Annotated in this window: 100 protein-coding genes and 1 tRNA gene (1 of these 101 cut by a window edge); 54 read left to right on the top strand and 47 right to left on the bottom strand. The window is 60.0% G+C overall.

Annotated features, from left to right (window positions below; translation table 11 throughout):
- Positions 1–43 carry the 3' end of a GNAT family N-acetyltransferase gene (locus AC1Q6Y_RS21835; RefSeq protein WP_057712538.1) on the top strand. It extends 455 nt beyond the left edge of the window, so 43 of the gene's 498 nt are visible here — the last part of the coding sequence; its start codon lies off the left edge, out of view; the stop codon is at positions 41–43.
- Positions 44–66: 23 nt separating this feature from the next.
- Here AC1Q6Y_RS21835 and AC1Q6Y_RS21830 read toward each other — a convergent pair whose 3' ends face one another.
- Together AC1Q6Y_RS21830 and AC1Q6Y_RS21825 are read right to left on the bottom strand one after the other, a co-directional pair.
- Positions 67–378 carry a DUF6916 family protein gene (locus AC1Q6Y_RS21830; protein WP_492625144.1) on the bottom strand — a complete coding sequence of 104 codons (312 nt, stop codon included), beginning with the start codon at positions 376–378 and terminating at the stop codon, positions 67–69.
- Positions 379–432: 54 nt separating this feature from the next.
- A complete protein-coding gene (locus AC1Q6Y_RS21825; RefSeq protein WP_218495486.1) occupies positions 433–1,020 on the bottom strand; it encodes a phage tail protein in 588 nt (195 codons plus the stop codon).
- A gap of 316 nt (positions 1,021–1,336) precedes the next feature.
- On the opposite strand from AC1Q6Y_RS21825, the gene AC1Q6Y_RS21820 reads away from it, so the two are divergent.
- From AC1Q6Y_RS21820 to cysC, 4 genes are all read left to right on the top strand, one after another.
- A complete protein-coding gene (locus AC1Q6Y_RS21820; protein WP_371318458.1) occupies positions 1,337–2,173 on the top strand; it encodes a sulfotransferase family protein in 837 nt (278 codons plus the stop codon).
- Positions 2,174–2,304: 131 nt separating this feature from the next.
- Complete coding sequence (locus AC1Q6Y_RS21815; RefSeq protein WP_492625154.1) at positions 2,305–10,443, top strand: Ig-like domain-containing protein; 8,139 nt, start codon at positions 2,305–2,307, stop codon at positions 10,441–10,443.
- Between the two features lie 44 nt (positions 10,444–10,487).
- A complete protein-coding gene (locus AC1Q6Y_RS21810) occupies positions 10,488–12,002 on the top strand; it encodes a TolC family protein (protein ID WP_057712533.1) in 1,515 nt (504 codons plus the stop codon).
- Positions 11,986–12,591 carry an adenylyl-sulfate kinase gene (gene cysC / locus AC1Q6Y_RS21805; protein WP_057712532.1) on the top strand — a complete coding sequence of 202 codons (606 nt, stop codon included), beginning with the start codon at positions 11,986–11,988 and terminating at the stop codon, positions 12,589–12,591. The genes AC1Q6Y_RS21810 and cysC overlap by 17 nt, the downstream gene beginning before the upstream one ends.
- Before the next feature lie 12 nt (positions 12,592–12,603).
- Here the strand turns inward: cysC and AC1Q6Y_RS21800 are convergent, their stop codons facing one another.
- On the bottom strand, positions 12,604–13,362 hold the full coding sequence (locus tag AC1Q6Y_RS21800) for a slipin family protein (RefSeq protein WP_057399130.1): 759 nt from the start codon (positions 13,360–13,362) through the stop codon (positions 12,604–12,606).
- A 2-nt stretch (positions 13,363–13,364) separates the two neighbouring features.
- On the bottom strand, positions 13,365–13,898 hold the full coding sequence (locus tag AC1Q6Y_RS21795; protein WP_154910771.1) for an NfeD family protein: 534 nt from the start codon (positions 13,896–13,898) through the stop codon (positions 13,365–13,367).
- A 199-nt stretch (positions 13,899–14,097) separates the two neighbouring features.
- On the opposite strand from AC1Q6Y_RS21795, the gene AC1Q6Y_RS21790 reads away from it, so the two are divergent.
- Both AC1Q6Y_RS21790 and AC1Q6Y_RS21785 read left to right on the top strand, forming a co-directional pair.
- On the top strand, positions 14,098–14,559 hold the full coding sequence (locus tag AC1Q6Y_RS21790; RefSeq protein ID WP_007975646.1) for an aminoacyl-tRNA deacylase: 462 nt from the start codon (positions 14,098–14,100) through the stop codon (positions 14,557–14,559).
- Positions 14,560–14,689: 130 nt separating this feature from the next.
- Entirely contained in the window at positions 14,690–14,935 is a 246-nt protein-coding gene (locus tag AC1Q6Y_RS21785; protein WP_015092958.1) for a DUF2789 domain-containing protein, read from the top strand.
- Between the two features lie 4 nt (positions 14,936–14,939).
- On the opposite strand, the gene AC1Q6Y_RS21780 is transcribed toward AC1Q6Y_RS21785, so the two are convergent.
- Positions 14,940–15,221: a type II toxin-antitoxin system RelE/ParE family toxin gene (locus tag AC1Q6Y_RS21780; protein ID WP_102672451.1), complete on the bottom strand. Its 282-nt coding sequence runs from the start codon at positions 15,219–15,221 to the stop codon at positions 14,940–14,942.
- Positions 15,218–15,496: an antitoxin of toxin-antitoxin stability system gene (locus AC1Q6Y_RS21775; RefSeq protein WP_150812085.1), complete on the bottom strand. Its 279-nt coding sequence runs from the start codon at positions 15,494–15,496 to the stop codon at positions 15,218–15,220. The genes AC1Q6Y_RS21780 and AC1Q6Y_RS21775 overlap by 4 nt, the downstream gene beginning before the upstream one ends.
- A 199-nt stretch (positions 15,497–15,695) precedes the next feature.
- On the opposite strand from AC1Q6Y_RS21775, the gene AC1Q6Y_RS21770 reads away from it, so the two are divergent.
- The 7 genes from AC1Q6Y_RS21770 (at position 15,696) to AC1Q6Y_RS21740 (ending at position 23,248) form a co-directional block, all read left to right on the top strand.
- Positions 15,696–16,124 (top strand): MarR family winged helix-turn-helix transcriptional regulator, encoded by a 429-nt coding sequence (locus AC1Q6Y_RS21770; RefSeq protein WP_046040691.1) that lies wholly within the window; start codon positions 15,696–15,698, stop codon positions 16,122–16,124.
- Complete coding sequence (locus tag AC1Q6Y_RS21765; RefSeq protein WP_492625143.1) at positions 16,121–18,193, top strand: FUSC family protein; 2,073 nt, start codon at positions 16,121–16,123, stop codon at positions 18,191–18,193. The genes AC1Q6Y_RS21770 and AC1Q6Y_RS21765 overlap by 4 nt, the downstream gene beginning before the upstream one ends.
- Positions 18,190–18,399, top strand: coding sequence for a DUF1656 domain-containing protein (locus tag AC1Q6Y_RS21760; protein WP_007987399.1), 210 nt, complete (start codon positions 18,190–18,192; stop codon positions 18,397–18,399). The genes AC1Q6Y_RS21765 and AC1Q6Y_RS21760 overlap by 4 nt, the downstream gene beginning before the upstream one ends.
- Positions 18,396–19,283, top strand: coding sequence for an efflux RND transporter periplasmic adaptor subunit (locus tag AC1Q6Y_RS21755; protein WP_492625142.1), 888 nt, complete (start codon positions 18,396–18,398; stop codon positions 19,281–19,283). The genes AC1Q6Y_RS21760 and AC1Q6Y_RS21755 overlap by 4 nt, the downstream gene beginning before the upstream one ends.
- Positions 19,280–20,728 (top strand): efflux transporter outer membrane subunit, encoded by a 1,449-nt coding sequence (locus tag AC1Q6Y_RS21750; protein ID WP_492625141.1) that lies wholly within the window; start codon positions 19,280–19,282, stop codon positions 20,726–20,728. Before AC1Q6Y_RS21755 ends, AC1Q6Y_RS21750 begins: the two co-directional genes overlap by 4 nt.
- Before the next feature lie 94 nt (positions 20,729–20,822).
- Complete coding sequence (locus AC1Q6Y_RS21745) at positions 20,823–21,458, top strand: hypothetical protein (RefSeq protein WP_057712526.1); 636 nt, start codon at positions 20,823–20,825, stop codon at positions 21,456–21,458.
- 284 nt (positions 21,459–21,742) lie between these two features.
- Positions 21,743–23,248: a YdgA family protein gene (locus AC1Q6Y_RS21740; RefSeq protein ID WP_492625140.1), complete on the top strand. Its 1,506-nt coding sequence runs from the start codon at positions 21,743–21,745 to the stop codon at positions 23,246–23,248.
- 72 nt (positions 23,249–23,320) lie between these two features.
- Here the strand turns inward: AC1Q6Y_RS21740 and AC1Q6Y_RS21735 are convergent, their stop codons facing one another.
- On the bottom strand, positions 23,321–24,850 hold the full coding sequence (locus AC1Q6Y_RS21735) for an FAD-dependent oxidoreductase (RefSeq protein WP_492625139.1): 1,530 nt from the start codon (positions 24,848–24,850) through the stop codon (positions 23,321–23,323).
- A gap of 139 nt (positions 24,851–24,989) precedes the next feature.
- Here AC1Q6Y_RS21735 and AC1Q6Y_RS21730 point away from each other — a divergent pair, with 139 nt between their 5' ends.
- The 4 genes from AC1Q6Y_RS21730 to AC1Q6Y_RS21715 are packed head-to-tail and all read left to right on the top strand — an operon-like array spanning position 24,990 to position 26,600.
- Positions 24,990–25,550: a YbhB/YbcL family Raf kinase inhibitor-like protein gene (locus AC1Q6Y_RS21730; RefSeq protein ID WP_492625138.1), complete on the top strand. Its 561-nt coding sequence runs from the start codon at positions 24,990–24,992 to the stop codon at positions 25,548–25,550.
- Positions 25,551–25,586: 36 nt separating this feature from the next.
- Positions 25,587–25,877 (top strand): hypothetical protein, encoded by a 291-nt coding sequence (locus AC1Q6Y_RS21725; RefSeq protein WP_429522235.1) that lies wholly within the window; start codon positions 25,587–25,589, stop codon positions 25,875–25,877.
- On the top strand, positions 25,843–26,295 hold the full coding sequence (locus tag AC1Q6Y_RS21720; RefSeq protein WP_256353276.1) for a type II toxin-antitoxin system Phd/YefM family antitoxin: 453 nt from the start codon (positions 25,843–25,845) through the stop codon (positions 26,293–26,295). Before AC1Q6Y_RS21725 ends, AC1Q6Y_RS21720 begins: the two co-directional genes overlap by 35 nt.
- Positions 26,292–26,600 (top strand): type II toxin-antitoxin system RelE/ParE family toxin, encoded by a 309-nt coding sequence (locus tag AC1Q6Y_RS21715; RefSeq protein WP_090452424.1) that lies wholly within the window; start codon positions 26,292–26,294, stop codon positions 26,598–26,600. Before AC1Q6Y_RS21720 ends, AC1Q6Y_RS21715 begins: the two co-directional genes overlap by 4 nt.
- A gap of 72 nt (positions 26,601–26,672) precedes the next feature.
- Here the strand turns inward: AC1Q6Y_RS21715 and AC1Q6Y_RS21710 are convergent.
- A tRNA-Arg gene (locus AC1Q6Y_RS21710) sits at positions 26,673–26,749 on the bottom strand.
- A gap of 349 nt (positions 26,750–27,098) precedes the next feature.
- Between AC1Q6Y_RS21710 and gabD the strand changes: the two genes are divergently transcribed.
- The 3 genes from gabD to AC1Q6Y_RS21695 all read left to right on the top strand — a co-directional run bounded on the left by gabD (position 27,099) and on the right by AC1Q6Y_RS21695 (position 31,353).
- A complete protein-coding gene (gene gabD / locus AC1Q6Y_RS21705) occupies positions 27,099–28,541 on the top strand; it encodes an NADP-dependent succinate-semialdehyde dehydrogenase (protein ID WP_090452425.1) in 1,443 nt (480 codons plus the stop codon).
- A 184-nt stretch (positions 28,542–28,725) separates the two neighbouring features.
- Positions 28,726–30,003, top strand: coding sequence for a 4-aminobutyrate--2-oxoglutarate transaminase (gene gabT / locus AC1Q6Y_RS21700; RefSeq protein WP_057712519.1), 1,278 nt, complete (start codon positions 28,726–28,728; stop codon positions 30,001–30,003).
- Positions 30,004–30,138: 135 nt separating this feature from the next.
- Positions 30,139–31,353 carry an HDOD domain-containing protein gene (locus tag AC1Q6Y_RS21695; RefSeq protein ID WP_492625137.1) on the top strand — a complete coding sequence of 405 codons (1,215 nt, stop codon included), beginning with the start codon at positions 30,139–30,141 and terminating at the stop codon, positions 31,351–31,353.
- 125 nt (positions 31,354–31,478) lie between these two features.
- On the opposite strand, the gene AC1Q6Y_RS21690 is transcribed toward AC1Q6Y_RS21695, so the two are convergent.
- On the bottom strand, positions 31,479–32,468 hold the full coding sequence (locus AC1Q6Y_RS21690; RefSeq protein ID WP_492625136.1) for a GGDEF domain-containing protein: 990 nt from the start codon (positions 32,466–32,468) through the stop codon (positions 31,479–31,481).
- Between the two features lie 202 nt (positions 32,469–32,670).
- Positions 32,671–33,855 (bottom strand): delta-9 fatty acid desaturase DesA, encoded by a 1,185-nt coding sequence (desA, locus tag AC1Q6Y_RS21685; RefSeq protein WP_057712516.1) that lies wholly within the window; start codon positions 33,853–33,855, stop codon positions 32,671–32,673.
- A gap of 146 nt (positions 33,856–34,001) precedes the next feature.
- Here desA and dibA point away from each other — a divergent pair, with 146 nt between their 5' ends.
- The 6 genes from dibA (at position 34,002) to AC1Q6Y_RS21655 (ending at position 40,237) form a co-directional block, all read left to right on the top strand.
- The gene (dibA, locus tag AC1Q6Y_RS21680; RefSeq protein WP_492625135.1) at positions 34,002–35,921 is read left to right on the top strand and encodes a phosphodiesterase DibA; all 1,920 of its coding nucleotides are present in this window, start codon (positions 34,002–34,004) and stop codon (positions 35,919–35,921) included.
- A 288-nt stretch (positions 35,922–36,209) separates the two neighbouring features.
- Entirely contained in the window at positions 36,210–36,392 is a 183-nt protein-coding gene (gene oscA / locus AC1Q6Y_RS21675) for a sulfur starvation response protein OscA (protein WP_056726967.1), read from the top strand.
- Positions 36,393–36,460: 68 nt separating this feature from the next.
- Positions 36,461–37,474, top strand: a complete 1,014-nt coding sequence (locus AC1Q6Y_RS21670) for a sulfate ABC transporter substrate-binding protein (RefSeq protein WP_102672718.1) — start codon at positions 36,461–36,463, stop codon at positions 37,472–37,474.
- A 69-nt stretch (positions 37,475–37,543) separates the two neighbouring features.
- The gene (gene cysT / locus AC1Q6Y_RS21665; protein ID WP_007972956.1) at positions 37,544–38,362 is read left to right on the top strand and encodes a sulfate ABC transporter permease subunit CysT; all 819 of its coding nucleotides are present in this window, start codon (positions 37,544–37,546) and stop codon (positions 38,360–38,362) included.
- Between the two features lie 12 nt (positions 38,363–38,374).
- Positions 38,375–39,244, top strand: coding sequence for a sulfate ABC transporter permease subunit CysW (gene cysW, locus AC1Q6Y_RS21660; protein WP_007972954.1), 870 nt, complete (start codon positions 38,375–38,377; stop codon positions 39,242–39,244).
- A gap of 3 nt (positions 39,245–39,247) precedes the next feature.
- Positions 39,248–40,237, top strand: coding sequence for a sulfate/molybdate ABC transporter ATP-binding protein (locus AC1Q6Y_RS21655; protein ID WP_090452434.1), 990 nt, complete (start codon positions 39,248–39,250; stop codon positions 40,235–40,237).
- Positions 40,238–40,327: 90 nt separating this feature from the next.
- On the opposite strand, the gene AC1Q6Y_RS21650 is transcribed toward AC1Q6Y_RS21655, so the two are convergent.
- Positions 40,328–40,852 (bottom strand): Mpo1 family 2-hydroxy fatty acid dioxygenase, encoded by a 525-nt coding sequence (locus AC1Q6Y_RS21650; RefSeq protein ID WP_090452436.1) that lies wholly within the window; start codon positions 40,850–40,852, stop codon positions 40,328–40,330.
- Between the two features lie 83 nt (positions 40,853–40,935).
- Here AC1Q6Y_RS21650 and AC1Q6Y_RS21645 point away from each other — a divergent pair, with 83 nt between their 5' ends.
- Positions 40,936–41,622 carry a Crp/Fnr family transcriptional regulator gene (locus AC1Q6Y_RS21645; protein WP_492625134.1) on the top strand — a complete coding sequence of 229 codons (687 nt, stop codon included), beginning with the start codon at positions 40,936–40,938 and terminating at the stop codon, positions 41,620–41,622.
- Positions 41,623–41,745: 123 nt separating this feature from the next.
- On the opposite strand, the gene AC1Q6Y_RS21640 is transcribed toward AC1Q6Y_RS21645, so the two are convergent.
- The gene (locus AC1Q6Y_RS21640) at positions 41,746–42,750 is read right to left on the bottom strand and encodes an AraC family transcriptional regulator (RefSeq protein WP_090452440.1); all 1,005 of its coding nucleotides are present in this window, start codon (positions 42,748–42,750) and stop codon (positions 41,746–41,748) included.
- A gap of 100 nt (positions 42,751–42,850) precedes the next feature.
- Between AC1Q6Y_RS21640 and AC1Q6Y_RS21635 the strand changes: the two genes are divergently transcribed.
- Positions 42,851–43,924, top strand: coding sequence for a fatty acid desaturase (locus AC1Q6Y_RS21635; protein WP_057712508.1), 1,074 nt, complete (start codon positions 42,851–42,853; stop codon positions 43,922–43,924).
- Between the two features lie 130 nt (positions 43,925–44,054).
- On the opposite strand, the gene AC1Q6Y_RS21630 is transcribed toward AC1Q6Y_RS21635, so the two are convergent.
- From AC1Q6Y_RS21630 to AC1Q6Y_RS21620, 3 genes are read right to left on the bottom strand one after another with little or no spacing between them, the layout of a single operon-like run.
- Entirely contained in the window at positions 44,055–45,665 is a 1,611-nt protein-coding gene (locus AC1Q6Y_RS21630) for an arylsulfatase (protein ID WP_340312585.1), read from the bottom strand.
- Between the two features lie 15 nt (positions 45,666–45,680).
- A complete protein-coding gene (locus AC1Q6Y_RS21625) occupies positions 45,681–46,496 on the bottom strand; it encodes an ABC transporter ATP-binding protein (RefSeq protein ID WP_057712506.1) in 816 nt (271 codons plus the stop codon).
- A complete protein-coding gene (locus AC1Q6Y_RS21620) occupies positions 46,493–48,091 on the bottom strand; it encodes an ABC transporter permease (protein ID WP_492625133.1) in 1,599 nt (532 codons plus the stop codon). The genes AC1Q6Y_RS21625 and AC1Q6Y_RS21620 overlap by 4 nt, the downstream gene beginning before the upstream one ends.
- A 401-nt stretch (positions 48,092–48,492) precedes the next feature.
- Between AC1Q6Y_RS21620 and AC1Q6Y_RS21615 the strand changes: the two genes are divergently transcribed.
- Positions 48,493–49,506 carry an ABC transporter substrate-binding protein gene (locus AC1Q6Y_RS21615; RefSeq protein ID WP_154861275.1) on the top strand — a complete coding sequence of 338 codons (1,014 nt, stop codon included), beginning with the start codon at positions 48,493–48,495 and terminating at the stop codon, positions 49,504–49,506.
- Positions 49,507–49,612: 106 nt separating this feature from the next.
- On the opposite strand, the gene AC1Q6Y_RS21610 is transcribed toward AC1Q6Y_RS21615, so the two are convergent.
- Complete coding sequence (locus AC1Q6Y_RS21610; protein ID WP_090452450.1) at positions 49,613–50,533, bottom strand: LysR family transcriptional regulator; 921 nt, start codon at positions 50,531–50,533, stop codon at positions 49,613–49,615.
- 183 nt (positions 50,534–50,716) lie between these two features.
- Here AC1Q6Y_RS21610 and AC1Q6Y_RS21605 point away from each other — a divergent pair, with 183 nt between their 5' ends.
- From AC1Q6Y_RS21605 to AC1Q6Y_RS21550, 12 genes are all read left to right on the top strand, one after another.
- Positions 50,717–51,637, top strand: a complete 921-nt coding sequence (locus AC1Q6Y_RS21605) for a TauD/TfdA dioxygenase family protein (RefSeq protein ID WP_057712502.1) — start codon at positions 50,717–50,719, stop codon at positions 51,635–51,637.
- Positions 51,638–51,771: 134 nt separating this feature from the next.
- Entirely contained in the window at positions 51,772–54,132 is a 2,361-nt protein-coding gene (locus tag AC1Q6Y_RS21600; protein ID WP_492625132.1) for a TonB-dependent receptor, read from the top strand.
- Between the two features lie 259 nt (positions 54,133–54,391).
- Positions 54,392–55,201, top strand: a complete 810-nt coding sequence (locus AC1Q6Y_RS21595; RefSeq protein ID WP_492625131.1) for an energy transducer TonB — start codon at positions 54,392–54,394, stop codon at positions 55,199–55,201.
- A 44-nt stretch (positions 55,202–55,245) separates the two neighbouring features.
- On the top strand, positions 55,246–55,971 hold the full coding sequence (locus AC1Q6Y_RS21590) for a MotA/TolQ/ExbB proton channel family protein (protein WP_057712499.1): 726 nt from the start codon (positions 55,246–55,248) through the stop codon (positions 55,969–55,971).
- A gap of 1 nt (position 55,972) precedes the next feature.
- The gene (locus AC1Q6Y_RS21585) at positions 55,973–56,374 is read left to right on the top strand and encodes an ExbD/TolR family protein (RefSeq protein ID WP_008045412.1); all 402 of its coding nucleotides are present in this window, start codon (positions 55,973–55,975) and stop codon (positions 56,372–56,374) included.
- A 290-nt stretch (positions 56,375–56,664) separates the two neighbouring features.
- Positions 56,665–57,246 carry an alpha/beta hydrolase gene (locus tag AC1Q6Y_RS21580; RefSeq protein ID WP_090452457.1) on the top strand — a complete coding sequence of 194 codons (582 nt, stop codon included), beginning with the start codon at positions 56,665–56,667 and terminating at the stop codon, positions 57,244–57,246.
- 55 nt (positions 57,247–57,301) lie between these two features.
- Positions 57,302–58,228: a sigma 54-interacting transcriptional regulator gene (locus AC1Q6Y_RS21575; protein WP_492625130.1), complete on the top strand. Its 927-nt coding sequence runs from the start codon at positions 57,302–57,304 to the stop codon at positions 58,226–58,228.
- A 215-nt stretch (positions 58,229–58,443) separates the two neighbouring features.
- Positions 58,444–59,490, top strand: coding sequence for a hypothetical protein (locus AC1Q6Y_RS21570; protein WP_218495391.1), 1,047 nt, complete (start codon positions 58,444–58,446; stop codon positions 59,488–59,490).
- A gap of 44 nt (positions 59,491–59,534) precedes the next feature.
- Positions 59,535–61,970, top strand: a complete 2,436-nt coding sequence (locus tag AC1Q6Y_RS21565) for an RHS repeat domain-containing protein (protein WP_492625129.1) — start codon at positions 59,535–59,537, stop codon at positions 61,968–61,970.
- A 44-nt stretch (positions 61,971–62,014) separates the two neighbouring features.
- A complete protein-coding gene (locus AC1Q6Y_RS21560) occupies positions 62,015–64,228 on the top strand; it encodes an RHS repeat-associated core domain-containing protein (RefSeq protein WP_492625128.1) in 2,214 nt (737 codons plus the stop codon).
- A gap of 178 nt (positions 64,229–64,406) precedes the next feature.
- Positions 64,407–65,189: a MetQ/NlpA family ABC transporter substrate-binding protein gene (locus AC1Q6Y_RS21555; protein ID WP_492625127.1), complete on the top strand. Its 783-nt coding sequence runs from the start codon at positions 64,407–64,409 to the stop codon at positions 65,187–65,189.
- Between the two features lie 546 nt (positions 65,190–65,735).
- Positions 65,736–66,878, top strand: a complete 1,143-nt coding sequence (locus AC1Q6Y_RS21550) for an RHS repeat-associated core domain-containing protein (RefSeq protein WP_492625126.1) — start codon at positions 65,736–65,738, stop codon at positions 66,876–66,878.
- An 18-nt stretch (positions 66,879–66,896) separates the two neighbouring features.
- Here the strand turns inward: AC1Q6Y_RS21550 and AC1Q6Y_RS21545 are convergent, their stop codons facing one another.
- Positions 66,897–68,093, bottom strand: a complete 1,197-nt coding sequence (locus tag AC1Q6Y_RS21545) for an AAA family ATPase (RefSeq protein WP_492625125.1) — start codon at positions 68,091–68,093, stop codon at positions 66,897–66,899.
- A gap of 177 nt (positions 68,094–68,270) precedes the next feature.
- Between AC1Q6Y_RS21545 and AC1Q6Y_RS21540 the strand changes: the two genes are divergently transcribed.
- The 3 genes from AC1Q6Y_RS21540 to AC1Q6Y_RS21530 are packed head-to-tail and all read left to right on the top strand — an operon-like array spanning position 68,271 to position 73,482.
- On the top strand, positions 68,271–69,374 hold the full coding sequence (locus AC1Q6Y_RS21540) for an efflux RND transporter periplasmic adaptor subunit (RefSeq protein WP_057712492.1): 1,104 nt from the start codon (positions 68,271–68,273) through the stop codon (positions 69,372–69,374).
- Positions 69,371–70,435 carry an efflux RND transporter periplasmic adaptor subunit gene (locus AC1Q6Y_RS21535; RefSeq protein WP_057712491.1) on the top strand — a complete coding sequence of 355 codons (1,065 nt, stop codon included), beginning with the start codon at positions 69,371–69,373 and terminating at the stop codon, positions 70,433–70,435. The genes AC1Q6Y_RS21540 and AC1Q6Y_RS21535 overlap by 4 nt, the downstream gene beginning before the upstream one ends.
- Positions 70,432–73,482 (top strand): efflux RND transporter permease subunit, encoded by a 3,051-nt coding sequence (locus AC1Q6Y_RS21530; RefSeq protein WP_057712490.1) that lies wholly within the window; start codon positions 70,432–70,434, stop codon positions 73,480–73,482. Before AC1Q6Y_RS21535 ends, AC1Q6Y_RS21530 begins: the two co-directional genes overlap by 4 nt.
- Before the next feature lie 99 nt (positions 73,483–73,581).
- Here the strand turns inward: AC1Q6Y_RS21530 and AC1Q6Y_RS21525 are convergent, their stop codons facing one another.
- The 13 genes from AC1Q6Y_RS21525 to AC1Q6Y_RS21465 all read right to left on the bottom strand — a co-directional run bounded on the left by AC1Q6Y_RS21525 (position 73,582) and on the right by AC1Q6Y_RS21465 (position 86,914).
- Positions 73,582–74,211, bottom strand: a complete 630-nt coding sequence (locus AC1Q6Y_RS21525) for a class I SAM-dependent methyltransferase (RefSeq protein ID WP_492625124.1) — start codon at positions 74,209–74,211, stop codon at positions 73,582–73,584.
- Between the two features lie 185 nt (positions 74,212–74,396).
- Positions 74,397–74,753, bottom strand: a complete 357-nt coding sequence (locus tag AC1Q6Y_RS21520) for a DUF6124 family protein (protein ID WP_407515130.1) — start codon at positions 74,751–74,753, stop codon at positions 74,397–74,399.
- Positions 74,754–75,273: 520 nt separating this feature from the next.
- Positions 75,274–75,918, bottom strand: coding sequence for a methionine ABC transporter permease (locus AC1Q6Y_RS21515; protein WP_057712488.1), 645 nt, complete (start codon positions 75,916–75,918; stop codon positions 75,274–75,276).
- On the bottom strand, positions 75,908–77,029 hold the full coding sequence (locus AC1Q6Y_RS21510; RefSeq protein WP_492625123.1) for a methionine ABC transporter ATP-binding protein: 1,122 nt from the start codon (positions 77,027–77,029) through the stop codon (positions 75,908–75,910). The genes AC1Q6Y_RS21515 and AC1Q6Y_RS21510 overlap by 11 nt, the downstream gene beginning before the upstream one ends.
- A gap of 2 nt (positions 77,030–77,031) precedes the next feature.
- Positions 77,032–77,841, bottom strand: coding sequence for a MetQ/NlpA family ABC transporter substrate-binding protein (locus tag AC1Q6Y_RS21505; RefSeq protein ID WP_057712486.1), 810 nt, complete (start codon positions 77,839–77,841; stop codon positions 77,032–77,034).
- A gap of 129 nt (positions 77,842–77,970) precedes the next feature.
- Positions 77,971–79,329: an LLM class flavin-dependent oxidoreductase gene (locus tag AC1Q6Y_RS21500; protein ID WP_492625122.1), complete on the bottom strand. Its 1,359-nt coding sequence runs from the start codon at positions 79,327–79,329 to the stop codon at positions 77,971–77,973.
- Entirely contained in the window at positions 79,329–80,522 is a 1,194-nt protein-coding gene (locus tag AC1Q6Y_RS21495) for an SfnB family sulfur acquisition oxidoreductase (protein ID WP_492625121.1), read from the bottom strand. The genes AC1Q6Y_RS21500 and AC1Q6Y_RS21495 overlap by 1 nt, the downstream gene beginning before the upstream one ends.
- A 23-nt stretch (positions 80,523–80,545) precedes the next feature.
- Positions 80,546–81,778, bottom strand: a complete 1,233-nt coding sequence (locus tag AC1Q6Y_RS21490; RefSeq protein WP_057712483.1) for an SfnB family sulfur acquisition oxidoreductase — start codon at positions 81,776–81,778, stop codon at positions 80,546–80,548.
- Between the two features lie 372 nt (positions 81,779–82,150).
- Positions 82,151–82,912 (bottom strand): hypothetical protein, encoded by a 762-nt coding sequence (locus tag AC1Q6Y_RS21485; protein ID WP_492625120.1) that lies wholly within the window; start codon positions 82,910–82,912, stop codon positions 82,151–82,153.
- 481 nt (positions 82,913–83,393) lie between these two features.
- A complete protein-coding gene (gene tcyN, locus AC1Q6Y_RS21480) occupies positions 83,394–84,149 on the bottom strand; it encodes an L-cystine ABC transporter ATP-binding protein TcyN (RefSeq protein WP_108216113.1) in 756 nt (251 codons plus the stop codon).
- 4 nt (positions 84,150–84,153) lie between these two features.
- Positions 84,154–84,819, bottom strand: coding sequence for a cystine ABC transporter permease (gene tcyL, locus AC1Q6Y_RS21475; RefSeq protein WP_007983131.1), 666 nt, complete (start codon positions 84,817–84,819; stop codon positions 84,154–84,156).
- Entirely contained in the window at positions 84,819–85,619 is an 801-nt protein-coding gene (gene tcyJ / locus AC1Q6Y_RS21470) for a cystine ABC transporter substrate-binding protein (protein WP_090452489.1), read from the bottom strand. Before tcyJ ends, tcyL begins: the two co-directional genes overlap by 1 nt.
- Positions 85,620–85,921: 302 nt before the next feature.
- Complete coding sequence (locus AC1Q6Y_RS21465; RefSeq protein WP_154861260.1) at positions 85,922–86,914, bottom strand: D-cysteine desulfhydrase; 993 nt, start codon at positions 86,912–86,914, stop codon at positions 85,922–85,924.
- A gap of 190 nt (positions 86,915–87,104) precedes the next feature.
- Here AC1Q6Y_RS21465 and epsC point away from each other — a divergent pair, with 190 nt between their 5' ends.
- Entirely contained in the window at positions 87,105–88,031 is a 927-nt protein-coding gene (epsC, locus tag AC1Q6Y_RS21460) for a serine O-acetyltransferase EpsC (RefSeq protein ID WP_492625119.1), read from the top strand.
- A gap of 376 nt (positions 88,032–88,407) precedes the next feature.
- Complete coding sequence (gene betT, locus AC1Q6Y_RS21455) at positions 88,408–90,363, top strand: choline transporter BetT (protein WP_191626061.1); 1,956 nt, start codon at positions 88,408–88,410, stop codon at positions 90,361–90,363.
- A 9-nt stretch (positions 90,364–90,372) separates the two neighbouring features.
- Here the strand turns inward: betT and AC1Q6Y_RS21450 are convergent, their stop codons facing one another.
- Both AC1Q6Y_RS21450 and AC1Q6Y_RS21445 read right to left on the bottom strand, forming a co-directional pair.
- A complete protein-coding gene (locus AC1Q6Y_RS21450; protein ID WP_090452496.1) occupies positions 90,373–90,633 on the bottom strand; it encodes a hypothetical protein in 261 nt (86 codons plus the stop codon).
- Between the two features lie 166 nt (positions 90,634–90,799).
- Positions 90,800–91,540 carry an SDR family oxidoreductase gene (locus AC1Q6Y_RS21445; protein WP_218495356.1) on the bottom strand — a complete coding sequence of 247 codons (741 nt, stop codon included), beginning with the start codon at positions 91,538–91,540 and terminating at the stop codon, positions 90,800–90,802.
- Between the two features lie 120 nt (positions 91,541–91,660).
- On the opposite strand from AC1Q6Y_RS21445, the gene AC1Q6Y_RS21440 reads away from it, so the two are divergent.
- Positions 91,661–92,551 (top strand): LysR family transcriptional regulator, encoded by an 891-nt coding sequence (locus AC1Q6Y_RS21440; protein ID WP_218495354.1) that lies wholly within the window; start codon positions 91,661–91,663, stop codon positions 92,549–92,551.
- A 133-nt stretch (positions 92,552–92,684) separates the two neighbouring features.
- Complete coding sequence (mgrA, locus tag AC1Q6Y_RS21435) at positions 92,685–93,722, top strand: L-glyceraldehyde 3-phosphate reductase (RefSeq protein ID WP_492625118.1); 1,038 nt, start codon at positions 92,685–92,687, stop codon at positions 93,720–93,722.
- A gap of 92 nt (positions 93,723–93,814) precedes the next feature.
- On the opposite strand, the gene AC1Q6Y_RS21430 is transcribed toward mgrA, so the two are convergent.
- The 9 genes from AC1Q6Y_RS21430 to AC1Q6Y_RS21390 all read right to left on the bottom strand — a co-directional run bounded on the left by AC1Q6Y_RS21430 (position 93,815) and on the right by AC1Q6Y_RS21390 (position 104,268).
- Positions 93,815–95,017, bottom strand: coding sequence for an XRE family transcriptional regulator (locus AC1Q6Y_RS21430; protein ID WP_492625117.1), 1,203 nt, complete (start codon positions 95,015–95,017; stop codon positions 93,815–93,817).
- Positions 95,018–95,020: 3 nt separating this feature from the next.
- The gene (locus tag AC1Q6Y_RS21425) at positions 95,021–95,698 is read right to left on the bottom strand and encodes a hypothetical protein (protein WP_492625116.1); all 678 of its coding nucleotides are present in this window, start codon (positions 95,696–95,698) and stop codon (positions 95,021–95,023) included.
- A 133-nt stretch (positions 95,699–95,831) separates the two neighbouring features.
- Positions 95,832–96,674, bottom strand: a complete 843-nt coding sequence (gene tauD, locus AC1Q6Y_RS21420; RefSeq protein ID WP_492625115.1) for a taurine dioxygenase — start codon at positions 96,672–96,674, stop codon at positions 95,832–95,834.
- A 145-nt stretch (positions 96,675–96,819) separates the two neighbouring features.
- The gene (gene tauC, locus AC1Q6Y_RS21415; RefSeq protein ID WP_492625114.1) at positions 96,820–97,653 is read right to left on the bottom strand and encodes a taurine ABC transporter permease TauC; all 834 of its coding nucleotides are present in this window, start codon (positions 97,651–97,653) and stop codon (positions 96,820–96,822) included.
- Positions 97,650–98,444 carry a taurine ABC transporter ATP-binding subunit gene (gene tauB / locus AC1Q6Y_RS21410; RefSeq protein ID WP_154861255.1) on the bottom strand — a complete coding sequence of 265 codons (795 nt, stop codon included), beginning with the start codon at positions 98,442–98,444 and terminating at the stop codon, positions 97,650–97,652. Before tauB ends, tauC begins: the two co-directional genes overlap by 4 nt.
- 15 nt (positions 98,445–98,459) lie before the next feature.
- Entirely contained in the window at positions 98,460–99,437 is a 978-nt protein-coding gene (gene tauA / locus AC1Q6Y_RS21405) for a taurine ABC transporter substrate-binding protein (protein ID WP_046040783.1), read from the bottom strand.
- 232 nt (positions 99,438–99,669) lie between these two features.
- Positions 99,670–101,253, bottom strand: a complete 1,584-nt coding sequence (gene gshA / locus AC1Q6Y_RS21400) for a glutamate--cysteine ligase (RefSeq protein WP_492625113.1) — start codon at positions 101,251–101,253, stop codon at positions 99,670–99,672.
- 307 nt (positions 101,254–101,560) lie between these two features.
- Entirely contained in the window at positions 101,561–101,944 is a 384-nt protein-coding gene (locus AC1Q6Y_RS21395) for a PaaI family thioesterase (RefSeq protein WP_218495341.1), read from the bottom strand.
- Positions 101,944–104,268 (bottom strand): Tex family protein, encoded by a 2,325-nt coding sequence (locus AC1Q6Y_RS21390; protein WP_349734779.1) that lies wholly within the window; start codon positions 104,266–104,268, stop codon positions 101,944–101,946. The genes AC1Q6Y_RS21395 and AC1Q6Y_RS21390 overlap by 1 nt, the downstream gene beginning before the upstream one ends.
- A 361-nt stretch (positions 104,269–104,629) precedes the next feature.
- Between AC1Q6Y_RS21390 and ompR the strand changes: the two genes are divergently transcribed.
- Positions 104,630–105,370, top strand: coding sequence for an osmolarity response regulator transcription factor OmpR (gene ompR / locus AC1Q6Y_RS21385; RefSeq protein ID WP_007983158.1), 741 nt, complete (start codon positions 104,630–104,632; stop codon positions 105,368–105,370).
- A 115-nt stretch (positions 105,371–105,485) separates the two neighbouring features.
- On the top strand, positions 105,486–106,799 hold the full coding sequence (locus AC1Q6Y_RS21380; RefSeq protein ID WP_057712466.1) for an ATP-binding protein: 1,314 nt from the start codon (positions 105,486–105,488) through the stop codon (positions 106,797–106,799).
- Positions 106,800–106,929: 130 nt separating this feature from the next.
- On the opposite strand, the gene rimK is transcribed toward AC1Q6Y_RS21380, so the two are convergent.
- Both rimK and rimB read right to left on the bottom strand, forming a co-directional pair.
- A complete protein-coding gene (gene rimK, locus AC1Q6Y_RS21375; RefSeq protein ID WP_007972871.1) occupies positions 106,930–107,835 on the bottom strand; it encodes a 30S ribosomal protein S6--L-glutamate ligase in 906 nt (301 codons plus the stop codon).
- Positions 107,832–108,311, bottom strand: a complete 480-nt coding sequence (rimB, locus tag AC1Q6Y_RS21370; RefSeq protein WP_008003225.1) for a retropepsin-like aspartic endopeptidase RimB — start codon at positions 108,309–108,311, stop codon at positions 107,832–107,834. The genes rimK and rimB overlap by 4 nt, the downstream gene beginning before the upstream one ends.
- A 216-nt stretch (positions 108,312–108,527) precedes the next feature.
- Between rimB and AC1Q6Y_RS21365 the strand changes: the two genes are divergently transcribed.
- The 3 genes from AC1Q6Y_RS21365 (at position 108,528) to AC1Q6Y_RS21355 (ending at position 112,004) form a co-directional block, all read left to right on the top strand.
- A complete protein-coding gene (locus AC1Q6Y_RS21365) occupies positions 108,528–108,935 on the top strand; it encodes an RNA-binding S4 domain-containing protein (protein ID WP_090452521.1) in 408 nt (135 codons plus the stop codon).
- 444 nt (positions 108,936–109,379) lie between these two features.
- Positions 109,380–110,282 (top strand): Hsp33 family molecular chaperone HslO, encoded by a 903-nt coding sequence (hslO, locus tag AC1Q6Y_RS21360; RefSeq protein WP_090452522.1) that lies wholly within the window; start codon positions 109,380–109,382, stop codon positions 110,280–110,282.
- Positions 110,283–110,462: 180 nt separating this feature from the next.
- A complete protein-coding gene (locus tag AC1Q6Y_RS21355; protein ID WP_057712463.1) occupies positions 110,463–112,004 on the top strand; it encodes a phosphoenolpyruvate carboxykinase in 1,542 nt (513 codons plus the stop codon).
- 96 nt (positions 112,005–112,100) lie between these two features.
- Here the strand turns inward: AC1Q6Y_RS21355 and AC1Q6Y_RS21350 are convergent, their stop codons facing one another.
- The 4 genes from AC1Q6Y_RS21350 to AC1Q6Y_RS21335 all read right to left on the bottom strand — a co-directional run bounded on the left by AC1Q6Y_RS21350 (position 112,101) and on the right by AC1Q6Y_RS21335 (position 113,897).
- Positions 112,101–112,454, bottom strand: coding sequence for a DUF1493 family protein (locus tag AC1Q6Y_RS21350; RefSeq protein WP_492625112.1), 354 nt, complete (start codon positions 112,452–112,454; stop codon positions 112,101–112,103).
- A gap of 290 nt (positions 112,455–112,744) precedes the next feature.
- Positions 112,745–113,041, bottom strand: coding sequence for a hypothetical protein (locus AC1Q6Y_RS21345; RefSeq protein WP_492625111.1), 297 nt, complete (start codon positions 113,039–113,041; stop codon positions 112,745–112,747).
- A 333-nt stretch (positions 113,042–113,374) separates the two neighbouring features.
- The gene (locus AC1Q6Y_RS21340; protein WP_223508473.1) at positions 113,375–113,566 is read right to left on the bottom strand and encodes an antitoxin PaaA2 family protein; all 192 of its coding nucleotides are present in this window, start codon (positions 113,564–113,566) and stop codon (positions 113,375–113,377) included.
- A gap of 40 nt (positions 113,567–113,606) precedes the next feature.
- Positions 113,607–113,897 carry a hypothetical protein gene (locus tag AC1Q6Y_RS21335; RefSeq protein ID WP_057712457.1) on the bottom strand — a complete coding sequence of 97 codons (291 nt, stop codon included), beginning with the start codon at positions 113,895–113,897 and terminating at the stop codon, positions 113,607–113,609.
- Positions 113,898–113,918 lie beyond the last annotated feature (21 nt).

The following is a 113,918-nucleotide window of genomic DNA, read 5'->3' as shown; positions in this document are numbered from 1 at the left end:
CAACGTCGCGGCACAAAGGCTGGTGTGGTATCCGCAAGGCTGAGGGCACTGCGAGCCAGAAAAGGGTCAGTTGAAGGCGATGTAGAAGTAGCCTCGCTGCGGATCACGTCCCATCGACGGCACCCGGGAAACGAAAATGTTTTCCACTTTGCCCAGTTCCGGCAATTGCAGCGTGCATAAACCGTCCACAAAATCGGTCGGGAGCAGGCTGTTGAACTCTACACTGAATGGCATGCGCTCACTGTTGCGCATGCGGGCGCGGGGTGACTCTTCGAGGTGTTCGAACTGCACCGGCAGTTCGCTGCCGTCGGGCAGGCGAAGGACAACGGTCTGGCCCAGCAGGGTCTGGAAATGATGACTTTGAACCGCTTGCAACATGATCCGCCTCCGAAAAGTGAACAGTGCCGGGGGCGCGCGGCCCCCGGCGAACCTTCAGCCACGCGATGGAAAATACCCTTGCAGGGCGATGCTGAAGTTGATGACCAGGAACGGGTTCATCACACTCATGGGCTGGGTCCCGCCAGTGGAGGCAATCTCTCCGGTGACGGTGGTGCTCACGCCCTGGAGCGCCACCGCCGTTGCCCCTTGTTGATCGGAGTAGATGTTCGCCGTCCCCGGTCCGCCACTCGAAGCGCCGATGAAGGCGTTGGTTGCCGTTGGCACGTTTACGGGATTGCTCGGCGGGTTGGCCAGTTGCAGGGTGGTGGTGGCGGTCAGTCCGGACATCTGGTGGGTGTGGTTGGGCATGTTGCCGATGGTCGCGGTGACGTTTTCGGTACCGGAAATCTCGCCAATGGTGCGCGTGCTGAGATTGGTGCCGGTGCCCTGGGCCATCGGTAATCGACCTTGCAGGTTGGGTAGCATGAAGGTGGTCTGGCCGTTACCGCCGTAGTTCACGCCAATCAGCGAGAACAATGCACTCCATTGCGAAATGCTTAACGTCTGGCCATTGCAAAGGGCCCAGTTCTGGGGGGCGAAATCAAAGGCGAAAGGCTGGATAGTGCCGATAAATACTTCCATTAATCCTTATCCTTCAGGTTGGTGGTTGGCGCGCCACGCGGCTGCCAGACACCTGGGGGTGTCGACTCCTTTTCTTTACGTGGCTCGGTCACGCCACGCCACAGCGTAGACGTAGATTGTGGGTGTCGTGGCGAGGTTGTGTTTGTCCGATGGACGCGCTTCCCACGCTGTCGTCGCTAATGTCCTTCACTGTTTACGAAAAGCTCGGTATCAAGTCGATTTAGCTTCAAATTGATATCAAAAGACCACTAGTCGAAGTTTTATCGATCGACTACGCTTTGTCCTACAAAAGGACTATCAAATACGGTGAATGGACTTGCACCATTTTCATTTCATTTCCGGTTTGCCGCGCTCGGGGTCGACCCTGCTTTCTGCAATCCTGTTGCAGAATCCGCGTTTCCATGCCGGAATGACCAGCCCCGTCGGTTCCCTGTTTTCCGGTGTACTGGAGCAGTGCAGCGCCGGCAGCGAGTTTGGTGCCGTTATCGACACCGATATGCGCCGTCGCCTGTTGCGCGGCCTGTTTGATTCCTTTTACGCCGACAAGGCCGACAAATCGGTGGTGTTCGACACCAATCGGTTGTGGAGTTCGCGCCTGCCGGCCATCAGCGATCTGTTTCCCAAGGCCAAGGTCATTGCCTGCGTGCGCAACGTCGCCTGGGTCATGGACAGCATCGAGCGTCTGTACCGCGCCAATCCCTATGAAAACACCAAACTCTTCGGCGATGCCGTCGAGCGCAACACCGTCTACAGCCGTTGCGAAACCCTGGCCCAGCGCAATCGCCTGGTGGGTTTTGCCTGGGCGGCGCTTAAGGAAGCCTATTACGGCGAGCATGCCGACTCCTTGCTGATCATCGACTATGACTTGCTGACCCAGGCTCCGGAGCGGGTGCTGCGGCTGGTCTACGACTTTATCGACGAACCCTGGTTCGAGCACGACTTCGAACACCTGGCGTACGACGCCCCGGAATTCGATCAAGCCCTCGGGGTGGCCGGCCTGCACAAGGTCAGACCCAAGGTCGCCGTGCAGGCACGACGCACCATCCTGCCGCCGGATCTGTTCAAGCAATACTCAGACTTGTCCTTTTGGCTCGATGGCTCTGCCAGCGCCGCCAATGTCATTCGTATGAAGTCCGACGCCGCGAACATTTGATCGCGGCGTTTTTCATTGATGCCTTACGTATATTCGTTCGAATCCGGGTGAGCAGCATGTGGTGGACCATTTTTGGCGGGGTAAAGGCAACGTCACGGGCAACCGAAGGTCAACGGACGCCAGCGGCGCCCATGATCATGTCCCTTGAACCACGCATGCTGTTCGACGGCGCCGTCGCCGCCACGGTGGCCGATACCGCGGCCCAGGCCGATAGCCATTCCACAGCCGATGCCGCCAAGACACCGACTGCCGATCACCCGACGATCAGCAAGGACACCCACGGCCAGACCGATGCCGCGCCGGCTGTCATCCCGGTTGCGGTGCCAGGGCAGAGCGTGGTGTTCGTCGACTCTCGGGTGAAAGATGCCGACAGCCTGCTCCGGGGCGTCGCCCCCGGGACCCAGATCGTGAAGCTGGACACGGGCAAGGATGGACTGCAACAAATTGCCGACTACCTCGATCAGCATCAGGGCATCAGCTCGGTGCAGATCATCGCCCACGGCAACGCTGGCGACCTGTGGCTGGGCGACAGCTATCTGTCGGCTGACAACGTCGCCGCTCGCAGCGCGGTGCTGGCGGAAATCGGCAAGGACATCAACGCTGGCGGTGACATCCTGATCTACGGCTGCTACACCGCCGAAGGCGAGCGTGGCCTGAGCTTTGTCGACTCGCTGGCGCAAATGACCGGCCGCGATGTAGCGGCTTCGAGCAACCGTACCGGCGTGGGCGGCGACTGGGATCTGGAAATCGCCACCGGCAACATCGAAAGCGCCAACGTGCTCTCGACCACAGCCATGAGCGACTATCAGTGGGGCCTGGCCACCTGGACCGCCACCAACAACGCCAATACGGGCGTCGGCTCGTTGCGTGCCGCCCTCGCCTCGGCGCAGAACGGCGATATCGTCACCTTCAGCAGTGGCATGACGGTGCAGTTGACCTCCGAATTGCTGATCAACAAGAACGTCACCGTTGATGGCGACTTGAACAACGACGGTGCGGCGGATGTGATTCTCGATGGTCAGTACAGGACCCGAGTGATTGAAGTGAGCTCAGGCAGTATCGTCACGCTCGATGGCCTGGTGATCACCCGTGGCCTGGTGTCGGGCAATGGCGGCAACGGTGGCTACGGTGCCACGGGCGCGATGGCCGGAGGTATTTTCAACGCCGGGATTCTGACCCTGAACAACGTTACCGTGACCTCCAACGGGGCTTCCGGTGGCGGTGGCGGCGGCGGTGTCACGGGCGCTTTTTACGGCGGCGGCGGCGGTGGCGGCGGCGGTCTGGGCGGCCAGGGCGGTGGGCATGGCGGTTCGGCAGGGCCAGGCACCGGCACGTTGGGCGGCCAGGCGGGCAGCGGTGGCGTCGGTGGTTACGGCGGCGGTTATGACGCCACCCACATGGGCGGTCGTGGCGGTACCTCCACTGGCGGTGCTGGCGGGGTGGGCGTTTCCTATTACAGCAACGGCGGTAACGGTGCGACGGCCACCAATGGCACGATATCCATTGGTGGCGGCGGCGGCGGGGCCGGTTGGGACAAGGTGGGTGGCGCCGGCGGCAACGCGGTGGGCGGGATCTACAACGCCAGCAGCGGCACCATCACCGTCATCGGCACGTCGACCATCAGCAACAACATCGGCGCCGGTGGCGGCGGTGGCGGTGGCGGTGGCCAAGGCAGCAATGCCAGTAATGGCGGCATTGGCGGCCGGGGCGTCGGTGCGATCTGGAACAAAGGCACGCTGCTGATGACGGCCGCCAACTTCGCGGCCCTGGCCGGTAATGCCGCGGCCAGTGGTGCGGGTGGTACCGCGCAGGGCGGAGGTACAACCGGCACCTCGCCGACCTCCTTCGCGACCATCTACAACGACGGGGGTGTACTCAACACCGCGTATGCGCCACCACCGACCGCGACCATCGTGGTTGCTGACACCACACTGAGCATCGGCGAAACGTCCTTGGTGACGATCACTTTTTCCGAGGCCGTGACCGGTTTCACCAATGCGGACCTGACCATCGCCAACGGCACCTTGAGTGCGGTAAGCAGCAGCGATGGCGGCATCACCTGGACGGCTACGTTCACGCCGTCCGCCAGTATTTCCGATACGACCAACGTCATTACCCTGGACAACACCGGGGTGATAAACGGTCTGGGCACCGCCGGCGTCGGCACCACCAACTCCAATAACTACACGGTCGACACCGTACGCCCGACCGCGACCATCGTAGTGGCAGACAATGCGCTGAGAGTCGGCGAAACTTCGCTGGTGACCATCACCTTCGATCAGGCCGTGACCGGTTTGACCAACGCCGACCTGACCATCGCCAACGGTACGCTCACGGCGGTGAGCAGCAGCGATGGCGGCATCACCTGGACGGGGACCTTTACCCCAACCGCCAGCATCACCGACACGACCAACCTCATCACCCTGGACAACACCGGGGTCAGCGACCTGGCGGGCAATGCCGGGAGCGGCACCACCGACTCGAACAACTACGCGATCGACACTGTGCGCCCGACGGCCACCATCGTCGTTACGGACACGGCGCTGAAAATCGGCGAAACCTCACTGGTGACCTTTACCTTCAGCGAAGCGGTCAGCGGGTTCACCAATGCCGACCTGACGATTGCCAACGGTACGCTCACGGCGGTGAGCAGCAGCGATGGCGGCATCACCTGGACCGCGACCTTTACCCCGACGGCCAGCGTCAATGACACGACCAACCTGATCACCCTGAACAATACCGGGATCAGCGATCTGTCGGGCAACGCCGGTAGCGGCACCACCGATTCGAACAACTATGCGATTGATACGCTGCGTCCGACCGCCACCATCGTGGTAGCCGACAACGCACTGAGAATCGGCGAAACCTCACTGGTGACCATCACCTTCTCCGAGGCGGTCAGCGGGTTCACCAACGCCGACCTGACGATTGCCAACGGTACGCTCACGGCGGTGAGCAGCAGTGACGGCGGCATCACCTGGACCGCGACTTTCACCCCGACCGCCAGCATCACCGACACGACCAACCTGATCACTCTGGACAACACCGGGGTCAGCGATCTGTCGGGCAACGCCGGCAGCGGCACCACCGACTCCAACAATTACGCGATCGACACTGTGCGCCCGACGGCCACCATCGTGGTCGCGGATACGGCGCTGAGAATCGGCGAAACCTCGCTGGTGACCATCACCTTCAGCGAAGCGGTCAGCGGACTCACCAACGCCGATCTGACCATCGCCAATGGCACGTTGAGCGCGATCAGCAGCAGCGACGGCGGCATCACCTGGACCGCGACCTTCACGCCCTCCGCGAGTATCAACGACACGACCAACCTGATCACCCTGAACAACACCGGGGTCAGCGATCTGGCGGGCAACACCGGCAGTGGCACCACCGATTCGAACAACTACGCCATCGATACTGTTCGTCCGACTGCCACGATTGTGCTGGCCGATCCAACGCTGACCGCGGGCGAAACCTCGCTGGTGACCATCACCTTCTCCGAGGCGGTGAGCGGTTTCACCAACGCCGACCTGACGATTGCCAACGGCACCTTGACCTCCGTCAGCAGCAGCGACGGTGGCATCACCTGGACGGCGACCTTCACCCCTACCGTTGGCGTGAATGACTCGAGCAATGTGATCACTCTGAACAACACCGGAGTGAGTGATCTGGCGGGCAACACAGGCAGCGGCACCACCAACTCCGGCAACTACACCATCGATACGGTGCTGCCGACGGCGACCATCGTGGTCGCCGACAATGCGTTGAAAATCGGTGAAACGTCGCTGGTGACCATTACTTTCAGCGAAGCCGTCAGTGGGTTCTCCAACGCCGACCTGACCATCGCCAACGGCACCTTGAGCTCCGTCAGCAGCAGCGATGGTGGCATCACCTGGACCGCGACATTCACCCCGACTGCCAGCATCACCGACACGACCAACCTGATCACCCTGGACAACACCGGTGTGCAGGCTGTCGCCAGCGGTAACGTGGGCATCGGCACGACCGACTCCAACAACTACGCCATCGACACCGTGCGCCCGACGGCAACCATTGTGGTCGCGGACACGGCACTGAGAATCGGCGAAACCTCGCTGGTCACGATCACCTTCAGCGAAGCGGTGAGTGGTTTCACCAATGCCGACCTGACCATCGCCAACGGTACGCTCACAGCGGTGAGCAGCAGCGACGGTGGCATCACCTGGACGGCAACCTTCACGCCTTCGGCGAGCATCAACGACACCACAAACCTGATCACCCTGGACAACACCGGCGTGGCTGATCTGAGGGGGAACGCCGGCAGCGGCACCACCGATTCCAACAACTACGCTATCGACACGGTCCGACCCACTGCGACCATTGTCCTGGCCGACGCCACCCTGAGTGCCGGCGAAACCTCGCTGGTGACCATTACCTTCTCCGAGGCAGTGACGGGTTTCACCAACGCTGACCTGAGCATCGCCAACGGCACCTTGACCTCGGTGAGTAGCAGCGACGGTGGCATCACCTGGACCGCGACCTTCACCCCAACCGTCGGCGTGAATGACTCGAGCAACGTGATCACCCTGAACAACACCGGAGTCAGCGATCTGGCGGGCAACACCGGCAGCGGCACTACCAACTCCGGTAACTACACCATCGATACGGTGCTGCCGACGGCCACTATCGTCGTGGCCGATGGTGCGTTGAGCGTCGGTGAAACCTCGCTGGTGACCATCACCTTCTCCGAGGCGGTGACGGGTTTCACCAACGCCGACCTGACCATCGCCAACGGCACCTTGAGCTCCGTGACCAGCGGTGATGGTGGCATCACCTGGACCGCAACCTTTACGCCGACCAATGCCATCTCCGACACCAGTAACGTCATCACCCTGGATAACAGCGGTGTGCAAAACGGCTCGGGCAACGCCGGTAGCGGCACCACCGATTCCAACAACTACGCGATCGACACCGTGCGCCCGACAGCCACCATTGTGGTCGCGGACTCGGCGCTGGCGGTGGGTCAGACATCAGTGGTGACCATCACGTTCTCCGAGGCGGTGACCGGCTTTACCACGGCCGATCTGACGGTGAGCAACGGTACTCTGAGCAATCTCAGCACCAGCGATAACATCACTTACACCGCGACATTTACTCCGACGGCTGACATCACCGACGCCACCAATCTGATCACCCTGGACAACAGCGGTGTGGTCGACGGGGCGGGCAACGTCGGCAGCGGCACCACCGATTCGAACAACTTTTCGATCGACAGCCAGCGCCCGACCGCAACCATTGTGCTGTCCGACCCGACGCTGAGCGCCGGTGAAACCTCGCTGGTAACCATCACCTTCTCCGAGTCTGTGAGCGGTTTCAGCAACGCTGACCTGTCCGTTCCCAACGGCACGTTGAGTGCGGTGAGCAGCAGCGACGGCGGCATCACCTGGACGGCGACGTTCACGCCGACCGTCGCGGTCAACGACACGACCAACCTGATCACCCTGGGCAACTCCGGCGTCGCGGACCTGGCAGGCAACGTCGGTACGGGTACGACCAATTCCGCGAATTTCACCATCGACACCGTGTTGCCGACCGCCACCATCGTGGTCGCCGACACTGCCTTGAGCGTCGGCGAAACCTCGCTGGTGACCATCACCTTCAGCGAGGCCGTGAGCGGTTTCAGCAACGCCGACCTGAGCATTGCCAACGGTACCCTGAGCGCGGTGAGCAGCAGCGATGGCGGCGTCACCTGGACGGCAACCTTCACGCCGACCGCCAACATCGCTGACAGCTCCAACCTGATCACTCTGGACAACAGCGGCGTGCAGAACGCCTCCGGCAATGCGGGCAGCGGTACCACCGATTCCAACAACTACGCCATCGACACCGAGCGTCCGACCGCCACCATCGTGGTCGCCGACACGGCCCTGAGCGTCGGCGAAACCTCGCTGGTGACCATCACCTTCTCCGAGGCGGTGAGCGGTTTCAGCAACGCCGACCTGACCATCGATAATGGCACCTTGAGTGCGGTGAGCAGCAGCGACGGCGGGATCACCTGGACGGCCATTCTGACACCGTTGGCGGGTATCGCCGACACCGGCAACCTCATCCAACTCGATAACAGCGGTGTTCAGGATGCGGCAGGCAATGCCGGCATCGGGGCCACGGACTCGAACAACTACGCGATCGACAGCCAACGCCCGACCGCGACCATTGTCATGGCCGATACCGACCTGCGTCCCGGCGAAACGACCCTGGTGACCATTACCTTCAGCGAAGCGGTCAGTGGTCTGGACAGTTCCGATCTGAGCGTCGCCAACGGCACTCTGAACGGGTTGAGCAGCAGCGACGGCGGCGTCACCTGGACGGCGACTTTCACGCCGACCGCCAGCATCACCGACACCACCAACCTGATCACCCTGGACAACACCGGTGTCACCGATGCGGCTGGCAACGCCGGAAGCGGGGTGACCAACTCGGCGAATTACCTGGTGCAAACCAGTGTGCCGACCGCCAGCATCGTGATCGCCGACACGGCGCTCAAGGCTGGCGAAACGACCCTGGTGACCATCACGTTCAGCGAGGCGGTGACCGGTTTCAGCAACGCCGACCTGACCATCGCCAACGGTACATTGAGCAACGTCAGCAGCAGCGATGGCGGCATTACCTGGACAGCGGCCTTTACGCCAACCTCGAACGTTACCGACGTCGGCAACCTGATCACGCTCGACAATAGCGGCTTGGTCAATGCATCGGGCAACGCGGGGACGGGCACTACCGATTCGAACAATTTTGCCATCGACACCGCGCTGCCGACCGCTTCTATCGTGGTTGCCGACACGCAACTCGGCATCGGCGAAACCACCACCGTGACCATCACCTTCAGCGAAGCGGTGAGCGGTTTCGATGTGTCGGACATCAGCGTTGCCAATGGTGTGTTGTCGAACCTGAGCAGCAGCGATGGCGGCGTGACCTGGACCGCGACCCTGACGCCGACCGCCAATATCAACGACACAACCAACCTGATCGTGCTCGACACCGGTCGCGTGCAGGACGTTGCCGGCAACTTCGGCGCAAGTATCGCCATCTCCAACAATTACGCGCTTGATGCGACCCGGCCAACGGTGAACATCGTGGTTGCCAACCCGAACCTCGGTATCGGCCAGACCACTACGGTGACCTTCACCTTCAGCGAAGCCGTCAGCCACTTCGACCTGTCCGATCTGAGCGTGACCAACGGCGACCTGAGCAATCTCGCCAGCAGCGATGGCGGCAAGACCTGGACGGCGACGTTCACGCCGACGGCCAATGTCACCGACCCAAGCAACTTCATCGCCCTGGACACCCGCAACGTCACAGATCTGGTGGGCAACACTGGCAACACGGTGGCGGTGTCGAACAATTACACCCTCGACAGCGAACTGCCGAGCGCCACCGTCGTGGTCGCCAATCCGAACCTGGGCGTGGGTCAGACCTCGCAGGTGACCATCACCTTCAATGAAGCGGTCAGCGGTTTTGATTTGTCCGACATCAGCATTGCCAACGGCACCTTGTCCGACCTGAGCAGCAGCGATGGCGGCAAGACCTGGACCGCGACCCTGACACCGACCGCCAACGTCAATATCGCCAGCAACGTGATCGGCATCAACTATGCCGGTATCAGCGACATGGCCGGCAACAGTGGCAGCGGTGTGAGTTATTCCGACAATTTTGTCATCAACACGGTGCCAACTTCCTCGGTCGTTTTCGTGTCGGCAGACCCGGATTTGCGCAGCAACCCCCCGGTGACGCTGACCGATGTGCCCAACGTGCCGCTGCAACCGACCATTTTCACGCCTCCGACGGGCAACCTCAGCTCACCATTGACCTTCCAGCCATTGTTCGAACAACGGGTGATCGGCAACGGTATCCGGCCGTTGGGCGATATTTTCATGAACCACGGTGCATTGGCCCCGAGTTTCATCGCACAGGTTTTCAGCAGCAATGACAGCGGAGGCGATGGCTCGGGGCATGGTTTCCTCGGTTTCGGCGGCGGCGATGGCGGTGTGTTCAGCACCAGCACGCTATCGAGCCTGTTCAATCAGGACAGCAGTAGCGAACGCGATTCGTTGAACGCCTTTGGCAGTCAGTCGATCAAGTCCGGCGATGTTTCCCAGGGCCTGCGCGGGGTGTTTGGCGCACCGACCCTGGGCCAGCAATTGCAACAGCTCAAAGACAACGAGCAGCAGCAGGTCGATAACCTGGCCGCCGCTTTGAAACTGGCCGGCATCAGCGAAATGCAGGCCTGATGAAAACCTCCACTTGTGATGCGGCACCCAGGGGCGATGCAAGGATGAATAGAAGTCATAAGTTATTCGGCGCCAGCCTGCTGGCACTGGCGATCAGCGGATGCGCAGTCACCAGTGAGCCGATCGAACGCAGTGTCAGTGAGCAGCGGGCCAAAAGTGACCTGCAAAGCATGTACAAGGGGCAGGAGCCTCTTGGCGGCCCATTGACCCTGCACCAAGCCATGGCCCGTGCGGTGAAGTACAACCTCGAAGGCCGGTTGAAAATCATGGAGGAGGCCCTGGCCAAGCGTCAACTCGACCTCGCCAGTTTCGACATGCTGCCGCGCATGGCGCTGGACGCCGGATACGTGGGCCGCAACAACGTCAACGCCTCCAGTAGCCAGAGCGTGCGGACCGGCACGCAGTCCCTGGAGCCTTCGACCTCCCAGGACCGCGACCGTGATGTAGCGGACCTGACGATGGTCTGGAACGTGCTCGATTTCGGTGTCAGTTACATCAGTGCAAAGCAGCAGGGCGACCAGCGCCTGATCGTTCAGGAGCGCCGACGCAAGGTGATCAACACCATCGTCCAGGACGTACGCTCGGCGTATTGGCGGGCGATGGCCGCCGAACGCCTGCTCACGCAGATCGACAGCCTGATGGCACGGGTGGAAACCGCGCGCAACGACAGCCAGAGCATGAGCCAGCAACGCATTGGCGATCCGGTGCAAGCCCTCGGTTATCAACGCTCGCTAATCGAAGCGACCCGCCAACTGGAAGAGCAACGCCGTGCGTTGTCACTGGCGAAGACCGAACTGGCGACCCTGATCAACCTGCCGATGGGCACGGAGCTGACCTTGGCGACCGATAACGGTTATGAGATTCCCGAACTCAAGGTCGATCTGGCCAGTCTTGAACAGGAAGCCCTGACCAGCCGTCCGGAACTGCGTGAACAGGATTATCAGACCCGCATCAGCGCTGCCGAGACCCGCAAAGCCATGTTGCGCCTGCTGCCGGGCCTGGAGTTCTCCGCTGGCGGACATTACGACAGCAACTCGTTCCTGGTGGAGCAGGGCTGGGCCGATTACGGCGTCAAGGTCACCTGGAACCTGTTCAATGTGATCTCGGCGCCTGCGGCGATCGACGTGGCCAAGGCCGGTGAGGAAGTCGCCACCGCGCGCCGTCAGGCGATGTCGATTGCGGTGCTGGCGCAGTTGTATGTGGCCAATGCCAACTACCGCGAGGCCTTGCGCCAGTTCAAGACCAACCAGCAATTGTCGGACATCGACGGGCAAATCGTCGGTCAGTTGCGCAACCGCCACCAGGCGGATGGCATCGGTGAACTGGATCTGATCCAGGGCGAACTCAATACCTTGCAGGCCGATCTGCGTCGCGACCTGTCCTACGCCGACCTGCGCAATGCCTACGGGCAAATTTTCGCCAGCGCCGGCCTCGATCCGTTGCCGGATCAGGTGCAATCGACACAGGTCCAGTCCATCGCCACGGCCCTGGCCAATCGTGAAGCAGCCTGGGCGGCAGGTGATATTACGGTGCCGGTGACCCATGCCCCAGCACGTTGATGTGAAGGCCCCGACTGCCAGCATCAGCCGAGCTCAGCGGGAGCGGCGCAACGGTCATCGCGGCGCGGCTATCCTGCTGACCGGCCTGCCGGCGGCGGGCAAGTCGACCCTTGCGCAAGCGCTGCACGCCGAGTTGTTTGCCCGCGGACTGCAGAGCGTGGTGCTCGATGGTGACGGGCTGCGGGTGGGGCTCAATCGAGACCTGGGCTTCAGCGACAGCGATCGTCAGGAGAACATCCGTCGCGCCAGCGAACTGGCATCGTTGCTGGTGGAGAACGGACAAATCGTGATCCTGGCGATGATCGCGCCCCTGGTGGAGTTGCGCGATGTGTTCGCCCGGCGGCTCGGTGACGATTATCGCGAAGTCTGGTGCAGTGCGACCCTGGCGGTGTGCGAGCAACGTGATCCAAAAGGTCACTATGCCCGCGCCCGACGCGGCGAATTGACCGGGTTTACCGGGGTGTCCGCACCGTATCAGGCACCGGTCGATGCGGCGCTGGTGCTCGACACCGGGATACAGTCTGTGGAGGCCTGTCTTGATCGACTGTTGACCTGGCTCGGTGAATCCGCGGTGCTGCCCCGACCTTGAACCGGTTGGTGTTCAAGGTTTCGACGACAAGTCCGCCATGCCCTTGAGCAACTCGATCGGCAGTGGAAAGACGATGGTCGAGCTCTTGTCGCCGGCAATCGAACTCAGGGTCTGCATGTAGCGCAGCTGCATGGCCCCCGGTTGACGGCCCAGCATTTCGGCGGCTTGCATGAGTTTTTCCGAGGCCTGCAATTCGCCTTCGGCGTGGATCACCTTGGCTCGCCGTTCCCGTTCGGCTTCGGCCTGCTTGGCGATGGCGCGGATCATCGATTCGTTGAGGTCCACGTGCTTGATCTCGACGTTGGCGACCTTGATGCCCCAGGCGTCGGTCTGGGCGTCGAGTACTTGCTGGATGTCCAGATTCAAGCGTTCGCGTTCGGCCAGCAGTTCGTCCAGTTCGTGTTTACCCAGCACCGCCCGCAGCGTGGTTTGCGCCAATTGGCTGGTGGCCATCAGAAAGTCTTCGACCTGGATGATCGCCTTTTGCGGATCGAGCACGCGGAAATACAGCACTGCGTTGACCTTGACCGACACGTTGTCGCGGGTGATCACGTCTTGCGGTGGCACGTCCAGCACCACGGTGCGCAAATCGACCCTTACCATTTGCTGGACCACCGGAATCAGCAGGATCAGGCCAGGGCCCTTGACCTGCCAGAAGCGCCCGAGCTGGAACACCACGCCGCGCTCGTATTCGCGCAGGATGCGGAACGTCGCCCCTGCCAGTGCGATGATCAACAACAGCAGCGCGACAAGACCCAATTGCAAACCCATGACTATTCTCCGCCCGGCGCCGCGTCAGCCGCGGCCACTTGCAGCAGCAAACCCTTGCGCCCCACCACCCGCACCCGCTGCCCGGGTTGCAGCGGCGTCGCGCTAAGCACTTGCCATCGTTCTCCCTGCAGATGAATCCAGCCGCCATAGGCGTTACCGGTCTGCAATGACGTCACCGCCGTCACGCTGCCGAGCAGCCCGGCATCACCGCTGACGATTTCGCGCGGTCGTGTCTTCATGGCGTGAATCACCAGGTAGATCAGCAATAGCGCGCTGACCAGTCCCAGGCCGATCATCAACGGCACGGGCACTTCGGTATTGGACAGGATCACCGCGCCGATCACGAACATCACGATGCCGCCCAGGCCGATCACGCCGTAATTGGGCAGGGCCGCCTCGGCGATCAGGAACGCTAGGCCGAAGGTGATCAGCCAGATCCCGATGGGGTTGGGCACCAGCAACACAACTGTGTCGGTGGCGCAGGCCGATCCGCTCAACGCCAATAGCAACGCAACTGCACAGCAACGCATGTTCACTTGACCCTCCGGGAGAGGCGTGGAGTGGCTCTGAATACAGTTTAGTTGAGCCTCGGCCGGTATGAATTTTGCTCAATTACCGTCGGCAGCCGATGAGCGGATTTCCCACCGGAACGCGCTGACGGGCCTAGACTTTTACTACGCAAGCCAAGCTTTAATCATCGTCCGCAAGCGATCATGGCGGACACCGAGGTGCATCATGCGTATGGCAAGAACCGTGCAGCGAAGCCTGGAAAAGGCTCAATGCGAATATGACATCGTCAGCCACCCACACTCGGCCAGCAGCCTTGAAACGGCGCGGGTCGCAGGTATTCCTGCCGAACGGGTGGCCAAATCGGTGATCCTCGACGATCACCATGGGCATTACCTGATGGCCGTGCTGCCCGCCAGCCGCCACCTTGACCTGAGCAAAGTCCGCAGTAGCGGTGAGTGGCAGGTTTCCCGCGAAAGCAACCTCGCGCACCTGTTCGATGATTGCGAGCGCGGTGCAGTACCGGCGCTGGGTGAGTCCTATGGGTTGGAGGTGGTCATCGATCCGCTGCTGACCCGGCAAAAAGACATCTATCTGGAGGCTGGAAACCACGTCAACCTGGTGCGCATGGACATGCCCGAGTTTCTGAAAATGGTGCCGCATGCCGAGGTGCGGGAATTGAGTCATTGAGTTTTGTTTCGTCAATGCTGACGTCATCACGGGCAAGCCCGCTCCCACAGGAACTGCGATTAACCTGTGGGAGCGAGCTTGCTCGCGATGACCGCGCAGCGGTCCTTGAATTGGTCCCCAGGAGTTCGACATGGAAAGCCCGACCCATAACCTTCCATCCCTGTTCAAACAACTCGGCCTGCCGGACGACGCCGAAAGCATCGATAAATTCATCGCCACCCATTCACCGCTCAAACCGGAGCTGCACCTTGCGGACGCGTTTTTCTGGAGCCCGAGCCAGGCGGAACTTCTGCGGGAGGAGATTCTCGATGACGCGGATTGGGCCGAGGTGGTGGATCAACTGGATGTGATGTTGAGGAAGGGGCGGGGGGTGTGAATCGTCATCGTCCTGGCGGCCACTGTCGGGATGTATGGACCAGGGCGAGTATCCAGATGGCGTCCAGTCCCTGCTCATAAACAATGCGGTAACTCTGATGTGGCGTCAGCTCGCGAGTGCCTGAAATGATCCCGGCAGGGCCGATTTCCGGGTATTTGGCAAGCCGGGATAGCGCATTGCTGAACCGGTTGTCCATGTCGATGGCTGCTTTTGGGTTAACGGCATGCAGGTAATCCCAAATGTCTGCACGGTCCTGTGCTGCTTCTTTCGTCCATATTATTTTCATTCCTGTAGCTCGGCCCGCCTGCGCCTGGCAGCGAACTCTGCCTCAATTTCATCATTTGTCAGCCCGTCGCCGGCGCGCATCGAAGCGCGTGCGGTGTCGACCTTACGCTGCAGGAATGCTTCGTACTCGCGAGCCTCCCGTTGGGTTTGAACAAACTGACGCATCATTTCCCGGACGATTTGCGAGGCGGGGCGATGAGCGGCTTCTGCCTCTGCCATGAACTGCTCACGCAGTTCAGACTCAAGTTTCATTGTAAAAACGGCTTGTTTCGACATGGCTGCCTTCTCGGTTGTCGTGCTGACAAAGTATATACATCTTAAGTACGGTGGCTTGTTCACCCCATATCGCTTCGCGACGGATGGAAGCCAATATGTTTCAAAACTTGACGGAAAATCCCCTCCAATGCGATATTGATAGTTAGCAAACTAACAGTGTGTATTTTCCCTCGTGCCGAATAACCTTGCCATTCTCCAGATGAACATCAGCAGCGCCATGGTGGTGGCCGCCAGGCATTGGCGCAAAATCTGCCAGACCACGCTCGCCAACTATGGAATCTCCGAAGCCTGCGCCGTTCCGTTGTTGATGATCGGGCGGCTGGGCGAGGGTGTGCGCCAGGTGACGGTGGCCCAGGCAGCAGGGATGGAAAGCCCGTCGCTGGTGCGCCTGCTCGATCAGTTGTGCCATGGCGGCTACGTCTGCCGCACCGAAGATGCACAGGACCGCCGCGCCAAATGCCTGAGCCTGACCGAAACCGGTCGGGAGCTGGTGCAGGCGGTCGAAGTGGAACTGGTGCGCTTGCGCCACGAAGTCCTTGAAGGCATTGACCAGAGTGATCTGGAAGCTACGCTGCGGGTACTGAGAGCATTTGAAGCGGCCACGCCGCCATCGGTGGCCAACTCTTGAGCGGATTTTTCTCTGGCATGCCCCCGGCGCGGGACTGGTTCTACGGAGTCCGCACCTTCGCCGCATCGATGATCGCGCTGTACATCGCCCTGCTCATGCAAATGCCGCGTCCGTATTGGGCGATGGCTACGGTGTACATCGTTTCCAGTCCGTTTCTCGGTCCTACCAGTTCCAAGGCACTGTACCGGGCGGTCGGCACCTTTATCGGCGCTGCTGCGGCGGTTTTGTTCGTGCCGATGTTCGTGCAGAGCCCCTACGTGCTGGTGGTGGTGATTGCGCTGTGGACCGGGACGCTGCTGTTTCTATCCCTGCATTTGCGCACGGCCAACAACTACGCCTTGATGCTCGCCGGTTACACCTTGCCGCTGATCGCCCTGCCGGTGGTGAACAACCCGCTGGGGGTGTGGGACGTGGCCGAAGCGCGGACCGAAGAAATCTTTCTGGGCATCGCCGTGGCGGCGGTAGTGGGCGCCATGTTCTGGCCCCGGCGCCTGGCGCCGGTGTTCAATGATTCGGTGAGCAAATGGTTTACCGATGCATCGACCTACAGCCTGCGCTTCCTCAGCCGTAACGTGCAGCCTGAAGAGGTCAGCGCGTTGCGGGCATCGATGGTCGCTACCTTCAACTCCCTGGAGTTGATGATCGGCCAGTTGCCCCACGAAGGCTCGCGTCCGCAGACGGTGCGCAACACCAAGGAGTTGCGCGGGCGGATGATTCACCTGCTGCCAGTGATCGATGCCCTCGACGATGCGCTTTACGCCCTGGAACGGCGCACCCCCGAGCTTGTGGACAAGTTCGCGCCATTGCTGACGGCCACCACCGAGTGGCTCGAGCACAAGGATGCCGACCTCGCCCGCTGGCAGGCACTGAAGGATAAACTCGAGGCCCTGCAACCGGCTCCCGAAGCGCTGGATGACCGCAAGCAACTGCTGTTCTCCAACGCGATTTACCGTCTCGGCGAGTGGATCGATTTGTGGCAGGACTGCCGCAGCCTGCAATACGCCATCCAGTGCGAAAGCCAGGACAATTGGCGCGCGGTGTATCGGCATTGGCGGCTGGGGCGACTGTCCCCGTTTCTGGATCGCGGTCTGATGTTTTATTCCGCTGCTTCCACCGTCACCGCGATAATCGTCGCTTCGGTGCTGTGGATTCTGCTCGGCTGGACCGATGGCGGCAGCGCAGTGATCCTGGCGGCGGTGGCGTGTAGTTTCTTTGCCTCGATGGACGACCCCGCGCCGCAGATTTACCGGTTCTTTTTCTGGACGGCGATGTCGGTGGTGTTCGCCAGCCTTTATCTGTTTCTGGTGCTGCCCAACCTGCATGACTTTCCGATGCTGGTACTGGCGTTTGCCGTGCCGTTCATTTGTGTCGGCACCCTGACGGTCAAGCCGCAATTTTACCTGGGCATGCTGCTGACCCTGGTCAACACCTCGTCCTTCATCAGCATTCAGGGCGCTTACGACGCGGACTTCCTCAGTTTTGCCAACTCCAACCTGGCCGGCCCCATGGGGTTGCTGTTCGCGTTCATCTGGACCCTGATCGCCCGGCCGTTCGGTGCCGAACTGGCAGCCAAGCGCCTGACCCGTTTCAGCTGGCGTGACATTGTCGGCCTCTCCGAGCCGGCCACGTTGTCTGAGCATCGGCTTCTGGGCATACGGATGCTCGATCGGCTGATGCAGCACCTGCCGCGCCTGGCCATGACCGGCCAGGACTCCGGCGTGGCGCTGCGGGAAGTGCGGGTGGCGCTGAATCTGTTGGACCTGCTCGCTTATACGCCGCGGGTCCTTGGTGTGCCGCAGGTGCTGCTGCGCCAGGTGGTGGCCGAGGTTGGCGAGTACTTCAAGGCCTGTCTCAAGGCCGGTGAGCGCTTGCAGGCACCGAGCCCGTTGCTGATGACCCTCGACCGCACGCGTCGCGGCCTCAGCGGTGCCGGCGATGATGAAACCCGTCGGCATCTGCTGCACGCCCTGAGCGGCCTGCGCCTGGCACTGTTGCCCGGCGTCGAATTCGTCGGTTCCGCCGAGCCCGAAGAACCGCTTCCCCATGGCATTGATGGAGCGCCCTTATGATCGGTGACCTGGATCTGAGCGGGGTATTCCTGCCCACGCTGCTGGTGCTGATGGGCATTACGTATGTGTTGTACCTGTTGGTGCACGGGGTGCTGACGCGCCTGCACTTTTACCGTCTGGTCTGGCACCGGGCATTGTTCAACGTGGCCCTCTACGCCTTGCTGCTTGGCGCCGTGGACTCACTCAGTCGATACCTGATGACATGAAAAAACCGTTTCTAACCCTGGGTCGCGTGGTGTTGACCCTGCTGATCGTGAGCTTCGCCGTGGTCGTGGTCTGGCGCATGGTGATGTATTACATGTTCGCGCCCTGGACCCGCGATGGGCACATCCGCGCCGACATCGTGCAAATCGCGCCGGATGTCTCCGGGCTGATCCAGCAAGTGGAGGTGCGCGACAACCAGTTGGTCAAGCGCGGCCAGGTGCTGTTCAGCATCGATCCGGACCGCTTCAAGCTGGCCCTGCGCCAGGCGAAAGCGGCAGTCGCCGACCGTGAAGAAACCCTGGCCCAGGCCCAGCGCGAGGCCAAGCGGAACAAGGGTCTTGGCAATCTGGTGCCGGGTGAGCAGCTGGAAGAAAGCCAGTCGAAAGTGGCTCGTGCCCAAGTGGCGTTGATGGATGCCCAGGTGGCGGTGGACAGCGCGCAGCTCAACCTCGACCGCTCGGTGATCCGCAGCCCGGTGGACGGCTACGTCAACGACCGCGCGCCACGGCCCCAGGAGTTCGTCAGCGCCGGGCGGCCCGTGTTGTCGGTGGTCGACAGCAACTCGTTCCACATCGACGGCTATTTCGAAGAAACCAAACTGAACGGCATTCATATCGGCCAGAGCGTCGACATCCGGGTGATCGGCGACAATGCGCGCCTGCGCGGGCATGTGGAGAGCATCGTCGCTGGTATCGAAGACCGCGACCGCACCAGCGGCAATAACCTGCTGCCCAACGTCAACCCGGCCTTCAGCTGGGTGCGGCTGGCCCAGCGGATTCCGGTGCGGATCGCCTTCGATGACGTGCCGGATGATTTCCGCATGATCGCCGGGCGCACCGCCACGGTATCGATCATCGACGATCAGCAACGGGAGCCGGCGCAATGAGCAAGGCCTCGGGTTTGGCGGTCACCGGATTAGGTTTGCTGCTGTCGGCGTGTCAGGTGGTCGGGCCGGATTATCATCTGCCCGAAGAGGCGGTTGTCCATCGTCCAGACTTCCAAGGCGATCTGGCGGTCGACGGTAAAACAGTGGTGTCCGCGCCGGTGCCGGCCGATTGGTGGCGCCTGTACAAGGATCCGCGACTCGACCAGTTGGTGCAGCAGGCCATGGCCTCCAACACCGATTTGCGTGTGGCGGCGGCCAGCCTGTCGCGGTCTCGTGCGCAGGTTGATGAGGCCGAAGCGGCGGGCGGCTGGAGCGGCGGGGTGCAGATGGGCGCCCAGCGCTTGCAGGAGTCTGGCCAAGCGTTCTTGATACCGGAAAAAGTGCCGGTGGCCAACATCGGCGATATCGGCATCAGCGCGTCGTACCAGTTCGACCTGTTCGGCACCTTGCAACGCGGTATCGAAGCGGCCAAGGCCAATGCCGATGCGACACAGGCAGCTGCCGATACTGCACGCATCACCGTGGTGGCCGACGTGGTTCGCGCCTACACCCAGGTGTGTGCAGCCAATGAAGAGCGGGAAATCGCCCAGCATTCCCTCGACCTGCAAGCCCAGAGCACCACGCTGATCCAGCGCTTGCGCGATGCCGGGCGTGGCGACGAAACCCAGGTCACCCGCTCGCAGACCCAATTCAAATCCCTGCGCGCCGACATGCCGCGCTATGAAGCGTCGCGCCAGGCCGGGCTGTACCGCTTGTCGATGTTGCTGGCCAAGCCGGTGGACCAACTGCCGGCCGGCACCGCCACCTGCGACGAGCTGCCAAAAATCGCGCAACTGGTACCGGTGGGCGATGGCGCCGCGTTGCTCAAGCGTCGTCCCGATGTGCGGCAGGCCGAGCGGCGACTGGCGGCCGCGACGGCCGGTATCGGCGTCGCCACGGGCGAGCTGTACCCGAACATCAGCATCGGCGCGACCATCGGTACCGTCGGTATCCTGGACGATCTCGGCGACCCGTCTACCAATCGCTGGGGCTTCGGTCCGTCGCTGACCTGGAACGTGCCGACCAACGGCGCCCGGGCGCGCATCCGCGAAGCCGAAGCGGTGACCCAGGCGACCCTGGCGCATTTCGACGGGGTGGTGCTCAACGCCATTCGCGAGACCCAGACCGGTCTTGCCCAGTACACGGCATTGCTGCAACGCCGCGATGCACTGGCCGATGCCGAGCAATCGGCAAAACTGGCGGCCGACCAGACCCACCGCTTCTTCCAGGCCGGCCGCGCCTCGTTCCTGGCCGACCTGCAAGCCACCCGCACCTACATCGACGTCACGGCGCAGCTGGCGGCCGCTAACACCCAGGTTGCCGCCAGCCAGATCGATTTGTTCCTCGCCTTGGGCGGCGGTTGGGAAAGCGGACGAACGCAAGCGTCGAACTCCGGCAAACCCTGAGGCCGTTGCTATGCTTTGAAGTGTTGGAGGGGCGCCCGGTGCAAAAGCGCCCTTTCTTCGCACAAGGCTCGCGCAGGTCAGGGGGAAACCAATAATGAAAAACCCTTATGCTCTCGGCTTCTGGTGCGCCATCGTGGCGTTGGTGCTGCTGTCGGCCACCTATTTCTACGGCATCATGCTGGCCCACCAGATCGACAAGGCTATGGCGTTCCTCGACAGTGCCGCCGCGCTGATTGCCGTGATGTCCATTGCGGTGGTGGCCTGGGCCTCGGTCCAGAATCAACGCATCAAGAAAAGACAACTCGAACAGGGCAAGACCCTGGTCCTGATCTGGGACACCAAGGTGGCGTTGCGTCGTGTCGAAACGGTGTTCGACCGCTATTTCTGGGGCAGTTACTGGCAACCGGGGCGCACCTTTCAGGAAGTCATGGGCGAATTGACCGGCACGCCGCTGGAAAAAAGCCTCGAGAGCCTGAAAAAACAGTGCCTGGCGCTGGACCGGCAGGTGGCTGACGACGGTCGGCACTGGCTCAGCAATGCCCGCGAACTGGCTGATGTCGCCACGGCCATGGCCCGCGAACGCTATCAACTGGACGTCTGCGACCCGCGCGCGGAAGTGACGGGCGGGGCGGTGATCAACCGTGACTTCGAAGTGCTGGTGTACACCTGGACTGCGCGGCTCAAAAGCTTTGATCATCAGCTGGATGAGATTGAAGTCCAGTATTCCTGAGATATCGATATTGGCTGTACCTACGCCTTCGCGAGCAAGCCCGCTCCCACATTGGAATGCATTCTCATGTGGGAGCGGGCTTGCTCGCGAAGGCGATTGCATAGGCACAAATAATCCCCAACCCTGTGAACAACCCCAAGACACTCTTTCACCTTTAATCATTGGGCCGTTCGTCGCCCCTGATGCTAATCTCCATTCCACTTTCAGCACTGTCGAGCCACAACCCGTCATGGGTTCAGGGAAGACGACCTCACTTTCAACAACGGACACTGAACGGGTCATACATGAATAAATCAGCAGGCGTGCTACTGGGAATTGTTGTCGCCATCGGTGCCATCAGCGCAGGCGGGGCCTGGTTCACCAGCACCAGGATCGAAGGTGTGCTGAACACCTCGATAGCCGATGCCAACAAGGAACTGCAGGCGGCGATGGTTGGTTCCAACGGCACGGCGTCGCTGGAGCTGGTGTCGCTGGAGCGTCATGTGTTCAGCAGCACCGCGCACTATCGCCTCAAGGGCGAAGGCGAAATGTTCGGCGAAGCGCCGGTCGAGTTGCTGTTTGTCGATCACATCGAACACGGCCCGTTGCCGTTCTCGCGCCTGATGTCGCTCAAGTGGCTGCCGGTCCTGGCGACCAGTCACTACGAGCTGGAAAAGACCCCGTTCACCGAGAAGTGGTTTGCCGCCGCCAAGGACAAGTCCCCGCTGACCGGCGTGGTCAATATCGGCTATGACAACGCTACCAATGGCACCTTCGAGTTGCAGCCGCTGGAAATGGCACTGGATGACAAGTCGAGCATGAAGTTCTCCGGCTTGAAAATGGACGTCGACGCCAGCGCCAAGGCGCAGAAGGTCAAGGCCAACGGCTACATGGACAGCCTGAAGGTGACCACCGTGTCCGAAGACCAGACGCCGGTGCAGGTTGAATTCAATGGCCTGACCCTGGCCAGCAACCTGACAAAAAGTACCTACGGTTTCTACACCGGCGAAAACGTCGTTGAACTGGCCAGCGGCAAATCGACTTTTGGCGTCAAGCAGTCGGTGCTGGACTTCAAGAAATTCGAGATGAAAAACCTGACTGAAGAAAAGGGCAGCAACGCCTCAGGGCGTGCCGATTACAAGGTTGGCGAAGTGTCCCTGAACGGCAAGACCATTGGTTCCGGTTCGCTGGCCATGAGCCTGAAGAACCTCGACATTCCGGCGACCCTGTCGTTGATGCAGATTTACCAGAGCAAACTGCAGCCGTATGAAAGGGCGGTGGCCGAAGCAACGGCGGCCGGTCTGCCGGCACCGGAGCTGAAACTGACCGAAGCCGAAGAGGCGCTGCTCAAGTCCAGCCTGGAAAAACTGCTGGCGGCCGGACCACAAGTGGCCCTGGAAAACCTGTCGTTCAACACCGCCAATGGTGAGAGCCGCGCCAACATAGTGCTCGACCTGACCAAGCCACAAGCTATCGATCTGCCGACCGATCAGTTGGTCAGACAGCTGATCGCGCTGCTGGACTTCAAGCTGCAAGTGTCCAAACCCATGCTGATCGATGTGCTCACCGTGCAATCGCAAATCGACGGTCAGACCGACGCCAAGCTGATTGCCGATCAGGCCACCGCCACCGCGGACATGTTCAGCAGCATGGCGGTCGGCAGCCAATTGGCAAAACTGGACGGCAATAACATCGTCACCAACTTGCGTTACGCCAACAATCAGGTGGACTTCAACGGCCAGAAAATGACCGTCGAAGAGTTTGCCGGTTTTGTGATGAGCAAGTTTGCGGATGCTGGCGCCACCGAATAACGGCGGCCGTTTACCCCGCAACGCCCGGCCTCTGCATCGCGCAGGCGCCGGGCGTTTTGCTGTCTGGCAACTCTAGGGAACGTCACGGATCAGGTGCCATGCCTCTTCCCATGGCAGCGGTTGTTTCATCCGCTCGGCGAGCATCGCCATTGCCCGGTCCATCTCGCAGGCTACCGCCGCCGACACCACGCCGTTTTTTCCGAACAGGCCTATGAACGGCGGGTTGTAAGGGTCGCCCTTGAACTCGACTTCGTCCCAGGCCTCGGAGTGGCCGAGGTAGTCATAGGTTTTACCGAAATGCCAGGTCCAGAAAAACGGCACGTCGAGGTAATGCTCGTCACCGCCCAGCATATTGGCCGCGGCGATCCGCGCCTGCTGTTGGGCCAGTCGCCAGTGTTCAATGCGCAGGTATTTGTTGTTCAGCGGGAACGTTGCGATATCGCCAGCCGCCCAGAGGCCGTCGGCCACGCGCATTGCGCCATCGACATGCAGCGAGTGATCCTGCTCCTTCGGTAACCCGGTAAAGGCCGCAGTGGCTGGCGTCACGCCGATGCCGACCAGCACCAGATCGGCTGCCAGGCGTTGGTCGTTGTCCAGGCGCACGGCTTCGACCTTGTCCGTCCCTTCGATCTGTACCGCATTGCCCTGGGTATGAAACACGACGCCATGAGCTTCATGTCGTGCACGAATGGCCTTGCCGACCGTGTCGCCGAACTGTTTGGCAAGCGGCACCTCATGGCGGGCCAGTACGGTCACGAGCAGGCCAAGCTGGCGCAGGGACGAGGCGGATTCCATGGCAATGAAGCTGTCGCCGATGATCACCACCCGCTGACCGGCGCTGGCGCTGTCCAGAATCTGCTGCGCATGGGCTTTGGAGCGCAGGACGAACACTTGCGGCAGGTCGGCGCCGGGCAGCGTCAGCGGGTTGGGCACGCCGCCGGTGGCCAGCAGCGCGGCGTCGTATGTCAGTGATTGGCCGTCAGTCAGCCGCAGCGTCCGGTTTGGCGCGTCCAGGCTTGCCACTTCGCCTCGCAGGCGTTCGATCCGCTGCTCGCGGTAAAAATCCTCATCGCGTAGCGGCGGGACTTCGTGCAGCGGCATCTCCCCGGCGATCACGTATTTGCTTAGCGCCGTGCGGTCGTATCCGGCATCGGCTTCGCGGTCGATCAACAGTAACCGGCCGCCGAAACCTTTCTCGCGCAAACATGCTGCCGCCGCCGTGCCTGCCGCGCCAGCGCCGACAATTATGAAGGTTCGTGGATCGTCGGCCGGTGGCGCGTGGGCGTCCGGCATCGGCTGGTCGCCGACCCAGATGTCGCCGTCACGGACTTCAAGGGGATAGCGCTTGAGGCTGTCCAGGGCTGGCGGTTCGCACAGCCCGCCATCCTCGACCCGAAACTGCGCCTTGTGCCATGGACACGTCAGGCGCCCGTGGCATATCGCGCCGTCCGCCAGCGGGGCTCCGGCATGCGGGCATTCGGCCTGATAAGCGCGCAGTTGTTCGCCGGCCCGCAACAGCAGAATCTTGCTGTCCTGGACCTGCACTTCCAGACCCCGGTCTTCGGGCACATTGGCGACACGTGCAACGCGATGCAGAGTCATGATTGCTCTCCAGACAGACGTTTCACTTATGAGTCTGGTACTTATCGCGAGGTTCAGCCAATTGCCCCTGCCACGGCGTGAACGGTCCGGCTATAGTTTGCACGCCGACGACGGCCCAACACGTACAAGGTGCTCCGGTATGCCCCGATTGACCTCAATGAACCCTTGGCTCGCGGCCTTGGCAGTCGCCCTTTGCGTGCAGTTCCCGGCGCAGGCCCAGGAACGTTTCACCCTGAACATTCCTGGAGTCTCCGATGACCGCCTGTTCACGTCGGCCGCCGCCAGCGACTCCGCGGGCTGTGGAGGGCATAACATTTCCCCGGCATTGAACTGGAACGCCGGCCCGGCAACCACCCAAAGCTACGCCATCGTCATGCACGACCCTGACGGCCAGCAGGGCCAGGGCATCGATCAGTGGGTGCATTACGGCATCAAGGCCGGCACCCACCAGATCCCGGCCGGTGCCGGGAGCAAACCTGGCCTCGAGGGCGTCGCCGGTACCAACAGCAAGGCAACCACCGGCTATGTCGGCCCTTGCCCGCCCGTTGGCGACAGCGCGCACCACTACATCATCCAGATCTACGCCCTGGACCTGCCCCCGGACGCCTTGCCCGCCGGCCTGACCCGCGCGCAGCTGCTGGAAAAAATCAAAGGCCACGTCCTGAAAAACAGCAGCGTGGTGCGGCGCTATCACCGCTAAAGGCTGATCGCCCCAGCGGATTTGCAGAAAACTGAAGTGCGCGGCATTCCGGGGATTTGGCATCCACCCCCGAAAGCGCGCACTATCAGTGCTATAGCCGATGCGTTGGAGGATGCCGTGGCAAAAAAAATCGACCGCATCGCCCAAATGCTCAACTGCCCGCAAAAGGGTGAAGAACTGCGGCGAGCGATTACCGAGAGTCGCAAGGATTTTCTGCTGAATCAGCCGGAAGAGGATGTTGTTGAAGACGACGACCTTGAAGAGGAGTTTTTCGAGGGCGACGAGGACGATGATGAGTACGACGAATTCGACTGGACTACAGAATGAAAAAAACCGCTTCGGCGGTTTTTTTGTGGGCCAGGACAGCACCGGTCGGAGACTCGTTGACCCCCATGCTGAAAATGGCACACTATCAGGTACTTTTTTACGTACCTTTGGAGCCGCCATGGAGCAGCTACTTGCAAGTCGTTCGGTCAGCATCACCGAGCTCAAGCGCAGCCCGAGTACTGTAATCGAGCAAGCCGGTTCCGAGCCTGTTGCCGTGCTCAACCACAACCGTCCAGCCGCCTATCTTTTACCGCACGCGGCCTATCAACAGCTGCTGGATCGGCTGCACGCTGCCGAACTTCGTGAAGCCATTGCGGCGAGCCGCAACGATCCGCGTCCGGCCGTCGCTGCCGATACAATGTTTGCCGAGCTTGATGCGCTGATTGATGAGGTAGAAGCAGAGCAACACCGTCCATGAGGCAAGTGCTTTTCTCTGCATTGGCACGGGACGATCTGCTGCAAGTCGCTCGTTTTATCGCCCGAGACAATCCTGAACGGGCCCGGACGTTTGTGGGCGAGCTGCGCATGCAGTGCGCGCGATTAATCGAACAACCGAATCTGGGTGTTTCAAGAGACGATTGCGCCAAGGGATTGCGAATGCTTCCCCATGGCCGATATCTGATCTTCTACTGTTTGGCGGACGACGAGATCAAGGTCGAACGCGTGCTGCATAGCGCGAGAGACATTGGCCGGCTGTTTGAAAAAAACAGCATTGATCATTAGACGCGAAGCTTGCAATCACCCACAAAAAAGCCCCAGACCCATAAGGCCCGAGGCTTTCTTGTAACAGCGGTATGGTGCACCAGGCGGGATTCGAACCCACGACCCCTGCCTTCGGAGGGCAGTACTCTATCCAGCTGAGCTACTGGTGCAGCGGGCGCCATGATACTCATATGCGCTGCGGGCGTCCATGCTGCTGAATCGCCTGCGTTTTTTTAAAGCTGTAACGCGCGTTTGCTACGTTGATCAGAAAAAATGGGCAAAAGCGTCGTTTTCGTTCTTTTTTTCGAACAGGCTATTGTCCTTTACCCCCTTTGATCCTAGGATTCGTTTGAGATTTCAAACGCTCTTGTCTGGGTGCTGAACCGCACGAGTTCAATCAGTGCGCTATTTATGTGCTTCAGCCCGGTGAATGATTTCCCTGACGGCAGCCTATCGAGGCGCCTTTCTACAATCATAATTTGCTCCGCATTCGTTGCGGTGCTGTTAAGGAAAGCCGACATGCAGCTTAAAGACACCCAGTTGTTCCGCCAGCAAGCCTTCATCGATGGCGCGTGGGTCGATGCGGACAATGGTCAGACGATCAAGGTCAACAACCCGGCAACGGGCGAAATTCTGGGCACCGTGCCGAAAATGGGCGCTGCCGAAACCCGCCGTGCGATCGAAGCTGCTGACAAAGCGCTGCCGGCCTGGCGTGCACTGACCGCCAAAGAGCGTGCGACCAAGCTGCGTCGCTGGTTCGAACTGATCATCGAGAACCAGGACGACCTGGCTCGCCTGATGACCCTGGAACAAGGCAAGCCATTGGCCGAAGCCAAGGGCGAAATCGTTTACGCCGCTTCCTTCATCGAATGGTTCGCCGAAGAAGCCAAGCGTATCTACGGTGACGTGATTCCGGGCCACCAGCCAGACAAGCGCCTGATCGTGATCAAGCAGCCAATCGGCGTGACCGCTGCAATCACCCCGTGGAACTTCCCGGCTGCGATGATCACCCGTAAAGCCGGCCCGGCCCTGGCCGCCGGTTGCACCATGGTGCTCAAGCCTGCTTCGCAAACCCCGTACTCCGCTTTCGCCCTGGCCGAACTGGCCCAGCGCGCCGGCATTCCGGCTGGCGTGTTCAGCGTTGTTTCCGGCAGCGCCGGCGACATCGGTACCGAGCTGACCAGCAACCCGATCGTGCGCAAGCTGTCCTTCACCGGTTCGACCGAAATCGGTCGTCAACTGATGGCCGAATGCGCCAAGGACATCAAGAAAGTGTCCCTGGAGCTGGGCGGCAACGCGCCGTTCATCGTGTTCGACGACGCGGACCTGGATAAGGCCGTCGAAGGCGCGATCATTTCCAAATACCGCAACAACGGCCAGACCTGCGTCTGCGCCAACCGCCTGTACATCCAGGACGGTGTTTACGACGCATTCGCCGAGAAGTTGAAAGTGGCTGTCGCCAAACTGAAGATCGGCAACGGTCTGGAAGCAGGCACTACCACTGGCCCGCTGATCGACGAAAAAGCCGTGGCCAAGGTGCAAGAACACATCGCCGATGCCTTGAGCAAAGGCGCGACCGTGCTGGCGGGTGGCAAGCCGATGGAAGGCAACTTCTTCGAGCCGACTATCCTGACCAACGTGCCGAACAACGCTGCCGTGGCCAAGGAAGAAACCTTCGGTCCATTGGCTCCACTGTTCCGTTTCAAAGACGAAGCCGACGTGATCGCGATGTCCAACGACACCGAGTTCGGTCTGGCCTCGTACTTCTATGCTCGTGATCTGGGCCGTGTGTTCCGTGTGGCTGAAGCCCTGGAATACGGCATGGTCGGCGTCAACACCGGGTTGATCTCCAACGAAGTCGCGCCGTTCGGCGGCATCAAGGCCTCGGGCCTGGGCCGTGAAGGCTCCAAGTACGGCATCGAAGATTACCTGGAAATCAAATACCTCTGCCTGGGCATCTAACCCCGGAAGAGCATTGCTTCAAGCGCAAAGGACACGAGAGCGCTGTCCCTTTGCGCCGCTTCAAACCGGAATTTTCTCGGTGGCCGGGAACGCAGTGGCAGTCGATCATCGCATGCTGCCGCCGTTGCTCCCCGTCGCTTTATCCTTGAACCACGCCGCCCGATGAGCGGTGAATGAGGAATGTATGAGCAAGACTAACGCTTCTTTGATGGCCCGCCGTACCGCTGCTGTTCCACGTGGTGTTGGCCAGATTCACCCGATCTTCGCCGATTCCGCGAAGAACGCGACCGTAACCGACGTTGAAGGTCGTGAATTCATCGACTTCGCCGGCGGTATCGCCGTACTGAACACCGGCCACGTGCACCCGAAAGTCATCGCCGCCGTGACCGAGCAGCTGAACAAGCTGACCCACACCTGCTTCCAGGTACTGGCCTACGAGCCGTACGTAGAAGTGTGCGAAAAAATCAACGCCAAGGTGCCAGGTGATTTCGCCAAGAAAACCCTGCTGGTGACCACCGGCTCCGAAGCCGTGGAAAACTCCATCAAGATCGCCCGTGCCGCCACTGGCCGTGCCGGCGTGATCGCCTTCACCGGCGCCTACCACGGTCGCACCATGATGACCCTGGGCCTGACCGGTAAAGTCGTGCCTTACTCGGCCGGCATGGGCCTGATGCCAGGCGGCATCTTCCGCGCGCTGTACCCGAACGAACTGCACGGCGTGAGCATCGACGATTCGATCGCTTCCATCGAACGCATCTTCAAGAACGACGCCGAGCCGAAAGACATCGCCGCGATCATCATCGAGCCGGTTCAGGGCGAAGGTGGTTTCTACGTCGCGCCGAAAGAATTCATGAAGCGTCTGCGTGCCCTGTGCGACCAGCACGGCATCCTGCTGATCGCTGACGAAGTACAGACTGGCGCTGGCCGTACCGGCACATTCTTCGCGATGGAACAGATGGGCGTTGCTGCCGACCTGACCACCTTCGCCAAATCCATCGCTGGCGGCTTCCCGCTGGCCGGTGTGTGCGGCAAGGCCGAATACATGGACGCCATCGCTCCAGGCGGCCTGGGCGGCACCTACGCCGGTAGCCCGATCGCTTGCGCCGCGGCCCTGGCCGTGATGGAAGTGTTCGAAGAAGAACACCTGCTGGATCGTTGCAAGGCTGTTGGCGAGCGTCTGGTAACCGGCCTGAAGGCCATCCAGGCCAAGTACCCGGTGATCGGTGAAGTCCGTGCCCTGGGCGCGATGATCGCGGTCGAGCTGTTCGAAAACGGCGACAGCCACAAGCCGAACGCTGCAGCCGTGGCGTCCGTTGTGGCCAAGGCTCGCGACAAGGGTCTGATCCTGCTGTCCTGCGGCACCTACGGTAACGTTCTGCGCGTCCTGGTACCGCTGACCTCGCCGGACGAGCAACTGGACAAAGGTCTGGCGATCATCGAAGAGTGCTTCTCCGAACTCTGATCTCCGGTGTGACCTGATCCACAAAAAACCCGCTTCGGCGGGTTTTTTCATGCCCCTTGAAACACATCCTGCCCATTAGCGCTGTATCGGATGGCCAGCATTGGCTAAGGTTTGCGCATTGCCAGGGAGAGCTGTATGACAACCGTCATTTTACCCGCCGTTCCAAGAGTCCTGATCGCCGAGGCCGACCCCTGGTCCCGGGATTTGCTCAAGGAAGTGTTGTTGAACGTACGCTGCGATGCGCGGCTGGATTTGTGCGCCGATGGTCAGCAAGCGCTGGAGCTATTGGCTGCCAATCCCTATGACCTGGTGATCGCCGACTGGGAGTTGCCCGGCGTCGATGGCCTGAATGTCCTGCGCAGCATCCGCCAGCGCAAACGCAATCCGCCCATGCCGTTCATTCTGATGAGCAGTCGCAACGACAGTGCCAGCGTGCGCGAGGCCTTGCCGCTGGCGCCGGCCGCGTACCTGACCAAACCCCTGAATATGGAAAGCCTGACCCATCGGTTGCAGGGGCTGCTGCTGAACGCTGGCGAAGAAGTCTCGTGCGAAGTGCCGTCGCTGGCACCGGGCATGACGTTGTCGGTGTTTCTGGAGCGTCGACGGGAATTGGCTGACGGTGCGCCGCTGATGACCGACGTGCAAGTGGCGGTCAAGCGCAGCCTCAATCCCAATGGCCTCGATTTGACGGTGCTGGAAGACGAAGTCCGCACCGATCCGCAGGTTACCGCTGTGCTGATCGCCGCCGCCAACAGCGCGGCCCAGCACCACGGCACCGCTGTGCAAACCCTGTCCCAGGCGCTGCATCGCCTGGGCACCGGGCAGAGCATGAACCTGATTCTCGGGTTGGCGCTCAAGCGCAGTGCCCGGCTCAGCGATCCGCAATTGGCCGACTATGCCGAGCGTTACTGGGATCTGTCCCTGCACACCGCCGAATACGCGAGAACCCTGGCGCGCTTGCTCGATCTGGATCAGGAGCGCTGCTATTGCGCCGGCATGTTGCATCGTCTCGGCGATCTGGCGTTGCTGCGGTGTTTGCAGGAATGGAAACAGGCCGGTGGCGAACTGGACGAGCAGGAGGAAGTGGGCGAAGCGCTGGTTGAATTTGGCGCGGCCTATGGCTCGGCCCTGCGCACGCGCTGGCGTCTGCCACTGGAGTTGCGCGAGCTGATTGCGGCGGCCTACCAGCTCGGTGGCGGGGTTTACTCGCGCGAAGCGCTGGTGATGAACATGGCGGCGCAGATGGCACGCTTGACCGAGCATGAGGGCATCGAGGCGCTGGCGAAGAGCCGGACGGCGAGGTTGCTCAAGATCGGCCTGCCGGAGTTGATGCGTTTGCGCAGAAAGTAAGTACACCCCCAACCCCTGTGGGAGCGAGCTTGCTCGCGATGAGGGGCTGACATACAACATCAATGTCGACTGATAGTCCGCCATCGCGAGCAAGCTCGCTCCCACAGGGTTCTGTGGTGATCCTGTCAGGCAGTGACAATCCGGTTCTTTCCCTCGCGCTTGGCCTGGTACATCGCCGCATCGGCCCGGGAAAACAGGTTTTCCACGTTTTCGTCCGCGGCGGTCAGGCTGGTCAGGCCCTGGCTGACGGTGATGCCGAACGTCTGGCCCTCATGGTTGAAACTCAATTGCTGAATCTGCCGTTGCAGGCGTTCAGCCACTTGCAGGGCCATTTGCGGTGTACAGCCGGGAAACACCGCGGCGAACTCCTCACCGCCAATGCGCCCGAACAGGTCGCCACGACGCAATGCTGCGCGGCCGCTTTCGGCAATGCGTTGCAACACGTTGTCGCCTTCCTGGTGACCGTAGGTGTCGTTGATCGTCTTGAAGTTATCAATGTCCAGCATCAGAAACGACAGCGGCTCGCCCTGTTGCCGGGTGTGTGCGAACGCGCGGTGGGCGCATTCGAAGAAATGACGGCGGTTGCTGCTCTGGGTCAGCGCATCGATGGTGGCCAGGCGATGCAGCTCGGTTTCCATCTGCTTCTTGTCGGTGATGTCTTCGGCGATGCCGACGATGATCACCGGTTGCCCCGGCTCGGCCTGGCGGTTGATGTAGCATTTGTCGCTTAGCCAGCGCACCTGGCCCTCGGCGGCGATGACTCGATACTCGCGGTCTTCGACGGCGCCTTTGTCCAGTACTTCGGCAAGGCTGCGTTCGGCATAGTCCAGGTCGTCAGGGTGAATGCTGTCGCACCATTGATTGCAGTCGGCCAGCAGTAGATCGGCCGAACGGCCAAAGATCCGTTCATAGGCGGGGCTGACGTAAAGCACCTTGCGGGTTTCCCAATCGAATGCCCACAGCACTGCATTGACGCTCATCAGCAAGGTGCTGAACAACTGTTCACGTTCGCTCAGGCGTGCGACTTCGCGTTGGGCATGCATCAGCGCTATCAGGGGCTGCGCGGCCTCGGGCCAATGCGACGGAGATGAGTCTTGCAGGTTTTTTGGGGCCATCGACACAAATCTCAAAGGGCATGCCGCGTGTTCGATAGCGGCCAACACCAAGCCTGCCGGGAATGGCGAAGTGTCTTTGAGATAGGGCTTTTTAGATGAAGTTCCCGCCTTGTGTGGCGAGGAAGCTGGCTCCCGCCGGGCGGTACTGATGGCACGCCACATAACCATGTGGGAGCGAGCAAGCCCGCTCCCACAGGTTTTTTCAGACGGCGGCAGGGCGCAGGGAGTAGGTCTTCAACTGATCGGCGAAGTCGCGCAGGGATTGAATCCCGCTGGCTTCGGCTTCGTGTACCCAGTCCTTGATGGCCGCCAGCATGTCGTGACCATTTGAGCTGGTCTTGACCCAGATCTGTTGCAGGGCCAGGCGTTTCTCGTAAATTACCTTCAGCGCCTGACTGTGCTCGAGCATGTTCTGGATGCGTACATGATGTTTGTCATCCAGCAGGCTGGTCTCCCGCGAAAGCAGGCGTTTGGCCCGGTGGAACTGGTGACGTACCGAGTGATCGACTTTTTCCAGCTCTTGCTTGACCAGCGGGCCGATCACCAATTTGCGGTATTGGGCCATGATCTGGAAGCGGTTGTTGAGGATCGCCATGGCGGTGTCCATGTCCAGGTTGCCCTTGCCTTCGACGCGATGGGCAATCGGCGCAACCCGTTGAACCTTGGCCAGGCGCAGGAAGCTGAAGACTTGAATCCACGCCCAGCCCAGGTCGAACTCCCACTTCTTCACCGACAGTTTTGCCGAGTTAGGGTAGGTGTGATGGTTGTTATGCAGTTCTTCGCCGCCAATCAGGATGCCCCAAGGCACCAGGTTGGTCGCCGCATCGCGGCATTCGAAGTTGCGGTAGCCAATGGCATGGCCCAGGCCATTGACCACGCCGGCGGCCCACACCGGGATCCACATCATCTGGATGGCCCAGATGGTGATGCCGATGGTGCCGAACAGCAGCAGGTCGATAACGCCCATGATCGCGATGCCCAGCAGCGGGAAGCGGCTGTAGAGGTTGCGCTCGATCCAGTCTTCGGGGCAGTTCTTGCCGTAGATGCGCAGCGTCTCGGGGTTTTCCGCTTCGGCGCGGTACAGCTCGGCGCCTTTGCGCAGCACCGTGGACAAACCCTTGATGACCGGGCTGTGCGGGTCATCGACGGTTTCGCATTTGGCGTGATGCTTACGGTGGATGGCAGTCCACTCGCGGGTGTTCTGCGCCGTGGTCAGCCACAGCCAGAAACGGAAGAAATGCTTAAGGCCGCCATTCAGCTCCAGGGAGCGATGAGCCGAGTAACGATGCAGATAGACCGTGACGGCGATGATCGTGACGTGGGTCATCAGCAGGGTGACTGCTACCAGCGACCAGGGCGACAAGCCAAGAAAACCTTCGTACCACATAGGCTGTAGGGCCCTCGATAAAGAAAAAACAGCCGTTGCATTATCACTAAGCCCACACAGAAAACCAGTCACCCTTTCAGATAAGAGTGGCTGGATGTGTCTTTAAACTATAATTCCAACCTTTTTGTAGGGACATGGATCGCCGGATGTCTGCCACCTATCGCGATGCCTTGCGTGCAGCGCTGCTCTATCTGCTGCTTTCTGTGGTTTGGCTGCAGATCAGTGGCTATTTATTAAACAGTTTCTTCGATAGCTCTGCCGAGCGATTGCGATGGCAACTGATCAACGGTTATGTCTGGGTGCTGTTCAGTGCCGGGTTGATCTTCATTGCCCGGGCGCGGCTGCTGCGGTGTCTGGGTATCGGCGCCAAACTGCGTGAGCGCGACGCCGACCGCATGCGCTTGCGCCAGGCGGCAGCCGTGTTCGACTGCACCCGCGAAGGCGTGCTGGTCACCAATCGGGAAGGTCTGATCGTCCATGTGAACCGGGCGTTCATGGAAATCACCGGTTATGGGTGTGAGGACGTGCTGGGGCAGCGGCCCAACCTGTTCAAGTCCGGGCGACACTCTCCTGAGTTCTATCAGGTGATGTTTGCCACGCTCGCCAGTGTCGGGGAGTGGAGTGGAGAAATCTGGAACCGGCGCAAAAGCGGCGAAATTTACCCGCAATGGCAAACGATCCGCCTGATCCACGACGACTACGGCCGGCCGAGCCAATACGTGGCGGTGTTTTCCGACATCAGTGCAATCAAGAATTCAGAACACGAACTGATGCACCTGGCGCACCACGATCCGCTGACCGATCTGCCGAACCGCCTGCTGTTCATCGACCGCGCCGAACAGGCCCTGGCCTCGGCACAGGTCCACAAGCGTGGCTGCGCGCTGCTGATGATAGATCTCGATCACTTCAAGATGATCAACGACAGCCTCGGGCATACCATTGGCGACCAGTTGCTCAAGGCTGTGGCCGAGCGCCTGGGGGCCATGTTCGGTCCGGGCGTCACCCTGGCGCGGTTGGGCGGGGATGAGTTCGCCATACTTGCCGAAAGCTGTCCGCAACTGGTTCAGGCCGCTGCGTTGGCCCAGCGGATCATCGAGGGCCTTAAGGAGCCGTTCCTTATTGATGGGCACCAGCTGTCCATAAACACCAGCATCGGCATCAGCCTGTTCCCCAGCGATGCGTTGAGCGTCGAGCAACTGCTGCGCAATGCCGACTCTGCACTGTTCAAGGCCAAGAGCGCGGGGCGCAATGATTATGCCTTGTACACCGAAGAGTTGACGGCCCACGCCCAGCAACGGGTCGAGATCGCCTTCGAATTGCGCCGAGCCCTGGACCGACAAGAGTTGCGGGTCTATTACCAGCCGGTTCACGACCTCAAGAGCCGTCGCCTGATCGGCGTCGAGGCGCTGGTGCGTTGGCAGCACCCGCAGCGGGGCCTGGTGTCGCCGGCGGAATTCATTCCGGTCGCCGAACGAACCGGTCTGATTGCAGAAATCGACGCCTGGGTCATGGCGCAGGCGTGCCGGCAGATGTGCCAGTGGCAACAGGACGGGGTGGTGCTGTCGTTCGTCGCGGTCAACGTTTCTTCGCGTCTGTTCGCCCGTCGTGAGCTGTATCAGCAGGTGGCGCAGGTCCTGCGCGAAACCGGGCTGGAGCCGGCGTTTCTCGAGCTGGAAGTCACTGAAAGCGCGGTGATGGAAGACCCGGAAGTCGCGCTGGAGCAGATGCATCGCCTGCGCGAGCTGGGTGTGCGCCTGGCCATCGACGACTTTGGCACGGGTTATTCATCGTTGCTGCGGCTCAAGCGTCTGCCGGTGCAGAAGTTGAAAATCGACCAGGGCTTCGTCGCCGGATTGCCGTGGGATGAGGATGATGCGGCGATTTCACGGGTGATCATTGCGCTGGCCCAGAGCATGGGCATGCAGGTGCATGCCGAGGGGATCGAACAGGCTGAGCAGGCGGAATTTCTGCTCGAACACGATTGCGATCTGGGTCAGGGCTACTGGTTCGGGCGGCCGGTACCGGCGGAGCAGCTTGACTGGATGCATGAGCCGGTGATCGTGTAGAAGCAAAACCTGTGGGAGCGAGCTTGCTCGCGATAGCGGAATATCAGTCGACATTTCTGGTGAATGAAACTCCCTCATCGCGAGCAAGCTCGCTCCCACAGGGTTTTTTTGGTGTGCCTGAAAGAGGGTGATTCACCTCAAGCTCTTGTCTCCACAGTTAATCTCTTCTGGTTATATAAACATTCTTAAATAGTCTTTTTAAGAATATCTACACCTCTCTAGTATTGCTCTCAAGCCGCAAGCAGTGCCGACACTGCGAGGCAACCTCTCAGTTGAAGGAGCAGCAATATGAGCGCATCCCTGCGTAGCGTCGACGGTCAAGACGAAGCCACCATCCTGCGTGAAATCCAGAGTGCCCTGCGCGATCTGCGCTTTGGCGCCGTGGAAATCACCGTGCACAACGCCCAGGTGGTGCAGATCGAACGCAAGGAAAAATTCCGTTTGCAGCAGCCGGGCAACAAGTCGGGCTGAGGCGAATCAGGCAACGCGATATCCCATAAGAAAAAGCCAACAAACCAAGAATTCCAGGAGCTTTCACCATGTCGTCGATTCGTCATTTCGCTTTGGCCGCCCTGGCCAGCGCCCTTTTTGCCGGTTCCGCCGTTGCCAAGGACTATGAGCTGCTCAACGTGTCATACGACCCGACCCGCGAGCTGTATCAGGACTACAACGCCGAATTCATCAAGTTCTGGCAAAAGGACCACGCCGGTGACTCCGTGAAAATCCAGCAATCCCACGGCGGTTCGGGCAAGCAGGGTCGGGCGGTGATCGATGGCCTGCGTGCCGACGTCGTGACCCTGGCCCTGGCCGGCGATATCGACGAAATCGCCAAGCTTGGCAAGTCCCTGCCGGCGGACTGGCAAAAGCGCCTGCCGGACGCCAGCACGCCTTACACCTCGACCATCGTGTTCCTGGTGCGCAAGGGCAACCCTAAAGGCATCAAGGACTGGGGCGACCTGATCAAGAATGATGTCTCGGTGATCACACCGAATCCGAAAACCTCCGGCGGTGCGCGCTGGAACTTCCTCGCGGCCTGGGCCTATGGCCTGAAAGCCAATGGTGGCGACGAAGCCAAGGCCAAGGAATACGTGCAAACCCTGTTCAAGCACGTGCCAGTGCTGGATACCGGCGCCCGCGGCTCGACCATTACCTTCGTCAACAACGGTCAGGGCGACGTATTGCTGGCCTGGGAAAACGAAGCCTTCCTGGCCCTGAAAGAAGAGGGTGGCGCCGACAAGTTCGACATCGTCGTGCCTTCGCTGTCGATCCTCGCTGAGCCGCCGGTGGCGGTAGTCGACAAAAATGCCGAGAAAAAGGGCAACGAGCAGATCGCCGAAGCCTACCTCAAGCACCTGTACAGCCCGGCCGGCCAGGAAATCGCGGCGAAGAACTTCTATCGTCCACGTGACAAGGACGTGGCTGCCAAGTACGCCCAGCAGTTCCCGAAACTGGAGCTGGTGAGCATCGACAAGGACTTCGGCGGCTGGAAAACCGCACAGCCGAAATTCTTCAACGATGGAGGGGTGTTCGACCAGATCTATCAGGCGCAGTAATCTTAAATAGCCATCAACGAGCCCCGGATTCACCTCCGGGGCTCAGTGCGTTCTCAACCAAGGACTTTTATGTCGCGTCGTATTTCCCCCGTCATACCCGGCTTCGGGCTGACGCTGGGCTACACCTTGGTGTACCTCAGCCTGATTGTGCTCATACCACTGGCGGCGATGTTCGTGCATGCCGCTCAACTCACCTGGGATCAGTTCTGGGCAATCATCTCGGCGCCACGGGTGCTGGCCGCGTTGAAGCTCAGCTTCGGCACCGCCCTGTGTGCCGCGATCATCAACGGCATCATTGGCACGCTGCTGGCCTGGGTATTAGTGCGCTATACCTTCCCTGGGCGAAAAGTGATCGATGCAATGATCGACTTGCCGTTCGCATTGCCCACGGCGGTGGCCGGTATTGCGCTGACGGCGTTGTACACCCCTACCGGTCTGGTCGGTCAGTTTGCGGCGGATCTGGGTTTCAAGATCGCCTACACCCCTCTGGGCATCACCCTTGCCCTCACTTTTGTGACACTTCCATTCGTAGTACGTACCGTACAGCCAGTATTGGCGGATATTCCTCGTGAAGTCGAGGAAGCGGCGGCGTGCCTGGGTGCAAAACCCTTGCAGGTTTTCCGCCATATCCTGCTGCCGGCACTGCTTCCGGCATGGCTTACCGGTTTCGCTTTGGCCTTTGCCCGCGGGGTCGGCGAGTACGGTTCGGTGATTTTCATCGCGGGCAACATGCCGATGAAAACCGAGATTCTGCCGCTGCTGATCATGGTCAAGCTCGACCAATACGATTACACCGGTGCTACCTCCATTGGTGTACTGATGCTGGTGGTTTCCTTCGTCCTGTTGCTGCTGATCAACTTGTTGCAGCGGCGCATCGAAACCCCATAAGGAGGCGCACCCATGTCCCAATCGTCTATTGCTGCCGCTTCCTCGAACGCTGCCCGCCGTGGCAGTGCGACCTCGCGGCGAATCCTGATCGGCCTTGGCTGGCTGATTTTTGCGCTGTTCCTGTTGCTGCCGCTGTTCATCGTGGTGTCCCAAGGCCTGAAGCTCGGCCTCGGTGCGTTCTTCACCGCGATCTTTGAGCCGGACGCGCTGTCGGCCCTGAAACTCACGGTCATCGCCGTGTTGATTTCGGTGCCGCTGAACCTGGTGTTTGGTGTCAGTGCCGCGTGGTGCGTGAGCAAGTACTCGTTCCGTGGCAAGAGCATGCTGGTGACACTGATCGACCTGCCGTTCTCGGTGTCGCCGGTGATCGCTGGTCTGGTCTATGTGCTGATGTTCGGCGCCCAAGGCCTGTTCGGTCCATGGTTGCAGGACCACGACATCCAGATCGTCTTCGCCCTGCCGGGCATCGTGCTGGCGACGATCTTCGTCACCGTGCCGTTCGTGGCCCGTGAACTGATCCCGCTGATGCAGGAGCAAGGTACCCAGGAAGAGGAGGCCGCGCGCCTGCTCGGGGCCAACGGCTGGCAGATGTTCTGGCACGTCACCGTGCCCAACATCAAATGGGGCCTGATCTACGGCGTGGTGTTGTGTACCGCGCGGGCCATGGGGGAGTTCGGTGCGGTGTCGGTGGTTTCCGGGCACATTCGCGGGGTGACCAACACCCTGCCGTTGCACGTCGAGATCCTCTACAACGAATACAACCACGTGGCCGCGTTCGCCGTGGCGAGCCTGTTGCTGATCCTGGCGCTCTTCATCCTGCTGCTCAAGCAGTGGAGCGAAAACCGTATTAACCGCCTGCGCGCCAGCGCCGCGGAGGAATAATTCATGTCGATCGAAGTGCGTAATGTCAGCAAGAACTTCCACGCGTTCAAGGCGCTGGACAACATCAGCCTGGACATCCAGAGCGGCGAGCTTGTCGCGTTGCTCGGTCCGTCGGGCTGCGGCAAGACCACGCTGCTGCGGATCATCGCCGGCCTGGAGACTCCGGATCAGGGCAACATTGTGTTCCACGGTGAAGACGTTTCCGGGCATGACGTGCGTGATCGCAACGTCGGTTTCGTGTTCCAGCACTACGCCCTGTTCCGCCACATGACGGTGTTCGACAACGTCGCGTTCGGCCTGCGCATGAAGCCGAAAAACCAGCGCCCGAGCGAAAGCCAGATCGCAACCAAAGTCCACGAACTGCTGAACATGGTGCAACTGGACTGGTTGTCGGATCGCTACCCGGAACAACTCTCCGGCGGACAGCGTCAGCGCATTGCCCTGGCCCGAGCCCTGGCGGTGGAGCCGAAAGTGCTGCTGCTCGACGAACCTTTCGGCGCCCTCGACGCCAAGGTTCGTAAAGAGCTGCGTCGCTGGTTGGCGCGCCTGCACGAAGACATCAACCTGACCTCGGTGTTCGTCACCCACGACCAGGAAGAAGCGATGGAAGTCGCCGACCGTATCGTGGTGATGAACAAGGGTGTGATCGAGCAGATCGGCTCACCGGGTGACGTCTACGAAAACCCGGCCAGCGATTTCGTCTATCACTTCCTCGGTGATTCGAACCGTCTGCACCTGGGCGAAGACAGGCACGTGCTGTTCCGCCCGCACGAAGTGTCGCTGTCACGCCATGAACTGGAAGATCACCACGCGGCGGAAGTGCGGGACATTCGTCCGCTGGGCGCGACAACACGGGTGACGCTGAAGGTTGAAGGGCAGAGCGATCTGATCGAAGCCGAAGTGGTCAAGGATCACGATAGCCTGATCGGGTTGGCGAAGGGAGAGACGCTGTTCTTCAAGCCGAAGGTTTGGCAGAAGGTTGCAAACATCTAAGGCAAAAGCATCGCGAGCAAGCTCGCTCCCACAGGGGTTCTATGTGCACCATAGATCCTCTGTGGGAGCGAGCTTGCTCGCGATTGCTATCTAAACAGCGGCACGTTTCGGATTGACCCGTACCCCACCCGCCCGCGCCTCGATCTGCTCTTTCAGGTCATGCCGCATCCCCAGCATGAACGCCAGCTCGGCCACCACAAACAACGGCCCGACAATCAACCCCGTCACATCATCGACGAACGCCGGTTTGCGCCCTTCGTAGTGATGGCCGACAAACTGGATCGCCCAACCGATCACGAACATCGCCACGCCACTGCCCAGCCAGACCAGCGTGCTTTGCTGCGCCAGCGCATGACCGGCCCACACGGACAGCCCGAGCAACACAGTCATCAACACGCCCAGGCGCAACTCCAGGCGCAGGTAAAACCACGCCGATGCCAGCGAGACGAGCACCGCCGGTGAGATCCACACGCCCCCCAGCGACCACTCCGGCCGGGACAGCAACACCGCGACGGCGACCACGATCAGCGGAATGCCGATAAAGTGCGAGGCAATGTTGCGCGGGTCACGGTGGTAGGCAGCGTATTGACTGAGGTGGTCGACGAGGCTTTTCATTGTTGTTCTCCTGTAGGGTGATTGATCATGCCCCGGGGCCATTTCCCGTTCTGTCAGCCAGGCGACAATCTCTAGGAGTTTTCATGGATATGCAGGTCTGGCGTCCACGCCTGATGAGCGGTCAGTGGTTCAGCCATTTGCCTGTTTCCCTACAGGATAGCCTGCTGTCGGCGGCCAGGCTGCGGCGCTTGTCTGCGGGCCAGCGGCTGTTCAAGCGTGGCGATCCGCCCTGTGGCCTGTACGCGGTGCTTGAAGGCGCGGTGCGCGTCGGTGCCGTCAGCGAGCAAGGCAAGGAAGCGTTGCTGAGCCTGGTGGAGCCGCCGCACTGGTTCGGCGAAATCTGCCTGTTCGATGGCCAGCCACGCACCCACGATGCCTACGGCGTGGGCCAGTGCACGCTGCTGCATATTCCCCAGAACACCTTGCTGGCGCTGCTCGACGAGCATCCGCAGCACTGGCGGCAACTGGCATTGCTGATGAGCCAGAAGTTGCGCATGACCTTCATCAACCTCGAACAACTGAGCCTGTTGCCGGCCCCGGCACGGCTGGCGCACCGCTTGTTGATGATCGCCGAAGGCTATGGCGAGACCATTCCTGCGCGCCGCGTCCTGCAACTGCCCCAGGAGCAGCTTGCTTCAATGCTGTCGCTGTCGCGCCAGACCACCAACCAGATTCTCAAGGAGTTGCAGGGGCAGGGGATCATCGGGCTGAGTTACGGCGAAATTGAAATCCTCGATGCCGCCCGGTTGCGGGAGCTGGCCTCGATTTAACTGTTTACGCAGGCCCATTGTGGGAGCGAGCTTGCTCGCGATGACGGTGTGTCAGTCTCCAGGTGTGTCGACTGACCGTCCGCTATCGCGAGCAAGCTCGCTCCCACAGGGGATCCGGATCAATCACCGCAACCCATCCCGAAACTGCCCCGGCGTCATCCCGGTCCAGCGCTTGAACGCGCGGCTGAAGCTGCTGGTGTCGGCAAATCCGAGCAGATAACTGATTTCGCTCAGCGACACCTGCGGGTCGCGCAGGTGCAGCAGCGCGAGGTTTTCGCGGCTTTCGTTGAGCAACGTGTCGAACCGGCAGCCTTCATCGGCCAGGTGCCGTTGCAGGCTGCGCAGGCTCAGGTGCAGGGCCTTGGCGATGTGTTCGGCGCTGGGTTCGCCTTCGGGCAGTTGTTCTTCAATGGCATCGCGAACCTTGCGCTCCCAGGTCAGCGGCTTGAGTTGTGCCAAGGTGCGTTTGAGCACGGTTTCGTTGTGTTCGGCCAGTTCCGGGTTGGCGTCATCCAGGTGGCTGTCGAAGTCGACGAGGGCGAACTCCAGCCGGTCTTCGTCGGCGCCGAAGTACATGGGCGAGCGGAAGACCTTATGCCATTGGTGCGCGTCCGTCGGCTCCGGGCGACGCAGGTAGGTCGCCAGTGGCGCGTAGTCGCGACCCAGGCGATTGCGGCAGGTGCGCACGTAAATCGCCATGAACGCATCGATGGCTTCGAAGGCCGGGGCGGGGTTACCGGCCGGGATTTTCAGGCTGAAACGGTAGCGATCCTCGACACGGGTCAGTTCCAGTTCCAGGGCGTCACTGACCACCTGGTGATAACGCACGATGCGCTCGAACACTTCCCGCAGGCTGCCGCTGGCCACCAGCGCATAACCCAGCGCATGGAAGGTGGTCGGGCTGACGAAACGCGAAACCCGCAAACCGATCGCCGGGTCACCGCTGGTCTGCACCGCCAGATTCCACAGGTGCGTGGTGCCCGACAGCGGATAGCGCGCGTTCGGATCGTCCATCAGTTGCGGGTCGAGCCCCGCTTGCTGGCACAAGGCGGTGCTGTCGATGCCCAGGGCATCGAGTTGCTTGCGCAGGGCGCGGGTCCAGCTGGCGAGGGAGGTCGGTTCAGTCATGCTGATTGGCGCTTCCGGTCAACAGGTTGGCGTTCTCGGCTACCGCGTTGCGAGGGTTCGCAAGGCAGGATGCAACCATCAATAACCAGAGGATGGAAGCATGAGCGGTACTTCTGCAAGCCCCCAACGACTGAATGCAGCCCAACGATCGGCCCATATCCGCGAAGTGGTGCTGGCCAGAGGCGTCGAGTTGCGCGAGCAATACCCGATTCTCAAGCATCAGGACGCCCTCGGCGCAGGCATTCTGACCTTCGCCATCGCTGGTATGGTCGGCTCAGCGGCGCTCTACATGAGCGGGCACATGGCGTGGTGGGCGTGCCTGCTGCTCAACGCGTTTTTTGCCTCGTTGACCCATGAGCTGGAGCACGACCTGATCCACAGCATGTACTTCCGCAAGCAGAAGGTGCCGCACAACCTGATGATGGGGCTGGTGTGGCTGGCGCGGCCGAGCACTATCAATCCGTGGATTCGCCGCCATCTGCACCTCAATCACCACAAGGTGTCGGGCTCTGAAACCGATATGGAAGAACGCGCCATTACCAACGGCGAGCCTTGGGGCATTGCGCGATTCTTGATGATTGGCGACAACATGATGTCGTCGTTCATCCGCATGCTGCGGGCCAAGACCTGGGCGCAAAAGATCAGCATCGTCCAGCGCACCCTGAAGGTCTACGCACCGCTGGCGCTGATGCATTGGGGCGCCTGGTACGTGTTTCTCGGTTTCCACGCAGCGAACGGCGTTGCACATCTGATGGGTGCACCGATCGAGTGGTCGGCGACCACGTTGTCGGTGATGCAGGTGATCGACATCGCGGCGGTCGTGATCATCGGCCCGAACGTGTTGCGCACGTTCTGCCTGCACTTCATCAGCTCGAACATGCACTACTACGGTGACGTGGAGCCGGGCAACGTGATGCAGCAGACGCAAGTGCTGAACGCGTGGTGGCTGTGGCCGTTGCAGGCGTTCTGCTTCAACTTCGGCAGCAGCCACGGGATCCATCACTTTGTGGTGAAGGAACCGTTCTACATCCGCCAGTTGACAGTGCCGGTGGGGCACAAGGTGATGCGCGAGATGGGCGTGCGGTTCAATGATTTCGGCACGTTTGCGCGGGCCAACCGGTTTGAGCGCAAGGACGAATTGGTCGGGGATAAGGTGCGTACGGCTCGGGCTTGATGGTTGTTTGTTAAGGCCTCATCGCGAGCAAGCTCGCTCCCACAGGGTGTGTCGGTGTGAATGCGATCTTTGCATCACATCGGCCAGTGTGGGAGCGAGCTTGCTCGCGATAGCGGTGGTTCAGGTTGAATCAATCCGGCTGAAACGGCGACTCACTCAAGATCACCCCTGTCTCATCCACATACCGCTGCCAATGTTCGATCAAGGCACTGAGCTTCTGCGGCTGGCTCGACGCCAGGTCATGAATCTCCCCCGGATCATTGCCCAGGTCATACAGCTGCCAGGTCGCCGGCCCCACCGGTCCCGGGATGTAGACCGCCTTCCATTGCCCTTGCCGAATCGCCCGTCGTCCGAACAATTCCCAACCGGTGACGGTGTGCTCGTCATGCACTTGCGCCGTCTCGCCCGACAAGAACCCAAGCCACGACTTGCCTCGAACTTCCGCCACGGGTTTGCCGTGCCACTGCTTGCCCGGATGACGCACGCCGGCCAGATCAAGAATGGTCGGCGTGATGTCCATCACCGTGCCAAACCCATGGCTGATCTGGCCCTTGAGCGGCAGCTGCGGGTAGTGCACCAGTGCCGGAACGCGGATCCCGCCTTCGGTCGTGAAGGCTTTGAACAGCCGCGACGGCGCGGTCGCCACTTGCGCCCAGTTCGGCCCGTACCAGACGTAGGAGTTGGCGCGACCGATGTTGTCCAGGCTGTTGTCGTAATGCTGGTTGAGATAGGTCAGCAACTGCGGGCCGAATTTCGGAAAGGCCTCCAGCAACGCCCCTTCGGCACCGTTATCGGACATGAACAGGATGAAGGTGTTGTCCAGTTGCCCTTGCTGGCGCAAGTAATCGACAACCCGCCCGATGTTCCAGTCCATGCGCTCGACCATCGCCGCATAAACCTCCATGGCCCGCGCGGAGATCTGTCGTTGCTCGTCGTTCAGGGCATCCCACTGTGCAGTCAACTGGATCAAAGGATGCGGCTCGACATCGGCCTCGATCAGCCCCAGTTTTTTGAGTTTTTCCAGACGCTCTAGTCGCAGTACTTCAGGGCCGGCGTCATAGCGCCCGCGGTATTTTTCCACCACCTCGGCCGGCGCCTGCAGCGGCCAGTGGGGCGCGGAAAACGGCAGGTAGGCGAAGAAAGGCCGGGTCTGGTCGCGCTCCTTGAGGTAATGCAGCAGCTTGTCGCCAAAGGCATCGGAGGAATAAAAATCCTTCGGCAGTTCATCGATGAATTGGTCGTCTTCGATGTACAGCGCCGGGGTGGATTTCAGCAGCCGTGGCGTCGTTTCATCGTAGGTCGGCTCGAAGCCGTAATGGTTGGCCGCGCCGGGCAACAGCGAAAACGAACGCTCGAAACCCCGGGCGTGAGGCGCCAGCTCTGCGGTCAGGCCCAGGTGCCATTTGCCGCTCATCAAGGTCTGGTAACCGGCCTCGCGCAGCAGTTCGGGCAGGGCGACCACGCGGTCGTTCAGGTGTCCTTCGTAGCCCGGTTTGCCGATCAGGTCCGGGGTCAGTGCTTCGGCCATGGTGCCGATGCCGGCGATGTGGTGGTCGGTACCGGTGAGCAACATCGAACGGGTCGGCGAGCAGGTCGGCGCGGTGTGAAAATCGGTCAGGCGCAGGCCATTGTTGGCCAGTGCATCGAGATTCGGCGTGTTGATTTCGCCACCGAAGGCGCCGATGTCGGAAAAGCCCAGGTCATCGGCCAGGATCACTAGAAAGTTGGGACGTTGCGGCATCAAGAATTTCCTTTTTCAGTAGGCAATGAAGGACAACGGCAGATCGCGGACCTGCACCGGCACGGGGGGCTGGTAGTGATCGTCGCTGGTGAGTTCGTGAAGCAGTTCCTCGCGTAACTGGTGGAAGTCGAAACTGCTGCGCTGGCGCGGATGGGGCAGGGCAATGTCGACCACTTGTTTGATCCGCCCCGGACGCGGCTCCATCACCACGACACGGTCGGCGAGGAAGATCGCTTCCTCGACATCGTGGGTGACCAGCACGGTGGTGATTTTTGCCCGGGCGCGGATCGCCAACAGTTCGTCCTGCATCTGCTGGCGGGTCAGTGCATCGAGGGCGCCGAAGGGCTCATCCAGCAGCAGAATCCGTGGGCTGGCCACCAGGCCGCGAGCAATGGCGACGCGCTGGGCCATGCCGCCGGAGAGCTGGTGCGGATAGGCGCGGGCGAAGTCGCCCAGGCCCACCAGTTCGATGAAATCATGGATGCGCCTGTGCTTTTGCGCAGCGCTCAATGGCTCGTTGACCAGGCCCAGGCCGATGTTGTCGGCCACGCTCAGCCACGGGAACAAGCGGTGTTCCTGAAAGACGATGCCGCGCTCGCCGCCGATGCCGGTGACGGCTTTTCCGTCCACGCTGATTTGCCCGCGAAACTGCGTATCGAGGCCCACAAGCAGCCGCAGCAAAGTGGATTTGCCGCAACCGCTGGAGCCGACAATGGCGACGAACTCGCCCTCGGCGATGTCCAGGTTGAATTCGCGAATGGCCTCAAGTGTGAAGCCGTCGACGTCGAAGGTTTTGCCCACGTGATTGAAGCTGACAATCGGTGCGTTCATGCGTGTCTCCAGCGAGTGACGCGGATTTCCAGGCGTTGGCCAATGAGGTTGAGCAGGGCGCCGGTCAGGCCCACCAGCAGCATGCCGGCCATGATCAGGTCCATGCGCAGCAGTTGCTGGGCGCCGATCATCTGGCTGCCGATGCCGCCGTTGGACGGCATGAAGTATTCAGCGCCAATGGTGCCGAGCCAGGCGTAGATAAGGCTCAGCCGAAGCCCTGCAAAAATCCCTTGCGCCGCGCCCGGTAGTACCAGTCGAACCAGGCGCTGACGCAGACTCAGGCGCAACACCTGCGCGGCCTCGTTCAGTTGCGGCGAGAGGTGGGCGACGCTGCGTTGGGTGGCGATAAACAGCGGGAAAAAGGCGGCGAGGGCAACGAACACCCACTTGGCCAATTCCCCCAGGCCGAACCACGCGGTGAGCAGCGGCACCCAGGCGAATATGGCGATCTGACGGATGGCGGCGAGGGTTGGGCCGAGCACGCGTTCACTGGTGCGCGACAACCCCAGCAGCAATCCCAAGGCAAACCCGAGCCCGCCACCGAGCAGCAACCCGCCAAGGGTTCGGCCCAGGCTCAGGGCCATGCCACCAAGCAATGTGCCGTCGAGCAAACCATCCCGAGTGGTCTGCAGGACGGCCAGCGGGCTGACCAGAATGTTCGCGTCGACCCACAGCTGATCCGAGGCCAGTTGCCACAACGCCAGAAGCGCCAGTGGCAGCAGCCACGGTTGCAGGCGTTGCCAGCCTTGATAACGCGGCCCGCGACGGATTTCGGCGGTGGCGGGGTGCGGCCAGTGCACCAGCTTCCTGTCCAGCAGACCGATGCCGCGATCCATCGCCACGCCGATCAAACCGATCACCACAATGCACACGAATACGATGTCGAGCATGAACAGCTGCCGCGCCCAGACCATCAGGTAGCCGATGCCTTCACTGGAAGCGAGCAGTTCAACAGCGAGCAGTGAAGTCCAGCCGGCGGCCAGTGCGAGGCGCACACCGGCCATGAATGCCGGCAGTGCGGCAGGCAGCACCAGGCGTCGGATCAACAGGTGCCTGGGCAGGCGCAACACGGCGGCGGCTTCGCGCAGTTTTGGTTGTGCATCGCGCACACCGACCAGTGTGTGCAGGGTCACCGGCACCACGATGGCCTTGATCAGCACCACCAGTTTCAGCACTTCGCCAATGCCGAAAAACACCATGAACAATGGAATCCAGGCCAGGGTCGGAACTTGCGCCAACCCGGCGAAGGTTGGAAATACCAGACGCTCCAGTCGACGACTGAAGCCCAGTGCGGCACCCAAAACCGCACCTGCGCTGATCCCTGCCAGCAGCCCCCAGAACAAGCGTTGCAGGCTGATCCACAAATGGCTCCACAACTCGCCTTGGGACAGTTCCAGTGCGCTGCTCCAGACCAGGCTCGGCGCCGGCAGGATCTGCTCGCTCATCCAGTGATTGCGGCTGGCGAGCCACCACAGCGCAAACAGGCTGAGGGGTAATAGCCAGGGCAAGAGCCGCCGGCTCAGCGTCGGCCAACGCCGTCGACCATCAAGCCGAGGTGCGGCCAGCGGTAGGCTCAGAAGGGAAACACGGGCCATGAACGACCTCCGTTGTCGGGTTGCAAAACTGGCTGCCTTTTGTGGGAGCGAGCTTGCTCGCGATGAGGGCATGTCAGGCGACTCATGTGCTGGATGACACACCGCTATCGCGAGCAAGCCCGCTCCCACAGGGTCCAAGGCGTATGCAAAATTGATCTATAAAAATTAAAATAAATACTATTGAGAGATAAGCGAAACCATTTAAGGCCTCCATAAGCCACTGCATCCAATGCATTCGAAGAATATTTTTGATGCTGCCAAGGCATACGCCACGGAGAGGTCCGCAGGCCTTGATATAGATCCAAATAGTCTAAAAATGTGAATTTATAGTATTTAAGTGTTGGTTCTACTTGGGCCTACTTTCGGCTCCTCAACGCCCGTTGCCTCAAGGAGCCGCACCCATGAACCTTCCCTTCAAACGTGTCATCAGTCTGTTCGCCGCACCGGCCCTGGCGGGTCTGCTGGCTTTCACGGCCAACGCTGGTGAACTCAAGGAAATCCGCATCGCCGTGCCGGACCTGAGTGCCGGTACCCAGCACAGTGGTGGCGGTGTCGTGGATGTGCTGCGTGATCAACAGATCTTCGAAAAGGCTTTCGCCGATCAAGGCATCAAGATTCAGTGGAGCTTCTTCAAGGGCGCAGGCCCGGTGATCAACGAGGCGTTCGCCAACGGTCAAGTGGACCTGGCCTACCTCGGCGATCTGGCGGCCATCATCGGCAAGTCCAATGGTCTGGATACGCGACTGCTCAGCGCCTCGGCGCGCGGGGTGAAGCATTACCTCGGCGTGGTGCCGGGTTCAGGGATCAAGACCCTGCAGGACCTCAAGGGCAAACGCGTGGCCATCTTCCGTGGCACCGCCAGCCAGCTGTCCTTTGACGCGGCGCTGGCTAGCCAGGGGTTGAGCGAGAAGGATGTGAAAGTCATCAACCTCGACTTCAACGCGGCGGTCGCGGCGCTGGCGGCGAAGCAGATCGATGCCTCGTGGGGCGGTTCCGGGCTGACGGCGTTGCAAGCCAAGGGGCTGGCCGAGTTACCGCTAAATACCAAGGACCTGGGCGGTGCGGGCAGCGTGCAGGCGGTGCTGATAGGGACTGGAAAGTTTGTCGATGCGCATCCGGAGGCGGTGGCGAAATTGCTCAAGGCCCAACAGCAGGCCGTGGAGTGGCTGACCCAGGACAGCAACAAGGACGCCTACATTCAGTTGGTGTCGGGGCTGGCGAGTTATCCGGCGGTGATCCTCACACAGGACCTGAAGGATCAGAAACTGAGCGAGGTGTTCCCCTCGACGCTTGACCCGGTGTTCCTCGGCAAATTGCAGGATGCCGTGGACCTGGCTTCGCAGCAGAAGCTGATTCGCAAGTCGTTCAAGGTCAGTGATTGGGTGGCGCCGGAGTTGGCTGCTGCGAAGCTCTGAATCTTTAGTGAATTCATTGGCCTCATCGCGAGCAAGCTCGCTCCCACACTGACCAGTGTGAACACTGGAGGTCCCCTGTGGGAGCGAGCTTGCTCGCGATGAGGCCCTAAACCGCAACGGGCATCTGCTGCCTGTCCACCGCCACCAACGTCTCGATCATCGCCCGCGCCGCCGGTGACAACCGGAACCCGGTGCGGCTGACGATCCCGCACCGTGCGTTCATGCTCTCTATGTTCTGCGGCAGGTTGCGCCAGTGCAGCAGCACCAGCGAGCCCTGGGCAATGTCTTCAACAAACGCTTCTTCAGTCCCCACGCCGATGGCGTTGGATTGCAGCACCACTTTCACCAGCGCCGGAAAATGTTCGGTCTCGATGGTCGGTGAAAAATCCACCCGGCCACTGAGGTTCGCCAGCAGTTTGCGAATGCCCGGCGGGATCTTCGTAGTCGCCAGCGGGTAATCAAACATGTCGTTGGTCGACAGGCTCTCCTTGGCCAGCAGCGGATGCCCTGGCCGGCAGAAAAACACGCCGCGCTTGGGCGTCAGAGCCTGGGTCTGGAAGTTCGGATCGGACTCGAAATGGCGGATGTCGGCGATGAAGAATTCGATCTCTTCACGGCTCAGGGCGCGGCTGAGTTTCTCCCAGTTATCCACCTCGAAACAGGTGCGCACTTTCGGGTGCGCGTTGATGAACTGCGCCACCGCATCCGGTACCAGTTTCACCGCCGGAGCCGGGCCGCAACCGAAGCGCAGTTCACCCGCATCGAGCTTGGTCATCTGCGTCACTTCGCAGCTGAGCAGCGCAGCACCCTGCACCAGGCTGCGGGCATGTTGCAGCACCACCAGGCCTTCAGGGGTGGGGCGCAAATCCTTGTTGCCTCGGTCCACCAGGACGCAGCCGAACTCGTGTTCGAGCCCCTGAATGCTGCGGCTGAAGGCCGGCTGGGTAATGCCCATGGCCTCGGCCGCGCGCACGAAACTGCGGTGTTCGTCGAGGGCGATGAAGTAACGCAACTGGCGAAGATCCATATGCTTTTCCGGCATCCTAAAAATAGCTCGAAGGCATTTGCGACGAGGGTTGACTGAGGTTTTAAATGCAACCTCTTATTCCGTCAACGAAGCATATAGATATCTATTAGATCTAAATAGAATATAGATAGAGCAGTGTTTCGCGGCCGGTTCAACCGCAAGCAGTCTGATGAGGGTCTACCCATGAGCAATGCCGCTTTCGCAGTACAACCCGCTGTTCACGCGCTTGAAATCCATCCGGTGGCCGGTCGCATCGGTGCCGAAATCCGTGGCGTACAGCTTTCAGGCGAGCTGGATGCCGCCACTGTTGAAGCCATTCAACAGGCACTGCTGCAATACAAAGTGATCTTCTTCCGCGAGCAGACCCAGCTCGACGACCAACGCCAGGAGGCGTTCGCCCATCTGCTCGGCGAACCGGTGGCGCACCCGACCGTACCGGTGCGCGAAGGCACGCGCTTTCTGCTGGAGCTGGACGGTGCCGAGGGCCAGCGTGCCAGCTCCTGGCACACCGACGTGACCTTCGTCGAAGCCTACCCAAAAGCCTCGATCCTGCGCTCGGTGGTGGCCCCGGCTTTCGGCGGCGACACCCTGTGGGCCAACACCGCCACTGCCTATGACGGGTTGTCGGTGGAGCTGCGTGAGCTGGCCGACAAGCTGGTCGCCGTGCACAGCAACGAATACGACTACGCCGGCACCAGGCCTGACGTCTCGGCCGAGAAGCTGGAGCGCTATCGCAAGATTTTCACTTCGACCGTGTACGAGACCGAACACCCGGTGGTTCGCGTGCACCCGATCAGCGGCGAGAAAAGCCTGCTGCTGGGGCATTTCGTCAAACGCATCAAGGGTTATTCCCAGGCCGATTCGGCGCACCTGTTCGGTCTGTTGCAGAGCCATGTGATCCGCCAGGAAAACATCGTGCGCTGGCGCTGGAAGGCCGGTGATGTGGCGATCTGGGACAACCGCTCTACCCAGCATTACGCGGTGGATGACTACGGGACCCAGGACCGCATCGTGCGCCGGGTGACGCTCAAGGGCGAAGTGCCGGTGGGGGTGAACGGGCAGGTCAGCCAGACGGTGAAAGGGCCGGATATCGACGGCGTCTGAACTGACGCTATCGCGAGCAAGCTCGCTCCCACAGGGGATCTTCGCAGTTCACAGGATCAGTGTGGGAGCGAGCTTGCTCGCGATGGCGGCCTGGCAAGCAACAAAGCATTTACTTTGATCGGGAACCCCGCCTTATGAGTCCGTTGCACCTCGCTTCAACCTCTTCACCCCAACGGCTCAAACGCCTGCCACTGGCCTTGTTGCTGGCAGGCAGCGCCAGTTGGACCCAAGGCTATGCAGCCGACAGCGCCACCCCGGAATCCATTCCGGCCAAGGCCGCCACGGCCGACAGCGCGCAATTGGAAACCGTGACGGTCACCACTCGCCGCCGCGAAGAAAGTTCTCAGGATGTGCCGACGCCGATGAGTGTGGTCAGCGGCCAGACTCTGGAAACCCAGCGGGTCTATCGCATCCAGGATCTGCAGCAACTGGTGCCGAGCGTCAACGTCGCCTACATGCATGCGCGCCAATCCAGCGTGTCGATCCGTGGCCTGGGCAACAACCCGGCCAGCGATGGCCTGGAAGGCAGTGTCGGCCTGTACATCGACAACGTTTACCTCGGCCGCCCCGGCATGGCCGTATTCGACCTGATGGACATCGAGCAGCTCGAAGTGCTGCGTGGCCCGCAAGGCACCTTGTTCGGCAAGAACACCACCGCCGGCGTGATCAACATCAGCACCCGCGCGCCGACCTTTACCCCTGAACGCAGCATCGAATCTTCGGTGGGCGAGGATGGCTACTTCCAGACCAAGGGCACGATTTCCGGCCCGCTGAATGACGAACTGGCGGGACGTTTTTCCGCGTATCGCACCCGCAGCGACGGTGACATCAAGAATGAATTCGATGGCCACGATTTGAACGGTGGCTCCCGCGAAGGCTTCCGTGGGCAGTTGCTGTTCAAGCCTAACGAGTCGTTCAACTTGCGCTGGATCGGCGACTACAACGAGGAAGATTCCAGCGCCGGCACCCGTGTGTTGTACAACACCGGCCCAACCATCAATGGCACCAACCTGTATCAGACCCGGGCCAACGCGGCGGGCGCGACACTGGTCGACGGCACGCACCGCAAGGTCAACCTGAACAACGAACAGCACGTCACCGTGCATCAGGGCGGTACTTCGGTCGAGGCCAACTGGACGCTGCCAAGCGACTTCACCCTGACCTCTATCAGCTCCTATCGCTGGTGGAATTTCACCCCGCGCAACGATGATGGTCTGAACGTATCCGCCTTCCACAACGCTGGCGTTTCGGTGGAGGATAAGCAGTACTCTCAGGAGTTTCGCCTGGCGTCGCCTACCGGTGGATTCTTCGATTACGTGCTCGGCGCCTACTACTTCGGTTCCGACCTGGACAACAAATCCTTCACCTTCTACGGACCGCAAGCGGACATCTGGAGCGGTACACCTAACGGTGCGCTGAACAACATCGACAGCGTCGGCAACGGGCATATCGAAACCAACAGCTTTGCGCTGTTCGCCCAAGGCACCTGGCACTTGACCGAACGCCTGGATTTCACCGCCGGGCTACGTGGCACCTATGAAGAGAAAAACGCCAATGTCACGCGCGAGGCACCGGTCGGTGGCGTTGCGGTAACCGGTGCGGCCGCCGCAGCACGGCGCGGTCGTGCCGGCGCTTTCGATTCCGGCGATCTGAATCAGTACAGCTCCAGCCCTTCAGGTCTGTTGAACCTCAGCTACCGCATCACCGACGACCTGCTCACATACGCCACCTTGTCCCATGGCGAAAAATCCGGCGGGGTCAATCTGGCGGTAGGCACGGCAGCGGTTGCCGGCGCCGACTCGCTGCTGATCGGCACCGAGCGCGCCAATAACGCCGAGCTCGGTTTCAAGAGCACCCTGTGGGACCGTCGCCTGCAACTCAATGCCAACCTGTTCTGGACCCAGGTCAACGGCTATCAGACCAACGCCTACGACGCCGTCAATCGCGTGCAATACCTGACGAACGCCGGCTCCGTGCGTTCCCGTGGCGTGGAGTTCGAAAGCACTCTGATCCCGCTGCGTGGCCTGACGCTGAACATCAATGGCTCGTACAACGACGTCAGCTACCTCTCCTACAAGGACGCACCTTGCCCGCCGGAAGTCAGCCTGGCGCCGGGCGCTCCAGCGTCCTGCGACCTCAGCGGCCATCAAGTGGTCGGTGCTTCGAAATGGATCGGCAACGCCAATGGCGAATACAAATGGAACCTGAGCAACGGCTTCGAAGAGTACGTCACCGCCAGTTATGCGTTCCGCTCCAAAGCGGTGGGCACGGTGGAAGATTCCGACTTCGGGCAGATCCCGAGTTATGCGGTGGTCAACCTGTCCACCGGCCTTCGTGGCGACTTCAACCAGGGTCAGTGGGACGTTTCGCTGTGGCTGAAAAACGCCTTCGACAAAACCTACTACACGACGCTGTGGACGGCCGCCAATGGCGGTTATGAAGGCCTGCTCGGCACACCGCGGATGCTGGGCGTGACCGGTCGATACGACTTCTGACGGCGAAAAACCATGCCTTGGATGAATACTTTCAATGCGGGCAAGGCATCGGTTTTTTTTCACTGCGCCGGAGCCCTTGAACGGCGGGCTCTGGCGGTGGATTGATGGTTTTATATATTCGCTTAAGGTCTAAACATAAGTTTAAACATTACTTTCAGAGCTAAGCGTTCAAGCCAATGATTGCTCTACCAGGACGTCGTCGGGGGATGTTCAGCACGACGTTCCGGTAATCCGCAAAGAGACCGCAGGGAGTTAAACAATGGGCAATGTCCAGACCGCCGCCGGTGCACATGAAGTGCTGTGGCGCCAGGCACCCGGTGGTGAGCTGGTCGACCTCGGCCGACCGCACCGGGTGCCCTTGGGCCAGTTGCGTTTGCAGCGCGCGCCAAAAGGCGTCCTTCGCCGACGGGAAACGATCGTGCTGGGCTTTTTGGCGTTGCTGGTGCATGGCGCGGTGATCTATTGGGTCAATCAGCAACCGACCACCGTGCTGCCCATCGTGCCACCGCAGATTCCGCCGATGACCATCGAGTTTTCGCGTCCGGCGCCACCGGTGGTCGAGCCGCCGCCACCGCAACCTGTCCAGCCAGTGGTTGAGCCGCCTGCGCCCGTGGAAGACGAACTGGCCGTGAAGCCGCCGCCACCGAAGCCGGTTCCCAAGCCCAAACCGGTTGCCAAGCCGATACCGAAACCGGCGCCCAAGGCTATTGAGCAACCACCCGCGCCGCCGAAACCGGCAGCGCCCGTAGCGGCTCCTGCGCCACCTGCTCCCCCGGCTCCAGCTCCCGTGACACCTGCTTCAGCGAACGCGGGCTACTTGAAAAACCCGGCACCGGAATACCCCTCGCTGGCCCAGCGTCGTGGCTGGGAAGGCACGGTACTGTTGCGCGTGCATGTGCTGGCCAGCGGCAAGCCCGGCGAGGTCCAGATCCAGAAAAGCAGCGGCCGCGATGCGTTGGACGAAGCAGCGCTGAACGCGGTGAAGCGCTGGAGTTTCGTGCCGGCCAAGCAGGGTGATGTCGCCCAGGACGGTTGGGTCAGCGTGCCCATCGATTTCAAGATTCATTAAACCGAAACCAAATTCGCGCGAAACGTTTACACGAGGAATACATCATGACGTTACTGGCATCTCCACTTGAATCCATCGAAAGCGCGGTGATCTGGCTGCTGGTGGTTTTTTCCGTCGCGACCTGGGGTCTGGCATTGCTCAAGGGCGTGCAGTTCGGTCGCCTCAAGGCACAGGATCGAAAGTTTCATCAACAGTTCTGGGCCGCTTCGAGTCTCGACTCGGCGGCCGAGCTGAGCGAAACCCGGCCCGGAGCGGCAGCCCGGGTTGCACAGGCCGGTTATGCGGCAATCCAGGTGGGCGAGGCGCCGCAGGCTGCGGACCTGAGCCAGGCGATCAATCATCAGGATCGTCTGGAGCGTGCCTTGCGACAGCAGATCGTGCGCGAGCGCCGGTCGCTGGAAACCGGGTTGGCGGTACTCGCGAGCATTGGCAGCACCTCGCCGTTCATTGGTCTGTTCGGCACGGTGTGGGGAATCATGGAAGCGTTGAAAGGCATCAGCGCGGCGGGCTCGGCAAGCCTTGAAACGGTCGCCGGGCCGATTGGTGCGGCACTGGTCGCCACCGGCGTAGGGATCGCCGTCGCGGTGCCGGCGGTGCTGGTTTACAACTATTTTTTGCGTCGTTTAAAACTGACGGCGGCGGACCTGGATGACTTCGCCCACGACTTCTACAGCCTGGCGCAGAAGAGTTCGTTCCGTGTGCTGATCCACCCGACGGCGCACAAAGTGGCGGCCCAGGGCAGCGTGCAGAAAGTGAAGGAGGCGTCCTGATATGGCCTTCTCCACGCAAGACACCGATGAGGTGCTCAGTGAGATCAACGTGACGCCGCTGGTGGATGTGATGCTGGTGTTGCTGGTGGTGTTCATCGTCACCGCACCGCTGCTGACCAACGCCATTCCGATCAACCTGCCCAAGACCGAAGCGGTGGCGCCGGTGGAGCAGAAAGACCCGTTGGTGGTGAGCATCGACGGTGCCGGCAAACTGTTTATCAACAAGGACGAGATACAGCCGGACTTGCTGGAGTTCAACCTCAAGTCGGCGAAGGCCAAGGACCCCGAGGTGCGCGTGCAGTTGCAGGCGGACGATGGGGTGAATTACGGCGAAGTGGCACGGGCCATGGCGTCGATTGAACGGGCAGGGATTACCAGGCTGTCGGTGATTACTGCGCGTTAACGGATTTTCGTTTTCCGGGGCCGTCTCCTTGGCAGGGTGCGGCCCTTTTTTTATGCCTCGATTTTCGCAACGCCGCGGTACCCCTGTGGGAGCGAGCTTGCTCGCGATGGCGGTGGATCAAACGACATCGATGTTGAATGTCCGGACCCTATCGCGAGCAAGCTCGCTCCCACAGGATAAGTGTTTTATATTCGATATAGATCTTAATAAATAGCTTCTTATTCCTTAACGAATATAAATCCTCTCCCTATACTCGACCTGGAACAGACACGCAGCAGGAGAGCTCCCCCATGCGCAACGAATCAATTCGCTACCTGATTGTGCCGGGCTGGCAAGGATCGCCAGAAGATCATTGGCAAAGCCACTGGCAGAACAGCCTGCCGAATAGCGCACGGGTGGAACAGGCCGACTGGTTGACGCCGCGCCGTGAAGACTGGGTCGCGGCGCTGGCCGAGGCGATTGCCGCCGACAGCACGCCGGTGATTCTCATTGCCCACAGCCTGGGTTGCATCACCGTCGCCCATTGGGCCGCGAGTGCCCCCGTGCAGTTTTTGCGTCAAGTGCGCGGCGCCTTGCTCGTCGCACCGGCAGATGTCGAACGCCCGGCTTGCGCGCCGGCGTTGCGCAATTTCGCACCGATACCGACGGATCTGCTGCCGTTCCCCAGCCAGGTTGTCAGCTCCGACAACGACAGCGCCGTCAGTGCACCGCGGGCGCTGGAGCTGGCGCGTAACTGGGGCGCCGAGGCGGGGATTCTGTCGGGGGCCGGGCACATCAACGTGAAGTCCGGTCACCAGCGTTGGGAGCAAGGTTTTGCCTACCTCTATCGACTGCAAAACCGCATGGAACACCACGCCCTGCGCCGCGCTTGAACACTTTCTTTATTTAACGCCCCCGTCTCCCGGCGGTTTTGGGCGGGAGTCTGCCATGAGCTTTGAAACCTTCGGCCAGCCGCTGCTGACCTTTCCCGATGCGGAAAAAAGTCCCCTGAGCATCCGCGCCAAGGCGCTGGTGTTTGTCGATTCACGCTCACGACAATTACGTGAAGACCTTGAGCAACTGGCCACGCGTTCAGTGTCAGTGCTTATTCGTGGCGAAACCGGCACCGGCAAGGAGTTGCTGGCCCGCCATATCCACCGCGCCAGTGATCGCGGCGGGTTGTTCGTGTCGGTCAATTGCGGCGCCATCAGCCCGACCTACGCCGACGCCGAATTGTTCGGCTATGCGGCGGGCAGCTACAGCGGCTCGGCGAGCAGTCGCGCCGGGTGGTTCGGTTCGGCCAATGGCGGCACGCTATACCTGGACGAAATCGGCGACCTGCCGCTGCCGATCCAGACCAAATTGCTCGCTGCCCTGGAGAACCACGAAGTCACCCGCGTCGGAGCCCTTCAGCCGAGCCCGGTGGATGTGCGTTTGGTGGCGGCCACCAGCATCGATCTGGCCCAGGCGGTTGCCGCCGGAAAATTCCATGAACGCCTTTATCACTACCTCAGCGAAGGCCAACTCGAGCTGCCGGCACTGCGCGAACGCACAGGTGACATCCTGCCGCTGGCCGAATACTTCCTCGGTATCTACAGCCAGCGTCTCGACTTGCCAGTGCCGCTGATCAGCGAAGCGGCGCAGCTTGTGCTGGAACGGCACAGTTGGCCGGGCAATACCAGGGAACTGGAGAACGTCATTCACTTTGCATTACTGGTCAGTACGGGTGACGAAATCTTGCCGGAGCATTTGAATCTGCCGGTTGTCCGTCCATCTGCGGTTCTTGTACGAGGATGGATAGATCAACTTATTCAACAAGGGGATGTCGCTGAAGTCCGGGCGCTGAAAGAATATTTCGCAAGCATCAATATATAAGCACGTTTATTGGCGTTATAACGAAACCGGGCAATTGATGGTTGCCTGGTTTTTTTATGGGCGCTGATTGTTGCTGTTATATTTTGTACTATTTGCAGTGTGATTGTAACAATTTTGTATTTTGTGAGCTAATAGGTTTTGACATATCTTCTAGTTTCTCCCTGGATACATTGATATCCGTCGTTGTTACATATCATATGAAAAAGGATTTTTCTGTGAAGTTTGTTGGAAATAATGCTGCGATAGCTCCAGGTGTCGACGATGAGTTGAAAGATATCAATCTCCTTGTCGACGGTTATATGCCTGCTGACCCGGAGATGGCGCCCCAGTCTTTTCAAGAGGCTGATTCTCCTGAGTGGATAGATCTCAAACGACTTCAGGTTTTCTCGACTTCGGGCGGAAACATAATTTACGCCAACGGATACCAGCAGTTGAGATTGATGGTAGTTGTACAAGCTGTCGACGAAGGGCAAAAGGTAGTTGGAATTTCCGAAAGCGAACTCGACAGCATTCAATTGCTGGATGCCTATTCCGGAAAAGCCCTGCCGATAGACACCATTCGAGACGGCGAGGAACCAGTATGGAAGTGCATGCTGGAGCGAAGTTTGCCGTACGCGCCGTTTCCTCACACGGGTGAACTGCATGGCCCGGTTGTGCGGGGGAAAGGCATCTTTCTCAAGGAGTTCTACGTCAGCAGCAACTCACCCGACCCCGTCAAGCTGATTGCGGCCATTACCCGTTCGGACGGTGAGGTGTTCTATTCGGAAGAAACCTCGGAATTCGGTGAAATAAGCCTGAGGACCGTGCCACCGCCGATCTATCGAAAAGAACAGTTCAGGGTCAAACACCTGTCCGCCAACTGGAAGCCGACAGAGAACGTTGCCAAGGTTGATCGATATGTCCTGGACCTGTTAGTGGACCAGCAGCATATAAAATTCGTCGATTGCTCGATTACCGGCGTGTTGCGGGCACGCAGTGAACATCCTGACTATCTCGGGTACTACGCCGTTGGCTATTTTAATGGGCTCAAGTCTAATGACGGCGCGGAGGCATTGTGGGAAACAGCCGATCAAATTGCGACCTACCATGATGAGCAAGGCAAAATAACTTTTTTGATGCACTTTGCCAGAAAGGGCGGAGAGTCCACAGTTCGATATGATCAATTGTCGGTGAAGATGTTTGTTCGGGATATGTATGGGAACGGGCATGAAGTCGACGTCGCAATGAACACCCAAAGCCCTTCGATGATCGAAGTTGTTTAATTTTACTGTATCTGCAGCGTCAAGGAATGATGATGAGTACAGCTATGCCAGAAGTGGAATCCAGCGCGTTCAATTTTTCTGAATTTATACAGTCTGGAGTGGACGTCCGTACCGGCTCTTATAGTACCAGCATTAATCTCGCGGGGTGGGTGGCCAACAATATCAACGGTCCGCTGATACCCTTCAGTATTTCATTCGATAGTTTCCGCACAACGGATTTCGGTTGGGGACGCGGTTGGTCATTGGGCTTGAGCTCCTACAATCGAAAGACCCGTAAGCTGACCCTTGCTAGCGGAGTTTCTTATCGTGTCTACATCAGCAGAGGGCAGCTCATCGTCCGGGATAAAAAGCTTCAAGACACTCGGGTCACGCTCGACGGCGACAACCTGGTTGTCAGCCATAAAAACGGTCTGATCGAGAGGTTGGTCAGGCCGGATGAAACTTATGATGAATGGTTGCCCGAACATGTCTTCTCCAACGAAGGGCGCTCGATCAATCTGAAATACATGTTGGTGCGGGGCCGTCGCGTCCTGCACGAAATTCACGATCAGCAACAACGCGTCGTGGCCCTGAGTCATGAAACGAAAGATCAACCCGCCAGCATTACCGTATGGCCTGATCATCCGCCAAGACGCTTGAAATTTGTTTTGCGGGTTCGTGATGGTTGGCTTCGGCAGATAACCCTTGATCACGGTTCTGCCGAGCACCTTGCATGGTCATTCAATTACCAGTTACTCGATGGTTTTCTGGTCATGACGGACGTCCGCGCGCCGGGCGGCAGTGTCGAGCGTATCGAGTACGCTCCTCAGAAGCATCGGTTGCCGCTCGGGGCGCCGATCAATGCCTTGCCGGCGGTGCGGCGCAGTGTTCTGGTGCCGGGTACAGGGTTGCCGACGATCACCCGTGTCTATGAATACTCCGACAAAAATTTCCTCGGCTATCAATCGGGACTTCGTTGGGTGCAGGACGGGGACCATCTGCATGGGCACAAAGGACCTTACACCTACTCCTGCACCGAACGCCTGGTTGCGGGGGAGGGTGTTAATGCGGTTGAACTGAGTCGCATCGAAAGAACCTACAACCGCTTTCACCTGATGATCTCGGAAAAATCCATTTCCAACGGCAAGGTTCAGCAAAAAACGGTTGTTTATCACGATGTTGACGGTCTGGACTTCTCCGGTCAGCCCGCCCATTTCCAACTGCAGAAAACAGCTGTCGTCAGTTATGTCGATATTTCCGCGAGCGCCACGCGCCGAACCGAAACTACCCATACGACCTATGATGAATTCGGCAATCTGCTAACCCAGATCAATCCGAGCGGAGCCCGGGAGGACTACGTCTATTATCCGGCCGAAGGTGCCGAGGGTTGCCCCCCCAATTCACTGGGCTTCATCACGGCATTGAAGGAGCGATCGGTCACGCCTTCACCTGATTTTGCCCCGGCACCGACAGTCATTGTCCGTTTTTCCTACATCGACTTGCCCTCCTTGCGCGAAGGCGGTCATCGGTTTTTGTTGCCTCAAAGCGAAAGGTTGTTTGAAGGTGGGAACAACAAGCCATGCGTGGATACTCGATTCGAGTACATCGATGATGCCAGCGATGCATTTTACGGACGCCTCAAGAGTCGCTCGCAAACCGGGCACAATGGTCACCGCCGTCTCGAATTCAAATATTCAATTGATGGAGATTGGGTAAAAACCCTTCAACGATTGTTCGTGGGTAGTGAAAGGCATGATCGCAATGTCTGGCATGACCGATTTATCGGACAGGAAGTCAAGCTTCGGGATGGGGGCGGCAATGAGTTGTTGAAGAAGTACGACAATCTGAACCGTGTCGTTCGCGAGACAGCGGCATTCGATGGAACGGATATCGCGTCACGCATTACTGAATTCTACGGCGAAAGCCAGTCAGAGGACGGCGCAACCATCGGCATCACCAACATACGGGGAGTGCTGAGCAAGATTTGGCTCGACGGGGTCGGGCGCACGACCAAGGTCAAGGTTCAGGATTTCGATTCAGCCGACAGACCATTACGTCTGACCTATGAGGCCCACTACGACAATTTTGGGCGACTGGTGAGCGAAGTCAGCCAGGACTGGTCCGAGGGCAAGGCCACCGAGTCAACCACGACCTACAGCCACGACGGCTGGGGGCGCGTATGCAGAACGGTAGGTCCTGACGGTGTCCCGGTAAACGATGTGTTTGACCCGGTTTCATTGACTCGAACTTGCTGGCTCGACGGCGCTGGAAAAACCCGTTCTGTATTGAACGTGTTCGGTAAGCCGGACCGGGAAGAACGCATCGACTCCGAAGGTGCGGTCACTATCACCGCGACTTTTACCTACGACGGACTTGGGCGTTGCCTGACGCAAACCAACGAGGCGGGATTCGAAACGAGCTTCCGTTATGACCTTTACGGGCGTCTGATCGAGACGATTCTGCCGGATGGCACTTCGATAAAAAAAAGTATGACCCCCTGAGCACGGGTGATCATCCAATCGAAATCAGTGCCGATGACTACGTATTGGGCACCCGGACTTACGACGGTTTGTTGCGTGTCACTCGTACGACCGTCGGCGGCAGAACCGAAACCAGGACCTATGAGGGTGGTGGCGCTCAAGCTTTGCAGCAAGTGACGGCGGCGGGCGATGTTTTCAGGTTCGCCCTTGATCCCATGCTCAACGGGGCAGTGACCGCGCGGATGGGCGGCCACGCGGAATCAGCCAGGCATCGATTTGATCCATTGACCGGGCAACTCGTCGAAACTTCCAGCCCTGCCATTCAGCGCCGGTTTGAGTACTCCAGGTCGGGCAAAGAAAAGTCCCGGGAGTGGATCTCCAGCGAAGGCCGCTTCGGCACTGCCACTATCCGTTCATTGAATGGGCTGCCCATCAGCTTTATCGATGTCAACGATGTAGAAACTGCTTACATCCATGACGCTGCGGCGCGGCCCGTGGAAATACGGCAGGGACCGGTTCTGGCGAAGTACGCCTACGGTGCCCAGGGCCAGTTGCTGACATTGAGTGTCGAGGACACCGCCTCGAAACGTTCGCTGACGACCACCTTGGTTCACGATGAGTTCGGTCGTGAGATTCAGCGTATTTCGCAGTTCGGCGACGGATCTCGCCTGGAGGTCATTCAAGCGTTTGGGGCCGATGACAAACTTCAGCAACGATCGCTGGTGTCCGGTGCGCAGTCACGTACAGAAACCTTCGCCTACGACAGCCGCGGGCGTCTGACGCGCTATGACTGTGAAGGCACGCAGGCACCGATCGATGCCTGGGGAAAACGCATTGATTTTCAGGCGTTCACCTACGACTACCTCGACAACCTGTTGACGGTGCGTACGGGGTTCGATGGGGAGGAGAACCTGTGCAGGTTTTCCTACGATCGTCCTGACAAAACCCAGTTGAGTTCAATGACTCACAGTCACGCGCACTATCAGCCCGGGCAAGTGAGCTTCGAATACGATGCCAACGGTAATCTGCTCAATGATAACCAGGGGCGCACGTTCAGGTATGACACGCTGAGTCGGCTCGAAAGTGTCGCCAGCGCTGGCGGTCGCACGCACTATCAATTCGACGGCGAAGATCAATTGCATGCGGTGGCTGCCGAATCCGCAGAGTTGATCAGGCTTTTCCATAGCGAACATGCGCTGTGCAGCGAAGTGGCGGGTAACCATCGACGCAGTCTGTTGTCAGGCGACGGCAAGTACTTGGCCGAGCAGCAAGGTGACGATGTTGTCTTGTTTGTCACGGATGGTCAGGGCACCGCCCTTGCTCGCCTTGGATCTCAAGACGAATCTGTTTTGTCCTGCCTTCCTTATGGTGATCGCCCCGCATCGAGCGGACTTGGCGCCCTGCTGGGGTTTCAGGGTGAGCGACTGGACCCTTCAACCGGGTGTTACCTGCTCGGCAGGGGGTATCGGGCCTACAACCCCCGATTGATGCGATTTCAAAGCCCCGACAGTTGGAGCCCCTTTGAGGGTGGCGGCCTCAATGCCTATGCCTATTGTCTGGGGGATCCGGTCAATCTCAAGGATCCCACCGGGCATATCCCGACCCTGGGATGGGTGAAAATCGGAGTGACTGCCGCCCTGGCCGCCGCCGCGATTGCCCTCACCGTCGTGACCATGGGCGCAACCGCACCACTCGTGCCGATCTCGGCCAACGCCTTGGCCTTTTTAACCCTGGAGGTCATTTCCGCGACAGTTTCAATTGCCTCCGCGGTTGTCGATGAACTGGCCCCGGATAGCCTTGGCGCCCAGATATTGACCTACTCGTCGCTGGCGCTGGGAGTGGTTTCGTTGGGGGCCACCGCGGTTGCAAAAATTGGCAGTAAAGGCATTGGCTTTGCGTTGACGAAAAGTGTCGGCTCCCTGGCAGACGTGGTGGCTGCACAGCGAGGGGCAGCGCGGGTGGCGGTGGGGCGGCGTCTTCACGGCGCTGTTTCCACGGCAAATGAGGCATTGAGAAGCACGGTCAAATTACAAAGCCGGCTAAACAACGTGTTGACGGCAAAAACGGTCACCAGTGGGGTGGGTATCGCTGCCAAATCAGCATTCGTGGTCGCGAATTCGGAAAAGTACGCTGCCAAAGCCGACGCATTGCTTCAAGACTACTGGCCATCACTGACTGAGGGTTTCAGTGCCCAGAAATTTCGAAGCGATGCGCTGGACGCTCTGGAGTCATTCACCCATGAGATTGGCGAGCAGATCATCAAGCTGCGCGGTGTTTGAACAACGATGAGCAGAGATCTAGATTATTTCAAAATGGAATATCAACTTGAATAAAAGTTATTGTTCGGGAATAAAAAATCCCGGTATTGTCCGCTTCACGCCAGCGATAGCACTTCACTGGCACTCTCATGTTCAAGCCGTCGCCACAAGCGACTGTGATTTTCGATAAGGACACTGCATGAAAAAGGTTCTGTTGTTCACCGCACTGGCGGCTGCCCTGACCGCGGGCCTGGCCCAGGCTGGCGAGAAACTGGTGGTTGCCGCGACCCCGGTTCCACACGCCGAGATTCTCGAGCTGATCAAGCCAACCCTCGCCAAAGAAGGCGTGGACCTGGAAATCAAAGTCTTCACCGACTACGTTCAGCCGAACGTGCAGGTCGATCAGAAGCGTCTGGACGCCAACTACTTCCAGACCCTGCCGTACCTGAAGAGCTTCAACGAAGGCAAAGGCACTCACCTGGAAACCGTGATCGGTGTTCACGTTGAACCCTTCGGCGGCTACTCGAAGAAAGTCAAAACCCTGGCTGAACTGAAAGACGGCGCGACCATCGCCATCCCGAACGAAGGCAGCAACAGCGGCCGTGCCCTGATCCTGCTGCAGAAGGCTGGCCTGATCGAGTTGAAAGACCCGAAAAACGCCCTGGCCACGCCGAAAGACATCGCCAAGAACCCGCACAACTTCAAGTTCAAGGAGCTCGAGTCCGCGATGTTGCCGCGCGTGCTGGATCAGGTCGACCTGGACATGATCAACACCAACTACGCGCTGGAAGCGGGTCTGAACCCGGCTAAAGACGCCCTGGTGATCGAAGGTGCCGATTCGCCTTATGTGAACTTCCTGGTGGCCCGTCCGGACAACAAGGACAGCGTTGCCATCCAGAAACTGGCCAGAGCCCTGACCAGCCCGGAAGTGAAAGCCTTCATCGAGAAGAAGTACAGCGGCGCGGTACTGCCTGCGTTCTGATTCGCGAAGCAAACCCCTTCAAGGTTTCAAACGCCGACGGCTGATTTAGCGTCGGCGTTTTTTTATGGGTGCTCGATTTAACTGTGGCGAGGGGGCTCTTGTGGCGAGGGGGCTTGTCGGGCCGCAGCATTCGCCCAGGGGAGCGCGGGAGATCTGTTTGGGGCCGCTTCGCAGCCCAACGGGGGCAAGCCCCCTCGCCACAGGGAGCCAGTTGACTCTGAATTGCTCAGGCCGGCCTGGCCTCCAATGCCCTGCGCAACGCCATCAAGAGTTTCAGAATGTCCTGCGGATCCAGCCGTTGCGGCGGTTGTACGTCTGCCATGTTCTCGTCCTTGTGAGATTTTGGCCGGGATTCTGGCCAAAAGTGGTTCGTCCTTGGAGAGGCGTTTCGAAAAAAAGATCCTTCCTACGGCGTAATGGAAAGTAGCTGTCCTCTCTTGCCTGGGCAAACCCGGGCGACAGCTTTCTCCCGGCACTAACAGTTCTACTAGGTGCCGGCGCATTCAAGCGGGTGCAAACTGCTTCCTTCGCCGGGAGTTGACCCTCATGAGCCCAACGACTCGCCCCCTCAATCGCTACCGCTATGATGCTCTGGATCGGCTGGTCGAACTGGAGCCGTTGGAGCTGGAAAAATTGACCCGGTTCTACCGCGGCGAACACCTGGTGACGCAACTGAAAGGACAGGATGCGTACAGCGTGCTTCAACACGACAGGCAACTGCTGGCAGTGCAATCGTTGGACGGTGGCGAGCGCAACAGCCTGTTACTGGTCACTGATCAGCAACGCTCGGTATTGCAGATGACCGGCCCCGACGGAGATGTACGTCAGGTCTACGCGCCCTACGGTCATCGGCGGGTCGAGAGTGGTCCCGGTGGTTTGCTCGGATTCACCGGCGAAGTGGTCGATCCGGCCACCGGCCATTATCTGCTGGGTAACGGGCATCGGGCGTTCAACCCAGTGCTGATGCGCTTCAACAGACCGGACAGCTTGAGCCCGTTTGGGCGGGGCGGACTGAATGCGTATGCGTATTGTCTGGGGGACCCGGTGAATTTCAGTGACCCGACGGGGCAGTTTGCCAGGTTGATCACGAGCCTGTTCAGCGTGGCCAATGCTCGAATTACCATGTCGCCCGCCATTCCCTTCAAGTTGGCCAAGGATGCTTTGCAATGGGGTGCAGCAGGTCGGTTACCCTACAAATACACCCTCGGTGCAGCAGGCTCGACTGTGGCGGGAGTGGCGACGATGGCTTCAGCTCTGACGGGCGTTGCCAGTGCTGTTGCGGGTATTACTGGGGATTCTGAGTCAGCTAAAGCGCTCGGGTTTATTGCATTAGGATTAGCGGGACTTACGGTGGTATCGAGAGCGACTGTTTACTGGGCTGCGCGTGATCCCAAGACTGTCCCTGCCTTGAAGCGTTTTGTGGAGAACAAGGGGCGAGCACCGTCTGACCCGTTCCCGCCATCGGCACCACCTATGTCGCCTTCCTTTTTTTCCCCGGGCCCGGACCAGCCCTCGGCCCCGTTCCTAACACCACCACCAACACCAGGAATACTCAGATCAGGCCCCCTGAAGCTAGCTGGCAAGCGATCCTATGATGAAATGCTTGAAGTGGCGGCTACCCGGCCAATTCTGGTGGCCAGGCGTCAGCGGTCACCGCTCAATCCGAACAAAAAAATTCGATGGACCTGAGTGGTCCAACTCAAAAACTTACTCCGGCCAATACCACGCCGGCTCATCCAGTATCCGCTGCCCGACAATCCCGGTCTGTCCGAGATTCTTCTCCAGTACGATGCAATTGCACTCCGGGTCCTCCTGCAACGCCGAAATCAAACGTCGGGCGTGGGACACCACCCACACCTGGCACTGCTCGGACGCGCGGATGATCAAGCGCGCCAGCGCCGGCAGCAGATCCGGGTGCAGGCTGGTTTCCGGTTCGTTCAATACCATCAAAGTCGGCGGCCGTGGCGTCAGCAGCGCTGCGACCAGCAGCAGGTAACGCAACGTTCCGTCCGACAACTCGGCGGCCGACAGCGGCCGCAACAAACCTTCCTGAAAGAACTCGATGGCGAAGCGCCCACCCGGCAGAGGTTCGATGTTCAGTCGTGCACCGGGGAAAGCGTCGCTGATCGCCGCCCGCAAGGCCTCGGGGTCGCCAATTTCGATGATCGTCTGCAAGGCCGCCGCCAGATCGCGTCCGTCGTGGTGCAGCACCGGCGTGCGGGTGCCCAGTTGCGGTTGCCGCGCCGGGGCGTCGGCATCGCTGCGAAAGTGATCGTAAAAGCGCCAGCGGCGAATGGACTCGCGCATCTCCAGCACTTCCGGCGAACTGCGCAGGCTGCCGACCTGATCGAACAGGCTGTCGAAAGTCGGCGTGTGCTGCGCCAATACATCCCACTTTCGATCGGCGCGGGCACGGATCATCGGGCCGTCACGATCGACCAGCAGACTGGCCGGGCGATAGAACGCTCCGGCCCACAGGCATTCGCGTTTGATCTGCGGGTCGAGGCTGAAATAAGACGGTATCGGCGTGCTGCGTCCGGGCAGCATGAAATGGCCATTGGAATCGGGCAGGCCGAGGCTGATCGAGTAGCCGAAATCCTCTCCCGCAAACCCCAGGCGCAGGCGTTTGACGCCCTGGCGCACGGTGGGCTCGATGGCGACTTCGCCAGTGCGCATGCGCCGGGAGATGGTTTCCGGGCCGGCCCAGAAGGTCGAATCCAGGCCACCTTCACGGGCCAGGGCATTGACCACCCCGCCGTGGGCGGTTTCCGCCAGCAGGCGCAGCGCACGGTACAGGTTGGACTTGCCGCTGCCGTTGGGGCCGGTGATCAGATTCAGCCGTCCCAGCGGGATCACCAGTTTGTTGATCGAACGGTAATTGGCCACCGCGAGGGTCTTGAGCATTTGGGTTCCTGAGGGGGGATCGACCGGGGCTCATTGTCAGGCATGCACAGGCGTCTATGGCAAGTGTTTCAGGGCTGAAAGAGTGTGAGCTTTTTCTTCATAAGACGCTCGTGCAAGGTTCCAATCCTGTTCTAAGCTCTCTGTCGAGTTGTACATGGAAAAGGCCAAGGAGTTTGCATGGTGGTTCCCGGATTTAAAGTAGTCATGGCCTTGAGTGTCGTCACCCTGCTGACGGCTTGCGACGAGAAAAAACCCGTGCAGGAATACCTGCCACGGGTGTTCGTGCAAGTCGTCAAGCCGGCCGATTACGCGGTCCCGGTTACCCTCACCGGTGATATCCAGGCCCGGGTACAGACGGAGCTGTCTTTCCGCGTGGGTGGCAAGATCATCCAGCGCTCGGTCGACGTCGGTGATCGAGTGACCGCCAAGCAAGTGCTGGCCCGGCTCGACCCCAAGGATTTGCAGACCAATGTCGATTCGGCCCAGGCGCAAGTCGTCGCCGAACAGGCGCGGGTGACGCAAAGTGCGGCGGCGTTCGTGCGTCAGCAAAAATTGCTGCCCAAGGGTTACACCAGCCAGAGCGAATACGACTCGGCCCAGGCAACCTTGCACAGCAGCCAGAGCGCCCTGAGCGCTGCCAAGGCGCAGTTGGCCAATGCCAAGGATCAGTTGAGCTATACGGCGCTGATCGCCGATGCACCGGGGATCATTACCGAGCGCCAGGCGGAAGTCGGCCAGGTGGTGCAGGCGACGATGCCGATCTTCAGCCTGGCCCGTGACGGCGACCGGGATGCGGTGTTCAACGTCTACGAATCGCTGCTGGCCGAGAAGCCGAGAGATCACACCATTGTCCTCAGCCTGGTCGATAACCCTGCGATCAAAACCACTGGCACCGTACGCGAAATCACCCCGGCGGTGTCGGCGCAATCCGGAACCGTGCAGGTCAAGGTCGGCCTCGACAAACTGCCCGACGGCATGCAGTTGGGTTCGGTGGTGAGTGCCACGGCCAGCGGATCGGGCAAGTCGGTCATCGAGTTGCCGTGGTCGGCGCTGACCAAAAACATCAGTGCCCCCGCTGTCTGGATTGTCGACGACAAGGGCAAGGCCCAATTGCATTCAGTCACGGTCGGCCGCTACCTGACCGGCAAGGTCATCATCAGCGGCGGGTTGAAGGACGGGGACAAAGTCATCATCGCCGGCGGACAACTCTTGCACCCGGACATGGAAGTCGAAATTGCCGAAAACACTTACAAGGATCTGACGTGGGGAGCCAAGCCATGAAGCCTTTATGGGCGTTGTCCATCGGGCTGGTGCTGAGCGCCTGTTCCAAAAACGAACCGCCGCCGGCGCCGGTACGGCCGGTGTTGTCGATCAAGGTCCAGACCTTGAGCGAAGAGGACCTGGGCCGCTTCGCCGGTAGCATCCAGGCGCGCTATGAAAGCAATACCGGCTTCCGCGTGGACGGGCGAATCGCCAGCCGTAACGTCGATGTCGGCGCCGAGGTGGAGAAGGGTACGCTGCTCGCCACCCTCGACCCTTCCGACCAGCAGAACCAATTGCGTTCGGCCCAGGGCGACCTGTCGAAAATCCAGGCGCAACTGATCAATGCCAAGGCCAGTGCCCTGCGCCAGCAAGCCTTGTTTGATCGTGGGGTCGGCGCGCAAGCGCAACTCGACGAGGCCAACACGGACCTCAAAACCACCCAGGCCTCCCTCGATCAGGCCCGGGCGGCCGTTAACCAGAGCAAGGACCAACTGGGCTACACCGAGCTGCGCGCCGACCATAAAGCCGTGGTCACCCAGTGGAGCGCCGAGGCCGGGCAAGTGGTAACGGCCGGTCAGCAAGTGGTGACTCTGGCGCAACCGGACATCAAGGAAGCGGTGATCGACCTGCCCGATACCCTGGTCGATCAACTGCCCAGCGATGTGGTGTTTCTGGTCGCTGCGCAGCTGGATCCGAGCATCAACACCACCGCCATCATCCGTGAAATCGAACCTCAGGCTCAAAGCGCCACACGCACCCGTCGCGCCCGCTTGAGCCTGGCTGAAACACCAGATGGCTTTCGCCTCGGCACAGCCATCAGCGTCACCCTGAGCTCGGCGATCAAGCCGCGTATCGAGTTGCCTGTCACCGCGCTGCAGGAGGTCGATGGCAAGCCACGCATCTGGGTGATTGATGCACAGAGTAAAACCGTCTCCCCCCGTGACATCACCGTGATCAGCCGTACCGATAGCACCGTGGTGCTGGCTGGCGGCGTGAAGAACGGCGAGCGGGTGGTCAGTGCCGGTGTGAACAGCCTCAAGCCGGGGCAACAAGTGAAAATCGACGAGGACAGTCAATGAAAGGGCCTTTCAACCTCTCGGAATGGGCCCTCAAGCATCAGTCGTTCATCTGGTATCTGATGTTCGTCGCGTTGTTGATGGGTGTGTTCTCGTATTTCAACCTGGGGCGCGAAGAAGACCCTTCGTTCACCATCAAGACCATGGTGATCCAGAGCAAATGGCCGGGGGCGACCCAGGAGGAAACCCTCGAACAGATCACTGACCGGATCGAGAAGAAGCTCGAGGAGCTCGACTCCCTCGACTATGTGAAAAGCTACACGCGCCCCGGCGAATCGACGGTGTACGTGAACCTGCGCGACACCACCAGTGCCAAGGACATCCCGGAAATCTGGTACCAGGTGCGCAAGAAGATCAACGACATCAAATACCAGTTCCCGCAAGGCATACAGGGGCCGTCGTTCAACGACGAGTTCGGTGACGTCTTCGGGTCGATCTACGCCTTCACCGCCGACGGCCTGACCATGCGTCAGTTGCGCGACTACGTGGAACAGGCCCGCATGGAAATTCGCGGCGTGCCGGGGCTGGGCAAGATCGAAATGGTCGGCCAGCAGGACGAAGTGCTGTACCTGAACTTCTCCACGCGCAAACTCGCTGCGCTGGGCATCGATCAGCGTCAGGTGGTGCAGAGCCTGCAAACCCAGAACTCCGTGACCCCGGCGGGTGTCATCGAGGCCGGGCCGGAGCGGATTTCGGTGCGCACTTCGGGGCAGTTCGCTTCGGAGAAAGACCTGGCCGAGGTCAACCTCAAGCTCAATGACCGCTTCTATCGTCTGGCCGACATTGCCGAAATCAGCCGCGGCTACGTCGATCCGGCCTCGCCGGAATTCCGCTTCAACGGCAAACCGGCCATCGGCCTGGCGATTGCCATGCAGAAGGGTGGCAACGTCCAGGCGTTCGGCAAGGCCCTGCACACCCGTATCGACCAGTTGACCGCCGACCTGCCGGTGGGTGTCGGCATTGACAACGTCTCCGACCAGGCCGTGGTGGTGGAGGAGGCCGTTGGCGGCTTTACCAGCGCGTTGTTCGAGGCCGTGGTGATCGTACTGTTGGTCAGCTTCGTCAGCCTTGGCGTGCGCGCCGGGCTGGTGGTGGCGTGCTCGATCCCGCTGGTGCTGGCGATGGTGTTCGTGTTCATGGAATACAGCGGCATCACCATGCAGCGGATTTCCCTCGGTGCACTGATCATCGCCCTCGGCCTGCTGGTGGACGATGCGATGATCACCGTGGAAATGATGGTTACGCGTCTGGAGTTGGGTGAGACCAAGGAGCAGGCGGCGACCTTCGCCTACACCTCCACGGCGTTCCCGATGCTCACCGGCACGCTGGTGACGGTGGCGGGCTTCGTGCCGATCGGCTTGAACGCCAGCTCGGCCGGTGAATACACCTACACCCTGTTTGCGGTGATTGCCTGCGCGATGCTGGTGTCGTGGGTGGTGGCGGTATTGTTTGCGCCGGTGATCGGCGTGCACATTCTCAGTACCAACGTGAAACCCCATGAAGGCGAACCCGGGCGTATCGGCAAGGCGTTCAATGGCGGGCTGCTGTGGTGCATGCGCAATCGCTGGTGGGCTATTGGCATCACCGTACTGTGCTTTGTACTGGCGGTGTTCAGCATGCGCTACGTGCAGAACCAGTTCTTCCCGTCTTCGGATCGGCCGGAAATCCTGGTGGACCTGAACCTGCCGCAAAACGCCTCGATCGACGAAACCCGCCGGGCCGTCGATCGTCTTGAAGCCACGCTCAAGGACGATCCGGACATCGTGCGCTGGAGCACCTACGTCGGCCAGGGTGCCATTCGCTTCTATCTGCCACTGGACCAGCAACTGCAAAACCCGTTCTACGCGCAGTTGGTGATCGTCAGCAAAGGCCATACCCGTGAGGCCATGATGCAGAAGCTTCGCGAGCGCTTGCGCAACGACTTCGTTGGCATCGGCAGTTATGTCCAGGCACTGGAAATGGGCCCGCCGGTAGGGCGTCCGATCCAGTACCGGGTCAGCGGCAAGGACGTCGACCAGGTGCGCCGACATGCCATCGACCTGGCCACTGAGCTGGACAAGAACCCGCACATTGGCGAGATCATCTACGACTGGAACGAACCGGGCAAAGTGCTGCGGATCGACATCGCCCAGGACAAGGCGCGGCAGTTGGGGTTGTCTTCGGAGGATGTGGCCAACCTGATGAACGGCATCGTCAGCGGCCAGTCGGTGACCCAGGTCGATGACGACATTTACCTGATCAACGTGGTCGGCCGCGCGGTGGATTCCGAACGCGGTACGCCGGAAACCCTGCAGAACCTGCAAATCGTCACGCCGAGTGGCACGTCGATTCCGCTGCTGGCGTTCGCCACGGTGCGCTACGAACTGGAGCAGCCGCTGGTGTGGCGTCGCGATCGCCTGCCGACCATCACCATCAAGGCGGCGATACGCGACGAGATCCAGCCGACGGACCTGGTGAAAATCCTCAAGCCGTCCATCGACGATTTCGCTGCCAAATTGCCGGCGGGCTACAAGGTCGCCACCGGTGGTACGGTGGAGGAAAGCGGCAAGGCCCAGGGACCGATTGCCAAGGTTGTGCCGCTGATGCTGTTCTTGATGGCGACCTTCCTGATGATCCAGCTGCACAGCGTGCAGAAGCTGTTCCTGGTGGCCAGCGTCGCGCCGCTGGGGCTGATCGGCGTGGTGATCGCGCTGGTGCCGACAGGCACGCCGATGGGCTTCGTGGCGATCCTCGGGATTCTGGCGCTGATCGGTATCATCATTCGTAACTCGGTGATCCTGGTGACCCAGATCGAGGAATATGAACTGAAGGGCTATGCGCCGTGGGATGCAGTGGTGCAGGCCACCGAACATCGGCGCCGTCCGATCCTGCTGACCGCGGCGGCGGCGAGCATGGGGATGATCCCGATTGCCCGGGAAGTGTTCTGGGGGCCGATGGCCTACGCGATGATCGGCGGGATCGTCATCGCCACCTTGCTGACGCTGCTGTTTTTGCCGGCGCTGTATGTGGCCTGGTACAAGATTCGCGAGCCGAAGAAAGACGCTGTTTAAAAAGCGAGCGCTTCGCGCTCATCGCGAGCAAGCTCGCTCCCACAGGTTGACCGCAATCCACTGTGGGAGCGAGCTTGTTCGCGATGGCGTCCGAATGGGCTATACAGCTTTACGCCAGACACTCGCCAACCAGGGCTGCTGCTCCCGCGGCAGCCCTGTCGGCCGGTAGTAATGCTCCAGCTCCACAAACCCCGCCTCGATCAACAAATGCTGCCAGGCCGCCAGGTCGTGATACGACCCATAACGCGGCCCGTTCCAGCCTTCCTGATTCTCGCCACGGGGATTGGAACTGAACAACACCCCACCCGGTTTCAGCGCTCCCCACAACTGCTTCAACACCCGTGGTAATTCCTGACGCGGAACATGAAACAGCACCGCGTTGGCAAAGATCCCGTCGAAACGCTCGGCCGGCAGATCAAGCTTCAAAAAGTCCTGCTGCCAGACCTCGCAACCACTGTCCTCACGGGCCATCTGCGCGAGTTTTTCCGAACCGTCGAGGCCGACAGCCCTGTGCCCCATGCGGGTGAAGGTTTGCAAATCCCGACCCGGCCCGCAGCCGAAATCGAGAATGTCGAAAGGCGCCTCGCCCTGAATGTGCCGCAGCAGGGCATCGATGTTCTGGCTGACGTCGTGATCGCGGGTGCCTTCACGGAAGTCTTCGGCGACCGCGTTGTAATGGCCGAGGGTCGTGGAGGTGATCTGTTCGAGGTCGTCAGGTGTTTGCTTCATGGTCGGCTGCGCGGGCAAGTGGGATGGGTCGAATATACGCCATCATGCCGGGGGCTGCTTCGCAGCCCATCGCGAGCAAGCTCGCTCCCACAATGATTCGCGCCGTGCACAAATTTGGTCTGCACTGAGGATCAACTGTGGGAGCGAGCTTGCTCGCGATGGCGTTGGTACTGACAACAGATGGCTCAGCCCTTTTTCATCCCCAGACACTCAATGGAGTGATCCACCATCGCCTTGGCAATCTCCAGCAAATGCCAGATCGAGTACACCATCGCACGGTCGGCGCCCTTGAGTTGATCGCCACACTGATACGCCGTCACCGAAGCACAGCGCAGCAGATCGGCAACATACAACTGAGTGTCTTCAAAACTCACGTCTTTGCTGACGTTGTAGAAGCGCATTTCATCGGGCGGTGCGGGTTGCTTGCCGGTGAGGTAGAAATCGATGGCCCGATAAAGCACGGAGCGATCTCTGAGCAATTCGTCGGTCACGGTTTCATTGGCGGGATTTTCGGGAGGTGGATCGGGTACGGATTTTTCCATTGGTAAAACTCCTAGAGCTAATTGGAGCCAACCGATGTCGCGACTAAACGAGCAGGGGTGGCGGCTGCACGCAGGTTAGTCGACCGGTCTCTAGGCAACCCGGCGCACCCGAGGGTGCCCTGCGCACAGCCACCATAACTTTCAGGTAATGAAAACACCTGGAATGAGGTGGCGCTGTGCGCCTAGAAAGATCCGGGCGACTAAACCCGATCACTGATGAGCAGTGACGGACCGAGACTAGCCGCCGGATTTGGCAGGCGCAAGCGAGCGAAATGATCTAGGAAACTTCCTGCAAAGGAAAGGGAATAGGCCTGCGGAATGGCTGATTTCCCTGTACGAAAACTTCCCTGTCAGGGGGGGTGATCACCTGTGGCGAGGGGGCTTGCCCCCGTTGGGGTGCGAAGCGCCCCCATAACCATGCAATGAAGTATGTCAGAAACAACGAGTACGCCGGTTTTGCGACTGCTGCGCAGTCGAACGGGGGCAAGCCCCCTCGCCACAAAGGGTGTTCGCAACGTGCTTAGCGCTTGTTCAACCCCCGCGCCAACCGATCCCCACCCAGCTGAATCACCGCCACCAACGCCACCAGCAACACAATCACCGTCAACATGATCTGGCTATCAAACCGCTGATACCCATACCGATAGGCAATGTCCCCCAGTCCACCGGCGCCAATCGCCCCGGCCATGGCCGAGGAGTTGATCATCGTCACCAGGGTGATGGTGAACCCGCCAACAATCCCCGGCAGCGCTTCCGGCAACAACACATGCCAAACGATGTGCCAGCGCCGGCAGCCCATGGCTTGCGCTGCTTCGACCAAGCCGTGGTCGACCTCGCGCAAGCTGACCTCGGCAATGCGCGCAAAGAAAGGCGTAGCGGCGATGGTCAACGGCACCACCGCGGCCCACACGCCGTAAGTGGTGCCGACGATGAGCCGGGTGAACGGAATCAAAGCGACCATCAGGATCAGGAAAGGCACCGAGCGGAACAAGTTCACGAATGCGCCCAAAGCGCGGTTCAGCGCTGGCGCTTCGTAGATGCCGCCCTTGGAACTGGTGACCAGGATCACTGCCAGCGGAATGCCCGCCAACAGCGCGATCAACGACGACACGCCGACCATCAGGAAGGTGTCGATAAAGCCCTGCAGCAGGCGATCAAACCACATAACCCAGTACCTCCACCTGTTGCGCCCAATGAGAGGCGCGCTGACACAACTCCTCGGCATCGAGGGACGAGCCGGTCACCGCCAGCAGCAGTTGCCCAAGCGCATGGCCCTGAATCCGTTCCACGCCGCCTTGCAACAATCGCACGCGGCCTCCGAGGGCGCTGAACAGTGCCGCCAGATCCGGTTCGTTGCGTTGGCTGCCGGTGAACTGCAAGCGCAGGACCACAGCGGCGTCGCAGGCACTCGATTGCGCCAACAGACGGCTTTGCAGTTCTTGCGGCAATGCGTGTTGCAACGGCGCCAGCAATGTCTTGCTGACCTCATGTTGTGGATTGCCGAACACTTCCCAGACCGGGCCTTGCTCGACGATTCTCCCGTGCTCCAGCACCACCACCCGATCACAGATTTCACGGATCACCGCCATCTCGTGGGTGATCAGCACAATGGTCAGGCCCAGGCGTTGATTGATCTCGCGCAGCAGGCCGAGAATCGACTGCGTAGTCTCCGGGTCCAGTGCCGAGGTGGCTTCGTCACACAGCAGGATTTCCGGGTCATGCACCAGCGCCCGGGCAATGCCCACGCGCTGTTTCTGCCCGCCGGACAACTGCGCCGGGTAAGCCTTGTGTTTGGCCTGCAAACCCACCAGTTCCAGCAGTTCACGGACTTTGCGCTCGCGTTGTTCCTTGGGCACGCCAGCGACTTTCAACGGCAGTTCGACGTTCTGCCAAACGGTCTTGGCCGACATCAGGTTGAAGTGCTGGAAGATCATGCCGATGCGCCGCCGCAGCGCCACCAGTCGGTCTTCGTCGAACTCGCCGATGTCCACTTGATCGATCAGTACCCGACCGCTGCTCGGCTGTTCCAGGCGATTGATGGTGCGGATCAGCGACGACTTGCCGGCGCCGCTGCGGCCGATGATGCCGAACACTTCGCCGCGCTGGATCGCCAGGTCGATGCCGTGCAATGCGGCCACCGGTCCTTGCTGGCCGTTGTAGGTTTTACCCAGGCCGATGAAGCGTACGTGGGCATGGTTGAGTTCGGGATGCAGCTCAGTGCGCTCTGCGCTTTGCGGCTCTGGAATCTCCAGTCGCCGTTGGATGGCGGCGGTCATGCTCAGCTTTCCCAGCCGGCTTGATAGAGCTTGCCGTGGGCTTTATCCAGTGCGGCGCGCACAGCCGGTGAGTGCTGGTAGATGTCGACGAACTTGATCAGGCGCGGGTCGGTTTTGCTCTTGGGCTGGATCACGAACTGAATCACGTATTCCTTGTGATCGAGGCCGTCGAACAGCAGCGCGGAACCTGCGTCGAAGGTTTTCGACAAGCGAATGTAGGCCGGGTAGCCCTGTACCAGATCGGCATCGTCATAGGCACGTACCAGTTGCACGGCTTCGACCTGGAGGATCTTGATGTGCTTCGGGTTGGCGATGATGTCTTCTTCGGTGGCCTTGTAGCCGACGCCGGGCTTGAGGGTGATCAGACCGGCCTTGGCCAGCAGCTGCAAGCCACGACCGCTGTTGATCGGATCGTTGGCGATGGCCACGCTGGCGCCTTGGGGCAGTTCGTCGAAGCTTTTGTATTTCTTCGAGTAGAGGCCGACGTTGTTGATGATCCCCGGTGCGAACGGCACCAGATCGAAACCTGATGCTGCCTTGGCGTTTTCCAGGAACGGGATGTGCTGGAAGTAGTTCACGTCGATGTCGCCAGCGGCGAGGCTGACGTTCGGTGCGATCCAGTCGGTGAACTCCACCAGTTCGACTTTCAGGCCTTGTTTGCCGGCTTCTTCGACCGCTGCTTCCAGGGGAATGGCGAAAGCGGCGGTGGTGCCGATTTTCAGCGGGGCGTCGGCGGCGAAGGTCACCGAGCTGAACAGGCCGAGGGCCAGGGCCAGTGCTTTGACTGGGTGGGAGAGGTAGTTCTTTTTCATGATGAGTTATCCAGTCAGTGCATTAATTTTTTGGTGTCTGGTGGGGCCTCTTCGCGAGCAAGCCCGCTCCCACAGTGGATCTCGGGTGTTCACACAATCCCTGTGGGAGCGGGCTTGCTCGCGAAGCTTTTAGCGTCGGTAAGTCGAGCCGGTATGTTGCTCAGGCAGATGCGCCTCCCGCTGAAACAGCTTTTCGCGCAAGGTCCCGTCGTCGTACGCGGTCTTGTAAGAGCCCCGCCGTTGCAATTCGGGGATCACCAGCTCGATGAAGTCCTCATAGCTTTCCGGCGTGACGATGCGGGTCAGGTTGAAGCCATCCAGCCCGGTCTCGGCGATCCACGATTCCAGTTCATCCGCCACTTGCTGCGGTGAGCCGACCACGGTGATGTAGCGACCGCCGAGGGCGTGTTGTTCGAGTAATTTGCGTCGGGTCCAGTCGTTGTTCTGCAGGTGTTTGGTGGCGGACTGGATGGCGTTGCTCTTCACGTACTGGATCGGCTCGTCGATTTCGTACTGAGAAAAATCGATCCCGGTGGACGCCGAGAAGTGCGCCACGCCGGCCTCTGCACTGGCGTAGCTCAGGTACTCGGCGTGCTTGGTCCAGGCCAGGTCTTCGGTGGCGCCGACGATCACATTCAGGCCCATGAACACCTTGATGTCCTCGGGATTGCGCCCGGCCTCGACGGCGCTGGCGCGTACCTTGTCCACCTGCGCCTTGGTCGATGCCTTGGTCTGGCCACTGATGAACACGCACTCGGCATGTCGCCCGGCGAACAGCAAACCGCGATCCGAGCTGCCGGCCTGGAACAGCACCGGCGTGCGCTGGGGCGAGGGTTCACACAGGTGATAACCCTCGACCTGATAGAACTCGCCCTTGTGCTCGACCTTGTGCACTTTGTCCGGCTGCGCGTAGATCCGTTGCCGTGGATCGTTGAGCACCGCGCCGTTTTCCCAACTGCCTTCCAGGAGTTTGTAAAGCACCTCCAGGTACTCGTCGGCCTGGTCATAACGACGGTCATGCTCGACTTGTTCGCTCAGGCCCATGGCCTTGGCGGCGCTGTCGAGATAGCCGGTGACGATGTTCCAGCCGACCCGCCCACGGCTCAGGTGATCCAGGGTCGACAGGCGGCGGGCGAACAGATACGGCGCTTCGTAGGTGAGGTTGGCGGTCAGGCCGAAACCGAGGTTTTTCGTTACCGCCGCCATGGCCGAGACCAGCAGCAGCGGGTCGTTGACCGGCAACTGGATCGACTCTTTCAACGGCACGTCCACCGAGCTCTGGTAAACGTCGTAGACCCCGACGATGTCGGCGATGAACAGGCCGTCGAACAGCCCGCGCTCCAGCAACTGCGCCAGTTCGGTCCAGTACTCGAGGGTGTTGTAGCGGGTTGATGTGTCGCGCGGGTGCGTCCACAAACCGTGGTTGATGTGCCCGATGCAGTTCATGTTGAACGCGTTGAGCAGGATCTTCTTTTTCGCGGCGGTCATCAAATGGTCCCCCGCAGTGGCGGGTTTTCATCGTTGAGGTAGTAATTGCCGACAGCGTGGTACTTCCAGCGCACCGGGTCGTGCAGGGTGTGCACCCGGGCGTTGCGCCAGTGGCGATCCAGGCTGTGCTCAATCAGGGTCGCCTGGCTGCCGGCCAGTTCGAACAGTGTGCTGCCGGCGGCCAGGGAGATTTCGGTGCTGAGGGCGCGTGCTTCGGCGACGGCAATCGAGGCGGCCGCGACGGTCTCGGCATTCGTGTAGGCCTGGGCCTTGTCGAGGAATTCACCGGCACGTTCCAGCAGCGCCTCGGCGGCGTGCAGGCGAATGCTCAGGTGGCCGAAGCTCTTGAGGGTCAGCGGATCGTCCGTGGCTTTTTCGTGGGTGGCGTCGATCCAGGGCCGGGTTTTCGTGCGCACGAAATGCAGCGCATCTTCATACGCGGCGCGGGCGATGCCGGTGTCGATGGCGGCATGGAGAATCTGCGCCAGCGGGCCGACCGGAGTCGGGCGCTCGAAAGCGCTTTGAAAGGGGATCACATCTTCGGCTGCGACGTAGACATCTTCGAACACCACCGAACCGCTGCCGGTGGTGCGTTGGCCAAAGCCGCTCCAGTCGTCGATCACGCTCAGGCCCTTGCTGTTGCGTGGGACGAACGCCAGTTGCTGCACGCCGTTTTCATCCACCACCGAGGTGGGAATGCGCTGGGCGTAGATCGCGCCCGTGGCGTAGAACTTGCGACCATTGATGCGATAGCCGCTGGCGTCGCGAGTCAGGCTCGTGACGCGATCGTGTGCGGTTTTAGTGCCGAGTTCGGCCAACGCATTGCCGAAGCGTTGACCGGCCAAAACTTCGGCGTACAGGCGTTGCTTCTGCTCGTGGCTGCCGTTCACCCGCAATACTTCGAGGGCATAGAAATGGTTTTGCGGGATCTGCCCCAGGGAGCCGTCGGCCCGGGCGATCAAGGCGATGACCTTGGCCAGGGTGACGTTGGAAACGCCGGCGCCGCCATACTCTTTTGGCACGCTGATGCCCCACAGGCCCGATCGGGAAAACACTTCCAGTTCCGGGTGTGGCAAGCGGCGCTCGCGGTCGCGTGTGGCGCTGTCGCGTTTGAAGTCTTCGGCGAGGTCGCTGGCGACGATCAGAGCTTGTTCATCGCTGGCGATGACCGCGACGTGGTGAGAACTTGTCATATGTTTCTCCAGATGTCTGGTCGTCAGATCCAGGAATGGCGATTAGGCAGCGTGCCGTTGAGGCGATAGGCGCCGACCGCGTGATACTTCCAGCGCACCGGGTCGTGCAGGGTGTGCACCCGGGCGTTGCGCCAGTGGCGGTCGAGGTTGAATTCGGCGAGGGTCGCGCGGCTGCCGGCCAGTTCGAGCAGCTTTTCGCTGGCCAGCAACGAAATCTCGGTGGTCAGCACTTTGGCTTCGGCCACGGCAATCGAGGCGCGGGCGGCGGACTCGGCGGTGAGTGGTGCGGCGCTGACGTCATCGAGCACTTGCCCGGCCTTGCGCAGCAGCGCTTCGGCGGCGTGCAGTTCGATTTTTAACCTGCCGATATCGGCGATCACGTACAGGTCATCACTGGCCCGCTCGACCTTGGCGTCGATCCATGGCCGGGCGCGGGTTTTCACGAAGTCGATGGCGTCGTCGATGGCGCCTCGGGCGATGCCGGCGTCGATGGCCGCTTGAATCAGCTGCGAGACGGCACCCTGGATGTTCGGCGTGTCGTTGATCCGCCAGTTATCCACCACCAGTTCGGGATCGGCCTGCACGTTGTTGAGCAAAATCGTGCCGCTGGCGGTGGTGCGCTGACCAAAACCGGACCAGTCATCGACAATGCGCAATCCCGGTGTGCCACGACGGATGAACGCCAGCACCTGCTTGCCATCGTCGTTCAGCGCTTTGACCGCGACCCAATGAGCGAACAGTGCGCCGGTGGAATAGAACTTCTGGCCATTGAGGACGCCGTCAGCGGTGATGCGCGCCTTCAGTTCCAGGGTGTTTTTGGTGCCGCGTTCCGGCCCGGCATTGCCGATGCGCCAGCCTTCCAGGACGCTTTTGAACAGTTGTTGTTTCTGCGCTTCGGTGGCGCTGCCGAGCACCAGGTTAAGAATGCCGAACTGGTTTTGCGGGATCTGCCCAAGCGCCGGGTCGGCGGCGGAAATGATCGCGAAGACCTCGGCCAGGGTGACGAACGAAACCTGCGGGCCACCGTACTCGCGGGGGATGGAAATACTGCCCAGGCCGCTGCGGGTGAACTGCTCGATTTCCGACCATGGGAGCTTGCGCTGCTGGTCTCGTTTGGCTGCTTGCTGGCGGGCGACTTGCGCCAGTTCGTGGGCCGCCTTGATGGCTTGAGCGTCGTTGCGCAAGATTTGTGCGGGCAACAACAGCGGGGCGATGTCCAGGTCACTCTGGACGATTGCATCTGCCAGACTGGACATCAGTGCCGCTCCTTGGCTGCACGCAATGCCCTGGCGATCTGCACTGGGGTGATTGTGTTCCGGACCATACCTACCTCACATCTTATGGAAGCGCCGCTTGTGGCAGCGCATGAAAACAAGGATGTCCGGTGGTCCGGTGTATATACCCTAAACGTGTATAAATATTTTATGAACTAACTTTTAGGAATATGTATAGAAGGGTGTTCCCATGGGCGAACGCAATCCCTGTGGCGAGGGGGCTTGCCCCCGTTCGACTGCGCAGCAGTCGTAAATTCTGTAAACGTGGTTCATCTGAAGCAACGCGGTGGCAGAAATGGGGGGCGCTGCGCACCCCAACGGGGGCAAGCCCCCTCGCCACAGAAGCGGTATTCATTACTTGCGGGATTCGGCGGCCTTGAGCACTTTTTTCGGGGGGACTTTCAGATAAGGATTGGCGCAACCGATTTTCAGCGTACGGGCCGGCGCCCAGCGGGAGTTGTTTCCCACCCGATCGAGAATGCAGTACGTCACTTCAAGCCGCAGGTCTTCGCCGGCTTCGAGGATGATGGCCGGCGGTATCCAGACCTGAATCGGCTGACCCACATCGGTGGCCTTGAGCCGTGGCAGATCCATGCGCACATCGCCCCAGCGCAGGGTGATTTCGTCGTCGACGGCCATGTTCAGGTACGGCTCGATGGTCAAGGGAACACCGCGCTTGACCTGGCTTGGATTGACCCCCTGACGGCGAATCGCCTCGGGAATGCTCACCGGTGCCAGGCACTGGTTTTCATCGCCGCACAGCGCGGAGGGTTGGCCGCCTGGGCAGTCGAGTTTGATCTGCACGTTTCGGCTGGCCGAAATCACCGGGTCTCGACCCACCTGCATGACCCGGTAGTGAATGCGCGAGGTCCCGTTGGCGACAAAACTTTCAGGCACCCGCAGCTGCACCGGTTGGCCGACAGCGCTGGCCGTCAGCACGCGGGAGGCCACGTAGCAGTTGTCCCAGAACAGTTCGATCAGGTCACCTTCGTCCATGGCGGGGTAGGGCGCCACATCGATCAGCAGGTGCGCCGCGCAAGTGACGTTGATGCCGGTCTTGTTGGATTGCGCCAGGGTCGGGGCCACAAGCGCGGATTTGTTCGAGGTGCTTTTCATGAAGTCTCCTTGAAGTCTTGCAGCGAAGTCCGTTTCTGGGAATTCAAAAACTAAATATCGAACAGCAAAACCATTCATTATTTTTAATTGAAATAATGAGTTTGGCGTGAAGAGTGATGTTGATCGGAGACTAGATAAGAGTCAGGGGGAGCAAGTGTCAATAAGATTTATTAGTTGTGGGTGATGCGTGATGTTATTCAGAAAGTTCCTACGGCGCAAAGTAAGTAAACCATGCCGCTGCGTCGAATTTGTCCGCTGAAAGTGGCTGAAGTCGGGCGGCTCGGCGGGCGTTGTTGGCCAGGTGCTGCGAAAGGAACATGGTGGAGATAGGGGGGTTAATTGTTGCGATGCATATATATGTACCGCGCGCGCGTACAAAATATGTATATAGAATAGGTGGATTTAGTTTGGTATTGATGAGGTGTTTTTTTCGGGGGTGTCACTTCCGTCCATGGAAGATGACCATTGTTGAGCAGGGTTGTTAGTTGTGGGCGTTATTCAGAAACTTGCTGAGAAACTGTTTTGTCCGCTCCTCTTTCGGGTTGGCAAACAATGCCTTCGCTTCGCCTTGCTCGACGATCACACCCTTGTCGAAAAACACCACCCGGTTGGCCACGTCCCGGGCAAAACCCATTTCGTGGGTGACGATCACCATGGTGCGTTTCTCTTCGGCCAGGCCGCGGATGGTCGCCAACACCTCGCCCACCAACTCCGGGTCGAGGGCCGATGTCGGCTCATCGAACAGGATCACTTCCGGCTCCATCGCCAGCGCCCGGGCAATCGCCACGCGCTGTTGCTGGCCACCGGAGAGGCGACGCGGGTAAGCGTCCTCCTTGCCCGCCAGGCCGACCTTGGCCAAGAGCTTCTTACCCAGGGCAACGGCGTCGGCATGTGGGGTCTTCTTGACCACGATCGGGCCTTCGATGACGTTTTCCAGGGCGGTGCGATGGGGGAACAGGTTGAAGTTCTGGAACACGAAACCTACGTGCTGGCGCAAACGCCGCACCAGGCTCTGCTGCTGGTTCAGTGGGCGGCTGGTATCGACCTCGATATCGCCGACCTTGATCCGGCCGCTGGTGGGTTCTTCCAGAAAATTCAGGCAGCGCAGGAAGGTGGTCTTGCCCGAACCGCTAGGGCCGATGATCGCGACCACCTCGCCTTCCTTGACCTCAAGATCGATGCCGTTGAGCACGACTTGACCCTTGAACTGCTTTGTCAGTTTTTCCACGACAATCATCGGGTCAGGACTCCTGGTCGTGCCGATTGACCCGCGCTTCCAACTGGTTCTGCAGGTGCGACAGCACCGTGGCCAGGACCCAGTAGATCAGTGCGGCGGCAAGATACATGGTGAAGATTTCGAAGGTGCGGGCGGTGATCAGCTGCGCCTGACGGAACAGTTCCGGCACCTGGATGGTAGCGGCCAGCGCGGTGTCCTTGACCAGCGAAATGAAGCTGTTGCCCAGCGGCGGCAATGCGGTGCGCATCGCCTGCGGCAGGATGGCCCGGCGCAAGGTCTGCGCGCGGGTCATGCCGATACTGGCAGCCGCTTCCCACTGGCCGCGCTCGATGGAGCTGATCGCGGCACGCAGGATTTCACAGGCGTAGGCGGCCATGTTCAGCGAGAAACCGATCAGGGCCGCTGGCAGCGGATCCAGTTCCAGACCCAATTGCGGCAAGCCGTAATAGATCACGAACAGTTGCACCAGCAACGGCGTGCCGCGAAAGAACGACACGTAGATGCGGGCGATCCAGCTCACCAGTTTGAAGCGCGACAGGCGCATCAGCGCCAGACCGAACCCCATCACCAGGCCGAAAAACATCCCGCCCAGGCTGAGGATGACCGTGTAATACGCGCCCTTGAGCAGAAAGGGCGCGGAGTCCAGTGCGAGTTGAAAAGCTTCTTCCATTATTGAGTGACGTCAGCGCTGAAGTATTTTTCCGAAAGCTTTTTCAGCGTACCGTCGGCGCGCAGCTTGTCGATGGCTTTGTTCACAGCTGCCAGCAGCTCAGGCTCGCCTTTGCGCAGGGCAATACCGGCTTCCTGGCGGGAGAACGCATCACCGGCGGCGGTGGTGTCCTTGGCTTTCTTGGCGTATTCGAGCGCGGCCAGGCGGTCGATCAGAATGGCGTCGATGCGGCCGACACGCAGGTCCTGGAACTTGGTTGGATCATCTTCGTAGGTGCGGACGTCAGCCTTGGGCACATTTTCTTTCACCCACTGCTCGTAGTTGGTGCCCAGGCCTACGCCGACTTTCTTGCCAGACAGGTCAGCGGCGGACTTGATGTTCAACTCGGCGGCCTTCTTCGTCAGCACCAGCGCCTGAATACCGGAAACGGTGTACGGCTCGGAGAAGTCATACTTCTTCTTGCGCTCTTCGGAGATGGTCACCTGGTTGATCACTGCGTCCAGGCGCTTGGATTCCAGGGCCGCGAGGATGCCGTCCCATTTGGTCGGTTGCAGCTTGACCTTCACGCCCAGCTCTTTGGCCAGGGCTTCGGAGAACTCGACTTCGAAGCCGGCCAGTTTGCCGTCGGCGTCGACGAAACTGAACGGTGGGTAGGTGCCTTCCAGGCCGACGTTGATCACGCCTTTGTCCTTGATTTGTTGCAGTTGCTCACCGGCAACCGCCTGGCCAATCAGGCCGGCGCTCAGTGCCAGGCCCAGCGAACCCACCAGCAGATTGCGACGTAGTGCGGAAAAATTCATGACAAGCCCCTGTGTTTTCTTATGGAAGACGCTTTTGCGAAAATTTGGCGAAATCGGGAATTAAGCGACAGCGCTATCCTGCCTTAAAGCAGCGTATGCGTCTCTCGGGAAATTCGCCTGTAGCATGACTATATGATGGCGTTTTTAGATTGGAAAATAATAATTAATCTTCTGGTTATTCCATTTTGGAATGGCTTGCGTTTTTACTGTGGGAGCGAGCTTGCTCGCGATGGTCGTCAACGATAACGCGGGCAACCTGACACCCCGCGGTGCCCTGTCGTCCATCGCGAGCAAGCTCGCTCCTACAGGAAATCCTTGTAGGCAAACAGTGCCGGTGCCCCGCCGGTGTGCAGGAAGATAATCGGCCCCTCGTTGAAACGCTGACGGCCGATACCGTCCAGCAAGCCCGCCATGGCCTTGCCAGTGTAGACCGGGTCCAGCAGCAAGCCTTCCTGACTCGCCAGCAGTTTCACCGCCGCCAGTGTGCCGGCATTCGGCTCGCCATAACGCGGGGCGAAATACTCATCCCACAGCTCGACCTTGAAAGCCTCCGGCAGGCTGACGCCCAGCAACTCGGCGGTGCGTTCGGCCAGGCCTTGAACCTTTGGTCGCTGATCTTCATCGCTGCGCGAAACCGTCACGCCAATCACTGGCAGATCCGGCAGCGCTTCACTCAAGGCCAGTGCCAGGCCGCTGTGGGTACCGGCGCTGCCCGAGGCCAGGACCACGGCGGCGAACTTCAGGCCGGTGTCCTTGATCTGCTCGGCCAGTTCCAGCCCGGCGCGTACGTAACCCAGGGCGCCCAAGGCATTGGAACCACCGATCGGCACCAGGTACGGCTTCTTGCCGTTGCTGCACAGTCGGTTGGCCAGGGCTTGCAGTTGCTCGTCGGCGTTGTCGAGGTTTTCTACCAATTCGACCTTGGCATCGAACAGGTCGAGCAGCAGGCGGTTGCCGTTGCCGGTGTAATTGTTGTCGTCAGTGCCCAGAGGATTTTCCAGAAGGGCTACGCAGCCCAGCCCCAACTTTGCGGCAATGGCGGCTGTCTGGCGCACGTGGTTCGATTGCAGCGCCCCCGCCGTGATCAAGGTGTCGGCACCCTGGGCCAAGGCATCGGCGGCCAGGTATTCGAGTTTGCGCAGCTTGTTGCCGCCCATCGCCAGCGGCGTCAGGTCATCGCGCTTGACGTACAGGTCGCGGCCCAGCCAGGTCGACAGGCGTTCGAGTTTTTCCAGGGCGGTGGGCTGACCGAGCAGGTCGAGGCGGTTAAAGCGGGCGAGCTGTTGTTTGATCATGAGTCCGTACTGGCGGTTGAAGATCTCAGGACTATAGGCACGCCCAAAAGCCGGGGCAACCGTCAATCGCTTATAGCCAATCGAACTGAGCACAGCACTATTGGTTCTTAATTTGCCTTGCGACCCTTGCCGTAAAGTAATCGCCGTCAGTGCGGCCAGACAGTCCGGCCGCCCGTGAGGAGTTTTTACCGTGAGTGAGCGTTCCAGCCATTGGCAATTGCAGACCATCGTCAGCCAGCTGCGCACGGCGCGTGAACAGTGGCGTGCACAAAACGGCCGGGCCAGCGGCGAGCAGGGCGGTCGCGAATTGCCGTCCCGCGCAGCCATGGCGGAGATTCTCGAAGCGCTGTGCGGTGCGTTGTTCCCGATGCGCCTGGGGCCGGTTGACCTGCGCGAAGAGAGCGAAGATTTCTACGTCGGCCACACCCTCGATGTGGCGCTGAATGCGCTGTTGGCCCAAGCGCGGCTCGAATTGCGCTACGCCGCGCGCCACAGTGCCCAGGCCGAGATTGAAGTCGAAGCCAAAACCATCCAGATCATTCAGGACTTCGCCCTCGCGTTGCCAGGGTTGCGCAGCCTGTTGGACACTGACGTATTGGCTGCCTATCACGGTGACCCGGCGGCCCGCAGTGTCGATGAAGTGCTGTTGTGCTACCCGGGGATTCTGGCGGTGATTCACCATCGTCTGGCCCACCATTTGTATCGCGCCGGGTTGCCACTGCTGGCGCGGATCAGCGCGGAAATCGCTCACTCGGCCACCGGCATCGACATTCACCCTGGAGCGCAGATCGGCCGCAGTTTCTTCATCGACCACGGGACGGGTGTGGTGATTGGCGAAACCGCGATCATCGGCGAGCGCGTGCGGATCTATCAGGCGGTGACTTTGGGCGCCAAGCGCTTCCCGGCGGACGAAGACGGTCAGTTGCAGAAAGGCCAGCCACGACACCCGATAGTCGAGGATGACGTGGTGATTTATGCCGGGGCGACGATTCTGGGGCGGATCACCATCGGCCAGGGTTCGACCATTGGCGGCAACGTCTGGCTGACCCGCAGCGTGCCGGCGGGCAGCAACCTGACCCAGGCAAATCTGCAGCATGATGATGGGGCGCAGAAGTAGGCCTCTAAATCTCCACTGATTTCTCAGGCCTCATCGCGAGCAAGCTCGCTCCCACAAGGGGGACGCGGTCAACTGTGGGAGCGAGCTTGCTCGCGATTGGATTTCAAGCCGAATCGAGCCAGTGGCCCTGATCTGATCCTGCGCCGAACCCTCCCTTGAGCTAGCGTAATACCAGTACCGCCGAGCCCTGCGATTAGTCCTTAGCCCCCTATCCATGTTTAACTTGAACGTTCATTCAAGTTAAACCGGCGGTTCGCTGCCCGCTCACAACAGGAGGCTTGCCTTTGCTGAGTCCGATTTCTACAGCCACGTTTTACCCCTTCGAGGTGCACCGAACATGAGTGCATCGTCCATCCCTCCAAGCGGCCTGATCCGCATGAATCCGCCGGTGTTCTGGTTCTCGGCAAGCTTCATTCTGTTGTTTGGTGTCGTTGTCATCGCCATGCCCGAGCAGGCCGGTGCCTGGTTGCTGGCGGCGCAAAACTGGGCGGCCAATACGGTCGGCTGGTATTACCTGCTGGCGATGACCCTGTATCTGGTCTTCGTGGTGGTCACCGCCTTGTCCGGCTACGGCAAGATCAAGCTCGGTGCCGACCACGACGAACCCGAATTCAGTTATTTGTCCTGGGCCGGCATGCTGTTCGCCGCCGGGATCAGCATCACCCTGTTTTTCTTCTGTGTGTCCGAGCCGCTGACCCACATGCTGCAACCGCCCCAGGGTGAGGCCGGTACGGCAGATGCTGCGCGCCAGGCGATGCAGATTCTGTTTCTGCACTGGGGCCTGCATGGCTGGGGCGTGTTCGCCTTTGTCGGCATGGCGCTGGCCTACTTTGCCTACCGGCATAACCTGCCACTGGCCCTGCGCTCGGCGCTGTATCCGCTGATCGGCAAGCGCATCAATGGCCCCATCGGCTACGCGGTGGATGGCTTCGGCATCATCGCCACGGTGTTCGGCCTCGGTGCCGATATGGGCTTCGGTGTGTTGCACCTCAACTCGGGCCTGGACTACCTGTTCGGCATCGCCCACACCCAATGGGTTCAGGTCGGCCTGATCACCTTGATGATGGGCGCTGCGATCATCGTTGCCGTGTCCGGCGTCGACAAGGGTGTGCGAGTCATGTCCGACATCAACATGCTGCTGGCCTGTGCGCTGCTGCTGTTCGTGCTGTTCGCCGGCCCCACGCAGCACCTGCTCAACACCCTGATCCAGAACCTTGGCGATTACCTCGGCGCCTTGCCGATGAAGAGTTTCGACCTCTACGCTTACGACAAACCCAGCGACTGGCTGGGCGGCTGGACAGTGTTCTACTGGGCCTGGTGGATAGCATGGTCACCGTTCGTGGGCCTGTTCATCGCTCGGATTTCCCGTGGTCGCACCATCCGCGAGTTCGTCTTCGGCGTGCTGCTGATTCCGCTCGGCTTCACCCTGGCGTGGATGTCGATCTTCGGCAACAGCGCCATCGATCAAGTGCTCAACCACGGCATGAGCGCGCTCGGCATGTCGGCCATCGACAATCCGTCGATGACGCTCTACCTGTTGCTGGAAACCTACCCGTGGAGCAAAACCGTCATTGCGGTCACGGTGTTCATCAGCTTCGTGTTCTTCGTCACCTCCGCCGACTCCGGCACCGTGGTGCTGTCGACGCTGTCCGCCAAGGGCGGCAATCCTGATGAAGACGGGCCGAAATGGCTGCGGGTTTTCTGGGGCGCGATGACCGCATTGGTGACCAGCGCGCTGCTGTTTTCCGGCAGTATCGATGCGTTGAAGTCGGCGGTGGTCCTGACCTCGTTGCCGTTCTCGCTGATCTTGCTGTTGATGATGTGGGGGCTGCACAAGGCGTTTTATCTGGAATCGCAGAAGCAGATTGCGCAGATGCATTCCTTGGCACCGGTGTCCGGTTCACGGCGGGGCGGTTGGCGCCAGCGCCTGAGTCAGGCGGTGCATTTCCCGTCGCGGGATGAGGTCTACCGTTTCCTCGATACGACGGTGCGTCCGGCGATTGAAGAAGTGTCTGCCGTGTTCACCGAAAAGGGTTTGCACGTAGCGACACACCCGGACCCGGCCAATGACAGCGTCAGCCTGGAAATCGGCCATGGCGACCAGCATCCGTTCGTTTATCAGGTGCAGATGCGCGGCTATTTCACGCCATCGTTTGCCCGTGGCGGGATGGGTTCCAAGCAACTCAACAATCGTCGTTACTACCGGGCCGAAGTGCATTTGAGCGAGGGCAGTCAGGATTACGATCTGGTGGGCTACTCCAAGGAACAGATCATCAACGACATCCTCGACCAGTACGAACGGCACATGCAGTTCCTGCATCTGGTGCGTTGATCAAGGCCTTCACGTTTCGGAGGTCAACACCATGAACAACACCAGCGCCGCCACCGGGACACCGAACACGGCGCTACCGACCACCAGTTCGCTGCTCAATGGCTGGCCGGCATGCACTATGCCGACTGCGCCATTGATTAGCGTCAGTGCCAGCCACAGCAGGATAAAACTGTAGGCCAGGGTCTGGCGGGTGAAGCCGACTTTCTCGCCGATGTAGAGCATCAGCGCCAGGAGAATCAGGCCGAAGGTGATGATGATGGTGGTGTGCATGAACTGTCCCGCCCTTCAGATGTGCATTGCTTTGGAGGCAGCCATCGCGAGCAAGCTCGCTCCCACATTGATCTTGGTTGCTCACAAAATTTGTGCTCAAAGGAGATCCCCTGTGGGAGCGAGCTTGCTCGCGATTGGGGGCGCTGCGGTCTCAGTGTGAACTCAGTTAAACCAACCCGCCATTCACCCGCAAAATCTGCCCATTGACCCAACCTGAATCCGGCCCCGCCAGAAACGACACGACACGGGAAATGTCCTCCGGCTGCCCCAGACGCTCCAGCGGCGCCATTTTGGCGAAGGTCTGAATCTGTTCTTCGCTCTTGCCATGCAGGAACAAGTCGGTGGCCACGGGCCCGGGAGCCACCGCGTTGACGGTGATGTTGCGCCCGCGCATTTCCTTGGCGAATACCTGGGTCAGAGATTCCACTGCCGCTTTGCTGGCGATGTACACCGCGTAGCCCGGCAGGTTCATGCCGACGGTGCTGCTGGAGAAGTTGATGATCCGGCCACCGCTGTTCAGGCGGGTTGCCGCTTCACGCAGGGTATTGAAGGTACCGCGAGCGTGGATGTTGAAGTTCTGCTCGAACAGTTCGTCGCTGTGTTGCGCCAGCGGTAGCACTTTGAGGATGCCGGCGTTGTTCACCAACACATCGACCTTGCCGAACTGGGTTTCAACCTCGTCGAACATCCGGCGTACGTCGTCGGCGTTGGCTACATCGGCCTTGATCGCCAGGGCCTGGCAACCGGCCTGACGCAGCTCCACCACCAGTTTCGACGCTTCGGTGGCGCTGCTGGCGTAGTTGATGGCAACGGCGAAACCTTCGCTGGCCAGTTGTTTGGCGATGACCGCGCCAATGCCGCGGGAGGCGCCGGTCACGATGGCAACTTTCGGAGTTTGATGAGCCATGTTGGTGTTCCTGTTGATGGGGTGTGAAGCCAATTTCACATGTTTACTCAGGGCGATAAATGCACGAGAGTTGCCTTGACTGTTCAATAATCGCCAACAATCGAGTGCCTGGAGTGAGCTGTGGATCAAGTCAAAGCGATGAAGGTTTTTGTGCGGATCTACGAGCGCAGCAGCTTCACGCAGGCTGCCGATGACCTGAACCTGCCACGCGCGACGCTGACCCACACCTTGAATCAGTTCGAGGCCTGGCTGGGTACGCGTTTGTTGGAGCGCAGCACGCGTAAAGTGCGTCCGACGCTGGATGGCGAGGCGTACTACCTGCGTTGCGTGCAACTGCTGGCAGAGCTGGAAGAAGCGGAATTGGCGTTTCGCGGTGTGGCACCGAAGGGGCGGTTGCGGGTGGACTTGCACGGGACATTGGCCAAGCACTTCGTGATCCCTGCTTTGCCACAATTCATGGCGCGTTATCCCGACATCGAGCTGTCCATTAGCGAGGCTGACCGCTTTGTCGACTTGATCGCCGAAGGCGTCGACTGCGTGCTGCGCGCCGGCACTTTGAGCGACTCCGCGCTGATCGGAAAACGTGTCGCCAACCTACGCCAGATCACCTGCGCCAGCCCTGCCTATCTGCGTAAAAACGGCGAGCCAAAAAGCCTCGACGACCTGAAGTACCACCGCGCGGTGAACTACGTCTCACGCACCACCGCCAAGTTGTTCCCGTTCGAATTCATGGTGGACGGCGAACTCAGGGAAGTGACCATCGATGGCGCCGTTTCGGTGTTCGGCGCCGAAATCTACGCAGCCTCGGCCATCGCCGGACTGGGCTTGATCCAGTGCCCGCATTACCGGATGGAAACGCAGATCGCCCAGGGGCTGGTGAAGGAAATCCTCACCGAGACACCGCCGCCGCCAATGCCGGTGTCAGTGCTTTATCCACACAATCGACACATGTCGCCACGGGTTCGGGTATTTGTGGATTGGTTGGGAGAGGTGTTTGCGCAGGCCCGGTAGCTGGTAAATGGGGAGCATGTGAAACGTTTCAGCCATTAGTCGAATCCGGGGTTTTCTGGCGTCTGTCCGGGCGTATGCTGGGCGACTGGCAAAGCAGTCGATACCAGATTCAAGACAGACAAGAGAGGATTCGATGACTTACACCGCTGCCGAAAACCGCTACGACTCCATCCCTTACCGCCGCGTGGGCCGCAGCGGCCTGGTGTTGCCGGCGCTGTCGTTGGGCCTGTGGCACAACTTCGGCGACAGCACGCCGATCGATACCCAGCGCGCGTTGTTGCGCACGGCATTCGATCTGGGCATCAACCATTTCGACCTGGCCAACAACTACGGCCCGCCGTATGGCAGCGCCGAGATCAACTTCGGCCGTTTACTGCGCGAAGACTTCAAGCAGTACCGCGACGAGCTGATCATTTCCAGCAAGGCCGGTTGGGACATGTGGCCCGGCCCTTACGGTCAGGGCGGCGGTTCGCGCAAGTACGTGCTGGCCAGCCTCGACCAGAGCCTGCAACGCCTTGGCGTGGACTACGTCGACATCTTTTATTCCCACCGCTTCGATCCGGACACCCCGCTGGAAGAAACCGCCAGCGCACTGGCCACTGCGGTGCAGCAGGGCAAGGCGCTGTACATCGGCATTTCGTCTTATTCCGGGGTGAAAACCCGCGAAATGGCGACGTTGCTCAAAGAGTGGAAAGTGCCGCTGCTGATTCACCAGCCGGCCTACAACCTGCTCAATCGCTGGGTGGAAAAAGACCTGCTCGATACCACCGACGAACTCGGCACTGGCGTGATTGCCTTCACGCCGCTGGCGCAGGGATTGCTGACCGACAAATACCTCAACGGCGTGCCGACGGATGCACGGGTCAATCGTCCGGGGGGTGGTTCGTTGCAGGCGTCGCACTTGTCCGAGGCCAACATCGCCCAAGTGCGGGCACTCAACGAAATCGCCAGGCGTCGTGGCCAGAGCCTGGCGCAACTGGCGCTGGCCTGGACCCTGCGCGATCCTCGGGTCACTTCGGCCTTGATTGGCGCGAGCCGGCCGGAGCAGATCATCGAAAACGTCGGGGCGTTGAAGAACCTGAGCTTTAGTGCAGAGGAACTGGCGGAGATTGACCGGTTTGCCCAGGAGGGCGGGATCAATCTTTGGGAGAAGCCTTCGACGGCGGAGTGAGCTTTCTGGAAGGCAAATTTCTGAATCACGGATAAGCCAAGGTAGAGGTAAAGTGGCTTGTCCGTGATTAGTTTAAGAGGTATGCGTGGTCGTTACTTTTTGCTTGGAAAGCCGAGTATTTCTGCTGTCTCGCTGAAAAATGTATCCCTCGCAGACCTCTTTCTGAGCTGCATGTCGATCACTTGCGATTGATCAGGCAAGGTGAAATAACCCTTATCCAAGCTACATAGGCTCTCAAGCGTCGGTAGAGGCAGGCCCAGTAGCTGTCTGACTTGAGACCGGGAAAGTACCTTGTTCTCCACGAGCATTTTTACGCCTCGTGCAATTAACTGAGGTCTTTCAAAGTCAAAGTCAGCGTCCATAGGTTCACCTTTGACCCAGCCTCTTGCTGATCTGGCTTTCCATAATCTGGTTGTCGTTGTGTCGTTGATTATCTCTAGGTCTAGACACCTATGAACCATCGCTGCCACGGACACCTTCCAACGTGGCTTTAGTGCTAGCAAAGTATCCAGAGTAGGCCAGCGAATCTCTCGTAGGAAGCTTTCTGCCGGCATCAGGAATGCGCTTGCGAATCGATGTGCCTGTGATTCGAGCAGTGCGTAATTCGATTCGTACTGTTCCTTCGAAATATTCCGATGGAGAACGATATGACCCAATTCATGGGCCGCATCGAATCGATTACGTATGCCGTTCGCCTTATCTGCAACTAGAAGCACGTAAGGCCGCTGATCCAGCTCATACCAGTTTGATACACCATCCATTTTCAGGTGGCCTAACGTCGTTCGAGTGCAGACGATGCCCGCATTTTCAAGCACTTGAACGACATTGGGTATGGGAGCAATTCCCAAGCCCCACGCTTGGCGACATTCGGTGGCCATTCGTTCGATTTCTTCGTCGGAAATCAGCAGGCAATTGCTTTCTTCTAGATGTGGAACATTAACAGCGACAAACTCAAGGCTTTCCTGAAGCTTGTAGGAGATGTCTTGAAGCCACTCCAGGCGTACCTCCGCTATTTCCCTTGCGTTAGCAGTGGCGCTCACCTGTGAGCGGAAGAAGAACGGCTTGCTTTCACTCGTCACGATTTGTTTCTCGAGCAACCAGTTTTCACTGACGCCAAAGACCTCGCATAGCCGTTGGAACGCATCAGCTTCAGGAACTTGAAGCCCGTTCTCCCACTTAGAGATGTTTCCAGAGGCACGTCCTACCATTTCGGCCAAAGCGGTCTGGGTGATACCAAACGTGAGCCGTAACTGCTTGAGACGTTCGGACTGAAAGCCCGCGACTCCGGTTCTCATGGTTCACCTCTTGGAATTTTGCTCATCATTAGTTTGGTCTTCGATTTCTTCGGCGCGGCGCATCTTATCTCGCAATTTCACCAATTCAATCGGTTTCTGATCAGTTACCTGATTGTCAGAGTAGCCCTGAAGAAGCTCTTCGAACGTGCAGTCCATATGGAAGCCTTTGCCGTTGAAATATGGCACAGCCATCATGATTGCTCGAGGCTCTGATTGGTCCTCTGAACGTGGAGGCGGTGCATGAACTACGACAAGGGCATGGATCAGCTGTTCAGTTACGGTATGCGTCAACCCGTCAATCCAGTCCATCTGAATGGAAGCTAAAGATTCGTTCAAGGTTTTCAGCTCGGTGCGGTGTTTCGCAGCACGAATTTCTTTTTGCCAAGGAAGGACGACAGATGTGATTCGCAAATTTCCCAGTTCCAATAGCACGTAATTGTGCCCTTTTGGATCTGTCGTTTTGATTATTGGGTTCCATCGTTTCATCCCAGCAAGGGCGTCTTGAACAAGTGAATGGCGTAAGTGGCCTCGCAGGTCTTCGTGAGGAGTATGCACAAGGAGATCCTGCACCTCCTTTGAAGCTTTTTGAAAGGTTTGAGGAATCAAAACCCCAAGCTCGTCAAAAAAATCTTTATCGACTTGCGAACGAATGAAGCCTTGAATTTCTTCTTTTGTGACCATGCGTTTCACCACTGACTGTTCGGTAAGCGGATTTTTACGCCTTTTTTATTCGTTATGGAAGAGCTTGCTGTTTTTTTATACAGTTGGAAATAAAGTGTACGTGTCTCTATCCAGAATGGGGCCTGGACAAAAACTACCGAAAAAACGGCACATCCCCCAACACCGTCGCCCGCTGCATCACCCGCCGCGCCGGCCGGTAGTCATCCACTGCGTAATGCTGGGTCACGCGGTTATCCCAGAATGCGATGTCGTCTTTCTGCCAGCGCCAGCGAATGGTGAATTCCGGCCGCGTTGAATGGGCGAACAGGAACTTCAGAATCGCCTCGCTTTCGGTTTCCGACAGCTCGTTGATCTTCGAAGTGAAACCTTCGTTGACGAACAGCGAGCGGCGCCCGCTTACCGGGTGCGTGCGGATCACCGGGTGCGACAGCGGCGGATTCTTGCGCCGTGCTTCTTCCCACTGGGCCAGTGCCTGGGGCGTGTTGCCATAGCGCTCCAGCGGAAACGAACGGGTGAAGTCATGGGTGGCGGTCAGACCTTCGAGCAAGGTTTTCAGCGGCGTCGACAGGGCTTCATAGGCGGCAATCCCGCTGGCCCATAACGTGTCGCCACCAAACTCCGGCAGCAGCTTGGCACTGAGCACCGCGCCCATGGCCGGGGTTGGCAGGAAGGTCACGTCGGTGTGCCAGATCGCGTTGTCGCGCACGTCGGTGACGGCGGTGTCGAGGATCAGCACTTCCGGTTGTTCCGGCACATTGGGGTAGATCGGGTGAATGTGCAGGTCGCCGAAATTCGCGGCGAATCGCGCCTGTTGCTGTGGCGTGATCGGCTGGTCGCGGAAGAACAGCACCTGATGCTTGAGCAGGGCCTGTTCGATGGCATCGCGCTGTTCCAGGTTCAGCGGCTGGCTGATGTCGATGCCGCTGATCTGTGCGCCGAGGGCGGAGCTTAGGAGGACGATGGTCAAGTCACTCATGGTGATTCTCTTGAAATTCGGGGGTGTTGATTACTGTGGGAGCGAGCTTGCTCGCGATAGCGATATGTCAGTCACAACAGTGGTGTCTGACACTCTGCAATCGCGAGCAAGCTCGCTCCCACAGGGTTTCTTACAGGGTAATCATTCAGTGAACCTGACCATGCCACGGCACCAGTTTGCGTTGCAGGGCACGCAGGCCGAGCTCCATTGCGAAGGCGATCATTGCGATCACCAGAATCCCCAGTACCACCACATCGGTGACCAAAAACTGCGCGGCCGATTGCACCATGAAGCCCAGACCGCTGGTGGCGGCGATCAGTTCAGCGGCGACCAGCGTCGACCAACCCACGCCGAGGCCAATGCGCACACCGGTCAGGATGTCCGGCAAGGCACTCGGCAAAATGACGTGGCGAATCAACTGCACGCGCGTTGCGCCGAGCGACTGCGCGGCACGCAGTTTGGCCGGGTCGACCGTGCGCACACCGGTGGCGGTGGCAATGGCAATCGGGGCGAAGATTGCCAGGTAGATCAGCAGCACTTTCGACAATTCACCGATGCCGCACCAGATCACGATCAGTGGCAGATAAGCCAACGGAGGAATCGGCCGGTAGAACTCGATCAGCGGGTCGAGCACACCACGGGCGATACGGTTGGCGCCGATGGCGATTCCCACCGGCACGGCGGTGAGGATCGCAAAGCCGAGGCCCAGGCCGATGCGGCTCAGACTCGCGCCCAGGTGCTGCCACAGGGTTGAATCCATATAACCCGAGGTCGCCAGTAGCCAGCCTTTTTGCAGCACGGCGGAAGGTGGTGGCAGGAACAGCGGCTCGATCAAGCCGGTCGCCGTCACGGCCCACCAAATAGCAACGAGAACGACCAGCGTCAGCACACTGATCCAGCGAGTGCTCAAACGGCGACTTGCCGGAATTACGGCTGAGCCTGGCGTTATCGCCGCGACGGGAATTTCGTAACTGCTCATGCGCGCTCCTGCCGCTGGGCGGCGCTGCGTTGGGAGAACACTTTGGCGAGTACGTGTTCGCGGGTTTCGATAAAACGCGGGTCGGACTTGATCGAGCGGGCCGACTCACCGGCGGCATAACGCTGACCAAAATCGAGGCTCAGGCGTTCGACGATTTGCCCCGGGTTGGGCGCCAACAGAATCAGGTCGGTGGCGAGGAACACGGCTTCTTCGATGTCGTGGGTGATCAGGAACACCGGCTTGGCGGTGCGTTGCCAGACCTGCAGCAACAGCTCCTGCATCTGCTCGCGGGTGAAGGCGTCGAGGGCGCCGAAAGGTTCGTCCATCAGCAACACGCGCGGGTCGGCGGCGAGGGCGCGAGCCAGGCCGACACGCTGCTTCTGGCCGCCCGAAAGCTGCCAGATGCGGCGCTGTTCAAAACCGGACAGATCGACCAGGGCGAGCATTTCCCTGGCGCGAGCTTCGCGTTTTTCCCGGGCGATACCGGCCAGCTCCAGGCCGAACCCGACGTTGGCCAGCACGTCTTGCCATGGCAGCAGCGCGTCGTCCTGGAACACCACGCCACGCTCGGCACTCGGGCCTTTGACGGGCACGCCGTCGAGGGTGATGCGCCCGGCGCTGGGTTCGACGAAACCGGCAATCAGGTTCAACAGCGAAGTCTTGCCACTGCCGGACGGGCCGAGGGCGACCAGCAATTGCCGGGGGCCCAGGCTCAGGGAGATATCCGCCAACACCGGTTCCGGGTTGCCGGGGTACTGTGCGCTGATGCGCTCCAGCTGTAGCAAGGCCATCGCGTTGACTCCCGATCAGTTGGTGATGAACTTGGCGCTGACGTACGGCGCGTAGTCCGGCAGCACGGCCTCGACCTTGCCTTGTTCCTTGAGGAACGCCGCGGTGTCGGTGATGGCTTTGGTGGTCGGCGCGCCGAGGGTGAGCACCTGGTCAGCCGCCAGCGGGTAGACGTTGCCTTGCAGCAGCAATGGAATGTCACTGGCCTTGGCTCCAGACAGCTTTACCAGCTTGTCGACGTTGCCCTGATTGGCGAGCCAGGCTTGCGGGTCTTTGCGGTAATCGGCGTAGGCGTCCAGAGTCACTTTGGCGAACGCGGTGACGATCTCCGGGTGCTTCTCGGCGAAATCCTTGCGCACGATCCAGGCATCGAAAGTCGGTGCGCCGAACTTGGCCAGCTCGCCGGAGGTGATCAGCACTTTGCCGTTTTCCTTGGCGACACCGAGGGCCGGATCCCAAACGTACGTGGCGTCGATGTCACCGCGTTTCCAGGCGGCAATGATCGCGGGTGGAGCCAGGTTGAGAACGGTGACTTTCGACGGGTCGATGTTCCAGTGCTTCAGCGCGGCGAGCAGGCTGTAGTGGCCGGTGGATACAAACGGCACGGCGATTTTCTTGCCGATCAGGTCTTGCGGGGTCTTGATCCCGGAACCGTCGCGGGCGACCAAGGCTTCGGCGGCGCCGATCTGGGTGGCGATGAGGAAGGTTTCTACCGGGACTTTGCGAGTGATGGCGGCGGTCAGGGGGCTGGAACCGAGGTAGCCGATCTGCACGTCACCAGAGGCGATGGCGGCGATGATATCGGCACCGTTGTCGAATTTGCGCCAGCTGATATCGGCCTTGGTGGCCTTTTCGTAGGCGCCGTCAGCCTGGGCGACTTTCGCCGGGTCAACGGTGGTCTGGTAGGCGACGGTGAAGTCGGCCGCCTGGGCAAAAAAACTCGCGGTAGCCAAGGACGCGGCCGCCAGCAAGCGTAGAGGGAAAGTCAGTTTCATCAGAAAGCTCCTTGTCAGGCGACCGAGTGTCGGCGTGAGAAAGAGACTAAATGATCTAAGAATTCGAAAATAAATAACTTTTTCGAATTAGCTTATGAGAGGACTACTTGAGGAGCGACCGCTATGCGGTCATCGCGAGCAAGCTCGCACCCACAGTGGACCATTGAACCCTGTGGGAGCGAGCTTGCTCCGGGCGGCGTTCCGACGATAAGGTCCGCAGGACCTTCGAAGGTTAGTTACTGATCGCCAGAATGCTCGCCTGATACGCCCCGACAAACACATCGAAATCACCGACTTCGTTCTGCTCCAGCTCAGCCTGCTGAGCCAGCGACGAACGCGCCCGCTCTTCAAACTGCGCCTGTTCCTCAGCCGGCAACGGCTCGCTGCGGAAGAACTCGGCATGGGTCTGGCTCTGGCGCAGGGAGAACTGGGCAAAGCTTTCCTTGTGTTCGGCCATCGCCGCCAACACCTGGGCCGACGGTGTCAGGGACGGGTCCTGGACCTTGGCCATCTGGGCGTCCAGCGCCTTGCTGTGGGCGTCGCCGCCATGGCTCTGGTCGAGCATAGCCGCCAGAGGGGCGATTTTTTCCAGCAGCTCGCCGGCCCATTCCTTCAGGTCGACCGGCTGGCCATCCCGTTGCAGTTGCAGGCCCGGACGGCGACCTTCCTTGACCACGCTGAGGAAGTTCGAAGTCGCGTTGCCACAACTGGTGCTGGTGAGCAGCGGGCTGTCATTGAGCGCGCAGTACAGCAGGAACGCATCGAGGAAGCGTGACTCGGTCAGGTCGATGCCCATCGGCAGGAACGGGTTGATGTCCAGGCAGCGTACTTCGACGTACTGGATGCCACGGGCCATCAGTGCCTGGATAGGGCGCTCGCCGGTGTAGGTCACGCGTTTGGGGCGGATGTTGGAGTAGTACTCGTTTTCGATCTGCAGGATGTTGGTGTTGAGCTGTACCCACTCGCCATCCTGGTGGGTGCCGACTTCGACGTACGGCGCATACGGCGTGGCCACCGCTTTGCGCAGGCTGTCGGTGTAGCTGTTCAGATCGTTGTAGCACGGTGTCAGGCCAGCCTGGGCGTTGCTCTGGTAACCCAGGTCGCTCATGCGCAGGCTGGTGGCGTACGGCAGGTACAAGGTCTGCGGGTCCAGTTGTTCCAACTGGTGCGAACGACCACGCAGGAACCCGGCGTCCAGTGCCGGCGAGGCGCCGAACAGGTACATCAGCAGCCAGCTGTAGCGGCGGAAGTTGCGGATCAGCGCGATATAGGACGATGACTGGAAGTCGCGGTCGGTGCCGACAAAGCCTTCGGCCTGCTTGAGCAACGGCCAGAGTTTTTCCGGCAGGGAAAAGTTGTAGTGGATGCCGGCAATGCATTGCATGGTCTTGCCGTAACGCAGGGCCAGACCCTTGCGGTAGACGTACTTGAGCTGCCCGATATTGGACGTGCCGTAATAGGCGATCGGGATATCTTCCTCGGCCGGCAACGGGCACGGCATCGATGGGCTCCACAGATACTCGTTGCCGAGCTTGCTGTAGGCAAAGCGGTGAATGCTGTCCAGGCTCGCCAGCGTATCGGCAGGATCGGGCAGGGCCGGGGTGATGAACTCCAACAGCGACTCCGAATAGTCGGTGGTGATCTGTTCATTGGTCAGCGCGGAACCCAATTCTTCCGGGTGCGGCGTTTGCGCCAGGCGACCTTCATCGGTCACGCGCAGGCATTCACGTTCGATGCCGTGAAGGCACTGTTCGAGCAGAGAGAGGTTAGCGCGCTCGCCGAGCAGGGCCAGGCGGCGGTTGAGAAGTTCGCTCAAGTTGGATTCCTTCACGCGTCAGTCGCCCCAATATGGGGGTGGGCAAGACGGTCTACAAGGGTGAAGTTAAAACTGGCGTTTTCGCCTGGTTTTGGATCTCGCCGCAATCGATGTGGGAGTGGACCTGTGGCGAGGGGGCTTGCCCCCGTTGGGCTGCGAAGCAGCCCCAAAACCTCTGATGTTCCAAGATATTGTGAGTGCTACGCACTCAAACGGGGGCAAGCCCCCTCGCCACAAGCCCGCTCCCACAGGAAATTCCGACACTGTGGTCACAGCGCTGAAATTAACTCAATTTGATGACGACTAGCTACAGGACAGCGAACGTGCCTTGTGCTTTTGCGACCAGTTTGTCGCCCTGCATCACATCAGCCTCGACCACCAACGTGCGGCGGCCCGGATGAATCACCCGTGCCGTGCACATCACCTCGCCGTCAGAGACGGCGCGAATGTAGTTGATCTTGCACTCGATGGTCGCGCTCTGCTGGTCAAAGCCGTGGGTGCTGGAACAGGCCAGCCCCATGGCAATGTCCACCAGGCTGAACAAGGCCCCGCCGTGCAGCTTGCCACCGCGATTGCGCAGCTCGGGCTCCAGCCCCAGGGCGACTTGCGCCACCCCGGTTTCCAGGCTGTGCAAGCGGCAGCCCAGCAGCTTGAAAAACGCGCTTTCGGTCAGCCCGGCGGGAATGTCCATCAACGTTTCTTCAGCTGCTTGGCATTGGCGAACAGCGAAGCCATGGCGTTGTTGCTCGGGGCCGCTGCCGTGGTTTCCTTGCGCGGTGCGGTGTTCTGGGATTGGCGTGGCGCCGAACCCGGACGTGCGCCGCGGGCACCGTCGATTTTCTCGCCCGGAGTGTCGCTCATGCGCATCGACAGGCCCACGCGTTTGCGCGGGATGTCGACTTCCATGACCTTCACTTTCACCACGTCACCGGCCTTCACCGCTTCGCGAGGATCCTTGATGAACTTCTCCGAAAGCGCAGAGATGTGCACCAAACCGTCCTGATGCACACCGATATCGACGAAGGCGCCGAAGTTGGTCACGTTGGTCACCACGCCTTCGAGGATCATGCCCAGTTGCAGGTCCTTAAGGTCTTCGACGCCTTCCTGGAACTCGGCGGTCTTGAACTCGGGGCGAGGGTCGCGACCGGGTTTTTCCAGTTCCTGGAGGATGTCGGTCACGGTCGGCAAACCGAAGGTTTCATCGGTGTACTTCTTCGGATCGAGACGCTTGAGGAACGTGGCATCGCCAATGAGCGAGCGGATGTCACGGTCGGTTTCGGCGGCGATGCGCTGAACCAGCGGATAGGCTTCCGGGTGAACCGCCGAGGAGTCCAACGGGTTTTCGCCGTTCATGACGCGCAGGAATCCTGCGGCCTGTTCGAAGGTTTTTTCACCCAGGCGCGCGACTTTCTTCAAGGCTGCGCGAGTCTTGAATGCGCCGTGCTCATCGCGGTGGCTGACGATGTTCTGCGCCAGGGTCGCGTTGAGGCCGGAGATCCGCGCCAGCAGTGCCACGGAAGCCGTGTTCACGTCGACGCCGACGGCGTTCACGCAGTCCTCGACCACCGCATCCAGGCCACGGGCCAGTTTCAGCTGCGACACGTCGTGCTGGTACTGGCCGACACCGATGGATTTCGGATCGATCTTCACCAGCTCGGCCAACGGGTCTTGCAGGCGACGGGCAATCGACACGGCGCCACGGATCGACACGTCCAGATCCGGGAATTCCTTGGAAGCCAGTTCCGAGGCGGAGTAAACCGATGCGCCGGCCTCGGAAACCATGACCTTGGTCATCTTCATGGCTGGGTATTTTTTGATCAGTTCAGCGGCCAGCTTGTCGGTTTCGCGGCTGGCGGTACCGTTGCCGATGGCGATCAGGTCCACCGAGTGCTTGGCGCACAGGGCGGCGAGCACGGCGAGGGTCTGGTCCCACTTGTTGTGCGGCACGTGCGGGTAAACCGTGGCGTGATCCAGCAGCTTGCCGGTCGAGTCGACCACGGCGACCTTGCAACCGGTGCGCAGGCCCGGGTCGAGACCCAAAGTGGCGCGCGGGCCGGCTGGGGCCGACAGCAGCAGGTCGTGCAGGTTGTGGGCGAATACGTTGATCGCTTCGGTTTCCGCGCCATCGCGCAGCTCACCCAACAGGTCAGTCTCCAGGTGGGTGTAGAGCTTGACCTTCCAGGTCCAGCGCACCACTTCACCCAGCCATTTGTCGGCGGCGCGGTTCTGGTTCTGGATGCCGAATTGCTGGCCGATCATGCCTTCGCACGGGTGCATGCTGCCCGGCAGTTCGTCGCCAACTTTCAGCGCGGAGCTGAGGATGCCTTCGTTGCGACCACGGAAAATCGCCAGCGCGCGGTGCGACGGCATGCTTTTGAGCGGTTCGTCGTGTTCGAAGTAATCGCGGAACTTGGCGCCTTCCTCTTCCTTGCCGGCAATCACGCGGGCACTGAGGGTGGCTTCCTGCTTGAGGTAGCTGCGCAGCTTGTCCAGCAGGCCGGCGTCTTCGGCGAAGCGTTCCATCAGGATGTACTTGGCGCCTTCGAGGGCAGCCTTCACATCGGCCACGCCTTTTTCCGCGTCGATGAAGCGTGCGGCTTCGGTTTCCGGGCTCAGGGACGGGTCGTTGAACAGGCCGTCGGCCAGCTCGCCCAGGCCTGCTTCGAGGGCGATCTGGCCCTTGGTGCGGCGCTTCTGCTTGTACGGCAGGTACAAGTCTTCGAGACGGGTCTTGGTGTCGGCGAGCTTGATGTCGCGTTCAAGTTGCGGGGTCAGCTTGCCCTGCTCCTGGATGCTGGCGAGGATGCTGATACGCCGTTCGTCGAGTTCTCGCAGGTAGCGCAGGCGCTCTTCCAGATGACGCAATTGCGTATCGTCGAGGCTGCCGGTCACTTCTTTCCGGTAACGGGCGATGAAGGGAACGGTAGAGCCTTCATCGAGTAGCGCGACGGCCGCTTCGACCTGTTGTGGGCGTACACCGAGTTCCTCGGCGATGCGGCTGTTGATGCTGTCCATAAAACCACCTGACAAATTGTGAAAGCAGGCTCGCAGGCGCAGAGATAGGGCCTGGGCGAGTCTGGTTGAGCGGCCTGGCCTGCGCCGCTACCTGGATCAAAAGGTATCCCGTTGACCCGTGAAATCGAACAATTACTGCCGGCGCCATGAAAAAAAATGGTGTCCGTCTGTAGTACCTGTCTGATGTTGCCTGACACAAAAGGCCGCGCATTATAACCAGCGTTCCGGCATTCGGGGACATCGCAGGTTGCAGGTGAAATGGCCGGTTTTCTGGCACTAAAGGAAAAATCTGCTAACAATGCACACGGTGCGTATAACGGCAGCTACGCCATAATGCGCGCCGAGATCAAAGGAGCATCCAATGAGCAGCACTGCACAAACTGCTGAAGGCGAAAAAATTCTTATTGTTGACGACGATCCTGGGCTCAGCAGCCTGCTGGAGCGTTTTTTCGTCAGCAAGGGCTACCGCGCCCGCGCCGTACCGAACACTGAGCAAATGGATCGCCTGCTGGCGCGCGAAGTGTTCAACCTGGTCGTACTCGACCTGATGCTGCCCGGTGAAGACGGCTTGACCGCCTGCCGCCGTCTGCGCGGCGCGAACAACCAGATTCCGATCATCATGCTGACCGCCAAGGGCGATGAGCTGAGCCGCATCAAGGGCCTGGAGCTGGGTGCCGACGATTACCTGGCCAAGCCGTTCAACCCCGATGAGCTGATGGCTCGCGTCAAAGCGGTCCTGCGTCGCCAGTCGGCTCCGGTGCCGGGCGCGCCAGGCAGCGAAGACGAAAGCGTGACCTTCGGTGACTATGAATTGTCCCTGGCTACCCGCGAGCTCAAGCGCGGCGAAGAAGTGCACATGCTCACCACCGGTGAGTTCGCTGTACTCAAGGCCCTGGTGATGAACGCGCGTCAACCGCTGACCCGCGACAAATTGATGAACCTGGCCCGTGGCCGCGAGTGGGATGCCCTGGAGCGTTCCATCGATGTGCAGATTTCCCGTCTGCGCCGAATGATCGAGCCCGATCCGTCCAAACCGCGTTACATCCAGACTGTCTGGGGCGTGGGTTACGTGTTTGTACCGGATGGTACCGCCACCAAGTGATTGGCGATTTGTAGGAGCGGGTCACGCGGACATCGGATCAATCGATCCTGTCCGCAGACTCGCGATCCGCAATATGCGAGCATCGCTCGCTCCTGCAAGTGTTTAACGGTTATCCATGAAAACCCCCGTTTGGTTTCCCCAGAGCTTCTTCTCCCGCACCCTTTGGCTGGTGCTCATCGTCGTACTCTTCTCCAAGGCGCTGACCCTGGTTTATCTGCTGATGAACGAAGACGTGCTGGTGGACCGCCAGTACAGCCACGGTGTCGCCCTGACGCTGCGCGCCTATTGGGCTGCCGATGAAGAAAACCGCGGCAAGATCGCCGAGGCCGCGACCTTGATCCGGGTGGTGGGTGCCGGCGTGCCGGAAGGCGAACAGCACTGGCCTTACAGCGAGATCTACCAGCGGCAGATGCAGGCGGAGCTGGGTGCCGACACTGAGGTCCGGCTGCGCATGCATTCGCCACCGGCGCTGTGGGTCCGGGCGCCAAGCCTGGGTGATGGCTGGCTGAAAGTACCGCTTTATCCTCATCCGTTGCGCGGCCAGAAAATCTGGAACGTGCTGGGCTGGTTCCTCGCTATTGGCCTGCTGTCCACCGCTTCGGCCTGGATCTTCGTCAGCCAGCTCAACCAACCTTTGAAGCGTCTGGTGTATGCCGCGCGGCAACTTGGCCAGGGCCGCAGTGTGCGCCTGCCAATCAGCGATACGCCGAGCGAGATGACCGAGGTGTACCGCGCCTTCAACCAGATGGCTGAAGACGTCGAACAGGCCGGTCGCGAGCGTGAACTGATGCTGGCCGGGGTTTCCCATGATTTACGCACGCCGTTGACGCGATTGCGTCTGTCCCTGGAGCTGATGGGCGATCACACGGACCTGACCGACGACATGGTGCGTGACATCGAAGACATGGATGCGATTCTCGATCAGTTCCTGGCGTTCATTCGTGACGGGCGCGACGAGTCGGTGGAAGAGGTCGACCTGAGCGACCTGGTCCGTGAAGTTGCCGCGCCGTATAACCAGAGCGAAGAAAAAGTGCGGCTGCGCCTGGAGCCTATCCAGCCGTTTCCGCTGCGTCGGGTATCGATGAAGCGACTGTTGAACAACCTGATCGGCAACGCGCTGCATCATGCCGGCAGCGGTGTGGAGGTGGCGGCGTATGTATCCGGGGATACCAGCGCACCGTATGTAGTGCTGAGTGTCATGGACCGTGGTGCCGGGATCGATCCTTCGGAGCTGGAGGCGATTTTCAACCCGTTCACCCGCGGTGACCGTGCCCGGGGTGGCAAGGGCACCGGGTTGGGGTTGGCGATCGTGAAGCGGATTGCCTCGATGCATGGCGGCAACGTTGAGCTGCGTAACCGCTCGGGCGGTGGGCTGGAAGCGCGGGTGCGGTTGCCGTTGGGGTTGCTGCTGCCGCGGGATGCCGTTTAAGGCCTGATTTTTCAGTGGAGCTGACGGCCCCTTCGCGGGCAAGCCCGCTCCCACAGTGATTTTGGCTAAAACCCTGTGGGAGCGAGCTTGCTCGCGATGGCGGCATCCCTGCCGCCACAAGGCTTGAGGTTTAACCCTTCCCTTTGGTCCGAGTCATATTCGGCCCACCATTCTTCTCCAGATGCTCAATGATGATCCCCGCCACATTCTTCCCGGTGGTGGTCTCAATTCCCTCCAGACCCGGCGACGAGTTAACTTCCATCACCAACGGCCCGTGGTTGGAGCGCAGGATGTCGACGCCTGCCACCGCCAGCCCCATGACCTTCGCCGCACGTAACGCCGTCATGCGCTCTTCCGGGGTGATCTTGATCAGGCTCGCGCTGCCACCGCGATGCAGGTTGGAGCGAAATTCGCCGGGCTTGGCCTGGCGCTTCATCGCTGCAATCACCTTGTCGCCGACGACGAAGCAGCGAATGTCCGCACCACCGGCTTCCTTGATGTACTCCTGAACCATGATGTTCTGCTTGAGGCCCATGAACGCCTCGATCACCGATTCCGCGGCCGTGGCGGTTTCGCACAGCACCACGCCGATGCCTTGGGTGCCTTCCAGCACCTTGATCACCAACGGCGCGCCGTTGACCATTTCGATCAGGTCGGGAATGTCATCGGGGGAGTGGGCAAACCCGGTCACCGGCAAGCCGATTCCGCGACGGGACAACAATTGCAGCGAACGCAGCTTGTCCCGGGAACGGGCAATGGCCACCGATTCGTTGAGCGGAAATACCCCCATCATTTCGAACTGGCGCAGCACTGCACAGCCATAAAAGGTCACGGATGCACCGATCCGTGGAATCACCGCATCGAAACCCTCCAGCGGTTTGCCGCGGTAGTGGATCTGTGGCTTGTGGCTGGCGATGTTCATGTAGGCGCGCAAAGTGTCGACCACCACCATTTCATGGCCACGCTCGGTACCGGCTTCGACCAGACGACGGGTGGAATACAGACGCGGATTCCGCGACAGCACAGCGATCTTCATGCAACACCTGTGGAGGAGGTAGATACCGGGAACACCGGCTTGTCTTGTACGTACTTGATGCCCGGATTGACCACCAACTGGCCGTGAATCAGGGCTTTGGAGCCGAGCAGCAGGCGATAACGCATGGACTTGCGGCAGGCGAGCGTGAACTCGACCCGCCAGACCCGATCACCAAGGGCCAGGGTAGTGCTGATCACGTATCGCACCTGCGCGTGACCGTTTGAGCTTTTAATGGTTTTCATCGTCACCAGCGGTGCTTCGCAGCGTCGGTGGCGCAGTTGTACGACGGAACCCAGGTGGGCGGTAAAACGCACCCACTGCTCACCATCGCGCTCGAACAGCTCGATTTCGGTGGCGTGGAGGCTTGAGGTGCTGGCACCGGTGTCGATTTTTGCCCGAAGGCCCGCGACTCCCAAATCCGGGAGCGCCACCCACTCGCGCAGACCGACAACGGTCAAATGGTCAAATGTCTTCAATAGTGCTCAACCGGTAGAAACCGCTCGGGCCGCACGCGGCCGGATTCGCGGTATTCACGCAGAATAATGATTAAAAGGCGACAGATATCTACGGCCCGGATTTCCAGCCTCGCAAGGAGGTTATGGAATGTCAGCATTGTAATCCGAGACGGTGAAATTCTTGGTACGTCAGAAACGGTAGTACAGTTCACCAATATTTCAGAATGAGGAAATTCCATGGCACAAAAAAACGAAGAGGACGACAAAGTCCGCCTCGATAAATGGTTGTGGGCTGCACGATTCTACAAAACCCGCGCCCTGGCCAAGGCAGCGATTGAAAGCGGCAAGGTGCATTGCCGGGGTGAACGCTGCAAGCCGGGTAAAGAGCCACGAATCGGCGATGAGTTCGTGATTCGCACCGGTTTCGAGGAGCGCACGGTGGTAGTCCTGGCACTGTCGATCGTTCGTCGCGGCGCACCGGAGGCGCAAACCTTGTATGCCGAAACCCTGGCCAGCATCGCCAAGCGCGAAGAGGCCGCAGCGCAAAGAAAGGCCGGAGCCCTGGGCGTGAGCACCGACGGTAAGCCAAGCAAGAAACAGCGGCGGGATTTGTTCAAGTTTCGTGGCAGCAGTAACGACGACTAATACAGATATTTCTCGGGCGACTGCCAGGCCGCTATCGCGGACAAGCCCGTTCCCACAAGGGTTTGTGTCATTTCTGTGGGAGCGTGGATTGCCCGCGGTCGAGTGCGCGACACTCGCCAGGTTTCACGGCGCCTTCAGGCCAAGACTTGCAATTGACCCGGTGCGCATCCATATCTGTGCTTCGCCAGCAGTGCATCGCATGGACGATATCGCCGCTCGTCGAAAATCACACACAGTCTCTGATCTGTAGGCCATAACCACATTGCCAGCAGTGCAGGGCGGGAAACGACCCGGAACCCATCAGCGCTTGTTCCACCTGCTTGGATCAGGCCCGGATTGTTCATAAAATGCCTTTCATGGCTGAACGTTGCGCACCCGAGTGGTCGCGCAAGGTAAATTTCTTGTTTCCTGTAACCATTTTCACTACTTCAGATACCCAGACCTATGACCGATCACGCGGATAACGACTTCACACAACGCTTCATCTTCGATGACAGCGACACCCGTGGCGAGCTGGTTTCGTTGGAGCTCAGCTACGCCGAAGTCCTGGCCAAACACGCCTACCCGCAGCCGGTCGCGCAACTGCTCGGCGAGCTGATGGCGGCCGCATCGTTGCTGGTCGGCACGATGAAGTTCGATGGCTTGCTGATTCTGCAAGCCCGCTCCGAAGGCCCGATCCCGCTGCTGATGATCGAGTGCTCCAGCGAGCGCGACATCCGTGGCCTGGCCCGTTACGACGCGGATCGCATCGCTGCCGATGCCACCCTGGCCGACCTGATGCCTGAAGGCGTCCTGGCATTGACCATCGACCCGAAACAGGGCCAGCGCTACCAGGGCATCGTCGACCTCGACGGCGCCACCCTGTCCGAATGCTTCACCAACTATTTCGTCATGTCCCAGCAAGTCGGCACGCGTTTCTGGCTGTACGCCGATGGTCGTCGTGCCCGTGGCCTGTTGCTGCAACAACTGCCGGCCGATCGTTTGAAAGACGAAGACGAACGCGCCGCCAGCTGGCAGCACATCACCACCCTGGGCGGTACGCTGACCGCTGATGAGCTGTTGAGCCTGGACAACGAAACCGTGCTGCATCGCCTGTACCACGACGAGCAGGTGCGTCTGTTCGATGTGCAGAAGCTGCGCTTCCGTTGCAGTTGCTCGCGCGAACGTTCGGCCAATGCGCTGGTCAGTCTGGGTATGGAGGACGCGCAGCAATTGGTGGACGAACACGGTGGCAACATCGAAATCGATTGCCAGTTCTGCAACCAGCGCTACCTGTTTGACGCGGCCGATGTCACTCAATTGTTCGCAGGCGCGGGTATCGAGACGCCGTCAGATACCCGTCACTAAAACGGTTCAGCGCAGGTAAATTCACTGCCTTGCGCCGGATTAACGCCGTTACGACAGGAGGGGCCTACTCTTTTTGGGCTTTTCTGGCATAATCCGGCCCACTTTTTTCGCGGTAGTAGTGCACGACTTTCTACTACAAAAACGTTTGGAGCACTCGGCCACTGGCCGACGGGGAACCTCATGACGCAAGCCAACAATGCCGTGTACACCGATCTGAGTGTTGATGATCTGGTTAAAGAAGCCCTCAATCGCGGTGAAGGCGAGCTTGCCGATACCGGCGCACTGGTTGTTCGTACCGGTCACCGTACCGGCCGTTCGCCAGTCGACCGTTTCATCGTTGAAGAGCCAAGCACCCAGGCTGCCATTGCCTGGGGCCCGATCAACCGCAAGTTCCCGGCCGACAAGTTCGACGCCCTGTGGGCTCGCGTTGAGGCATTCAACAACGCGCAAGAGCATTTCGTTTCCCACGTGCATGTAGGTGCGGCTTCCGAGCACTACCTGGCCGTGAAGATGACCACCCAGACTGCCTGGCAGAACCTGTTCGGCCGTTGCCTGTTCATCAACCCGGCTCAGTACAACCCGGCGGGTCGTGACGAGTGGCAGGTCCTCAACGTTGCCAACTTCGAGTGCGTGCCAGAGCGTGACGGCACCAACTCCGACGGCTGCGTGATCATCAACTTCGCACAGAAGAAAGTGCTGATCGCCGGCATGCGTTACGCCGGTGAAATGAAGAAAGCCATGTTCTCGGTGCAGAACTTCCTGCTGCCGGCTGCCGACGTACTGCCAATGCACTGCGCCGCCAACATCGGCGAAGAAGGCGACGTGACCCTGTTCTTCGGTCTGTCCGGCACTGGTAAAACCACCCTGTCGGCCGACGAAAGCCGTTACCTGATCGGTGACGACGAGCACGGCTGGGGCGAAGGCGTGGTGTTCAACATCGAAGGCGGTTGCTATGCCAAGTGCATCGACCTGTCCGAGAAGAACGAGCCGGTTATCTGGAAAGCCATCAAGCACGGCGCGGTATTGGAAAACGTCGTTATCGACGACGCCAAGCATGCCGACTACGCCGATGTCAGCCTGACCCAGAACAGCCGCGCCGCCTACCCGCTGGAGCACGTTGCCAAGCGCTCCGAGAAGAACCTCGGTGGCGAGCCGAACGCTGTGATCTTCCTGACCTGCGACCTGACCGGCGTACTGCCGCCAGTGTCGATCCTCAACGAAGAGCAAGCGGCTTACCACTTCCTGTCCGGTTACACCGCCCTGGTCGGTTCGACCGAAATGGGTTCGGGCAGCGGCATCAAGTCGACCTTCTCCACCTGCTTCGGCGCGCCGTTCTTCCCGCGTCCGGCCGGCGAATACGCTGAGTTGCTGATCAAGCGCATCCGCGGCTTCGGCTCCAAAGTCTACCTGGTCAACACCGGCTGGACCGGCGGTGGCTACGGCGTCGGCAAACGCTTCAACATCCCGACCACTCGTGCCGTGATCGCAGCGATCCAGAGCGGCGCGCTGATCGGTACCGAGACCGAGCACCTGGACACCATCAACCTCGACGTGCCAGTGGCCGTACCGGGCGTTGAGACTGGCCTGCTGAACCCACGCAACACCTGGGCCGACGTAGCCGCCTACGACGAAGCCGCCAAAGCATTGGCCGGCCTGTTCATCGAGAACTTCAAGAAGTTCGAAGTGAGCGACGCGATCAAGGCTGCTGGTCCAAAGCTGTAAGTGCTGGATTGAGCTAATGAAAAAGCCGCCCCTCGGGGCGGCTTTTTTGTGCGCAAAATTCAGTGTTTCGCGGGCAAGTCAGAATGCGTCGGGCCGTTACAGGCCTTCGAGCTCATCCGTGTCCCAGCGTTGGGCCTTGATGGCCCGGTAGAGCATGCCGATGGTCAATGGCATCTTCTCGCCGCGACCCTTGGCTTTTCGCTTTAGATTCACGTCAAAGCCGTCGGGCTGGAAATAGCGATAACTGTCGAAATCCACGAAATCGATGGCGAAGTAGTCTTCCAGGGTTTCGATCAAATGCCGGGCGTCTGCACCGTTGCAGCCCAGGTCGAAATTGATCGAGGTGCCGAGGCTAATGGTTTTGCGCTCGGGGAAGCCAAGCTCCTCATGCAGCAGTTGCATGAGTTGCTGCATCAAGTGGTCGTCGGGGAGGTTGGAGGCGAGGTTCATTGGGGGAGATCCGTTTGGTCCTTAACGGATCTTATTGGTCGTCGGACTTGAGAGGAAGGGCCGGCTGAGTTGATTGCTCTCGGCTCAGCATTTTCAGTTTGCAAGGAGGACCGACGTTCACCCCGTAGGATCTCGTTCATTTGTTGCACGCTTTCCATTAGCTCATCAAAAAAACTGCTCATGGTTTCCTTCTGTATCCGATGAGGGCATTGAGTGGTTTGTTTCCAACGGAGCAAATCTTGTTTCTTGATCGCTCCTGCGCAGTGCGTGGGAGCGATCTCCATTAAAGATCAGACCGGAGCTTTCCAGTTGAGCATGCGTTGTTGGGCGACTTTGAGCAGGTCGCAGCCGTCCTGGGTCAGCAAGTAGAGGGCGTGGGTGATGTGCGGGATGTCTTCGAGGTCGCCGTGTTTGAAGCATTGGCAGTGCAGGGTTTGCAGCAATTCGCTGGAGGCCCGGATGCGTTGGAGGGCGGCTTCGAGGATGTCTTGCGGGTTGGCTTCTGTGTCGATGATCAGGGCCGGGGAATCGGTGAGGTTGGTTTGGAGTGGACGGTAGCGATTTGGAAACGGATTCAGAGTTTGCATATGAATTACTCGGTTTGTTGTTAAGAAACCGCCAGCACCGTGACCAAACGATGGGAGGCGGACTGTGCGCAGGCTTGGTCAACCGAGAACAACAACTCGGCTCGCCCGAAGGCGTCCCGCACACAGCCGCCATAGCAATGCACTACGAGGACATAGATGTCCGCGGCGCGAATGATGGCACACATGTGTGCGTTGTTCTCAGGTGACCAAACCTGATCGCTGATTTTGCAGCGATGGGGAGACAGTAAAATTTCGTTGTTAGATGCGATAGGCGACAAGGTGTCTTCTTTTGTAGGACTGGGCCGAAGCTTTGATAGGGCGTTGCTGACGGACTTATCGCCTGCGCAATTTTTCGCGTTTGATTGCCATCAAGCGTTTGGCTTCTTCATCTGGAATGCTGGGACGGAGATCATCGAGGCCGGCTTTTACTTGGGCTTTGAACCATGCGTCGTAGGCTGCTTGTTCGAGCGGTTCTTGGGTATCGGGTATTTTGTTTTTCATCAGGCTCACCGCGTTATCGTTCATCGCGAGCAAGCTCGCTCCCACAGGAGATTGTGGTGGGGCTTCAGTCGGTGAATTTCGGCAGGCGCTGCCGGGCGATGTCGAGCAGGTCGTTGCCGTCCTGGGTCAGCAGGTACAGGGCGCCGACGATCTTGGGGATGTCGCTCGCTTCGGCCTGTTTGAAACACGTGCAATAAAGGGTTTCGAGCAGGTCGCTGGCGGCGCGTATGCGTTGTCGGGCGGCGTCGAGGATCTCGTAGGGGTCGGCCTCGGTATCGATGACCAGCACTGGGGTTTCGCTGTAGCGGCTCTTGAGCGGGTGATAGCGGGCTGTCGGCGTGTCGGCTTTCTTCATCGAGTGGGTCCTGTGCGAAAT

The organism is Pseudomonas sp. GW823-FHT06E10 (assembly GCF_058794995.1).
Note: the sequence above shows the minus strand (reverse complement) of the source record. Positions and strands in the feature narration are given on the sequence as shown.

Excerpts from the sequence above, each read along its gene's own strand:
- oscA (WP_056726967.1), top strand. The coding sequence starts at position 36,210 with ATGAGCGCATCCCTGCGTAGCGTCGACGGTCAAGACGAAGCCACCATC.
- AC1Q6Y_RS21580 (WP_090452457.1), top strand. The coding sequence starts at position 56,665 with ATGCGCAACGAATCAATTCGCTACCTGATTGTGCCGGGCTGGCAAGGA.
- AC1Q6Y_RS21775 (WP_150812085.1), bottom strand. The coding sequence starts at position 15,496 with ATGTCGAAACAAGCCGTTTTTACAATGAAACTTGAGTCTGAACTGCGT.
- AC1Q6Y_RS21715 (WP_090452424.1), top strand. The coding sequence starts at position 26,292 with ATGAGGCAAGTGCTTTTCTCTGCATTGGCACGGGACGATCTGCTGCAA.
- AC1Q6Y_RS21610 (WP_090452450.1), bottom strand. The coding sequence starts at position 50,533 with ATGGATCTTCGCCAGTTGCGTTACTTCATCGCCCTCGACGAACACCGC.
- AC1Q6Y_RS21625 (WP_057712506.1), bottom strand. The coding sequence starts at position 46,496 with ATGAACGCACCGATTGTCAGCTTCAATCACGTGGGCAAAACCTTCGAC.
- AC1Q6Y_RS21790 (WP_007975646.1), top strand. The coding sequence starts at position 14,098 with ATGCGTATGGCAAGAACCGTGCAGCGAAGCCTGGAAAAGGCTCAATGC.
- AC1Q6Y_RS21640 (WP_090452440.1), bottom strand. The coding sequence starts at position 42,750 with ATGACTGAACCGACCTCCCTCGCCAGCTGGACCCGCGCCCTGCGCAAG.
- AC1Q6Y_RS21365 (WP_090452521.1), top strand. The coding sequence starts at position 108,528 with ATGGCACAAAAAAACGAAGAGGACGACAAAGTCCGCCTCGATAAATGG.
- AC1Q6Y_RS21495 (WP_492625121.1), bottom strand. The coding sequence starts at position 80,522 with ATGACAAGTTCTCACCACGTCGCGGTCATCGCCAGCGATGAACAAGCT.
- AC1Q6Y_RS21445 (WP_218495356.1), bottom strand. The coding sequence starts at position 91,540 with ATGGCTCATCAAACTCCGAAAGTTGCCATCGTGACCGGCGCCTCCCGC.
- AC1Q6Y_RS21525 (WP_492625124.1), bottom strand. The coding sequence starts at position 74,211 with ATGAAGCAAACACCTGACGACCTCGAACAGATCACCTCCACGACCCTC.
- AC1Q6Y_RS21465 (WP_154861260.1), bottom strand. The coding sequence starts at position 86,914 with ATGATCAAACAACAGCTCGCCCGCTTTAACCGCCTCGACCTGCTCGGT.
- AC1Q6Y_RS21755 (WP_492625142.1), top strand. The coding sequence starts at position 18,396 with ATGAAAAAACCGTTTCTAACCCTGGGTCGCGTGGTGTTGACCCTGCTG.
- AC1Q6Y_RS21605 (WP_057712502.1), top strand. The coding sequence starts at position 50,717 with ATGAGCAATGCCGCTTTCGCAGTACAACCCGCTGTTCACGCGCTTGAA.
- AC1Q6Y_RS21770 (WP_046040691.1), top strand. The coding sequence starts at position 15,696 with ATGAACATCAGCAGCGCCATGGTGGTGGCCGCCAGGCATTGGCGCAAA.
- AC1Q6Y_RS21735 (WP_492625139.1), bottom strand. The coding sequence starts at position 24,850 with ATGACTCTGCATCGCGTTGCACGTGTCGCCAATGTGCCCGAAGACCGG.
- AC1Q6Y_RS21430 (WP_492625117.1), bottom strand. The coding sequence starts at position 95,017 with ATGAGAACCGGAGTCGCGGGCTTTCAGTCCGAACGTCTCAAGCAGTTA.
- AC1Q6Y_RS21750 (WP_492625141.1), top strand. The coding sequence starts at position 19,280 with ATGAGCAAGGCCTCGGGTTTGGCGGTCACCGGATTAGGTTTGCTGCTG.
- hslO (WP_090452522.1), top strand. The coding sequence starts at position 109,380 with ATGACCGATCACGCGGATAACGACTTCACACAACGCTTCATCTTCGAT.
- AC1Q6Y_RS21760 (WP_007987399.1), top strand. The coding sequence starts at position 18,190 with ATGATCGGTGACCTGGATCTGAGCGGGGTATTCCTGCCCACGCTGCTG.
- AC1Q6Y_RS21690 (WP_492625136.1), bottom strand. The coding sequence starts at position 32,468 with ATGGCCCCAAAAAACCTGCAAGACTCATCTCCGTCGCATTGGCCCGAG.
- AC1Q6Y_RS21670 (WP_102672718.1), top strand. The coding sequence starts at position 36,461 with ATGTCGTCGATTCGTCATTTCGCTTTGGCCGCCCTGGCCAGCGCCCTT.
- AC1Q6Y_RS21335 (WP_057712457.1), bottom strand. The coding sequence starts at position 113,897 with ATGAAGAAAGCCGACACGCCGACAGCCCGCTATCACCCGCTCAAGAGC.
- AC1Q6Y_RS21600 (WP_492625132.1), top strand. The coding sequence starts at position 51,772 with ATGAGTCCGTTGCACCTCGCTTCAACCTCTTCACCCCAACGGCTCAAA.
- AC1Q6Y_RS21810 (WP_057712533.1), top strand. The coding sequence starts at position 10,488 with ATGAATAGAAGTCATAAGTTATTCGGCGCCAGCCTGCTGGCACTGGCG.
- AC1Q6Y_RS21575 (WP_492625130.1), top strand. The coding sequence starts at position 57,302 with ATGAGCTTTGAAACCTTCGGCCAGCCGCTGCTGACCTTTCCCGATGCG.
- AC1Q6Y_RS21780 (WP_102672451.1), bottom strand. The coding sequence starts at position 15,221 with ATGAAAATAATATGGACGAAAGAAGCAGCACAGGACCGTGCAGACATT.
- AC1Q6Y_RS21655 (WP_090452434.1), top strand. The coding sequence starts at position 39,248 with ATGTCGATCGAAGTGCGTAATGTCAGCAAGAACTTCCACGCGTTCAAG.
- AC1Q6Y_RS21530 (WP_057712490.1), top strand. The coding sequence starts at position 70,432 with ATGAAAGGGCCTTTCAACCTCTCGGAATGGGCCCTCAAGCATCAGTCG.
- AC1Q6Y_RS21380 (WP_057712466.1), top strand. The coding sequence starts at position 105,486 with ATGAAAACCCCCGTTTGGTTTCCCCAGAGCTTCTTCTCCCGCACCCTT.
- AC1Q6Y_RS21635 (WP_057712508.1), top strand. The coding sequence starts at position 42,851 with ATGAGCGGTACTTCTGCAAGCCCCCAACGACTGAATGCAGCCCAACGA.
- AC1Q6Y_RS21510 (WP_492625123.1), bottom strand. The coding sequence starts at position 77,029 with ATGACCGCCGCCATCCAACGGCGACTGGAGATTCCAGAGCCGCAAAGC.
- tcyL (WP_007983131.1), bottom strand. The coding sequence starts at position 84,819 with ATGGAAGAAGCTTTTCAACTCGCACTGGACTCCGCGCCCTTTCTGCTC.
- AC1Q6Y_RS21340 (WP_223508473.1), bottom strand. The coding sequence starts at position 113,566 with ATGAACGATAACGCGGTGAGCCTGATGAAAAACAAAATACCCGATACC.
- cysT (WP_007972956.1), top strand. The coding sequence starts at position 37,544 with ATGTCGCGTCGTATTTCCCCCGTCATACCCGGCTTCGGGCTGACGCTG.
- tcyJ (WP_090452489.1), bottom strand. The coding sequence starts at position 85,619 with ATGAATTTTTCCGCACTACGTCGCAATCTGCTGGTGGGTTCGCTGGGC.
- AC1Q6Y_RS21815 (WP_492625154.1), top strand. The coding sequence starts at position 2,305 with ATGATCATGTCCCTTGAACCACGCATGCTGTTCGACGGCGCCGTCGCC.
- AC1Q6Y_RS21730 (WP_492625138.1), top strand. The coding sequence starts at position 24,990 with ATGCCCCGATTGACCTCAATGAACCCTTGGCTCGCGGCCTTGGCAGTC.
- tauA (WP_046040783.1), bottom strand. The coding sequence starts at position 99,437 with ATGAAACTGACTTTCCCTCTACGCTTGCTGGCGGCCGCGTCCTTGGCT.
- AC1Q6Y_RS21800 (WP_057399130.1), bottom strand. The coding sequence starts at position 13,362 with ATGGGTTTGCAATTGGGTCTTGTCGCGCTGCTGTTGTTGATCATCGCA.
- ompR (WP_007983158.1), top strand. The coding sequence starts at position 104,630 with ATGAGCAGCACTGCACAAACTGCTGAAGGCGAAAAAATTCTTATTGTT.
- AC1Q6Y_RS21505 (WP_057712486.1), bottom strand. The coding sequence starts at position 77,841 with ATGAAAAAGAACTACCTCTCCCACCCAGTCAAAGCACTGGCCCTGGCC.
- AC1Q6Y_RS21615 (WP_154861275.1), top strand. The coding sequence starts at position 48,493 with ATGAACCTTCCCTTCAAACGTGTCATCAGTCTGTTCGCCGCACCGGCC.
- desA (WP_057712516.1), bottom strand. The coding sequence starts at position 33,855 with ATGTGGTACGAAGGTTTTCTTGGCTTGTCGCCCTGGTCGCTGGTAGCA.
- tcyN (WP_108216113.1), bottom strand. The coding sequence starts at position 84,149 with ATGATTGTCGTGGAAAAACTGACAAAGCAGTTCAAGGGTCAAGTCGTG.
- AC1Q6Y_RS21490 (WP_057712483.1), bottom strand. The coding sequence starts at position 81,778 with ATGTCCAGTCTGGCAGATGCAATCGTCCAGAGTGACCTGGACATCGCC.
- tauC (WP_492625114.1), bottom strand. The coding sequence starts at position 97,653 with ATGAGCAGTTACGAAATTCCCGTCGCGGCGATAACGCCAGGCTCAGCC.
- tauD (WP_492625115.1), bottom strand. The coding sequence starts at position 96,674 with ATGAGTGACTTGACCATCGTCCTCCTAAGCTCCGCCCTCGGCGCACAG.
- AC1Q6Y_RS21620 (WP_492625133.1), bottom strand. The coding sequence starts at position 48,091 with ATGGCCCGTGTTTCCCTTCTGAGCCTACCGCTGGCCGCACCTCGGCTT.
- gabD (WP_090452425.1), top strand. The coding sequence starts at position 27,099 with ATGCAGCTTAAAGACACCCAGTTGTTCCGCCAGCAAGCCTTCATCGAT.
- tauB (WP_154861255.1), bottom strand. The coding sequence starts at position 98,444 with ATGGCCTTGCTACAGCTGGAGCGCATCAGCGCACAGTACCCCGGCAAC.
- mgrA (WP_492625118.1), top strand. The coding sequence starts at position 92,685 with ATGACTTACACCGCTGCCGAAAACCGCTACGACTCCATCCCTTACCGC.
- AC1Q6Y_RS21645 (WP_492625134.1), top strand. The coding sequence starts at position 40,936 with ATGGATATGCAGGTCTGGCGTCCACGCCTGATGAGCGGTCAGTGGTTC.
- gabT (WP_057712519.1), top strand. The coding sequence starts at position 28,726 with ATGAGCAAGACTAACGCTTCTTTGATGGCCCGCCGTACCGCTGCTGTT.
- AC1Q6Y_RS21740 (WP_492625140.1), top strand. The coding sequence starts at position 21,743 with ATGAATAAATCAGCAGGCGTGCTACTGGGAATTGTTGTCGCCATCGGT.
- AC1Q6Y_RS21535 (WP_057712491.1), top strand. The coding sequence starts at position 69,371 with ATGAAGCCTTTATGGGCGTTGTCCATCGGGCTGGTGCTGAGCGCCTGT.
- AC1Q6Y_RS21830 (WP_492625144.1), bottom strand. The coding sequence starts at position 378 with ATGTTGCAAGCGGTTCAAAGTCATCATTTCCAGACCCTGCTGGGCCAG.
- AC1Q6Y_RS21555 (WP_492625127.1), top strand. The coding sequence starts at position 64,407 with ATGAAAAAGGTTCTGTTGTTCACCGCACTGGCGGCTGCCCTGACCGCG.
- AC1Q6Y_RS21745 (WP_057712526.1), top strand. The coding sequence starts at position 20,823 with ATGAAAAACCCTTATGCTCTCGGCTTCTGGTGCGCCATCGTGGCGTTG.
- AC1Q6Y_RS21825 (WP_218495486.1), bottom strand. The coding sequence starts at position 1,020 with ATGGAAGTATTTATCGGCACTATCCAGCCTTTCGCCTTTGATTTCGCC.
- AC1Q6Y_RS21650 (WP_090452436.1), bottom strand. The coding sequence starts at position 40,852 with ATGAAAAGCCTCGTCGACCACCTCAGTCAATACGCTGCCTACCACCGT.
- AC1Q6Y_RS21630 (WP_340312585.1), bottom strand. The coding sequence starts at position 45,665 with ATGCCGCAACGTCCCAACTTTCTAGTGATCCTGGCCGATGACCTGGGC.
- AC1Q6Y_RS21355 (WP_057712463.1), top strand. The coding sequence starts at position 110,463 with ATGACGCAAGCCAACAATGCCGTGTACACCGATCTGAGTGTTGATGAT.
- AC1Q6Y_RS21590 (WP_057712499.1), top strand. The coding sequence starts at position 55,246 with ATGACGTTACTGGCATCTCCACTTGAATCCATCGAAAGCGCGGTGATC.
- AC1Q6Y_RS21390 (WP_349734779.1), bottom strand. The coding sequence starts at position 104,268 with ATGGACAGCATCAACAGCCGCATCGCCGAGGAACTCGGTGTACGCCCA.
- AC1Q6Y_RS21545 (WP_492625125.1), bottom strand. The coding sequence starts at position 68,093 with ATGCTCAAGACCCTCGCGGTGGCCAATTACCGTTCGATCAACAAACTG.
- AC1Q6Y_RS21540 (WP_057712492.1), top strand. The coding sequence starts at position 68,271 with ATGGTGGTTCCCGGATTTAAAGTAGTCATGGCCTTGAGTGTCGTCACC.
- AC1Q6Y_RS21500 (WP_492625122.1), bottom strand. The coding sequence starts at position 79,329 with ATGACCGCCGCGAAAAAGAAGATCCTGCTCAACGCGTTCAACATGAAC.
- dibA (WP_492625135.1), top strand. The coding sequence starts at position 34,002 with ATGTCTGCCACCTATCGCGATGCCTTGCGTGCAGCGCTGCTCTATCTG.
- AC1Q6Y_RS21520 (WP_407515130.1), bottom strand. The coding sequence starts at position 74,753 with ATGGAAAAATCCGTACCCGATCCACCTCCCGAAAATCCCGCCAATGAA.
- AC1Q6Y_RS21785 (WP_015092958.1), top strand. The coding sequence starts at position 14,690 with ATGGAAAGCCCGACCCATAACCTTCCATCCCTGTTCAAACAACTCGGC.
- AC1Q6Y_RS21720 (WP_256353276.1), top strand. The coding sequence starts at position 25,843 with ATGAGTACGACGAATTCGACTGGACTACAGAATGAAAAAAACCGCTTC.
- AC1Q6Y_RS21595 (WP_492625131.1), top strand. The coding sequence starts at position 54,392 with ATGGGCAATGTCCAGACCGCCGCCGGTGCACATGAAGTGCTGTGGCGC.
- AC1Q6Y_RS21450 (WP_090452496.1), bottom strand. The coding sequence starts at position 90,633 with ATGCACACCACCATCATCATCACCTTCGGCCTGATTCTCCTGGCGCTG.
- rimK (WP_007972871.1), bottom strand. The coding sequence starts at position 107,835 with ATGAAGATCGCTGTGCTGTCGCGGAATCCGCGTCTGTATTCCACCCGT.
- cysC (WP_057712532.1), top strand. The coding sequence starts at position 11,986 with ATGCCCCAGCACGTTGATGTGAAGGCCCCGACTGCCAGCATCAGCCGA.
- AC1Q6Y_RS21585 (WP_008045412.1), top strand. The coding sequence starts at position 55,973 with ATGGCCTTCTCCACGCAAGACACCGATGAGGTGCTCAGTGAGATCAAC.
- AC1Q6Y_RS21350 (WP_492625112.1), bottom strand. The coding sequence starts at position 112,454 with ATGAACCTCGCCTCCAACCTCCCCGACGACCACTTGATGCAGCAACTC.
- betT (WP_191626061.1), top strand. The coding sequence starts at position 88,408 with ATGAATCCGCCGGTGTTCTGGTTCTCGGCAAGCTTCATTCTGTTGTTT.
- AC1Q6Y_RS21515 (WP_057712488.1), bottom strand. The coding sequence starts at position 75,918 with ATGTGGTTTGATCGCCTGCTGCAGGGCTTTATCGACACCTTCCTGATG.
- AC1Q6Y_RS21485 (WP_492625120.1), bottom strand. The coding sequence starts at position 82,912 with ATGAAAAGCACCTCGAACAAATCCGCGCTTGTGGCCCCGACCCTGGCG.
- AC1Q6Y_RS21395 (WP_218495341.1), bottom strand. The coding sequence starts at position 101,944 with ATGGACATTCCCGCCGGGCTGACCGAAAGCGCGTTTTTCAAGCTGCTG.
- cysW (WP_007972954.1), top strand. The coding sequence starts at position 38,375 with ATGTCCCAATCGTCTATTGCTGCCGCTTCCTCGAACGCTGCCCGCCGT.
- AC1Q6Y_RS21565 (WP_492625129.1), top strand. The coding sequence starts at position 59,535 with ATGCCAGAAGTGGAATCCAGCGCGTTCAATTTTTCTGAATTTATACAG.
- AC1Q6Y_RS21550 (WP_492625126.1), top strand. The coding sequence starts at position 65,736 with ATGAGCCCAACGACTCGCCCCCTCAATCGCTACCGCTATGATGCTCTG.
- AC1Q6Y_RS21695 (WP_492625137.1), top strand. The coding sequence starts at position 30,139 with ATGACAACCGTCATTTTACCCGCCGTTCCAAGAGTCCTGATCGCCGAG.
- AC1Q6Y_RS21425 (WP_492625116.1), bottom strand. The coding sequence starts at position 95,698 with ATGGTCACAAAAGAAGAAATTCAAGGCTTCATTCGTTCGCAAGTCGAT.
- AC1Q6Y_RS21345 (WP_492625111.1), bottom strand. The coding sequence starts at position 113,041 with ATGCAAACTCTGAATCCGTTTCCAAATCGCTACCGTCCACTCCAAACC.